The organism is Pseudomonas sp. UBA4617 (assembly GCF_002386445.1).
GTDB lineage: Bacteria > Pseudomonadota > Gammaproteobacteria > Pseudomonadales > Pseudomonadaceae > Aquipseudomonas.
The window spans coordinates 113,153-225,563 of record NZ_DGIR01000021.1; the positions used below are offsets into that span (position 1 = coordinate 113,153).

General features: G+C 63.7%; 109 protein-coding genes, 2 tRNA genes, 2 pseudogenes and 1 riboswitch (2 of these 114 cut by a window edge). Of the genes and pseudogenes, 48 read left to right on the forward strand and 65 right to left on the reverse strand.

All coding sequences use genetic code 11. The annotated features are described in order from the left end of the window. Positions 1-382, reverse strand: the 5' portion of a protein-coding gene (ampD, locus tag B4L76_RS08365) for a 1,6-anhydro-N-acetylmuramyl-L-alanine amidase AmpD (protein ID WP_296231767.1). Its footprint begins 191 nt before the window's first position; only the first 382 of its 573 coding nucleotides appear in the window; its start codon is at positions 380-382; its stop codon lies off the left edge, out of view. A gap of 88 nt (positions 383-470) precedes the next feature. Continuing rightward, positions 471-2,630 (reverse strand): DUF1631 domain-containing protein, encoded by a 2,160-nt coding sequence (locus B4L76_RS08370; RefSeq protein ID WP_296231768.1) that lies wholly within the window; start codon positions 2,628-2,630, stop codon positions 471-473. Between the two features lie 242 nt (positions 2,631-2,872). Between B4L76_RS08370 and nadC the strand changes: the two genes are divergently transcribed. After that, a complete protein-coding gene (gene nadC, locus B4L76_RS08375) occupies positions 2,873-3,721 on the forward strand; it encodes a carboxylating nicotinate-nucleotide diphosphorylase (protein WP_296231769.1) in 849 nt (282 codons plus the stop codon). Positions 3,722-3,845: 124 nt separating this feature from the next. Here nadC and trxB read toward each other — a convergent pair whose 3' ends face one another. Further along, entirely contained in the window at positions 3,846-4,808 is a 963-nt protein-coding gene (gene trxB, locus B4L76_RS08380) for a thioredoxin-disulfide reductase (protein ID WP_170028294.1), read from the reverse strand. Positions 4,809-5,134: 326 nt separating this feature from the next. On the opposite strand from trxB, the gene cysZ reads away from it, so the two are divergent. Further along, the gene (gene cysZ, locus B4L76_RS08385; RefSeq protein ID WP_296231770.1) at positions 5,135-5,863 is read left to right on the forward strand and encodes a sulfate transporter CysZ; all 729 of its coding nucleotides are present in this window, start codon (positions 5,135-5,137) and stop codon (positions 5,861-5,863) included. A 51-nt stretch (positions 5,864-5,914) separates the two neighbouring features. Here cysZ and B4L76_RS24310 read toward each other — a convergent pair whose 3' ends face one another. Together B4L76_RS24310 and B4L76_RS24315 are read right to left on the reverse strand one after the other, a co-directional pair. After that, positions 5,915-6,448, reverse strand: a complete 534-nt coding sequence (locus tag B4L76_RS24310; RefSeq protein ID WP_414707180.1) for a methyl-accepting chemotaxis protein — start codon at positions 6,446-6,448, stop codon at positions 5,915-5,917. A 60-nt stretch (positions 6,449-6,508) separates the two neighbouring features. Then, a pseudogene (locus tag B4L76_RS24315) lies at positions 6,509-7,252 on the reverse strand (PAS domain-containing protein); the annotation flags it as partial. Between the two features lie 156 nt (positions 7,253-7,408). On the opposite strand from B4L76_RS24315, the gene B4L76_RS08395 reads away from it, so the two are divergent. Next, positions 7,409-8,626, forward strand: a complete 1,218-nt coding sequence (locus B4L76_RS08395) for a glycosyltransferase family 4 protein (RefSeq protein ID WP_296231772.1) — start codon at positions 7,409-7,411, stop codon at positions 8,624-8,626. A 114-nt stretch (positions 8,627-8,740) separates the two neighbouring features. Here the strand turns inward: B4L76_RS08395 and B4L76_RS08400 are convergent, their stop codons facing one another. Both B4L76_RS08400 and B4L76_RS08405 read right to left on the reverse strand, forming a co-directional pair. Then, positions 8,741-9,223: a glutathione peroxidase gene (locus B4L76_RS08400; protein WP_170028290.1), complete on the reverse strand. Its 483-nt coding sequence runs from the start codon at positions 9,221-9,223 to the stop codon at positions 8,741-8,743. A gap of 143 nt (positions 9,224-9,366) precedes the next feature. Beyond that, positions 9,367-9,852, reverse strand: coding sequence for an FKBP-type peptidyl-prolyl cis-trans isomerase (locus tag B4L76_RS08405; protein ID WP_170028289.1), 486 nt, complete (start codon positions 9,850-9,852; stop codon positions 9,367-9,369). Between B4L76_RS08405 and B4L76_RS08410 the strand changes: the two genes are divergently transcribed. Together B4L76_RS08410 and pta are read left to right on the forward strand one after the other, a co-directional pair. After that, a complete protein-coding gene (locus B4L76_RS08410) occupies positions 9,851-10,153 on the forward strand; it encodes a DUF3565 domain-containing protein (protein ID WP_296231775.1) in 303 nt (100 codons plus the stop codon). The genes B4L76_RS08405 and B4L76_RS08410 overlap by 2 nt on opposite strands. Before the next feature lie 31 nt (positions 10,154-10,184). Continuing rightward, entirely contained in the window at positions 10,185-12,272 is a 2,088-nt protein-coding gene (gene pta / locus B4L76_RS08415; protein WP_296231776.1) for a phosphate acetyltransferase, read from the forward strand. 33 nt (positions 12,273-12,305) lie between these two features. Here pta and B4L76_RS08420 read toward each other — a convergent pair whose 3' ends face one another. The 8 genes from B4L76_RS08420 to B4L76_RS08455 form a co-directional block, all read right to left on the reverse strand. After that, positions 12,306-13,025 (reverse strand): OmpA family protein, encoded by a 720-nt coding sequence (locus B4L76_RS08420; RefSeq protein ID WP_225780436.1) that lies wholly within the window; start codon positions 13,023-13,025, stop codon positions 12,306-12,308. Positions 13,026-13,133: 108 nt separating this feature from the next. Beyond that, the gene (locus tag B4L76_RS08425) at positions 13,134-13,778 is read right to left on the reverse strand and encodes an MBL fold metallo-hydrolase (protein ID WP_296231777.1); all 645 of its coding nucleotides are present in this window, start codon (positions 13,776-13,778) and stop codon (positions 13,134-13,136) included. Positions 13,779-13,876: 98 nt separating this feature from the next. Continuing rightward, the gene (locus B4L76_RS08430) at positions 13,877-14,569 is read right to left on the reverse strand and encodes a sensor histidine kinase (RefSeq protein ID WP_296231778.1); all 693 of its coding nucleotides are present in this window, start codon (positions 14,567-14,569) and stop codon (positions 13,877-13,879) included. Next, positions 14,566-16,173, reverse strand: coding sequence for a response regulator (locus tag B4L76_RS08435; RefSeq protein ID WP_296231779.1), 1,608 nt, complete (start codon positions 16,171-16,173; stop codon positions 14,566-14,568). The genes B4L76_RS08430 and B4L76_RS08435 overlap by 4 nt, the downstream gene beginning before the upstream one ends. A gap of 159 nt (positions 16,174-16,332) precedes the next feature. Beyond that, entirely contained in the window at positions 16,333-19,050 is a 2,718-nt protein-coding gene (locus B4L76_RS08440; RefSeq protein ID WP_296231780.1) for a LuxR C-terminal-related transcriptional regulator, read from the reverse strand. Positions 19,051-19,291: 241 nt separating this feature from the next. After that, positions 19,292-20,656 (reverse strand): DUF1329 domain-containing protein, encoded by a 1,365-nt coding sequence (locus tag B4L76_RS08445; protein WP_296231781.1) that lies wholly within the window; start codon positions 20,654-20,656, stop codon positions 19,292-19,294. Positions 20,657-20,681: 25 nt separating this feature from the next. Then, positions 20,682-22,568 carry a DUF1302 domain-containing protein gene (locus B4L76_RS08450; protein WP_296231782.1) on the reverse strand — a complete coding sequence of 629 codons (1,887 nt, stop codon included), beginning with the start codon at positions 22,566-22,568 and terminating at the stop codon, positions 20,682-20,684. Positions 22,569-22,900: 332 nt separating this feature from the next. Beyond that, a complete protein-coding gene (locus B4L76_RS08455) occupies positions 22,901-24,583 on the reverse strand; it encodes a fatty acid--CoA ligase (RefSeq protein WP_296231783.1) in 1,683 nt (560 codons plus the stop codon). 235 nt (positions 24,584-24,818) lie between these two features. Between B4L76_RS08455 and B4L76_RS08460 the strand changes: the two genes are divergently transcribed. The 3 genes from B4L76_RS08460 (at position 24,819) to B4L76_RS08470 (ending at position 27,686) form a co-directional block, all read left to right on the forward strand. Continuing rightward, on the forward strand, positions 24,819-25,784 hold the full coding sequence (locus B4L76_RS08460; RefSeq protein ID WP_296231784.1) for a 2-hydroxyacid dehydrogenase: 966 nt from the start codon (positions 24,819-24,821) through the stop codon (positions 25,782-25,784). 52 nt (positions 25,785-25,836) lie between these two features. Beyond that, entirely contained in the window at positions 25,837-26,835 is a 999-nt protein-coding gene (locus B4L76_RS08465) for a class I SAM-dependent methyltransferase (RefSeq protein WP_296231785.1), read from the forward strand. A gap of 39 nt (positions 26,836-26,874) precedes the next feature. After that, positions 26,875-27,014: riboswitch (yybP-ykoY riboswitch) on the forward strand. An 87-nt stretch (positions 27,015-27,101) separates the two neighbouring features. Further along, positions 27,102-27,686, forward strand: coding sequence for a TMEM165/GDT1 family protein (locus B4L76_RS08470; protein ID WP_186673688.1), 585 nt, complete (start codon positions 27,102-27,104; stop codon positions 27,684-27,686). 39 nt (positions 27,687-27,725) lie between these two features. Here the strand turns inward: B4L76_RS08470 and B4L76_RS08475 are convergent, their stop codons facing one another. The 4 genes from B4L76_RS08475 to B4L76_RS08490 all read right to left on the reverse strand — a co-directional run bounded on the left by B4L76_RS08475 (position 27,726) and on the right by B4L76_RS08490 (position 29,736). After that, entirely contained in the window at positions 27,726-28,541 is an 816-nt protein-coding gene (locus B4L76_RS08475; RefSeq protein WP_296231786.1) for a M48 family metallopeptidase, read from the reverse strand. 113 nt (positions 28,542-28,654) lie between these two features. Then, on the reverse strand, positions 28,655-29,275 hold the full coding sequence (locus B4L76_RS08480) for an SOS response-associated peptidase (protein WP_296231787.1): 621 nt from the start codon (positions 29,273-29,275) through the stop codon (positions 28,655-28,657). A gap of 15 nt (positions 29,276-29,290) precedes the next feature. Then, positions 29,291-29,551: a putative signal transducing protein gene (locus B4L76_RS08485; RefSeq protein WP_296231789.1), complete on the reverse strand. Its 261-nt coding sequence runs from the start codon at positions 29,549-29,551 to the stop codon at positions 29,291-29,293. Continuing rightward, a complete protein-coding gene (locus tag B4L76_RS08490) occupies positions 29,551-29,736 on the reverse strand; it encodes a CPXCG motif-containing cysteine-rich protein (protein ID WP_176516808.1) in 186 nt (61 codons plus the stop codon). Before B4L76_RS08490 ends, B4L76_RS08485 begins: the two co-directional genes overlap by 1 nt. Before the next feature lie 122 nt (positions 29,737-29,858). Here B4L76_RS08490 and B4L76_RS08495 point away from each other — a divergent pair, with 122 nt between their 5' ends. Beyond that, positions 29,859-31,028 (forward strand): 1-acyl-sn-glycerol-3-phosphate acyltransferase, encoded by a 1,170-nt coding sequence (locus B4L76_RS08495; RefSeq protein ID WP_296231790.1) that lies wholly within the window; start codon positions 29,859-29,861, stop codon positions 31,026-31,028. 32 nt (positions 31,029-31,060) lie between these two features. Here the strand turns inward: B4L76_RS08495 and B4L76_RS08500 are convergent, their stop codons facing one another. Then, positions 31,061-31,321, reverse strand: a complete 261-nt coding sequence (locus B4L76_RS08500) for a hypothetical protein (RefSeq protein ID WP_296231791.1) — start codon at positions 31,319-31,321, stop codon at positions 31,061-31,063. 156 nt (positions 31,322-31,477) lie between these two features. Here B4L76_RS08500 and B4L76_RS08505 point away from each other — a divergent pair, with 156 nt between their 5' ends. Continuing rightward, positions 31,478-31,684 (forward strand): hypothetical protein, encoded by a 207-nt coding sequence (locus tag B4L76_RS08505; protein WP_296231792.1) that lies wholly within the window; start codon positions 31,478-31,480, stop codon positions 31,682-31,684. A gap of 106 nt (positions 31,685-31,790) precedes the next feature. Here the strand turns inward: B4L76_RS08505 and B4L76_RS08510 are convergent, their stop codons facing one another. Then, positions 31,791-32,375 carry a YajG family lipoprotein gene (locus B4L76_RS08510; RefSeq protein WP_296231793.1) on the reverse strand — a complete coding sequence of 195 codons (585 nt, stop codon included), beginning with the start codon at positions 32,373-32,375 and terminating at the stop codon, positions 31,791-31,793. 145 nt (positions 32,376-32,520) lie between these two features. Here B4L76_RS08510 and B4L76_RS08515 point away from each other — a divergent pair, with 145 nt between their 5' ends. Both B4L76_RS08515 and mqo read left to right on the forward strand, forming a co-directional pair. Then, positions 32,521-32,754, forward strand: coding sequence for a hypothetical protein (locus B4L76_RS08515; RefSeq protein ID WP_296231794.1), 234 nt, complete (start codon positions 32,521-32,523; stop codon positions 32,752-32,754). Between the two features lie 598 nt (positions 32,755-33,352). Then, positions 33,353-34,861, forward strand: coding sequence for a malate dehydrogenase (quinone) (mqo, locus tag B4L76_RS08520; protein ID WP_296231795.1), 1,509 nt, complete (start codon positions 33,353-33,355; stop codon positions 34,859-34,861). Between the two features lie 54 nt (positions 34,862-34,915). On the opposite strand, the gene B4L76_RS08525 is transcribed toward mqo, so the two are convergent. The 4 genes and pseudogenes from B4L76_RS08525 to B4L76_RS08540 form a co-directional block, all read right to left on the reverse strand. Continuing rightward, positions 34,916-35,206, reverse strand: a complete 291-nt coding sequence (locus B4L76_RS08525) for a PA4642 family protein (RefSeq protein WP_296231796.1) — start codon at positions 35,204-35,206, stop codon at positions 34,916-34,918. A gap of 68 nt (positions 35,207-35,274) precedes the next feature. Then, a pseudogene (locus B4L76_RS08530) lies at positions 35,275-35,745 on the reverse strand (hypothetical protein). A 127-nt stretch (positions 35,746-35,872) separates the two neighbouring features. Next, a complete protein-coding gene (locus tag B4L76_RS08535; RefSeq protein WP_296231797.1) occupies positions 35,873-36,346 on the reverse strand; it encodes a WbuC family cupin fold metalloprotein in 474 nt (157 codons plus the stop codon). Positions 36,347-36,348: 2 nt separating this feature from the next. Beyond that, positions 36,349-36,906 carry a hypoxanthine-guanine phosphoribosyltransferase gene (locus tag B4L76_RS08540; RefSeq protein ID WP_296231798.1) on the reverse strand — a complete coding sequence of 186 codons (558 nt, stop codon included), beginning with the start codon at positions 36,904-36,906 and terminating at the stop codon, positions 36,349-36,351. Between the two features lie 158 nt (positions 36,907-37,064). Between B4L76_RS08540 and upp the strand changes: the two genes are divergently transcribed. Further along, entirely contained in the window at positions 37,065-37,703 is a 639-nt protein-coding gene (gene upp / locus B4L76_RS08545) for a uracil phosphoribosyltransferase (RefSeq protein ID WP_225780412.1), read from the forward strand. Between the two features lie 2 nt (positions 37,704-37,705). Next, positions 37,706-38,977 (forward strand): uracil-xanthine permease family protein, encoded by a 1,272-nt coding sequence (locus tag B4L76_RS08550; RefSeq protein ID WP_296231799.1) that lies wholly within the window; start codon positions 37,706-37,708, stop codon positions 38,975-38,977. Between the two features lie 59 nt (positions 38,978-39,036). Here the strand turns inward: B4L76_RS08550 and hemH are convergent, their stop codons facing one another. Both hemH and B4L76_RS08560 read right to left on the reverse strand, forming a co-directional pair. Next, a complete protein-coding gene (hemH, locus tag B4L76_RS08555; protein WP_296231800.1) occupies positions 39,037-40,053 on the reverse strand; it encodes a ferrochelatase in 1,017 nt (338 codons plus the stop codon). A gap of 13 nt (positions 40,054-40,066) precedes the next feature. Then, positions 40,067-40,972, reverse strand: coding sequence for a TIGR01777 family oxidoreductase (locus B4L76_RS08560; RefSeq protein ID WP_296231801.1), 906 nt, complete (start codon positions 40,970-40,972; stop codon positions 40,067-40,069). A 187-nt stretch (positions 40,973-41,159) separates the two neighbouring features. Between B4L76_RS08560 and B4L76_RS08565 the strand changes: the two genes are divergently transcribed. From B4L76_RS08565 to B4L76_RS08585, 5 genes are all read left to right on the forward strand, one after another. Continuing rightward, positions 41,160-42,146: an NAD(P)/FAD-dependent oxidoreductase gene (locus B4L76_RS08565; RefSeq protein ID WP_296231802.1), complete on the forward strand. Its 987-nt coding sequence runs from the start codon at positions 41,160-41,162 to the stop codon at positions 42,144-42,146. 97 nt (positions 42,147-42,243) lie between these two features. After that, positions 42,244-43,212 carry a YbgA family protein gene (locus B4L76_RS08570; protein ID WP_296231803.1) on the forward strand — a complete coding sequence of 323 codons (969 nt, stop codon included), beginning with the start codon at positions 42,244-42,246 and terminating at the stop codon, positions 43,210-43,212. Further along, on the forward strand, positions 43,202-44,101 hold the full coding sequence (locus tag B4L76_RS08575) for a MerR family transcriptional regulator (protein ID WP_296231804.1): 900 nt from the start codon (positions 43,202-43,204) through the stop codon (positions 44,099-44,101). Before B4L76_RS08570 ends, B4L76_RS08575 begins: the two co-directional genes overlap by 11 nt. Continuing rightward, a complete protein-coding gene (gene phrB / locus B4L76_RS08580) occupies positions 44,092-45,534 on the forward strand; it encodes a deoxyribodipyrimidine photo-lyase (RefSeq protein WP_296231805.1) in 1,443 nt (480 codons plus the stop codon). Before B4L76_RS08575 ends, phrB begins: the two co-directional genes overlap by 10 nt. After that, positions 45,531-46,235: an SDR family oxidoreductase gene (locus tag B4L76_RS08585; RefSeq protein WP_296231806.1), complete on the forward strand. Its 705-nt coding sequence runs from the start codon at positions 45,531-45,533 to the stop codon at positions 46,233-46,235. Before phrB ends, B4L76_RS08585 begins: the two co-directional genes overlap by 4 nt. Positions 46,236-46,276: 41 nt before the next feature. Here B4L76_RS08585 and B4L76_RS08590 read toward each other — a convergent pair whose 3' ends face one another. From B4L76_RS08590 to hemA, 6 genes are all read right to left on the reverse strand, one after another. Then, positions 46,277-46,795: an acyloxyacyl hydrolase gene (locus tag B4L76_RS08590; protein ID WP_225780403.1), complete on the reverse strand. Its 519-nt coding sequence runs from the start codon at positions 46,793-46,795 to the stop codon at positions 46,277-46,279. Positions 46,796-46,900: 105 nt separating this feature from the next. Continuing rightward, on the reverse strand, positions 46,901-47,698 hold the full coding sequence (gene murI / locus B4L76_RS08595) for a glutamate racemase (RefSeq protein WP_296231807.1): 798 nt from the start codon (positions 47,696-47,698) through the stop codon (positions 46,901-46,903). After that, a complete protein-coding gene (locus B4L76_RS08600) occupies positions 47,691-48,446 on the reverse strand; it encodes a molybdopterin-synthase adenylyltransferase MoeB (protein ID WP_296231808.1) in 756 nt (251 codons plus the stop codon). Before B4L76_RS08600 ends, murI begins: the two co-directional genes overlap by 8 nt. Further along, positions 48,440-49,270, reverse strand: coding sequence for a peptide chain release factor N(5)-glutamine methyltransferase (gene prmC, locus B4L76_RS08605; protein WP_296231809.1), 831 nt, complete (start codon positions 49,268-49,270; stop codon positions 48,440-48,442). Before prmC ends, B4L76_RS08600 begins: the two co-directional genes overlap by 7 nt. Continuing rightward, positions 49,270-50,352 carry a peptide chain release factor 1 gene (prfA, locus tag B4L76_RS08610; protein WP_296231810.1) on the reverse strand — a complete coding sequence of 361 codons (1,083 nt, stop codon included), beginning with the start codon at positions 50,350-50,352 and terminating at the stop codon, positions 49,270-49,272. The genes prmC and prfA overlap by 1 nt, the downstream gene beginning before the upstream one ends. After that, on the reverse strand, positions 50,349-51,626 hold the full coding sequence (gene hemA, locus B4L76_RS08615; RefSeq protein WP_296231811.1) for a glutamyl-tRNA reductase: 1,278 nt from the start codon (positions 51,624-51,626) through the stop codon (positions 50,349-50,351). Before hemA ends, prfA begins: the two co-directional genes overlap by 4 nt. A 321-nt stretch (positions 51,627-51,947) precedes the next feature. On the opposite strand from hemA, the gene B4L76_RS08620 reads away from it, so the two are divergent. The 8 genes from B4L76_RS08620 to ychF all read left to right on the forward strand — a co-directional run bounded on the left by B4L76_RS08620 (position 51,948) and on the right by ychF (position 58,741). Further along, positions 51,948-53,669, forward strand: a complete 1,722-nt coding sequence (locus B4L76_RS08620; RefSeq protein WP_296231812.1) for a tetratricopeptide repeat protein — start codon at positions 51,948-51,950, stop codon at positions 53,667-53,669. Between the two features lie 4 nt (positions 53,670-53,673). Continuing rightward, positions 53,674-54,291: a lipoprotein insertase outer membrane protein LolB gene (lolB, locus tag B4L76_RS08625; RefSeq protein WP_170028250.1), complete on the forward strand. Its 618-nt coding sequence runs from the start codon at positions 53,674-53,676 to the stop codon at positions 54,289-54,291. A 3-nt stretch (positions 54,292-54,294) separates the two neighbouring features. Beyond that, positions 54,295-55,155 (forward strand): 4-(cytidine 5'-diphospho)-2-C-methyl-D-erythritol kinase, encoded by an 861-nt coding sequence (ispE, locus tag B4L76_RS08630; protein WP_296231813.1) that lies wholly within the window; start codon positions 54,295-54,297, stop codon positions 55,153-55,155. A 20-nt stretch (positions 55,156-55,175) separates the two neighbouring features. After that, positions 55,176-55,250, forward strand: a tRNA-Gln gene (locus tag B4L76_RS08635). Between the two features lie 47 nt (positions 55,251-55,297). Continuing rightward, on the forward strand, positions 55,298-56,239 hold the full coding sequence (locus B4L76_RS08640; RefSeq protein WP_003247410.1) for a ribose-phosphate pyrophosphokinase: 942 nt from the start codon (positions 55,298-55,300) through the stop codon (positions 56,237-56,239). A gap of 121 nt (positions 56,240-56,360) precedes the next feature. Beyond that, the gene (locus tag B4L76_RS08645; protein WP_296231815.1) at positions 56,361-56,954 is read left to right on the forward strand and encodes a 50S ribosomal protein L25/general stress protein Ctc; all 594 of its coding nucleotides are present in this window, start codon (positions 56,361-56,363) and stop codon (positions 56,952-56,954) included. A 77-nt stretch (positions 56,955-57,031) separates the two neighbouring features. Next, complete coding sequence (pth, locus tag B4L76_RS08650) at positions 57,032-57,616, forward strand: aminoacyl-tRNA hydrolase (protein ID WP_051095896.1); 585 nt, start codon at positions 57,032-57,034, stop codon at positions 57,614-57,616. Between the two features lie 24 nt (positions 57,617-57,640). After that, positions 57,641-58,741: a redox-regulated ATPase YchF gene (gene ychF, locus B4L76_RS08655; RefSeq protein ID WP_170028247.1), complete on the forward strand. Its 1,101-nt coding sequence runs from the start codon at positions 57,641-57,643 to the stop codon at positions 58,739-58,741. Positions 58,742-59,263: 522 nt separating this feature from the next. Here the strand turns inward: ychF and B4L76_RS08660 are convergent. Then, positions 59,264-59,719 (reverse strand): DUF3429 domain-containing protein, encoded by a 456-nt coding sequence (locus tag B4L76_RS08660; protein WP_296231819.1) that lies wholly within the window; start codon positions 59,717-59,719, stop codon positions 59,264-59,266. A gap of 11 nt (positions 59,720-59,730) precedes the next feature. Beyond that, positions 59,731-60,291 carry a GTP cyclohydrolase I FolE gene (gene folE / locus B4L76_RS08665; RefSeq protein WP_296231821.1) on the reverse strand — a complete coding sequence of 187 codons (561 nt, stop codon included), beginning with the start codon at positions 60,289-60,291 and terminating at the stop codon, positions 59,731-59,733. Positions 60,292-60,491: 200 nt separating this feature from the next. On the opposite strand from folE, the gene B4L76_RS08670 reads away from it, so the two are divergent. Then, complete coding sequence (locus B4L76_RS08670) at positions 60,492-60,707, forward strand: TIGR02450 family Trp-rich protein (protein WP_296231822.1); 216 nt, start codon at positions 60,492-60,494, stop codon at positions 60,705-60,707. A gap of 143 nt (positions 60,708-60,850) precedes the next feature. Next, positions 60,851-62,563, forward strand: a complete 1,713-nt coding sequence (locus B4L76_RS08675) for a SulP family inorganic anion transporter (protein WP_296231823.1) — start codon at positions 60,851-60,853, stop codon at positions 62,561-62,563. A gap of 89 nt (positions 62,564-62,652) precedes the next feature. Here the strand turns inward: B4L76_RS08675 and B4L76_RS08680 are convergent, their stop codons facing one another. From B4L76_RS08680 to ycaC, 7 genes are all read right to left on the reverse strand, one after another. Next, positions 62,653-63,675 carry a DUF2955 domain-containing protein gene (locus B4L76_RS08680; RefSeq protein ID WP_296231824.1) on the reverse strand — a complete coding sequence of 341 codons (1,023 nt, stop codon included), beginning with the start codon at positions 63,673-63,675 and terminating at the stop codon, positions 62,653-62,655. Beyond that, the gene (locus B4L76_RS08685) at positions 63,665-64,762 is read right to left on the reverse strand and encodes an HlyD family secretion protein (protein WP_296231825.1); all 1,098 of its coding nucleotides are present in this window, start codon (positions 64,760-64,762) and stop codon (positions 63,665-63,667) included. The genes B4L76_RS08680 and B4L76_RS08685 overlap by 11 nt, the downstream gene beginning before the upstream one ends. After that, a complete protein-coding gene (locus tag B4L76_RS08690) occupies positions 64,759-66,279 on the reverse strand; it encodes an efflux transporter outer membrane subunit (protein ID WP_296231826.1) in 1,521 nt (506 codons plus the stop codon). The genes B4L76_RS08685 and B4L76_RS08690 overlap by 4 nt, the downstream gene beginning before the upstream one ends. A gap of 13 nt (positions 66,280-66,292) precedes the next feature. Then, positions 66,293-67,390, reverse strand: coding sequence for an AI-2E family transporter (locus B4L76_RS08695; RefSeq protein ID WP_296231827.1), 1,098 nt, complete (start codon positions 67,388-67,390; stop codon positions 66,293-66,295). Between the two features lie 39 nt (positions 67,391-67,429). Continuing rightward, entirely contained in the window at positions 67,430-68,626 is a 1,197-nt protein-coding gene (locus tag B4L76_RS08700; protein ID WP_296231829.1) for a monovalent cation:proton antiporter-2 (CPA2) family protein, read from the reverse strand. Between the two features lie 36 nt (positions 68,627-68,662). Further along, complete coding sequence (gene ppk2, locus B4L76_RS08705; protein ID WP_296231830.1) at positions 68,663-69,481, reverse strand: polyphosphate kinase 2; 819 nt, start codon at positions 69,479-69,481, stop codon at positions 68,663-68,665. Between the two features lie 172 nt (positions 69,482-69,653). Next, positions 69,654-70,274, reverse strand: coding sequence for an isochorismate family cysteine hydrolase YcaC (gene ycaC / locus B4L76_RS08710; protein ID WP_296231831.1), 621 nt, complete (start codon positions 70,272-70,274; stop codon positions 69,654-69,656). A 467-nt stretch (positions 70,275-70,741) separates the two neighbouring features. On the opposite strand from ycaC, the gene B4L76_RS08715 reads away from it, so the two are divergent. The 3 genes from B4L76_RS08715 to B4L76_RS08725 all read left to right on the forward strand — a co-directional run bounded on the left by B4L76_RS08715 (position 70,742) and on the right by B4L76_RS08725 (position 74,171). Further along, entirely contained in the window at positions 70,742-71,131 is a 390-nt protein-coding gene (locus tag B4L76_RS08715; RefSeq protein ID WP_296231832.1) for a YybH family protein, read from the forward strand. A gap of 96 nt (positions 71,132-71,227) precedes the next feature. After that, positions 71,228-72,727 carry a purine-cytosine permease family protein gene (locus B4L76_RS08720; protein WP_296231834.1) on the forward strand — a complete coding sequence of 500 codons (1,500 nt, stop codon included), beginning with the start codon at positions 71,228-71,230 and terminating at the stop codon, positions 72,725-72,727. 13 nt (positions 72,728-72,740) lie between these two features. Beyond that, positions 72,741-74,171 carry an aldehyde dehydrogenase family protein gene (locus B4L76_RS08725; protein WP_296231835.1) on the forward strand — a complete coding sequence of 477 codons (1,431 nt, stop codon included), beginning with the start codon at positions 72,741-72,743 and terminating at the stop codon, positions 74,169-74,171. A gap of 348 nt (positions 74,172-74,519) precedes the next feature. Here the strand turns inward: B4L76_RS08725 and B4L76_RS08730 are convergent, their stop codons facing one another. Genes B4L76_RS08730 through B4L76_RS08740 form a run of 3 tightly spaced genes read right to left on the reverse strand, consistent with a single transcriptional unit; the run spans position 74,520 to position 78,713 of the window. Continuing rightward, positions 74,520-76,931: a DUF3772 domain-containing protein gene (locus B4L76_RS08730; RefSeq protein WP_296231836.1), complete on the reverse strand. Its 2,412-nt coding sequence runs from the start codon at positions 76,929-76,931 to the stop codon at positions 74,520-74,522. Positions 76,932-76,986: 55 nt separating this feature from the next. After that, positions 76,987-78,039: a bifunctional DNA-binding transcriptional regulator/O6-methylguanine-DNA methyltransferase Ada gene (gene ada, locus B4L76_RS08735; RefSeq protein WP_296231838.1), complete on the reverse strand. Its 1,053-nt coding sequence runs from the start codon at positions 78,037-78,039 to the stop codon at positions 76,987-76,989. A 47-nt stretch (positions 78,040-78,086) separates the two neighbouring features. Beyond that, positions 78,087-78,713, reverse strand: coding sequence for a DNA-3-methyladenine glycosylase family protein (locus B4L76_RS08740; protein WP_296231839.1), 627 nt, complete (start codon positions 78,711-78,713; stop codon positions 78,087-78,089). A 168-nt stretch (positions 78,714-78,881) separates the two neighbouring features. Between B4L76_RS08740 and B4L76_RS08745 the strand changes: the two genes are divergently transcribed. Continuing rightward, positions 78,882-79,397: a sigma-70 family RNA polymerase sigma factor gene (locus B4L76_RS08745; protein ID WP_296231841.1), complete on the forward strand. Its 516-nt coding sequence runs from the start codon at positions 78,882-78,884 to the stop codon at positions 79,395-79,397. Continuing rightward, complete coding sequence (locus B4L76_RS08750; RefSeq protein ID WP_296231843.1) at positions 79,384-80,340, forward strand: FecR domain-containing protein; 957 nt, start codon at positions 79,384-79,386, stop codon at positions 80,338-80,340. Before B4L76_RS08745 ends, B4L76_RS08750 begins: the two co-directional genes overlap by 14 nt. 6 nt (positions 80,341-80,346) lie before the next feature. Here B4L76_RS08750 and B4L76_RS08755 read toward each other — a convergent pair whose 3' ends face one another. The 3 genes from B4L76_RS08755 to B4L76_RS08765 all read right to left on the reverse strand — a co-directional run bounded on the left by B4L76_RS08755 (position 80,347) and on the right by B4L76_RS08765 (position 83,040). Further along, a complete protein-coding gene (locus B4L76_RS08755) occupies positions 80,347-81,504 on the reverse strand; it encodes an MFS transporter (protein WP_296231845.1) in 1,158 nt (385 codons plus the stop codon). An 83-nt stretch (positions 81,505-81,587) separates the two neighbouring features. Beyond that, complete coding sequence (locus B4L76_RS08760) at positions 81,588-81,725, reverse strand: hypothetical protein (RefSeq protein ID WP_296231847.1); 138 nt, start codon at positions 81,723-81,725, stop codon at positions 81,588-81,590. Positions 81,726-81,825: 100 nt separating this feature from the next. Further along, positions 81,826-83,040: an MFS transporter gene (locus tag B4L76_RS08765; protein WP_296231849.1), complete on the reverse strand. Its 1,215-nt coding sequence runs from the start codon at positions 83,038-83,040 to the stop codon at positions 81,826-81,828. A gap of 258 nt (positions 83,041-83,298) precedes the next feature. Here B4L76_RS08765 and B4L76_RS08770 point away from each other — a divergent pair. Next, positions 83,299-83,375: transfer RNA gene (locus B4L76_RS08770), tRNA-Met, on the forward strand. A gap of 66 nt (positions 83,376-83,441) precedes the next feature. Here the strand turns inward: B4L76_RS08770 and B4L76_RS08775 are convergent. Then, positions 83,442-84,053 (reverse strand): LysE family translocator, encoded by a 612-nt coding sequence (locus tag B4L76_RS08775; protein WP_296231850.1) that lies wholly within the window; start codon positions 84,051-84,053, stop codon positions 83,442-83,444. 162 nt (positions 84,054-84,215) lie between these two features. Between B4L76_RS08775 and B4L76_RS08780 the strand changes: the two genes are divergently transcribed. Then, complete coding sequence (locus tag B4L76_RS08780; RefSeq protein ID WP_296231851.1) at positions 84,216-85,133, forward strand: LysR substrate-binding domain-containing protein; 918 nt, start codon at positions 84,216-84,218, stop codon at positions 85,131-85,133. Here B4L76_RS08780 and B4L76_RS08785 read toward each other — a convergent pair. Further along, positions 85,073-85,654: a D-Ala-D-Ala carboxypeptidase family metallohydrolase gene (locus B4L76_RS08785; protein ID WP_296231852.1), complete on the reverse strand. Its 582-nt coding sequence runs from the start codon at positions 85,652-85,654 to the stop codon at positions 85,073-85,075. The two genes, B4L76_RS08780 and B4L76_RS08785, sit on opposite strands and share 61 nt — an antisense overlap. A gap of 66 nt (positions 85,655-85,720) precedes the next feature. On the opposite strand from B4L76_RS08785, the gene B4L76_RS08790 reads away from it, so the two are divergent. After that, a complete protein-coding gene (locus B4L76_RS08790; RefSeq protein ID WP_296231853.1) occupies positions 85,721-86,878 on the forward strand; it encodes a hypothetical protein in 1,158 nt (385 codons plus the stop codon). Between the two features lie 115 nt (positions 86,879-86,993). Here B4L76_RS08790 and rimI read toward each other — a convergent pair whose 3' ends face one another. Both rimI and B4L76_RS08800 read right to left on the reverse strand, forming a co-directional pair. Beyond that, positions 86,994-87,449, reverse strand: coding sequence for a ribosomal protein S18-alanine N-acetyltransferase (rimI, locus tag B4L76_RS08795; RefSeq protein ID WP_200626723.1), 456 nt, complete (start codon positions 87,447-87,449; stop codon positions 86,994-86,996). Continuing rightward, positions 87,446-88,231 carry an energy transducer TonB gene (locus tag B4L76_RS08800; RefSeq protein ID WP_296231856.1) on the reverse strand — a complete coding sequence of 262 codons (786 nt, stop codon included), beginning with the start codon at positions 88,229-88,231 and terminating at the stop codon, positions 87,446-87,448. Before B4L76_RS08800 ends, rimI begins: the two co-directional genes overlap by 4 nt. Positions 88,232-88,468: 237 nt before the next feature. On the opposite strand from B4L76_RS08800, the gene mksB reads away from it, so the two are divergent. The 3 genes from mksB to mksF are packed head-to-tail and all read left to right on the forward strand — an operon-like array spanning position 88,469 to position 93,280. Beyond that, a complete protein-coding gene (gene mksB, locus B4L76_RS08805; protein ID WP_170028211.1) occupies positions 88,469-89,755 on the forward strand; it encodes an Mks condensin complex protein MksB in 1,287 nt (428 codons plus the stop codon). Continuing rightward, positions 89,745-90,452, forward strand: a complete 708-nt coding sequence (gene mksE / locus B4L76_RS08810; protein ID WP_296231858.1) for an Mks condensin complex protein MksE — start codon at positions 89,745-89,747, stop codon at positions 90,450-90,452. The genes mksB and mksE overlap by 11 nt, the downstream gene beginning before the upstream one ends. Beyond that, entirely contained in the window at positions 90,449-93,280 is a 2,832-nt protein-coding gene (mksF, locus tag B4L76_RS08815) for an Mks condensin complex protein MksF (protein WP_296231859.1), read from the forward strand. Before mksE ends, mksF begins: the two co-directional genes overlap by 4 nt. A 145-nt stretch (positions 93,281-93,425) precedes the next feature. Here the strand turns inward: mksF and B4L76_RS08820 are convergent, their stop codons facing one another. The 5 genes from B4L76_RS08820 to rplU all read right to left on the reverse strand — a co-directional run bounded on the left by B4L76_RS08820 (position 93,426) and on the right by rplU (position 97,121). Next, positions 93,426-93,869, reverse strand: coding sequence for a CreA family protein (locus B4L76_RS08820; protein WP_085617292.1), 444 nt, complete (start codon positions 93,867-93,869; stop codon positions 93,426-93,428). 22 nt (positions 93,870-93,891) lie between these two features. Next, complete coding sequence (proB, locus tag B4L76_RS08825) at positions 93,892-95,010, reverse strand: glutamate 5-kinase (RefSeq protein WP_296231861.1); 1,119 nt, start codon at positions 95,008-95,010, stop codon at positions 93,892-93,894. Positions 95,011-95,095: 85 nt separating this feature from the next. After that, the gene (cgtA, locus tag B4L76_RS08830) at positions 95,096-96,322 is read right to left on the reverse strand and encodes an Obg family GTPase CgtA (protein WP_296231862.1); all 1,227 of its coding nucleotides are present in this window, start codon (positions 96,320-96,322) and stop codon (positions 95,096-95,098) included. A gap of 188 nt (positions 96,323-96,510) precedes the next feature. Continuing rightward, positions 96,511-96,768, reverse strand: coding sequence for a 50S ribosomal protein L27 (gene rpmA, locus B4L76_RS08835; RefSeq protein WP_070092741.1), 258 nt, complete (start codon positions 96,766-96,768; stop codon positions 96,511-96,513). A gap of 38 nt (positions 96,769-96,806) precedes the next feature. After that, the gene (gene rplU, locus B4L76_RS08840; RefSeq protein ID WP_003247466.1) at positions 96,807-97,121 is read right to left on the reverse strand and encodes a 50S ribosomal protein L21; all 315 of its coding nucleotides are present in this window, start codon (positions 97,119-97,121) and stop codon (positions 96,807-96,809) included. A 244-nt stretch (positions 97,122-97,365) separates the two neighbouring features. Between rplU and B4L76_RS08845 the strand changes: the two genes are divergently transcribed. From B4L76_RS08845 to B4L76_RS08855, 3 genes are all read left to right on the forward strand, one after another. Continuing rightward, positions 97,366-98,334, forward strand: a complete 969-nt coding sequence (locus tag B4L76_RS08845) for a polyprenyl synthetase family protein (protein WP_296231869.1) — start codon at positions 97,366-97,368, stop codon at positions 98,332-98,334. 122 nt (positions 98,335-98,456) lie between these two features. Next, positions 98,457-98,798 carry a zinc ribbon domain-containing protein YjdM gene (locus B4L76_RS08850; protein WP_009686103.1) on the forward strand — a complete coding sequence of 114 codons (342 nt, stop codon included), beginning with the start codon at positions 98,457-98,459 and terminating at the stop codon, positions 98,796-98,798. 83 nt (positions 98,799-98,881) lie between these two features. Beyond that, a complete protein-coding gene (locus tag B4L76_RS08855) occupies positions 98,882-99,127 on the forward strand; it encodes a hypothetical protein (protein WP_170028205.1) in 246 nt (81 codons plus the stop codon). Positions 99,128-99,215: 88 nt separating this feature from the next. Here B4L76_RS08855 and B4L76_RS08860 read toward each other — a convergent pair whose 3' ends face one another. The 5 genes from B4L76_RS08860 to B4L76_RS08880 form a co-directional block, all read right to left on the reverse strand. Further along, a complete protein-coding gene (locus B4L76_RS08860; protein ID WP_170028204.1) occupies positions 99,216-99,833 on the reverse strand; it encodes an FKBP-type peptidyl-prolyl cis-trans isomerase in 618 nt (205 codons plus the stop codon). Between the two features lie 85 nt (positions 99,834-99,918). Beyond that, complete coding sequence (locus B4L76_RS08865) at positions 99,919-100,224, reverse strand: DUF6482 family protein (protein WP_296231872.1); 306 nt, start codon at positions 100,222-100,224, stop codon at positions 99,919-99,921. Positions 100,225-100,381: 157 nt separating this feature from the next. Then, positions 100,382-100,870, reverse strand: a complete 489-nt coding sequence (locus tag B4L76_RS08870; protein WP_003247486.1) for a TIGR00645 family protein — start codon at positions 100,868-100,870, stop codon at positions 100,382-100,384. 109 nt (positions 100,871-100,979) lie between these two features. Then, entirely contained in the window at positions 100,980-101,318 is a 339-nt protein-coding gene (locus B4L76_RS08875; protein ID WP_296231874.1) for a hypothetical protein, read from the reverse strand. Positions 101,319-101,478: 160 nt separating this feature from the next. Further along, the gene (locus tag B4L76_RS08880) at positions 101,479-103,917 is read right to left on the reverse strand and encodes a Lon protease family protein (protein ID WP_296231875.1); all 2,439 of its coding nucleotides are present in this window, start codon (positions 103,915-103,917) and stop codon (positions 101,479-101,481) included. Between the two features lie 252 nt (positions 103,918-104,169). Here B4L76_RS08880 and B4L76_RS08885 point away from each other — a divergent pair, with 252 nt between their 5' ends. The 4 genes from B4L76_RS08885 to B4L76_RS08900 all read left to right on the forward strand — a co-directional run bounded on the left by B4L76_RS08885 (position 104,170) and on the right by B4L76_RS08900 (position 107,602). Continuing rightward, a complete protein-coding gene (locus B4L76_RS08885; protein ID WP_170028199.1) occupies positions 104,170-104,658 on the forward strand; it encodes a DUF3015 domain-containing protein in 489 nt (162 codons plus the stop codon). A gap of 75 nt (positions 104,659-104,733) precedes the next feature. Next, on the forward strand, positions 104,734-106,587 hold the full coding sequence (locus B4L76_RS08890; protein WP_296231876.1) for a DUF4105 domain-containing protein: 1,854 nt from the start codon (positions 104,734-104,736) through the stop codon (positions 106,585-106,587). A gap of 94 nt (positions 106,588-106,681) precedes the next feature. Further along, positions 106,682-107,038 (forward strand): hypothetical protein, encoded by a 357-nt coding sequence (locus B4L76_RS08895; RefSeq protein ID WP_296231878.1) that lies wholly within the window; start codon positions 106,682-106,684, stop codon positions 107,036-107,038. Between the two features lie 66 nt (positions 107,039-107,104). Next, on the forward strand, positions 107,105-107,602 hold the full coding sequence (locus tag B4L76_RS08900; RefSeq protein ID WP_296231880.1) for a GreA/GreB family elongation factor: 498 nt from the start codon (positions 107,105-107,107) through the stop codon (positions 107,600-107,602). 137 nt (positions 107,603-107,739) lie between these two features. On the opposite strand, the gene gdhA is transcribed toward B4L76_RS08900, so the two are convergent. The 3 genes from gdhA to B4L76_RS08915 all read right to left on the reverse strand — a co-directional run bounded on the left by gdhA (position 107,740) and on the right by B4L76_RS08915 (position 111,592). Next, positions 107,740-109,080 carry an NADP-specific glutamate dehydrogenase gene (gdhA, locus tag B4L76_RS08905; RefSeq protein WP_296231882.1) on the reverse strand — a complete coding sequence of 447 codons (1,341 nt, stop codon included), beginning with the start codon at positions 109,078-109,080 and terminating at the stop codon, positions 107,740-107,742. Between the two features lie 217 nt (positions 109,081-109,297). Further along, a complete protein-coding gene (gene ettA, locus B4L76_RS08910) occupies positions 109,298-110,965 on the reverse strand; it encodes an energy-dependent translational throttle protein EttA (protein WP_296231883.1) in 1,668 nt (555 codons plus the stop codon). A 228-nt stretch (positions 110,966-111,193) separates the two neighbouring features. Beyond that, positions 111,194-111,592: a hypothetical protein gene (locus B4L76_RS08915; protein ID WP_296231884.1), complete on the reverse strand. Its 399-nt coding sequence runs from the start codon at positions 111,590-111,592 to the stop codon at positions 111,194-111,196. A 248-nt stretch (positions 111,593-111,840) separates the two neighbouring features. Between B4L76_RS08915 and B4L76_RS08920 the strand changes: the two genes are divergently transcribed. Next, positions 111,841-112,411 carry the 5' end (the start) of a sensor domain-containing protein gene (locus B4L76_RS08920; RefSeq protein WP_296231886.1) on the forward strand. The gene runs 3,257 nt beyond the window's last position, so only the first 571 of its 3,828 coding nucleotides appear in the window; it begins with the start codon at positions 111,841-111,843; its stop codon lies off the right edge, out of view.

The following is a 112,411-nucleotide window of genomic DNA, read 5'->3' on the forward strand; positions in this document are numbered from 1 at the left end:
GCAGGTCGTCGGTGCCCTCCAGCTCGATACCGATGGAGAAGTCGTTGCAGCCCTCGCGCCCGTCGAAGCACGACACGCCGGCATGCCAGGCACGCTCGAGCAATGACACGAACTGGGTCACCGCGCCATCGCGCTCGACGAACAGGTGCGCCGACACGGTCAGGTGGTTGATGCTGGCGAAATAGGGGTGCTCGTCAGGATCCAGGCGGTTCTGGAAGAACTGCTGAACCTTGCCGGTACCGAAACAGGCCGGGGGTAAGCTGATGTTGTGGATCACCAGCAGGGAAATCGATTCGCCTTCGGGGCGGGCATTGAAGTTCGGCGAGGGGCAGTGGGTGATTCCGTTTCCGTGGAACCAGCCAGTGGCACGGTCCAATTGCATGAGGCGAATCCTGAAAGTGCCGTGAACAGAGCACCAGTATGCCCTGTGGCCAAGGCCGTTTGCATGTGAATGATTGTAATGTTTACGCCTACACGCCCCGTGGTTGCCGCAGCTCGTCGAGCACTGCCTCCAGCGCACGTTCGAACAGCAAGCCGTCATCCAGTACCCGCACCTCGCCCCGGTGCAATGCCTGGGCCAGGCTGGCGGCGTTCCACTCCCGCACTTTCATGCCGGTGCGGTTGGAAAACACCAGCCTGTCGCTACTGTCGACGCGCGCCACCAGCTTGCACCGCAGCGGCTCATCCTCGTCGAGCACCTCGACCCAGGTACCGATGCGCAGGCGCTGCACCTGGCGCAACGCAGCGGCCTGGGCATGGGCAACGTGCAACGGGGCGCAGGCGGGTTCCTCGGCAATGGCCAGCACGATGTCCTCGGCCACCAGCACTTCGCTCAGGCGCTGCCCCTCACTACCAGGCTGACCTTCGGTACCTGCGCAGGCCCGCAGGTGCAACTGCTCCAGTTGCAGGAAGAACTCACGGGTCGCAGCCGAGTCAAGAGCCACGCTGGCCAGGCCATCGCGCAATGCCTTGAGCAGGCCCGGCACCTTTTGCAGCAAGGCTTGTGGCGCCTGCGGCGGGGTGATGCTGGCCAGCAGGGTGTCCATGGTCTGCAACGCGTCCCGCCAGGCCTGGGAAGCGGCGCCCTGCTTGAGCCAGGCCAGCAACAGTACCTGGCTCCACGACTGCACCAGCATCTGCACCACCACCTGCGGCCACACCTGGCCACGCAGGCGCTGATTGAGCGCTTGCTGCACCTGGTGCCTGGCCTGCCGGGCACGGACACGGCCTTCTTCCGCATCGCGGGTGCGTTGTTCGAGCAGCTCGTTGCGCCGACGCTCGTCCTGGTTGAAGGCCAGGAAGTCTTCGAGCAACTCGGCGAACAGGCTGGTATCTTCGGCAAAATCATTGAGCAGACGCTGGATGGTCCGCTCCACCCGCAGGTGCAGGCTGTCGCGCAGGCTGGTGCCGGGGCATTCCCAGCCAATGGCTGCGCCGGCGATCTCGTTGAGCAGGCGCCGGGCCGGATGACTGGCCCGGCTGAACAACCCCTTGTCCAGCAGGGCGACTTTCAGCAGCGGAATATGCAGGCGGGCGATCAACGCGCGCAGGCTGGCTGGCAGGTTGTCGTCGTTGCGGATGAACGCGAAAAGCCGCCCTACCAGGTTGATCATGTCCTCGTCGGCCACCTCGATGCGCCGACGGGTGCCGCTGCGCACGCTGACCCGCAGCAACAACTGTTCAAGCTGCTGGCCGAGCTCGAAGTCTTCATCTTCGTGGGTAGCCGGCACGTAATGCTGCAAATGCGACAGCAGGCGCAGCAAGTCGGCGGTGCTGATCGGCTGCGCCGTGGCCACGGCCTGCAGGCGAGGCGCGAACTGCCCGCGCAGCGGCGCCAGCAGGGTTTGCAGCGAGGCAAATAAAGCCTGCCCTGCCGCGTCCGGACCGACTGCCTGCCCCAGCTTCGCCACCCCGCGTCGAGCCCGCATGCGCCGGTCTTCGGCGCGCCGGCGCGGGGCCGGCGGCAGCTCGGGCAGCACGCCCGCAGCCGCCAGCAACTGGTTGGCTTCGCCATAGATGATATCGGCATCGCGCAGTACGTAGCGCTCGAACAGTTTGAGCAGCACCAGTTTCACCCGCAGGCCGACCCCCAGGTTACGTCCTGCCTCGAGGAAGTAGCCACACAACGCGGCAGGCCCCAGCGGGTTGTGCTGCTCGTACAGGGGGCGGTCGAGCAATGCCTGCAAGCGCAAGCCCAATTGCTGCAGGGCGATGCCGTCACGCGACAGCACCCGCGCAACCATGCCTTCGATGGCGGCGGTGCGCTCTGCCTGGGCCTTGCTGCGCAAGTCGCCGGGCTCCGCCAGGCGTGCCAGCGGGTCGACCTGGCCCATACGCGCATAGGCATCGTAGAAGGTGTCGAGAAAGCCACGTTCGATGCTCTTGCGTTTCAGGCGCAGGTCGCGCATGGCCTCGAAATAGAGGTTCTGGTCACCGCGGTCGAACGCCTTGTCGGCCATCTCGAAAAGGGTATCGTCAGCGTTGTCGAACAGGTCCTGCAGCCCTTGGCGCAATTGCAAGGCCGCCTTGTCGCGTACCTGCAGCAGCAATACCGGAAGGCAAGGCAGAGGCGTACGCCCCCCTCGATCGATGGCTGCCGCCAAGGGCACCACCTTGCCTTCTTTTTGCATCCCGGACTCCTTGCAGGGTGTCTCGCCCGAAGGGGCTGGAGATCGTCAAAGCCATGACGCCAAATACTGGTCGCCATTATCGGCAAAAATCCAAATCGCTGCCAGCGCAGTTTCACTCGCTGGCTAATGACCCTTGTTTGCCCCACTTGCTCAATGCGACCGACCAAAGGTCGCTGCCAGGGCGGCTGTACACGCAAGCCCCCTGCCCTATAATCGCGGGCATCTAGCTTGTGGAGCCGACCATGCCGAACCTACGCCTCGCCGACCTGACCGCTGAAATCGAAGCCAACGTGCGTCGCGCACTGTTGGAAGACATCGGCAGTGGCGATATAACCGCGCAGCTGATCCCGGCCGAGCGCCTGGCCAAGGCGACCATCATCACCCGTGAAGACTGCGTGATTGCCGGCACTGCCTGGGTCGATGCGGTGTTTCGCCAGCTCGACCCGCGCGTGGCGGTGCACTGGCAGGTGGCCGACGGGGAACGCGCCACGGCCAACCAGGCCTTGTTCCACCTGGAAGGCCCGGCACGCTCGCTGCTCAGCGGTGAACGCAGTGCGCTGAATTTCCTGCAGTTGCTGTCGGGGGTGGCCACCCGTGCACGCTTCCTCGCCGACCTGGTGCAAGGCACCCAGGTACGCCTGCTGGATACCCGCAAGACCTTGCCCGGCCTGCGCCTGGCGCAGAAGTACGCAGTGACCTGTGGAGGCTGCGACAACCACCGCATCGGCTTGTACGACGCCTTCCTGCTCAAGGAAAACCACATCGCAGCCAGTGGCGGCGTGGCCGAGGCAGTGGCAGCCGCGCACCGCATTGCACCGGGCAAACCGGTGGAGATCGAAGTGGAAAGCCTGGACGAACTGCGCCAGGCCTTGGCCGCCGGTGCGGATATCATCATGCTCGACGAGCTTGATCTGGAGGAAATGCGCGAAGCGGTGCGCATTACCGCCGGCAAGGCCAAGCTCGAGGCCAGCGGCGGGGTCAATGAGCAGACTTTGCGCGTGATTGCCGAGACCGGGGTGGACTACATCTCGATTGGCGCCATGACCAAGGATGTGAAGGCCGTGGACCTGTCGATGCGACTGAGCCTCTAATCGAATTGCAGGCATAAGAAAACCGGCCTCTGGCCGGTTCCTTTATGCGACATCTGGGCGCAGCCATGCTGTTGGAATGGCCTTGTGTCGCGATGGGCCGCAAAGCGGCCCCTGCATTTGCGGATCAGAACGAGGCGTTGGCCAGGCCATCCAGGTAACGCTCGACGTCCAGCGCCGCCATGCAACCGGCACCGGCCGAGGTGATGGCCTGGCGGTAAACGTGGTCGGCCACGTCACCGGCAGCGAACACGCCCTCGACGTTGGTGGCGGTGGCATTGCCTTCACGGCCACCGTTGACCACCAGGTAGCCGTCCTTCAGGGTCAGCTGGCCTTCGAACAGCGAGGTGTTCGGGGTGTGGCCGATAGCGATGAACACGCCGTCGACCTTGATTTCGTCGCTGCTGCCGTCGTTGTTCTTCAGGCGCGCACCGGTCACCCCCATGTTGTCCCCCAGGACTTCATCCAGGGTGGCGTTGAGCTTGAGCTCGATCTTGCCTTCGGCGACACGTGCGTGCAGCTTGTCGACCAGGATCTTCTCGGCGCGGAAGGTATCGCGACGGTGCACCAGGGTCACCTTGCTGGCGATGTTGGCCAGGTACAGCGCCTCTTCAACGGCAGTATTGCCGCCGCCGACCACGGCAACCGGCTTGTTGCGGTAGAAGAAACCGTCACAGGTGGCGCAGGCCGACACACCTTTGCCCATGAACGCTTCTTCGGATGGCAGGCCCAGGTAGCGGGCGCTGGCACCGGTGGCGATGATCAGTGCATCGCAGGTGTACTTGCCGCTGTCGCCCTGCAGGGTGAAGGGTTTGTTGGCCAGGTCGACAGCGTTGATGTGGTCGAAAACGATTTCGGTTTCGAAACGTTCGGCGTGCTCCTGCATGCGCTGCATCAGTGCCGGGCCGGTCAGGCCATGGGGGTCGCCCGGCCAGTTGTCGACTTCGGTGGTGGTGGTCAGCTGGCCGCCGGCCTGCATGCCGGTGATCAGCAGCGGCTTGAGGTTGGCCCGGGCGGCGTACACCGCGGCGCTGTAGCCGGCAGGGCCGGAACCGAGAATGATGACGCGCGAATGACGTACTTCAGACATGTCGAACTCCTGTCGAGCGGGCCGCATGGGCCGGCGTGTGCGCCGGCTGGGCCAGCTGGAATTTAAAAAGGACCCACGCAGCACTTGGGGAAGGCTACAACGCGCAGGCCCGAAAAGCGGAAAGTTGAACGCACTGTAGCGAGGTGGCAAAGATTAAGGAAATATCCTTAGACAATCCACCTCATAGGCATCGCCTATTCAGGGATTTGTTCGTATAGCTTGGCTGGTCTATTTGTTACGCGCCGTTTCCCGACCGCTGCCCGCCTTTCGTCGGCGCGGCAAACTCGGTAAGGTCAGCGCGTTTTCCTTCTCTGCGGAGTCTCCCGATGCAAGCCCCTGTCCTGTCCGGCCCCCAGTACCTGCGCGAAGGCCTGAAACTGGTGCTGAGTCCCAACCTGCGGTTGTTCGTGCTGTTGCCGCTGGCGGTCAACTTGCTGCTGTTCGGTGGCCTGATCTACTTCGCCGGCCACCAGTTCAGCCTGTGGGTGGATGCCCTGATGCCCACCCTGCCGAACTGGCTGAGTTTCCTTACCTATATCCTCTGGCCGCTGTTCGTCGCCCTGGTGGTACTGATGGTGTTCTTCACCTTCACCCTGGTCGCCAACATCATTGCCGCGCCGTTCAATGGCTTCCTGGCGGAAAAAGTCGAGGTGGTGCTGCGTGGCCAGGACAACTTCCCGGCCTTCAGTTGGGGTGAGCTGGTAGCCATGGTGCCACGCACCTTCGGCCGCGAAATGCGCAAGCTGGGCTACTTCCTGCCGCGAGCCATCGGCCTGTTCATCCTGTCGCTGGTCCCGGTGGTCAACGTGGTGGCGGCGCCGCTGTGGCTGATCTTCGGGGTCTGGATGATGGCGATCCAGTACATCGACTACCCGGCGGACAACAACAAGATGAGCTGGCAGGACATGCTCGCCTGGCTGCGCAGCAAGCGCTGGCAGTCCCTGGGCTTTGGCGGAATAACCTACCTGGCGCTGATGATTCCGCTGGTCAACGTGCTGATGATGCCGGCAGCGGTGGCCGGCGCCACGTTGTTCTGGGTGCGGGAGCGCAACTGATCGCGATGTAACACCGCCCTGTGGGAACGGCTTCACCCGCTCCCACAGGCTTCACTGCCCCAACCGGCTGGAGAACTGCCCCACCACGTCCACCACCCGCTTCGCTCCTTCCTGAATCTCGACAATCACCCCGCCGGTTTCATCAGCCAGCGCCGGCCCCTGCTCGGCCTGGCGCTTGCTGGTGTCGATGATGGCCACCGCCGCCTGGGCCAGCTGCTCGTTCTGCTGCACCACCCGGGCGATTTCCTCGGTGGCGGTGCTGGTACGCGAGGCCAGCTGGCGCACTTCATCGGCAACCACGGCGAAGCCACGGCCCTGCTCGCCAGCGCGGGCCGCCTCGATGGCCGCGTTGAGCGCCAGCAGGTTGGTCTGCCCGGCAATGTCGCTGATGGTCTTGATGATCGAGCCGATCACCCGCGACTGGGTGTCCAGCGCCTGGATGCCTTCGGCCGCTTCTTGCATCGAGGCTTCCAGGCCGCGCATCACGCTGACGGTCTGGGTGACCACTTCGGTAGCCTTGCGTGCACTGGCGTCGGTGCCTACCGAGGTGTTGAAGGCCACATCCGCCGCCTCGGCCACCGCCATCTCCTGGTTGACCTGGTCGGTAATCACGGTGGCGAACTTGACCACTTTGTAAAGCACGTCGTGGGCGTCGAAGATCGGGTTGTACGAGGCTTCCAGCCAGACAACCCGCCCGTGGGCATCGATACGCTTGAAGCGATCGGCAATGTACTCGCCACGGCGCAGCTTTTCCCAGAAAGCCTGGTAGGCCGGCGAATTGACCTCCTCCGGCTCGCAGAACATCCGGTGATGCTTGCCACGGATCTGCTCCAGGCGATAGCCGACGGTGGCCAGGAATCGTTCGTTGGCCGTGAGGATGGTGCCATCGAGGTCGAATTCGATCACCGCGGTCGAGCGCATCAGCGCCTTGATCAGGCTTTCATGCTCGCGGGAGGTTTCGATGGTGCGGGTAAGGTCGCTGGAGTGCAGCGTGAAATACTTGATACGCCCCTCGCTGTTCCTGACCGGCTGCAGGATCGACCGCAACCAGGCTTCCTGGCCATTGCCACGCAGCAGACGGAAGGCGCCGTGGAGGTGTTCACCGCGGCTGATTGCACCTTTCATGCGCTGGTAGAAATCCAGTGACTTCACTTGTGCCGGGACAATCTCTTCGATGTTGCGGCCAAGCAGTTGATCGGCACGGTAAAGCATTTCTCTTTCGAAGTTGCCGTTGACCATCTCGATCCGCCCCTGGGGGTCGAGTTGCAGCACCAGCATTTCGTTGTCGAGACTACTCTTGACCTGTTCGATGGACATCAGGTCTTCGCGCAGCTGGCGGATTTCTTGCTTGAGCTTGTTGTTGAACATCACCGCTCTCCCGGAGCGCATCAGGTCGTCATATGCTTCTTCATCGGCTGCCCGTGGGACCTTCTTGAGCGCCTTGAAAGGAATATTTCACAAAGCGAAAGGCGTCAGCGAGCAAGCGTCATCCGGACGTCACGCAGCGGTCACATCGGCGCAATCTGGCAGGTGGAAACTTTTGTCATGAATACACCCGCCCTACGCATTACCTTGGTCAGCGAAACCTTCCCACCGGAAATCAACGGCGTGGCCAACACCCTTGGCCGCCTCAGCGAGGGGCTGCGCCAGCGCGGCCACAAGGTCGAGGTGGTGCGCCCGCGCCAGGCCGGTGAAGGGCCGCTGTACAACGACCCGGAGCTGATGCTGTGCCGTGGCTGGCCGCTGCCTGGCTACCCTGGCTTGCAGTGGGGCGAAGTATCGATGCACAAACTGTTACGGCATTGGCGCCGGCAGCGCCCGGACGTGCTGTACATCGCCACTGAAGGGCCACTGGGGCTCAGCGCCCTGCGCGCCGCGCGCCGTCTGGGGGTGGCAGTGGTGAGTGGCTTTCATACCAATTTCCCACAGTATTCCGGCCAGTACGGGCTGGGCCTGCTGGCGCGCTTGCTTACCCATTACCTGCGCTGGTTCCATCGGCGTACAGCCACCACCCTGGTCCCCAGCCTCAGCCAGCGCCTGGAGCTTGAACGCCGTGGTTTCGAACGCCTGGAACTGCTGGCAAGGGGGGTCGATGCCTGCCTGTTCAACCCGGCGCGGCGTAGCCAGGCATTGCGCGACAGCTGGGGACTTGCCCCGGACGATATCGCCGTGCTGCATGTCGGTCGGTTGGCAGTGGAAAAGAACCTGGGCTTGCTGCGCCCCTGCCTGGACTCCCTGCAGAAGGCTTATCCACACAAACGCCTGCGCCTGATACTGGTGGGCGATGGCCCGCAACGTACCGCCCTCCGCCAGCAGTTGCCCGAGGCCGTGTTCTGCGGCGCCCAGCGCGGCGAGCTGCTGGCCGAGCACTACGCCAGCGGTGACTTGTTCCTGTTCCCGAGCCTGACCGAGACCTTTGGCAACGTGGTGCTCGAAGCCATGGCCTCGGGGCTGGCGGTGGTCGCCTATGACGAGGCGGCCGCAGCGCAGCATATTCGCCATGGCCACAGCGGTGCACTGGCCATGCCCGGGGACCAGGCGGCATTCGTCGATGCCGCCTGCTGGCTGCTGGAAGAAGCGGAAACCTTGCGCCGGGTGCGCCTGAATGCACGGCAGCATGCCAGCCGCCAGGGCTGGCCGGCGATTGTCGAGCAATTCGAGGGTTACCTGTATAGCGCCTGCCAGCAAACCGGCCCGGCACCTGGACAAACAGAAGCAGCCACGCTCAGGGTCAAGCCCGGCTCAACAGCACCTCGCAGCTGAACGATCAACGGATGCGTGCGCCCGTTCCCGACCAGCCAGCTCGACTCGTGATCACATGATGCCCAGGGCAGGTGCGGGTTGCCGGCGATGGGCCGCAAAGCGGCCCTGAGCTGGTCAGGCAAGCGCTTTTTCGATGGCCTGCACCACTGCCGGATCATCCGGTGCGGTGCGCGGCGAGAAGCGCGCCAGCACCCGCCCGTCCTTGCCCACCAGGAACTTCTCGAAGTTCCAGGTAATGTCGCCGGGGAACTCGGCACCCTCCCCCGCCAGCAGGCGATACAGCGAATGGCGGTGCGGCCCGTTGACTTCCAACTTGGCCCCCAGCGGGAAACTCACCCCATAGTTGAGGCTGCAGAACTCCTGGATTTCCTTTTCACTGCCCGGCTCCTGCCCGGCAAACTGGTTGCATGGCAGGCCAAGCACATTGAAGCCTTTGTCCTTGTAGTCCTGGTAGAGGTTTTCCAGGGCTTTGTACTGCGGCGTGAGGCCACACTTGGAAGCAACGTTGACCACCAGCACCACTTGGCCCTTGAAGGGGGCGAGAGGCAGCTCCCCGCCGTTCAGCGCGTCCAGTTTCAGGTCGTGAAATGCACTCATGATGAATCCCTCTCAGGTTGCCGGTTGCCGCACAGGCGAATTGCGCCCACTAAAAAGGCGCCCGTCCAAGCCGCCCACCTCCCGAAGGAAGGCAAGTCGGCTTGCCCGAGCGCCTGGCGACTTTCTGAGCTTAGCGCAGAAAATCAGTGGTGATGGCCACCTTCACCGTGGATGTGCCGGTGAGCGATTTCTTCGTCGCTGGCGTCACGCACGTTGACGACCTTGACCTGGAAGGTCAGGCGCTGGCCGGCCAGCGGGTGGTTGCCGTCAACGGTGATGTCGTCGCCGTCGATGTCGCGGATGGTGACGATCTGCATCTGGCCATCCGGCGCCGAAGCGTGGAACTGCATGCCCACTTCCAGCTCGTCGACACCCTCGAACAGGCTGCGGTTCAGGGTGCTGACCAGCTCGGCCAGGTATTCGCCGTAGGCATCTTCCGGCTCGACGGAAACGTTCAGCTCGTCACCGGCCTGCTTGCCTTCCAGAGCTTTTTCCAGGCCCGGGATGATGTTGCCGGCACCGTGCAGGTAAACCAGCGGCGCGCCACCGGCGGAGCTGTCGATGGTCTCCCCGGCGTCGTTGGTCAGGGTATAGTCGATGGAGACAGCCTTGTTGGCGGCGATCAGCATGGGGCAAGACCTTTTGCAAAAGAATGTAGAGCGGACAAGTGTAACCAAGCCATCGTCCGATTGCGACCGCACTGCGGACGAGCAGCGGCCCATCAGTCGGATCACCGGCTTCCACCAGGACGAGGAAGGCCACTGGGTGGCCGAACTGTCCTGCGGCCATACCCAGCATCTGCGCCACCAGCCGCCGTGGCAGGCACGCCCCTGGGTGCTGGACCCGGCCCAGCGCGCGCAGCGCATCGGCCAGCCTTTCACGTGTGGCTGGTGCGCACAGGGGGCCGATAGCGCTACCCTTGGCCGTTGATTTCTTGCACCGCTTATTTCGAGAAGCACGCATGCAGACATTTTTCATTGCGCCGACCGACTTCGGTGTCGGCCTCACCTCCATCAGCCTCGGCCTGGTACGTACCTTGGAACGCGCCGGCCTGAAGGTTGGCTTCTTCAAGCCGATCGCCCAGCCCCACCCCGGTGATACCGGCCCCGAACGCTCCACCGAACTGGTCGCCCGTACCCACGGCATCAAGCCACCGGTACCGCTGAGCCTGGCCCACGTCGAGCGCATGCTCGGCGAAGGCCAGCTGGACGAACTGCTCGAGGAAATCATCCGCCTGTACCAGCAAGCCTGCATCGGCAACGACGTGGTAGTGGTCGAAGGCATGGTGCCAACGCGCCACGCCAGTTATGCGGCGCGGGTCAACCTGCACCTGGCGAAGAGCCTGGATGCCGAGGTGATCCTGGTCTCGGCACCGGAAAACGAAGTACTCAGCGAGCTGTCTGGCCGGGTCGAACTGCAGGCGCAGCTGTTCGGCGGCCCGCGTGATCCGAAAGTGCTCGGGGTGATCCTCAACAAGGTGCGCACCGACGAAAGCATGGCGGAGTTTTCCGCGCGCCTGCGCGAGCACTCGCCGCTGCTGCGCGGCGACGACTTCCGCCTGCTCGGTTGCATCCCCTACCAAGCGGAACTGAACGCCCCGCGCACCCGCGACGTGGCCGACCTGCTCGGCGCCCAGGTACTCAACGCCGGTGACTACGAGCAGCGGCGCATGAGCAAGATCATCATCTGCGCACGCACCGTGGCCAATACGGTGCCGCTGCTGACTTCGGGCACGCTGGTGGTCACCCCGGGCGACCGCGACGACATCATCCTCGCCGTCAGCCTCGCGGCGATCAACGGCGTACCGCTGGCCGGCCTGCTGCTGACCAGCGACAGCAAGCCTGACGCACGCATCCTGGGCCTGTGCCGTGGCGCCCTGCAGGCAGGCCTGCCGATCCTGTCGGTCAGTACCGGTTCGTACGACACCGCCAACCAACTCAACTCGCTGAACCGGGAAATCCCGGTGGACGACCGCGAGCGCGCCGAGTTCATCACCGATTTCGTCGCCAGCCACCTCGACGCGGCCTGGTTGCACCAGCGTTGCGGTACTCCGCGCGAACTACGCCTGTCACCGGCCGTGTTCCGCTACCAGTTGATCCAGCGGGCGCAGCAGGCCAACAAGCGTATCGTCCTGCCGGAAGGCGCCGAGCCGCTGCTGGTACAGGCTGCGGCCATCTGCCAGGCCCGTGGCATCGCCCGCTGCGTGCTGCTGGCCAAGCCCGAGGACGTCGACGCCGTGGCACGTGCCCAGGGCATCACCTTGCCGCCAGGCCTGGAAATCCTCGACCCGGAGCTGATCCGCGGGCGCTATGTGGAACCGATGGTCGAACTGCGCAAGAGCAAGAACCTCAATGCGCCGATGGCCGAGCAGCAACTGGAAGACCCGGTGGTGATCGGCACCATGATGCTGGCGCTGGACGAAGTGGATGGGCTGGTCTCGGGCCTGGTGCATTCGACTGCCAACACCATCCGCCCGGCCCTGCAGCTGATCAAGACCGCACCCGGTTCGAGCCTGGTGTCGTCGGTGTTCTTCATGTTGTTCCCGGAACAGGTGCTGGTGTACGGCGACTGCGTGATGAACCCGCACCCGAGCGCTGCCGAACTGGCCGAAATCGCCCGGCAGAGCGCCGACTCGGCGCAGGCATTCGGCATCGCACCGCGGGTGGCGATGATCAGTTACTCAAGCGATTCGGCCAGCGACGAGGAAGTCGAGAAAGTGCGCGAAGCGACCCGCCTGGCGCAGGCTGCGACAGAGGCGCTGCTGATCGATGGGCCGTTGCAGTATGACGCCGCAGCCAACCCGGCGATTGCCCGGCAGCTGGCGCCAGACAGCCCGGTGGCCGGGCGTGCCACGGTGTTCGTGTTCCCCGACCTGAATACCGGCAACACCACGCACAAGGCGGTGCAGCGCAGCACCGACGGCGTCAGCCTGGGGCCCATGCTGCAGGGGCTGCGCAAGCCAGTGAACGACTTGCCGCGCGGGGCGCAGGTAGACGATATCGTGCATACCATCGCCCTTACGGCGATCCAGGCCAGCGTGACGGGTTAGAAACCGGGGCTGCTTTGCAGCCCCAGGTATCGGTCAGGGATACTGCTGAACCTGGCCCTGCTGGTCATACTGCTGACCCGGAATCGGCTTCAGGTTCACTTCCACCCGACGGTTCTGTGCACGCCCGTTGGCATCGGCGTTGCTGGCGATCGGCTGATCCGGGCCCATGCCGCGTACCGAAATTCGCGAGGCGTCCACGCCCTGCGAGGTCAGGTAGGTGCTGACCGCCTGCGCGCGACGCTGGGACAGGTCCATGTTGTGCTGGCGGCTGCCGGTGCTGTCGGTGAAGCCGACCACTTCGATGGTGTTCTGGTTGAACTGCTTGAACGAGCTGGCCAGGTTGTTCAGCGGCGAATAGAAGCTTGGCGCGATGTTGGCCGAGTCGGTGGCGAAGGTGATGTTGCCCGGCATGATCAGCTTGATCTGGTCACCCTGGCGCTGCACTTCCACACCGGTGTTGGCCATTTGCGCGCGCAGCTCGGCTTCCTGCTTGTCGGCGTAGTAGCCATAACCGGCTGCAGCGGCACCCACGGCGGCGGCGCCGATCAGCGCACCCTTGCCCCGGTTGTTGTGGTCGATGGCGGCACCGGCAATGGCACCGGCCAGCGCGCCCAGGCCGCCGTATTTGGCAGTCTTGCTCATCCCTGTGGAGCCCTGCGCCTGGCCCTGGCTGTCATAAGGGTTCTGACCGGCACAGCCAGTCATCAGGGCAGCGGCGGTTGCGACGATAATCAGACGACGCATGGTGAACATGGACAAGCTCCTACTGAATTCATGAATGCGACAGACCGCGAACGGATCTATGCCAGCCTTGGATCGCACAGGCAACGAAAAATTCCGTGAAAGTGCCTTCATGTGCCATTACGCACGTACGAAGGGGTTCTCACGCATCTCATCGCCCAGCCGGGTATCGGGCCCATGGCCCGTCACCACAATGGCTTCTTCATCCAGCCGGTATAGCCGCTCCTTGATCGAACGCACGATAGCCCGCTGGTCGCCGCCCCACAAATCGGTGCGGCCGATGCCACGGCGGAACAGGGTATCACCGGCAATCAGCAGCTTGGCGTCGGCAAACCAGAAACTCATCGAGCCCGGTGTGTGGCCGGGCGTATGCAGGGCTACGCCACAACCGCAGGCCAGCTCTTCGTCGTCACCCAGCCAGCGGTCGGGCGCAGGGACCGGGGTGTAGGGTACGCCGAACATCTGGCATTGCATTTCCAGGTTGTCCCACAGCACCTGGTCGTCCTTGTGCAGGTGCAGGGTCGCGCCGGTCAGCTCCTTGAGCTTGCCGGACGCCAGGAAGTGATCGAAGTGCGCGTGGGTATGAATGATGCTCACCAGCGCCAGGCCATGGACCTGCAGGCGGGCAAGAATCTTCTCCGGATCACCACCCGGGTCGACGACGATGGCCTTCTTGCTCAGCGGGTCGCCAATCAGGGTGCAATTACATTGCAAGGGGCCTACAGGGAAGGTTTCGCGAATAAGCGCTGACGATGGATTGTGCATGGGAATAGGGGGACCGGTTAGTCGAAGAGCGTTTGCACGCGTGCGAGTGCGTCGAGCATGACAAATCCGCAAGAAGTTCGCACTGCAATCCTGCCAGTTCACGGCAGGAACAGTTTGAACAGCCCCCCTCCAAGCGCTCCGCCATTGGAGATCTCTATGCGCCCGCGCACCCCGCCACTTTCATGCAGCGCCGCGATGCGCGCGGCAAAATAAAGGCCAAGGCCGGTGCTGCCGCTGTTCGAATCGATGCCCTGGCTGAACTCTTCCTGGCGTTCGAGCATGCGCTGTGGATAGCCCGGGCCGTCATCGTTGACACAAATGGCCAGCTGGTTGTCGGCTTCCTCGATGGTAATCAGCAAGGCATGCGCGGCGAAGCGGGTGGCGTTGGTGATGACGTTGGCGACCACCGAGGCCACCAGTTCGCGGTCGAAGAAGCCCAGTGGGTTATCAGTGTCGATGCGCCAGGTGGCGAGGATGTCCTTGTGCCTGAGCACTTCCTCGTGGGCCGCCAGCTGGGCTTCGATGAAGTCGTCCAGCTCGTGGTAGTCCGGGCACACCGGCAGCTGGTTGACACCCAGCTTGTACAACCCCAACAGCTGCACCAGCATGCCGTTGAGGTGGCGAAACTCATGCTCCATCACGCCCTGCTCGGCCCCCCCGCGCAGTTCCTCGGGCAAGCGCTCCACCCACTGGTTGTGGGACTGGATAAGCGCCGACAGGGAATTCTTCAGGTCGTGCACGGTGGAGGCGATCACCGTGGAAAAATCCAGCCCCTGGTTGTCTTGATTCATGCGCCGAACACCCGGATATGCAATTTGCGGTAACGGTCGTAACGGTTGTCGCTGACAGGGATACCGGCCACGCTGGTCAGGGCGTCGCGACACTCCTGCATGATTGCCGGCTGCGGGTTGTCACCGCCGATGCGCAGCAGCGCCTGGGCGGTATTCAGGGCGATGCTGATGTTCTTAGGCTGCAACCCCAGCGCCTTGCGGAACAGCTGCAGTGCCTCGCCGAGCTGCCCGCCCTGGTAACTGCGCACGCCCTGACGGTTGAGGGTGACCGCTTCGGTAATGGCGTTGAGCACGCTCGGGTCGTCGGTCAGCTTGCCCACCTTCTCCATCACCTTGGGATCATCGCCGTAACTTTCCACGCAGCCCCTCAGCACACCGATGGCGGCAGCTTCCTGACCCATGGCCTGCAATTGCGCGGCGACGGTGAGGGCCGAATCGACCGAGAAGAACTGGTTCATCTTGTCCAGGCGCTGGATCGCCTGCTCGGTCAGCTTGGCCGCCGTTTCCGGGTCCCCGGCCTGCTGCAGGCTGGCGGCCTTCATCATCCGCGCGCGCACTTGCAACCCTTGGTCTTCCGGATTTTCCTTGGCCACCTCGCTGAGCGTGGCGTTGATCTCGACCCGGGTGCGCGCATCCAGGCCAAAACCGGCATTCTTGCTCATCAGCGCCTGCACCAGGCCAAGATTGTTCTCAGGGTCCTTGTAGCGTGAGCTCTGGCCCTGGTTGACGGCATGGCGAAACGCTTTCGAGGCACTTTCGAAGTCTTCGTTTTCCAACGCCAGCTTGCCCAGCGTCGACTGACGGCGTACCGACAACGGCGACAGCCGCACGGCTTCTTCCAGCATGTTCTGCGCACGCTTGGTTTCGCCCTGGGCCACCAGCACCTCGGCCATGCCATCGTACAGGCCCGGCATGATCGGGAAGGCCTTGAGTGCCTGCTCGTACACGCCCTGGGCCTGGGCGTTCTGGCCACGCTTGTGCATCAGGCTGCCCAGTGCCGCGTACACCCATGGCTGTGGGCGGCTGGCGAGAATGGCCTTGAGGAACTTCTCCAGCTCCTCGAAGCGGCTGAGATTGCGCAAGGCATCGGCCCGATACCGCAGGCACAGCGGCGCCAGGCGTGGGTCGCGCTTGCACAGCTCGGCGCAGGCCGCCAGCACTTCGCCCGGCCGATTGCGGTCCAGGGCCTGCAGGATCGGCTTCAGCAGGTTCTTGCGCTGGTACAGCTTCTCGACGCGCTGGGCCAGGCCAACCCGGTTGAACGGCTTGGTCAGGTAGGCATCGGGCTCGTGCTCGATGGCGCTGAGGACAATGGCCTGGCTGCTCTCGGCCGTGACCATGATGAATATGCACTCATGGCTGATGTGCTTGTCGAGGATCAAGTCTTCGAGCACCTGCTGGCCGTTCTTCTTGCCGTCGCCCAGGTGGAAGTCCTGCAGAATCACGTCATAGCGCTTCTGCGCGCACATACGCAACGCTTGCTCGCCGCTGTCGGCGGTGTCCACGTCACGCACACCCAGCTCGCGCAGCATGGAACGGGTCGACGTGCGAAAGTCGGTAAAGTCGTCGACGATCAGAAAGCTCTTTTGCCCGTACTGCAGCATCAACACGACCTGCCTTGGAATAATTGAAAAATCGCGCGAAGCGATGCCACCGCTAGCTGTATCGGCAGCTGGCCGGGAAAGATGAGGATAGAGCATTGGCTGCCGGTAACCCGGGCCCTTGATCATGACTTTAGCGGGCAATACCCGGCGCAGCCAGTGTCAGGCCAGCAGCCCCAGCGATTTGGCCTTGGCCACTGCCTGGGTGCGCCGCTCTACCCCAAGCTTGCTGTTGATATGACTGGCGTGGGTCTTCACCGTGTGCAGGGAAATGAACAACCGCTCGCTGATCTGCTGGTTGGAACATCCCTGGGCAATCAGTTCGAGCACTGCCAATTCGCGGCTGCTCAGCGTTTCACTGCCGGCGTTCCCGGCGTTGGGCATCGGCGGCAGGCGCTTGAGCAACTCGGCCTGCACCGGGCTGGCGGCAGTTGCCTGCAACTGTTCGTGAAGCCATTGCGGATGTTGCTCCAGCAGTGGCTGGAACGGTTGCAGTACGCCGCCTTGGGCGGCTTCCAGCAGCCTGGGCAGCAACTGTGCGGCCTGCCCTTCGCGGCCCTCGTCCAGCAGCAAGGCAAGCCACTGGCACAGGGCATTGACGGTCAGCAGCCTGCCGCCACTGGCCTGGCCGCGCTCGACCAGGCCGGCCAGGCGTTGCTCCGCTTCGTCGCGACGCGACTGGGTACGGTCCAGCGACGCTTGTTGCAAGGCAATGTGCAACGGCAGCAACGGGTGGAACTCAGGCGCCGCCGCCGGCTGCTCGCCGCCATAGGTCTGGCCCAGCCGCAGCAGCCAGGACTCGGCCAGGTCCATGCGCCCCTGGGCAAGCCACAGCTCGCATTTGACCAGGGTGATCATGGCCAGGTAGTAGACCGGTGGTACATCCCAGATATGCATCAGCCGCTCGGCTTCGGCCAGTTCGGCAAAGGCTTCGGCAAACTGCCCTTCGCGGCCATCCAGCGTCGCAATCACGCAATGACCGATGAGCACGCTGATATCACGGCAGGCGCGCGCCTCGCCCAGCCCCGCACGCAAACGTGCACGGCCCTGGGCCGGCTGCAAGCGCGAGACCAGCAGGTAGCCTTCGTACAGGGTCAGGCGCGCACGCACGGCATACAGGCGCTGCGCCGAGAGCCCTTGCAGGCGTTGCAGCCCCTGGCGCACTTCGTCCAGCGCGCGCAGCACCTCGCCACGGGCGTGCAGCACCCGTGCGCGGTCGTAGTAAGCCAGGGCCTCGAACAACGGGTTGCCGACACGCTGCGCCAGCTCCAGTGCCTCGCGGTTCCAGCCACGGGCCCGCCAGAAATCACCATCGGCGATCGCCAGGTTGGACAACGTCGACAGGCACACCAGGCGCTGGCCATAACGCTTGCTCGGCAAGCTCTGCAGCGCTTCGCCGCAATAGGCCAGGGTGCGCTCGCGGTCGCCACGGCCACGGGCGATCACGCCGCTGAGCGCCAGCCACTGCGCCAGCATGGACTTCTGCGCGGTCGCCGAAGGCGCGGGCAGGAAGCGGCTGAGGAAACTCGCCAGTTCCTCTGCAGCGTCCAGCTGGCAGGCCAGGCCCAACGCCCAGCTGTACAGCACGATCAACCGCGGTGTGCTGATCAGCAGGCTGTCGGGCAGGTCCATCTTCCAGCGCAGCAACATGCCGACGTTCTGTTCGGCCAGCAATTGCTCCTCGGACAGGCTCTGCACCAGGTTGGCGGCGACATCGAGGTGGCCGGCCCGCAGCGCCTGCTCTACCGCCTCGTCCAGCAGGCCCTGGCTCTCGAACCAGCGGCAGGCGCGCAACTGCAGCCCTGCCAGCGGCTCGCTGGCCTGCCGGCTGCGCAACAGGTCGGAGAACAGGTGATGGTAGCGAAACCAGTGGCCATGTTCGTCCAGCGGCACCAGGAACACCTGGTGCGCCTGCAGGAAACGCAGGATCGCGGCACTGTCCTGGCGGCCACGCACGGCATCGCACAGCGGGGCACAGAAGCGCTCCTGGCAGGCCGTGTCGTACAGGAACGCCTGCACGTCGGCGGGCAGCATGTCGATGACTTCTTCCAGCAGGTAGTCGCGGATCAGGCCCTCGCCGCCATGCAGCGCCTGGGGCAGGGCCTGCTCGTCAGACGACTCGCTGGCCGCCAGCTGCCAGAAGCGCAACCCGGCCACCCAGCCGTCGCTGCGCTGGATCAGGTTGTCCAGGGCCTGGCCACGCAGGCCGGTGGGCTGGCGACCGATCACCGCCAGGGACTCTTCGGGGGTAAGGCGCAGGTCCTGCTCACTGAGCTCGACCAGTTGCCGCGACAGGCGCAGGCGCGCCAGGTGCCAGTCCGGACGCTGGCGGCTGGTAACCAGCAGCACCAGCCCGGGCGGCAGGTGATTGAGGAAGAACTGCAGGCAGCGGTCGAGCACCGGCCCCTGGGCCAGGTGATAGTCATCCAGCACCAGCAACAGCGGCGTATCGGCCTGCAGGTACAGCGCCAGCTCGTCGAGCAAGCCATCGAGCCATTCCTCGAAGGCGAACGGCTGGTGGCGCTGGCGCATCTTCAGCAGGCCCATGGCCTGGCCGCCCAACGCCGGGCAGTACTGCTGCAGGCCTTCGAGCAGGCGCTCAAGGAAGCGGCCAGGGTCGGCATCGCGTTGGCTCAGGCCCAGCCACAGGCTACGCCAGTGCTCGGGTAGTGCTTCGCAGAATTCGATGGCCAGCGAGCTTTTGCCAAACCCCGCAGGCGCGTTCACCAGCAGCAGCCGCCCACCGAGGCCGGCTTGCAGCCGCTGACACAGGCGCAGGCGCGGTACATGGCCGTCCGGCAAGGGTGGGCGGAAGAAACGCCCGTCCAGCAGGCCCAGGGCCTGGCTGGCGAATCCATGCGTACGGGACAGATCTGTCATGGCCGGCTCGTTCTGTTTGGAAGACTACGGCGGTATGGATGCTTGCGAGACTAGCCGGTAACGCTGCGCATTTGAAGATGATGGGCGCAGTTGCCCCGGAAAAGACTACGACAAAAAGCAACAACGCTGATGGACAGCGGCTGGAGCGGGGGTTTGGTGAGGTATTCAGCAGGTTTATCAGGCCGCAAGTGCCAATGGAAACGCCCCGGACAAGCCGGGGCGTTTCACGGTAGCGCAATACTTAGCGGATACCCGACTGGCGCAATGCCGCTGGCTGGAAGTCCGCCTTGCTGGCGCTGAAGCCGAAGTCGTAGGCGCGTTTCTCTTCGTTCTTCATGCCCAGGGCCAGGTAACGGCCCGACTGCAGGTCGTAGATGGCCTCCAGGGTGTACCAAGGCACATCCACGTTGTAGTACGGCTGGGCATGGGCCTCGGATACCCGCCACAGCTGGCCACGGCCGTCGTACTGGTCGATCACCGCAGCCTGCCAGGTGTCTTCATCGATGTAGAAGTCACGCTTGGCGTAGATGTGCCGCTGGCCCGGCTTCAACGTCGCAACCACGTGCCACACGCGGCGCAACTCGTAACGGGCCAGGTCCTGGTTGATGTGCCCGGCCTTGATGATGTCGGTGTACTTGAGCTTGGGGTCATCCAGCTTGAAGGCGTTGGAAGCGATGTACAGCTCCTTCTTGCCTTCGAGCTTCCAGTCATAGCGGTCTGGGGCGCCATTGAACATGTCCAGGTTATCCGACGTGCGCAGGCCGTCGGCGGCGGTACCCGGGCCATCATACGATACCTGCGGCGCCTGCCGCACACGGCGCTGGCCAGCGTTGTAGATCCACGCCTTGCGCGGTTCCTTCACCTGGTCGAGGGTTTCGTGCACCAGCAGCACGGTCCCGGCCAGGCGTGCAGGCGCGGTCACTTCCTGCTTGAAATAGAACAGGATATTGCCCGGGTTGTTCGGGTCGTAGTCCTTCATCCTTTCGCGGAAGACGAATTGGTCGGAGAAGTACACCGGGTTGAACGAGCCATTCTGCTGCGGCGTGGCCTGGGTCACCAGGCGGCTGACGCTGCCACCGCGGTAACGGGTGATATGGTTCCAGATCACTTCCAGGCCGCTTTTCGGGATAGGGAACGGCACGGCGGTGCGGAAGTTGCTCAAGCCGTTGCCGCCTTCGACCAAGGTGGTCTTGGTGGCGTTTTCCTTGATGGCGGCGAACACGTCAGCCGGTACCGTGGAACCACGATGGGTCTTGTATACCGGGATCTTGAAGGTGTCCGGGTAGCGCTTGAGCATCGCCAGCTGGCCCGGCGAAAGCTTGTCCTTGTACTGGTCGGCATTCTGCGCGGTGATGGTGAACAGCGGCTTTTCACTGCCGTACGGGTCGGACAGGAAGCCCCTGCCGTCGGCGCTGCCGGCGCTCTTCGACAACGGCTCCCATGGGCCGATCGAACCGTCGGCGTTGCCGGCCTTTTCGGCGCCCATCGGGGTCAGGGTGCTACCCAGCTTGGCCGCCTCGTCGGCGGATACCGCAGCCATGACGCTGGTCGCCAGCAGGGACAGGCCCAGTACACCGGCCTGCAGCAGACTTCTGGTCTTGTTCATGTCGTGTCGTCCTGGATCTGTGTGCTTAGAAGTTCACGCCGAAGCTGAGCGCGACGAAGTCACGGTCATCCACGGTGGTGTACTCGCCATCGAAGAAGTTGGTGTACGACAGGCTTGCCGTGTAGGTGTTCTGGTACTCGGCGTCGAGGCCCAGGCTGACCGCCTTGCGGCCTTCCTCGAAGTTGGCGCCAGGGCCCGGCGAGTAGCCGGAAACGTCATGCGACCAGGCCACGCTGGGTTTCAGGTTGACCCCGGCGAAAACGTCGTTGTAGTCCCAGATGACCCGAGCGCGGTAACCCCAGGAAGTACTGGTGGTAAAGCCATCGTTCTCGCAGTTGCGAGACAGGTTGGCGGTAGAGGCTCCAGCGCCTGCGCCCGCGATGGTGCTGGCATTGAGCGCCTGGCAAGTATCGGCACCACCGGTGGATGGCAGCGGGCCGGGGCCGAATACAGGGTCACGACCGTATCGGGTATCGTGCGCGCTCTCCAGGCCGCCGACATGAGTGACCCCCAACTCACCGACCACAGTCATGCGGCTGGCGCCCATCACCTGGTCGAAGAAATGCGTCAGGGTGGTCTGGAACTGCGTGATTTCCTTACGGCGGTAGCCGTGCAAGTCCTGCCCTGGCGTACCGCTCAGCAGCGATGCATTGCTCAAGGCGCCGCCAATCGGACGCACCCCGGCAAACAGGATATCCGTGGTATTGAGCTGCACGGGTGCGTTGGGGCGGTAGCTGAGTTCGCCGCTCCAGGCGGTCCCGGTGGGCAGGGTGGTGGAGAAGCTCAAGCCATAAAGGCGAATATCTTCGGGATACTCGACGAAGTACTCGGAATTGCCAGCCACGATCAGCGGTGCCAGCGCACGCAGCGGTGCAGGCAGGGCGCTCAACCCGCCAAACACGGAAGGCGGAGCACCTGTCGCGCTGAAGATCGGCGCACGGCTGTGATAGTTCATGAAATAAGCGCCGAACTCAGTATCCAGCGGCTCGAACATGTAACGCATCGCTACGCCGAACTGGCCGCTGTCGCGTGCATCACGATCAGCACCACGGCGTACCATCACCCCCTCTTCGTTGATATTCACGCCCCGGCTGGCCAGGAACTGCTGCGCCGCGCCCGGCACCGTGCGGCTGCTGTTGAGCACGCGCAGGTTGTCGGTACAACCGTCGGCAATGATGTCCGGCTGGGAGAAGAAGGTGCCGCAGTTGTCGACGACCGTCTGGTCCCATTCGATCTGGTAGAACGCCTCGGCCGACAGGTTGTCGGTGAGGCTCTGCGAAATGTAGAACATGTTGACCGGGATCAGGCCTTCCTTGATCTCGGCTCCCGGACGGCGGAACGCCGACACGTCGATCGGGTTGATCGAGTTGATGCCGCCACCGATGAAGGTACTTTCACCCCAGCTCACGACCTGCTTGCCCAGGCGTACCGAGCCCGGCTGATCGCCGATGGAATAGTTGTGGTAGACGAAGGCGTCGAGCAGCTCGGCGCCGGACGACTTGGCGCCTTCCTTGCGGTTGGAGTCGCTGATGTCCTTGAACTCCCGTCCTTCGTCCTTCAGCTCGAAGTCGTACCAGTACTTGCCACGGACGAACACACCGGTGTCGCCGTACTTGAGTTCCAGGTCATGGATACCCTTGAAGATCTTGGAGAAGGTTTCGCCCTTCTTGAAGTTCAGGTGGCCATCGTCCGATGTCTGCGACAGGCCCTTGCCGCCGTTGTTCACCCCGATCAGGTTCTTGTTGGGATTGGCTGTCGACCAGCTGGCGCCGATGGAGAGCGACGAGTCGAACTGGCCTTCGATTTCACCAATGTTGAAGCTGACAGCGAAAGCAGGACTTGCGAGCGTGGAAGCAAGGCTGACGGCCAGGGGCAACTTGGCCCGGCGCCAGAACAGGTTTGCAGATTTCATCGACGCTACTCCATGTACTTTTTTTGTTATGGCAGTGAGTCCTTTCAAGAACGGCCCGAGCGACCGGATGCAGGCTTGCGCCCGCGACGACATGGCTTGCGCATGCCGCCAACCCCCATTCCTGAAAATCCCCTGGCCCCGACTATAGCCAGCAAGGCACAGGCGCTTGATCCCTCTAAAGTGTGATTTGCGCTCCGTGCTGCCAACGCGCTGCAATCTGGTATCGGTAGCGGGCTGACAGTGCTAAAGGATGGCGTATTTCCGCCATTTGGCAAGGACCTGACCGCTCTAGGATGCGGGCCGGGTGCTGCGCACCGCGACCCGCAGGGCGGTTACAGCGTGGAAAGGAACGCGCTGTTGCTGGCCTGCCACTGCACGATGTCCTGGCGGATACGTTTCTTGTCGAGCTTGCCGACACTGGTCTTGGGAATTTCAGTAACAACGGCGATCTGGCTGGGAATCGCCCATTTGTTGATATGGCCTTGCTCGACGAACGGCTTGAGGTGCTCCTTGAGCGTCCTGGCGTCGATGGCCTGGCCGTCACGCACCACCAGCAGGGCAAACGGCCGCTCGCCCCACTGTGGGTCGGCCACCCCGACCACCGCCACTTCGCGCACCGCCGGGTGGCGGCTGATCAGGTCTTCGAGGTCGAGTGAAGATACCCATTCGCCGCCGGTCTTGATCACGTCCTTGATCCGGTCGCGGATGTCGATGTAACCCATGCCGTCCAGCGTGGCGACGTCACCGGTGTGCAGCCAGCCCCCCTGCCACAGCTCCTCGCTCTTTTCCGGCTCCTTGAAATAGCCCAGGGTCAGCCACGGCGCACGCAGCACCAGCTCGCCCTGGGTTTCGCCATCGGCGGGCAGGAAGTTGCCATTGCCATCGACAATCGCCGCCTCGACCAGCGGTACCGGCACGCCAGCCTTGATGCGGTAGGTGACGCGCTCATCCTCGCTGCCGGCCTGCAACTCGTCGTTCAGGTGCGCGGCGGAGATCAGCGGGCAGGTTTCCGACATGCCATACGCCGCGGTCAGCTGGATGCCGCGAGCCAGGGCAGCCTGATACAGCGAACGGTTGAGCGCGCTACCGCCGATGATGATTTTCCAGCCGCCAAAGTCCTGCCCTTGCGCGGTCGGGCAGTTGAGCAGCATCTGCAGGATGGTCGGCACGCAATGGGAGAACGTGACCTTCTCCTCACGCCACAGCCTGACCAGCATCTCCGGTTCGTAGCGGCCGGGGTACACCTGCTTCATGCCGAGCATGGTCGCGGCGTAAGGGATGCCCCAGGCATGCACGTGGAACATCGGGGTGATCGGCATGTACACGTCATTGCTGCCCAGCAGGCGCACGCTGTCGATGCTGCCGGTCACCGACGCTTCGGCCAGGGTATGCAGCACCAGTTGCCGGTGAGTGAAGTAGACACCCTTGGGGTTGCCGGTGGTACCCGTGGTGTAGAAAGTAGTGGCCACCGAATTTTCGTCGAAATCGGGGAAGTCGTAGCGCGGGCTGGCGGCGGCCAGCAATTGCTCATACTCGCCGACCAGGCCAGGCAGCTCGGCGGTCTTGTCCGGGCCATCGGTCAGCAGCAAGGTCTTGTCGACAGTGGTCAACTGCCCGGCAATCGACTGGTACAGGCCGACGAAGTCGCTGTTGACCAGCACCAAGCGGTCTTCGGCGTGGTTCATGGTGTAAAGAATCTGCTCTGGCGACAGGCGCACGTTGATGGTATGCACCACCGCACCGATCATCGGGATGGCGAACATGCATTCCAGGTAGCGGTGACTGTCCCAGTCCATCACGGCCACGGTGTCACCCGCCTTCACGCCGGCTTCGGTGAGCACGTTGGCCAGGCGCGCGATGCGTTCGTTGAGCTGCGGGTAGGTCAGCCGCAACTGGTCGCGGTAGACGATTTCGCGGGTCTTTTCATAGCGGCTGCCGGACATCAGCAGGCGTTTGATCAGCAGCGGGTAGGCGTAGGCGCCCTCGGTGGGCTTGATGATGCGGGTCTGCAACATGGGTATCCCTTTTCGGAAAAGGCGGGCCGGACAACTCTGGCAATTACTGTAGTCCGCCAATGTGACGGCCAAATCAGCCGAAGGAATGATTTGCGCGCCAAAGGTATGAGTGGAGGCGTTGACGGGCGGTAACCGCGGGCTAGACACTGCGCCGACAGCTTCAGGACTTGTCCCCGGATCTACAACCCTTCCGCGGCCAGAACACCGATACCCATGCCCTGCAACGGAGAGCCCCATGCCCAGCCCGCGACGTGCCGTGTTTCTCGATCACCAGTCCCTGGACCTGGGTGATCTCGACCTCTCGCCCTTGAAGCAGCAATTCGACGAATTCGAGCTCTACGCCGCCACTCGCCCGGAGCAGGTTGCCGAGCGGCTGCAGGGTGCGGTGGCGGTGATCAGCAACAAGGTCATGCTCGACGCTGCAACGCTGGGCGCCAACCCGCAGTTGAAGCTGATCCTGGTCGCCGCCACCGGCACCAACAATGTCGACCTGGCGGCAGCGCGCGCCCAGGGTGTCACCGTGTGCAACTGCCAAGGCTACGGCACACCGTCCGTGGCCCAGCACACCCTCGCCCTGCTGCTGGCCCTGGCCACTCGCCTGTGCGACTACAACCAGGCGGTAGCCGACGGCCGGTGGGCCAAGGCCAGCCAGTTCTGCCTGCTGGACTTCCCTATCGTCGAACTCGAAGGCAAGACCTTGGGCCTGCTCGGCCACGGCGAACTGGGCGGCGCGGTGGCGCGGCTGGCCGAAGCCTTTGGCATGCGCGTGCTGAGCGGGCAGATCCCCGGCCGCCCGCAACGGCCAGACCGGCTGCCGCTGGACGAACTGCTGCCGCAAGTCGACGCCCTGACCCTGCATTGCCCGCTGAACGAATACACCCGGCACATGCTCGGTGCGCGCGAACTGGCGCTGCTCAAGCCCGGCGCACTGGTGGTCAACACCGCTCGCGGCGGCCTGATCGACGAGCAGGCGCTGGCCGACGCACTGCGCAGCGGCCACCTGGGTGGCGCCGCCACCGACGTGTTGAGCGCAGAGCCGCCGGTCAATGGCAACCCGCTGCTTGAACCCGGTATTCCGCGCCTGGTCATCACCCCGCACAGTGCCTGGGGTGCGGTGGAATCGCGCCAGCGCATCGTCGGCCAGCTGAGCGAAAACGCCCAGGCTTTCTTCGCCGGGCAGCCGCGCCGCGTGGTCAGCTGAGCGCGGCGCCCGGCTCTGCTACACTGCGCCACTTTTTCCGGAGGCATCGTCCATGGACCCGCGCAGTGAAGTGTTGCTCCGCCAGGCAGAGCTGTTCCAAGGGTCGCTGCTGATTGCCGGCGCCCCCGCCGACGACCTGCTCGGCCAGTTGCCCCAGGCCCAGGCCTGGACCTGGCATGCGGGCGATCAGGGCATGCTGCAGAGCCGTTACATCGGCCGCAGTCACTACGGGGTCGAACCCCCGGACGTGGCCTTCGACCGTGCGGTGCTGTTCCTGCCCAAGTCCCGCGAACTGGCTGGCTACCTGCTCAATGCACTGGCGTCGCGCCTGGCCGGCCGTGAACTGTACCTGGTAGGCGAAAAGCGCGGTGGCATCGAAGGCGCTGCCAAACAGTTGCAGGCCTTCGGCAAGCCACGCAAGCTCGACAGCGCCCGCCATTGCCAGCTTTGGCAAGTGACCATCGCGCAGGTGCCACAGTTAACCCCCCTGGCAAACCTGGCCGAACGCTTCGAGCTGGCCCTCGAAGACGGCCCGCTGCAGGTGGTCAGCCTGCCCGGCGTGTTCAGCCATGGCCGCCTCGATCGCGGTACCGCCCTGCTGCTCAAGCACCTCGACGGCCTGCCGAGCGGGCATGTGCTGGACTTCGGCTGCGGTGCCGGGGTGCTCGGCGCTACGGTCAAACGCCGTTATCCACAAAGCCGGGTAACCCTGCTGGACGTGGATGCCTTCGCGGTGGCTGCCAGCCGGCTGACCTTGGCCGCCAACGGCCTGGAAGGTGAAGTGATCAGCGGTGACGGCATTGACGCTGCCCCTACCGAACTGAGCCTGATTCTGAGCAACCCGCCGTTCCACACAGGGGTTCATACCAATTACCAGGCATCGGAGAACTTGCTGACAAGATCGGCGAAGCATCTGCGAAAAGGCGGCGAAATGCGCCTGGTTGCCAACAGTTTCCTGCGTTACCAGCCGCTGATCGAAGGCGCGCTGGGCAACTGCCAGGTGTGCGACGAGGCCGATGGCTTCCGCATCTACCGGGCAACACGCGGATAAAAACAGCGCTTGCCGAAAGCGTTTTGCCTAGGCAGAATCCGCACCGTCCTAGGGGAGTAGTCTCCCGCGAGCGCCCAGCTCGCCCGGTACGCGTCAACATACTTGGTCCACAGACCATGGCGCGTGCGACCCACCATGCAGCCTGCATGGCGAGATCCGCGTAGACGGATCCAGGGTTTGACAAGACCTATGACACGCACACCTTACCCGGGGCGGGGAGGCTGTACGTGTCATAGCCGTGTCGACCCGCCCCCGTAGGAATACTGATGCTGGAATCTCTGCTGGTCCCCACCGCAATCGTTGCGCTCGCCGAAATTGGCGACAAGACGCAACTGCTCGCGCTCATTCTCGCTGCCCGCTTCCGCAAGCCGTGGCCGATCATCGCCGGCATCATCGCCGCGACCCTGGCCAACCATGCTGCGGCCGGTGCCGTGGGGGCATGGGTCGGCAGCTTCTTCAGCGATTCGGCATTGCACTGGGTCCTGGCCGCCAGCTTTACCGCCACCGCGCTGTGGACCCTGGTACCGGACAAGATGGATGACGACGAGAGCCCGGCACGCCGCTTCGGGCCGTTCCTGACGACGTTGATTGCCTTCTTCCTGGCGGAAATCGGTGACAAGACCCAGGTCGCCACGGTGATGCTGGCGGCTCAGTATCCGCACCTGATCATGGTCATCATCGGCACCACCCTGGGCATGCTGATTGCCAACGTGCCGGTGGTGCTGGCAGGTAACTTCGCAGCGGACAAACTGCCGCTGACGCTGATTCGTCGCCTCGCCGCGACGGCGTTCTTCGTGCTGGCGATCGTGGCCGTCTACTCGGCGATGAAGGCCAGTGGCTGGGTCGGATAATCAGGAAGACGGGGCCGCGAAGCGGCCCCATGACAGTCATTACTTTTTGGCAGCCTGATACAGCGGCATGACCTTCGGAATCGCCGCCTGCAACGAAGCGATACGGCTCGCCGACGCCGGGTGGGTGCTCATGAACTCAGGCGGTGCACCTTCGGAAGCCTTGGTCATCTTGTTCCACAGGGTGATTGCGGCGTTCGGGTCGTAACCGGCACGCGCCGAGAGTTCCAGGCCAATCAGGTCGGCCTCGTTCTCGTTGGCCCGGCTGTTAGGCAGGGTCATGGCATAGTTCACCACGGTGTCGGCCAGGGCCATGCTGCTCTGGCCCAGGCCGAAGATGGCGCCAGCACCCTGGCGGGCCATCTCGACGCCATATGCCTTGGACATCGCTTCGCGGCTGTGTTCACGCAAGGCGTGGGCGATCTCGTGGCCGACCACCGCGGCGATTTCCGCATCGGTGAGCTGAAGCTGGTCGATCAGCCCGGTGTAGACGATGATCTTGCCACCCGGGCCGCAGTTGGCGTTGAGTTCGTCACTCTTGATCACATTGACCTGCCAGTCCCACTGCGCGGCATCCGGGCGGAACTTGGGGGTCTGGGCGATCAGGCGGTTGGCGATGGCCTGCACACGCTTGGCATCGGCGCTGGACTTGTCGAGCACGCCTTTGCTGGATGCCTCGCCGAGGGTCTGCTGGTACGACTGGGCATACATCTTGTTGACTTCATCGGCCGAAAGCATGCTGAACATGTATTGCTGGCGTTCGACGCCGACAGCACCGCCGCTGGTGGTATTCACCGCCTGGCAGCCGGCCAGCAGGATGCCAGCACTCAAGAGGCTGACGACAAAAGACTTACGCATGAAAACACTCCCTTTCCTACATGCGCCGTATCCTAGGCTGACTGGCCTGTGGGCCGCCATAGCCGTAGAGAAGATTTTCACTGAAGCCTCGATACGCCGGTTCAGGCAGGCCATCAGGCCGGGGTCAGGCACTCTGGTGCATCCAGCTTCGGGTCATTGACGAAGTTGGCCAACGCCCGCTCACGCAACTGTGCCGACGGGCTGGCCAGCAGCTCGTGCAGGCGCGTCAGAGGCGTGTCCGGGTCAAGCCAGGCCGCCTGCCCTGCTTCATCCAGAATCAACGGCCGACGCTGGTTCATGGCCGCCTGGGTCACCACCGCACAACTCAGCCACACTTGGTCCTGCACGGGGTAAGCCTCCCATATGGCGGCGAAGTATAGCGACGCGCCCTCCCCTGGGGTCAACCAGTACGGGCGCTTGCGTACACTGCCACGCCATTCGTAGAAACCGTTGGCCGGCATCAGGCAGCGCCGCTGGCGGAACGCATCGCGAAACATCGGCTGTTCGGCCAGGGTCTCGGCGCGGGCATGGGCCGGGGTACGGGACAGGTCGGTGAGCCAGGCCGGGGTCAGCCCCCAGCGCGCCTTGGCCAATTGCAACTGGCCGTCCAGCTGCCGCTGGATCAGTACCGAAGCCCCTGGCGAGATGTTCCATTGGGCTGGCTGCCCGGCAGGAAAGCCCGGTAGGCAGGCCAGCGCCTGGGGCCAGCGAAACAGCGCGTAACGTCCACACATGGGCGAATTCAGAACCTAACAGATCAAGGTACCGGGAAAACTCTCCGGTTCGTCGCCAACCAGTGGCTGGGCGTCATTGTACGCATCGATCAGCTGTCGTGCGTATTCGGCCTGCTCATCAGCCACGGCCAGCCCCAGCAGGCCTTGCAGCGGCAACTCGCCGGCGGCACCGACCAGGTCGCGGCCGACCACGTGTACTTCAACGCCTTCGCTGGCAAGCATGCCCGCCAGCATTTCCGCCTCGAGCAGGCTTTCCGGTTCGTAGATTCGCTGCATCAGGCGTCATCCTCGCGGCGGACTTCGAGCATCCATTCGTCGCCATGGACCTGCAGAATGAACACCACAGGCTGGCAGCACACCTGGCAATCCTCGGTATAGACCTGGTCGCCAGCCGACAGATCGACGGTGGTCTCCACCCGTTCGCCACAATACGGGCAATCATAGAAGTCGGTTTCCAGCATCGCGGCCTCCGCAGTGACTTATGCGTATAATTGCCGGTCTGTTTACAGGGCCTGTGTGCGTCCGAGCCGTTTTTCGGAGCCCGTCCCTACATTATTACCCTAGCCGTTTCCAACAAGAGAGCATGATGGGCGAATTCGATGCCATCCGACCGTACGACGACGCTGAGGTCCCTGCCGTTCTGGCACGCCTGCTCAGCGACCCGGCATTCCTCGATATCCTCACCCACTTCCGCTTCCCGCGTGCGGCCGGCGCCCTGGGCTGGTTGCTCAAGCCGCTGATCGCACGCCGCCTGCGCAAGGAATTCGCCGGCGTCAGCTGTGTCTCGACCTTGCAGGACAAAGTCGAATACTACGTCGACCAGACCATCGACCGCGCCACCGACGGCGTCACCTATTCGGGCGTGGAGCAGCTCAAGGCCGGTACCGCCTACCTGTTCCTGGCCAACCACCGCGACATCGTCATGGACCCGGCCTTCGTCAACTACGCGGTTTACCACGCCGGCCTGCCCACGCCGCGCATCGCCATTGGTGACAACCTGCTACAGAAACCCTTCGTCAGCGACATGATGCGCCTGAACAAGAGCTTCATCGTGCACCGGTCGCTCAGCGGGCGTCGCGAGAAGCTGGCCGCCTACCAGTTGCTTTCGGCGTACATCAACCACTCGATCCGCAACGACGTGACATCGATCTGGATCGCCCAGGCCGAAGGCCGCGCCAAGGACGGTGACGACCGCACCGACTCGGCGATTCTCAAGATGTTCCACATGAGCCGCAAGGACGAACCGTTCGGCGCGGTGATCCAGAGCCTGAACCTGACGCCGGTGTCGATCAGCTATGAATACGACCCGTGCGACCAGGCCAAGGCCCGCGAGCTGTATATCCGCGCCACCACCGGCACCTACAAGAAGGCGCCAGGTGAGGATGACAACAGCATCGCCAAGGGCATTACCGGCTACAAAGGCAGGGTGCATATCAACTTCGCCCCTCCGGTGACCGAGTACTACGAAGACACCAAGCAGCTGGCGGCGGAAATCGACCGTCAGATCCTCGGCGGCTACCGGCTGTTCCCGGTCCACTACCTGGCGTATGCGATGTGGGAAGGCAAGGATGAGTCCTTGCAGGTACCGAGCGCCGATAACGTATTCCCGGCCGATGAGCTGGCCCGGGCCAGAGAGGAATGGCAACGCCGCCTGGATGCCTGCCCTGAAGAGCAGCGGCCGTACCTGGTGTTGCAGTATGCCACGCCGGTGCGTAACCAGTACCAGGTCAGGCAGCAGGCACCGGTCGCCTGATGGCATCGGGGCTGCTTCGCAGCCCCGGTTTGTCAGACCCAGGTACTGAACCAGGACAGCAGCAACGCCATCGCCAGGCAGGAAAAGCCGAGAATGTAGAAATAGCGCGGCACCCGAAGGTCGAACGCGTCCACTACCCCCTCGCCCATTGCCATGTACTCGCGGGTCTCGGCCTCGCGCCGCCGCGCACCGTGCAGCAGCAGCCCGCCCGGGCAGGTCAGCAGCAGCGCCAGCAGATTGATCAGTTTGGCCGGGTGGGCGGCCAGGAACCCCCAGAGCACTTGCAAGGACATCACGCAACCTCGGTGTGAGCGACGAGGCCCGCATTCTACCCAAGTCAAGCCCTGACACCCGGCCCGGGCGACAAAGTGTCATTAAATTTCATCTGTCATGTGCTCGTCATCTGAACAGGCCACCCTGTCGGCCTTTCAATGACCCGGAGCTAGTTCATGCTGCACGCCGAAAACCAGGACCGTCTTTACCTCGTTGCCCAAAGCGACGAACAGCAGGCGCTGATCGATGGTCTTGCCATCAACGTGCAAGACCGCCAGTGGCTGGTGTATTGCGCGCTGGGTGGGCATGTGCATGACGGTTTACCGGATATCGATACCCATACCGGCCTCAGCGTGCTGGATTTCCAGATAGAAGCGGCATAAGCCTGGACCGAACTGCTCGCGGGTTCACCCGCAAGGCAGCTACAGCCAACAAAAAACCCGCTGCCTGAAGCACAGGCAGCGGGTTTTCTTCATGCCAGTAAAAGGTTTACTGCCCCAGCACCTGCCCGATGCTCGGGTCCTTGAACAGGCGGGTCAGGGCATCGCTCAGCACATCGCCCACCAGCTGGTTGTTGGTTTCCTGGTTCGGTGCCATGCCGAAACGCTGGTCCAGCGAAGCGCCGTAACGCCCACTGTAGGTACGGCCGCCGTTGGCAACGTCGGCACGGAAGGTAGCGCCGATGGTCGCCTCGGTGACGTACAGCTTGTCTTTCGGCGACTGGTACTTCAACTCGGCCAGGGTCACGGTCAGCTTCGGCGCGTTATAGGCGTTCGGCGTCGGGGTGAAGCCGAGCAGGCGCACAGCGGCTTCGGCCTGGGCCTGCAGCTTGGGCACGATGTCGTTACCGCTGACGCTGATGGTGCTGGTTTCAGGGTACATGCCACCACGAGTGCCCAGGGACGGCGACGCCCGGCCGTCAACGACCCGGACCACCACCGGCTGGCCATGGCCGACCGGGGCGAGCTGGGCCTTGAGCGTGGGTTGCGGGCTGAGTTGTTGCGGGCTGTGGGCACAACCGGCCAGGCTGAGACTGGCCACGGCGATCAAACCGAACAACAGACGTTGCAACATGCGCGTTACTCCAGAATATACGGCGAAGGCCCACAGTATACCTAGCGACCCACCGACCAGTCATCGGTCCGGACCGGTTGTCACAATGGTTTCATCGCCGCGCCCTTATTCTTGCGCCAAGCCCCAACGCACAGGACCCGCTGCCATGGCCCCGCTCTGGACCCTGCTCTTCCCACGCCCGCGCCACAACGCCTATGCGCGCCTCGATGCCGAAGGCAAATGCCTGGCCTTCAAGCAATGCAGCCAGGCCCCCAGCGGCAGCGGCTGGGTCCGGATCGGGGAAATCCAGCTTGCCTGGCTGGGCCGCGAGCTGCCCGCCAGTGCCAGGGTTTGCGCACGCGCAAGCCGCCGCTGGCACCAGCGCATCCTCGCGGCCTGACAAACGCTGCAATAAAAACCACGAATGGCGACATTTCTGCGCGCGACCTCGCTATAATCTCCCCCCGATTATAAGGACGTCTCCTGATCGGGCCCCGCATCGCCGATTGACCCCGGCAACTTCACCGCTTCGCCCACAGAGAGCCTTCCACTCAGGTCTTGCATCGGCTGTCGTGCCTGCTTTTCCGGCCCTTCACACTGCATGAACCTGCGGGTTGCCATCGCGCAGTCCCTTTTGAGGTTCACGTCTCCAAAAGAGCGTGAAAAAACGGTTTTCACAACTTCACAAGAGTGTGGCGAGCAAATGAACAGTCTGGCATGTGCAAAAGCGGCAGATGTGTCCCGAACAGCCCTGAACAGGCGGCAAATGCGCTCATCCCGGATGAGTATCTGAGCCGTTCCATAACGCACGCACGACACCTTGACCATAAGTCGAATTGCCGCACCCGTGGCAAACGGCGTTCAATAGCCGAACCCGAAGACTGATTGGCGGTGCCCGCGGAAGTTGCAAGAACTGCGAGAAGTCGGACATGGCGATCCTGGCGACCCCAGGTCCTATGCTGTCAATTAGGTAGCTGTAGATTGTGGAGACGCGTTAAATGGCGCAGAACGAATCGGTTGATGTGGTACTGGTTGGCGCGGGCATCATGAGTGCCACCCTGGCCGTACTGCTCAAGGAGCTCGACCCGGCCCTGAAACTCGAGGTGGTCGAGGCGATGGACTCCGGAGCCGCGGAAAGCTCCAACCCCTGGAACAACGCAGGTACCGGCCACGCCGGCCTATGCGAGCTTAACTACACGCCGCAGGCCGCCGATGGCAGCATCGACATCAAGAAGGCCGTGCACATCAACACCCAGTTCGAGGTTTCGCGCCAGTTCTGGGCCTACCTGAGCAAGAAGGGCAACTTCGGCTCGGCGCGTGCTTTCATCAACCCTGTGCCGCACCTGAGCTATGTCGAGGGTGACAAGGGTATTGCCTTCCTCAGGAAGCGCTTCGAACTGCTCAAGCAGCACCATGCCTTCGCCGACATGGAATACACCGAAGACAAGGCGGTGATGAAGGACTGGATGCCGCTGATGATGCCAGGCCGCCCGGCCGACCAGCGCATCGCCGCCACCCGCGTAATCAAGGGCACCGACGTCAACTTCGGCGCGCTGACCAACAAGCTGCTGAAGCTGCTGGGCGACGCCGAGCACGCCCAGGTCAAGTACAGCAAGAAGGTCGTCGGCCTGCGCCGTAATGGCAGCGGCTGGACCGTGAGCATCAAGGACGTGAACAGCGGCGGCAGCCGCGAAGTGGACGCCCGCTTCGTCTTCCTCGGTGCCGGTGGCGCTGCCCTGCCGCTGCTGCAGATGTCCGGCATTCCGGAAAGCAAGGGCTTCGGCGGCTTCCCGGTCAGCGGCCAGTGGCTGCGTTGCGACAACCCGGAAATCGTCAAGCAGCACCAGGCCAAGGTCTACAGCCAGGCCGCGGTCGGTGCCCCGCCGATGTCGGTACCGCACTTGGACACCCGCGTGGTCGACGGCAAGAAATCGCTGCTGTTCGGGCCGTACGCCGGCTTCACCACCAAGTTCCTCAAGCACGGTTCGCTGATGGACCTGCCGCTGTCGGTGCGCATGGGCAATATCGGCCCGATGCTGGCCGTGGCCCGCGACAACATGGACCTGACCAAGTACCTGGTCAGTGAAGTGATGCAGTCGATGGAGCAGCGCCTGGAAGCCCTGCGGCGCTTCTACCCGCAGGCCAAGGCCGAAGACTGGCGCCTGGAAGTGGCCGGGCAGCGTGTGCAGATCATCAAGAAAGACCCGAAGAAAGGTGGCGTGCTGCAGTTCGGTACCGAGCTGGTCTCGGCCCAGGACGGTAGCCTGGCGGCACTGCTCGGCGCATCGCCGGGTGCTTCGGTGACCGTGTCGATCATGCTGGAACTGATCGAGCGCTGCTTCCCCGAGCAGGCCAAAGGTGCCTGGGCTGCCAAGCTCAAGGAAATCTTCCCGGCTCGCGAGAAGACCCTGGCGACCGACGCAGCCCTGTACCACAAGATCAGTGCCGACAACGACGTGGCGCTGGACCTGGTGGAAAGCAGCCCGGCGGCCAAGCATTACGCTTGATTGCAGCGGTAACAAAAAACGCCCCTCGGGGCGTTTTTTGTTACCTGGATCTTATCAGCCGCGAGCGTTGGCGATGATCTCGATGTATTCAGCCGCATTGCGTTGGTCGGCAATCTGCTCGACGAAGGTCTTGCCATGCTCGTCCTTGCCATCCAGGTCCAGGCCCGCTTCGACGAAGAAGCCGACAAAGCGCGCGAAGTCGTCGACGCGCAGGCCCCGGTAGGCCTTGACCAGCTTGTGCAGCGAAGGTGAGGTCACCCCGTCGGCCGGCTCGAATTGAAGGAACGTCTTGATGTAGTCGTCGCTGATCTCGTCGCCGATTACCTGTTTCTTGTCTTTACGCATTGCCGACTCCAACTGGACCATCACGGGATTTCGAAGGCCGGCAGTGTACCCCCCTCAGCCCGCGCGCCTCAACGCGTACGTACGGTGCCGGTGTGCAGGTCGGCCCAGATGTGGCCGTTGCCGTAGGTGAGGAACTGCACATACAGCGTTTCATTGCGCAGCAGGTCCATGATCACCCGGTAGTCGCTGACCGGGTAATTCAGGCTCAGGGTACGGGTTTTCTCGTCGTACACGGGTTTTTTCAGGCTCTTGGCCGCTTCCCCGTCGAAGGTCAGCAACACCTGGGCGATGGTCGCGCCCTTGTTCAACGGCTTGCCCTTGAGGCGCACCTGCAACGAGGAAGTGATCGGGATCGGCTGCTGGTCGGACTGGCGCTGGGCGCCGACGACCACCGAATAATCGGTCACCTGCAGCAATTACTGGCCGGTTGGCGCTTCCTGGCGCAGGGACTGATCGTCAGGTGGCAGGAACTGGCTGTGCAGTGGTGCGGCGGCAAGTGGCAGGCTGACCGCCAGCAGCATGGGAAGAAACGCACGCATGTGAGGCTCCTTGTATGAAGGAGCACTCTAGCATGCCGGGTGTGGGCTGTAGCGGCCCGGTCGCTGGCAAGCCATGGGCGATTCCGGCGTGAGCTGGCTTGCCGGCAACCGGGCCAGGGCAGGTACATCAAGCGAACTGCGCGACCATCCAGGCCTGGTAACCGGCAGCTCCCTCTTCACCCTCGCGCGGTGCCCAGTGCGCGTGCTCGCCTTCGCCCACCGGACGGTACGGCCCGGCCTTGCATTCGAACAGGATGCTGTCCGGTTCCAGCACTACCAGCCCGTGGTAGATGCCTGGCGCCAGATCCACCCCGAGGCAGTCACCGCCCGCCTGCAGCACCCGCTTGTCGGTCACCACGCCTTGTTCATCGAACAGCAGCAGGCCGAAGCGTCCCTTGAGGGCCAGCAGCGTTTCCGCCTTGTCGGCGCTGAGGTGGCGGTGTGGCGGGATGTAGGTACCCGGCTGCAGGCCGACAGCCATGCGGTGGCAGGGTTCTTCCATCTCATGGAAGGTGTGGTGCTGCCGCTGCCTCGGGCTGGCGGCAGCCTGCGCGGCCAGCCCGGCGAACAGCGATTGGTCGATGAACGCAGGCTGGCGCATGGTCACAGCCCCTTGACGGCGAAAATGCCGTTGGCGTTGCGCCAGTAGCCTTTGTAGTCCATGCCGTAGCCGAAGATGTAGCGGTCGACGCAGGGCAGGCCCACGTAGTCGGCCTTGAGGTCCGGGCTGGCCTTGCGGTCATGGTCCTTGTCGATCAGTACTGCGGTGTGCACCGAACGCGCGCCGGCATGCTTGCAGAACTCGATGATGGCGCCAAGGGTGTGACCTTCATCGAGGATGTCATCGACGATCAAGACGTCACGGTCGATGAACGACACTTCCGGTTTGGCCTTCCAGAACAACTCGCCGCCGCTGGTCTGGTTGCGGTAGCGGGTGGCGTGCAGGTAGCTGGCCTCCAGCGGGAAATGCAAGTGGGTCAGCAGTTTGCCGGAGAAGATCAGGCCGCCGTTCATCACGCAGAATACCACCGGGTTCTTGTCGTGCAGGTCGTTGCAGATCTGCGCGCCGACTTTGGCGATGGCCGCTTCGACTTCGGCTTCGGTGTACAGGCAGTCAGCTTCACGCATGACTTGACGGATATGCTCGAGATCGGCGGACATGGCGCTCTCCGGGTGGCATTTTGGAAAAGCGGGCAAAGGTACGCATCCGCTCGTCACAGATCAAGCATTTATGGACTAACGTCCAAATGACCAGACGACAGCACAGGCTGAATAGATTAATCTAGCGCGGTTTTTTTGCCCGCCTTTCGGAGCCCCCTATGCCCACTCGTGAGATCCGCCATCCGCTGATCCGCCACAAGCTCGGCCTGATGCGCCGTGCCGATATCAGCACCAAGAATTTTCGCGAACTCGCCCAGGAAGTCGGCGCGCTCCTGACTTACGAAGCGACCCAGGACCTGCCGCTGGAAAGCTACGAGATCGACGGCTGGTGTGGCAAGGTGCAAGTTGAAAAGATCGCTGGCAAGAAGATTACCGTGGTGCCGATCCTGCGCGCCGGCATCGGCATGCTCGACGGTGTGCTCAGCCTGATCCCGGGGGCCAAGGTCAGCGCGGTCGGTGTTGCGCGCAACGAAGAAACCCTCGAAGCCCACACCTACCTGGAAAAGCTCGCGCCGGACATCAACCAGCGCCTGGCCCTGATCATCGACCCGATGCTGGCCACCGGCGGTTCGATGGTCGCCACCATCGACCTGCTGAAGAAGGCTGGCTGCAAAGAGATCCGTGCCATGGTCCTGGTGGCCGCGCCAGAAGGCATCGAAGTGGTGGAAAAAGCCCACCCGGACGTACAGATCTACACCGCGTCGATCGACCAGCACCTGAACGAACACGGCTACATCGTGCCAGGCCTGGGCGATGCCGGTGACAAGATCTTCGGCACCAAGCAAAAGGACGCCTGACCATGCAGGACGGCTTCAACGACCCGCTCTGGCGCCAGGTCGTTTCGGGCGCGCAGATGCTCTTCGTGGCATTCGGCGCGCTGGTGCTGATGCCGCTGATCACCGGCCTCGACCCGAACGTCGCGCTGTTCACCGCCGGCATCGGCACCTTGCTGTTCCAGTTGGTCACCGGCCGCCAGGTCCCGGTGTTCCTGGCCTCGAGCTTCGCCTTCATCACCCCGATCATCCTCGCCAAGGGCCAGTTCGGCCTGGCCGAGACCATGGGCGGCGTGATGGCCGCAGGCTTCGTCTACACCTTCATGGGCCTGATGGTGAAAATCAAAGGCACCGGTTTCATCGACCGCATGCTGCCGCCGGTGGTAATCGGCCCGGTGATCATCTCCATCGGCCTGGCCATGGCACCGATCGCCGCCAACATGGCGATGGGCAAGGCCGGGGACGGCAGCGTGCTGCTGCCGTACAAGACCGCCATGCTGATCTCCATGCCCGCGCTGCTGACCACGCTGATCGTCGCCGTGTTCGGCAAGGGCATCTTCCGCCTGGTGCCGATCATTGCCGGGGTGCTGGTCGGCTTTGCCCTGTCGTTCGCCTTTGGCGTGGTCGACACTGGCAAAATCGCCGCTGCCCCGTGGCTTGAGCTACCCAACTTCACCGCGCCGGCATTCAACTGGCAGGCCATCCTGTTCATCGTCCCGGTCGCCCTGGCACCGGCGATCGAGCACATCGGCGGGGTGATTGCGGTCGGCAGCGTGACCGGCCGCGACTACCTGAAGAAGCCCGGCCTGCACCGCACCCTGCTGGGTGACGGCCTGGCCACCACCGCCGCCGGCCTGTTCGGTGGTCCGCCCAACACCACCTACGCCGAAGTGACCGGCGCGGTGATGCTGACCAAGAACTACAACCCGAAAATCATGACCTGGGCGGCGATCTTCGCCATTACCCTGGCCTTCATCGGCAAGTTCGGCGCGCTGCTTCAGAGCATTCCGGTACCGGTGATGGGCGGCATCCTGTGCCTGCTGTTTGGCTCGATCGCAGCGGTGGGCATGAATACCATGATCCGTCACAAGATCGACCTGGCCGAAGCGCGCAACCTGGTGATCGTTTCGGTCACCCTGGTGTTCGGTATCGGCGGCGTGCTCATCGGCAGCGGCGACGGCCCGGATGACTGGGGCCTGAAAGGCATCGCCCTGTGCGCCATCGTGGCTATCGCCCTGAACCTGATTCTGCCGGGGAATGATGGCTGGAAGCACAAGAATCGGGACGATCAGCCTTGACCTGATCTGGCCTCTTCGCGGCTCCACCCGTGAAGAGGCCAGATCAGACGCCCTGAGAATCAGGCCTTTTCGCACATATCAGCCAGCACCCTCACCCACTCCGGATGATCATTCAGGCACGGCACCAGCACCAGTTCCTGCCCCCCTGCCTCGACAAACTGCTCACGGCCACGCATGCCGATCTCTTCCAGCGTTTCGATGCAATCGGCGACGAACGCCGGGCACATCACCAGCAGCTTCTTCACCCCGGCCCTGGCCAGCTCGTCCAGGCGTGTCTCGGTATAGGGTTCGATCCACTTGTCCCGGCCCAACCGCGACTGGAACGAGACAGACCATTTGCCATCGGCAATGCCCATTTTCCGCGCAAAAGCGTTGGCCGTGGCCAGGCATTGCCCACGGTAGCAGACCGCCCGCACTTCGGCGGGCGCACCGTGACAGCAATCGGCAGCACGCAGGTCGTGCTTGCTACCTTTGGGGAACAACTTCTTCAGGTGTCGCTCCGGCAGGCCGTGGAAGCTGAGCAGCACGTGGTCATAAGACTGCTCCAGGTAGGGACGGGCGCTGGCGGCCAGCGCCTCGATATAGTCCGGGTGCGCATAAAACGGCTGCAGCACGCGCATCTGCAACGCAAGCCGCTGCTCAGCGATGGTCTGCCTTGCCTGCTCCACTACCGTGGTTACCGTGCTGTCGGCGAACTGTGGGTAAAGCGGTGCCAAGGTCACCTTGCGCACGCCTTGTTGCGCCAGCCGCCCCAGCACTTCAGGCAACGCCGGCTGGCCATAGCGCATGGCAATTTCCACCGGGCCATGCGGCCAGTGCCCCACCATCGCCGCCTGCAGACGCCGGGTCAGCACCACCAATGGCGAACCCTCGTCCCACCAGATAGAGGCATAGGCATGCGCCGACTGCTCCGGGCGCTTGATCAGGATCAGCGACACCAGCAGGCGCCGCAGCGGCCATGGCAGGTCGACCACATACGGGTCCATGAGAAACTGGTCGAGGTAACGGCGCACATCGGCCACCGAAGTGGAGGCAGGGGAACCCAGGTTGACCAGCAGCAGGGCGTGATCGGTCATGCAGCGTCCTATGTCAGAGTTGGCCGGACAGGTTGTCCAGGGCCGATTGCAGATCGTTGAAGCGGAAGATGAAGCCTGCCGCCAGCAAGCGTACCGGGCGGGCGCGCTGGCCGCCGAGCAGCAGGACCGACAGCTCGCCCAGGCCGGCCTTGAGCAGCAGTGCCGGCATTGGCAGCAACGCCGGGCGGTGCAAGGTGCGGCCCAGGCGCGTGGCGAATTCGCGGTTGCGCACGGGCTCCGGGGCGCAGGCATTATAAGGACCGCTGGCGTCCTTGTGCTGCAAGAGAAAATCAATCAGGGCGACCTGGTCGTCTATATGGATCCATGGCATCCACTGGCGCCCGTTGCCCAAAGGCCCGCCCAGCCCCAACTTGAAGGGCGTGCGCAGGCGCGACAAAAAGCCACCATCAGCGGCCAGGACCAGCCCGGTGCGTACCAGTACCACGCGAATGCCCTGGGCCTGGGAACGCAGCGCGGTTTCTTCCCAGGCAATACACAACTGGCTGGCGAAATCTTCCCGCACCGGTGGTGAACCCTCGCTCAACTCGCGTTCGCCACCATCCCCGTACCAGCCTACCGCCGAACCGGAAATCAGCACTTCCGGGCGCTGCTCACGGGTGCCCAGCCAGCTCAGCAACTGCTCGGTAAGGGTGACGCGGCTGGCCCACAACAGGTTGCGCCTGGCCGCCGTCCAGGGCCGGTCTGCAATCGGAGCACCGGCCAGGTTGACCACCGCATCCAGCCGCTCGTCTGCCTCCAGTTGCTCCAGCCGGGCGATACCGCGCACACCGGCCCCGCAGATTGCCGGCACCTGTTCAGGTCGCCGGCTCCACACCGTCAGTCGATGCCCCTGGCCAAGCCAGTACCGGCACAGGTGCCGGCCGATCAACCCGGTGCCGCCTGTCAGCAATATATGCATGGCTGTGTCCTCGCAGAATGCGGCGGTGGTCTATTTTTAACGACAAGGCACTTTTTTGACCCGACGCTCTCGGATAAACATAGGCCAAGCTGCCCGCCAAAGCGGCATAACCTTATACAGTATTTATGCATTGTACAGGTTTGTTTGACAGCGTAGTCTGCTTACAGCACGGTTTAAAGAGGCCATCATGACAGTACCAATCGCCATCATCGGGGCCGGTATCGCCGGCCTGTCTGCCGCCCAGGCCTTGCAGAAGGCCGGGCAATCCGTGCACTTGTTCGACAAAGGCCATGGCAGTGGCGGGCGCATGGCCAGCAAGCGCAGCGAAGCGGGCGCGCTGGATCTCGGTGCCCAGTACTTCACCGCCCGTGACCGGCGCTTTGTCGAGCAGGTACAGCAATGGGTCGCCGCCGGCTGGGCCGAGCAATGGAAGCCGCAGCTGTACAACTATCGCGATGGTCAACTCAGCCCCTCGCCGGACGAACAGACGCGCTGGGTGGGCGTGCCGCGCATGAGCGCCATTACCCGCGGCCTGCTCAAGGATGTGACGGTCAACTTTGGCTGCCGCATCGCCGAGGTGTTCCGCGGCAAGCAGTACTGGCACCTGCAGGATACCGAAGGCTGCAGTCATGGCCCCTTCAGCCGCGTGGTCATCGCCGTGCCGGCTCCACAGGCCACGCCACTGCTGGCTGCTACCCCGAAGCTCGCCGCAGTGGCAGCGGGGGTGCAGATGGAACCCACCTGGGCCGTGGCCGTGGCTTTCCAGCCTTCCCTCGACACGCCTATGCAAGGCTGCTTCGTGCAGGACAACCCGCTCGACTGGGTGGCCCGCAACCGTAGCAAACCAGGCCGTGACGAGCAGCTCGACACCTGGGTGCTGCACGCCACCTCGACTTGGAGCCGACAACATATCGACCTGCCCAAGGAAGAGGTGATCGAGCAGCTGTGGGGCGAATTCGCCGAGCTTGTCGGCTGCGTGGTGCCGGCGCCGACCTTTGCCTTGGCCCACCGCTGGCTGTACGCCCGCCCAACCAGCAACCACGAGTGGGGGGCGTTGGCCGATGCCGACCAGGGTTTGTATGCCTGTGGCGACTGGTGCCTGTCCGGGCGTGTCGAGGGCGCCTGGCTGAGTGGCCAGGAAGCCGCACGGCGGCTGCTTGAACACCTTGAGTGACGAAGCTATACAAAAATACTAGTTTGCATAACGGCTCGGCTGTGCTGGAATAAACCTGTACAAGATTCTTTTCTCGTACAGGTTTATGGAGACAGCCATGCACGACCCCTCCACTCATCGCAAGCCGCGCATTGCCATCAGCGCCTGCCTGATCGGCCAAAGCGTGCGCTACAACGGCGGCCATAAGGCTTCCGACCTGTGTCGCACGCAGCTCGAGGAACACTTCGACTGGTTGCCTGTATGCCCGGAGGTGGCCATTGGCCTCGGCACACCGCGCGACCCCATTCGCCTGGTCGGCGACCCCGAGCGACCGGAAGTGGTCGGTACCCGCAACGCCGACATCTACCTGACCGGGCCGCTGCGCAGCTACGGTGAGCAAATGGCTGCGGAACTCGATGAAATTTGTGGCTACATCTTCATGCAAAAGTCGCCGTCCTGCGGACTGGAGCGGGTCAAGGTGTACCAGGACAATGGCCGCCCGGCCATCAATAGCGGGCGTGGCGCGTATGCCCAGGCGTTTTGCGCACAGCGCCCGGACCTGCCCGTTGAAGAGGAAGGCCGCCTGCATGATGCCGTGCTGCGCGAGAACTTCGTCAGCCGGGTGTATGCCTATGCCGACTGGCAGCGTTTGCTGGCCGAGGGCCTGAGCCGCGGAGCGCTGGTGCAGTTCCATTCGCGCTACAAGTACCTGCTGATGGCCAACAATCCCCAGGCCTACCGCACCCTGGGGCGCCTGCTTGGCAGCATGCGCCGCGAAGACGACCCGCAAAGCATAGGCCCCCGCTACTTCAGCCAGCTGATGCAGGCGCTGCGCCGCTGCGCCAGCCGCGGCACACATGGCAATGTACTGCGGCACCTGAGTGGCTACTTCAAGGACGCCCTGACGCCACAGGACAAGGCCGAACTGCAGGCCATCATCGGCCAGTACCAGCAAGGCATGGTACCGCTGGTCGTGCCACTGACCTTGCTCAAGCACCATTTGCGCAAGCACCCCGATCCGTATCTGCTGCAACAGACCTACCTGCAGCCGCACCCAGAGAGCCTGGGGCTGCGCAATGCTGTCTGAGATCCTCCTGCCCATCGGCGAGCTTGCCCGCCGTACTGGCGTCAACCCGGTTACCTTGCGGGCCTGGGAGCGGCGTTACGGTTTGCTCAAGCCCCAGCGCACGGCCAAGGGGCACCGCCTGTACCCACTGGCCCAGGTCGAACGGGTGGAGGCGATCCTCGCCTGGCTGCAACGTGGCGCATCGGTCAGCCAGGTCGGCGAGCTTCTCGACAAGCCCACCGCCACGCCGCCCAAAGGGGATTGGCAAGCCCGGCAGTTCCAGCTGGTCGATGCCATCGCCAATCTTTCACAACGTGCGCTCGACCAGCAGCTCAACCAGGCCATGGCGCTATACCCGGCGGTTACCCTGTGTGAACAACTGCTGCTACCGCTGCTCGACATTCTTGAACTGCGCTGGCGCAACTACTTCAATGCCGGGCTGGAGCAGATTTTCTTCAACACATGGTTGCGCAGCAAGCTCGGCGCCCGGGTCTATCACGACAACCAGTTGTTGCCAGGCCCGGCGGTGTTGCTGGCCGATGACTACCAGCGCGACTTCAACCCCGAATTGTGGTTATGCGCCTGGTTGCTGACCAACAATGGTATTGCGGTCGAAGTGCTGGAGCATCCCATCGGCGCTGCACAGCTCAGTCATGCCGCCACTTCCCTCAAGGTGCGCGCGGTCATCCTGCACCTTGGCCCGCGCATCGATGCAAAGGCGCTGCAACGCATGCTGCGCAGCTTGCCAGTTCCCGCCCTGCTGGGCGGCTCGACACTGGCCATGCACGAAGTGCCGCTGGCCAACCTCGACCATCGCGCCCTCTCCTTCTTCGACACCCCACACGCAGCCCTGCGCTTGCTTCAGGGCACTGACAGGCCGCCTTCAGGACCGGACTCATCATGCACTTGACCTGGCTGCGCAGTGACCTGCGCATCGACGACAACACCGCACTCAGTGCCGCCACTGAACGTGGCCCGACCATCGCCCTGTGGCTGGTCAGCCCCGGGCAGTGGCGAGCCCACGACGACGCCGCCTGCAAGGTCGATTTCTGGCTGCGTAACCTGCGTGACCTGAGGCAGTCGCTGGCGCGGCTGAACATCCCCTTGCTGATCCGCACGATCGACACCTGGGACCAGGCGCCACAGGCCGTGCTCGAGGTATGCCGCCAGCATCGGGTGCACAGCGTGCACTGGAACGAAGAATACGGCCTCAACGAGCAGCGCCGCGACGACGCCACCCGCGCGCTGCTGGAACGATCAGGCATCCATGCCAACAGCCATCTCGACCAGTTGTTTTTTCGTCCCGGCACCATCCTCACCCGCAGTGGCGACTACTTCCAGGTTTTCAGCCAGTTCAAGAAGAGCTGCCTGGAGCACCTGCACCGCGGCCTGCCGGCCCTGGCCCGGCGGGTGCAGCGCCAGGCACCGCTACAGGTTGCCAGCGACCCCATACCCGAGCAGCTGGATGGCTTCGAAAAGCCGGGCCGCGCCCTGCGCGAACACTGGCCGGCCGGTGAGGCCGAGGCACAGGCGCGGCTGGCCCGCTTTGTTGACGAAACCATCGACGATTACCAGCAACTGCGCGACCTGCCCGCCAAGCCCGGCACCAGCCAGCTTTCCCCTTACCTGGCCGCTGGAGTGATCTCGCCGCGCCAATGCCTGCACGCTGCCCTGGCCAGCAACCGGGGCGAATTCGACACTGGCAGCAGCGGCGTGCAGACCTGGATCAACGAACTGCTCTGGCGCGAATTCTACAAACACATCCTGACCGGTTATCCACAGGTCTCGCGCCACCGTGCCTTCCGCGCCCAGACTGAGGCCTTGCCCTGGCGCGACGCGCCGGCCGATCTCGAAGCCTGGGCACAGGGACGCACCGGCTACCCGATCATCGACGCCGCGATGCGCCAGTTGCTGCACACCGGGTGGATGCACAACCGCCTGCGCATGATCGTGGCCATGTTCCTCAGCAAGAACCTGTTGATCGACTGGCGCAAGGGCGAACGGCACTTCATGCGTCACCTGATCGATGGCGACCTCGCCGCCAACAACGGCGGTTGGCAGTGGAGCGCGTCCACCGGCACCGACGCCGTACCCTATTTCCGCCTGTTCAACCCGGTTTCGCAGTCGCAGCGTTTCGACCCTGAGGGGCGCTTCATTCGCCACTGGTTGCCGGAGTTGCAGGGCCTGGGTGAAAAATCCATTCATTTACCCGTGAAGAATGCCGATCTTTTTGCTAAACATTCGTATCACAGTCCGATTGTCGATCTCGACAGTAGTCGCCAGCGTGTACTGGAAGCATTCAGAAGCCTCCCACACCGGCAGGATCAGAGGGCAGTATCGTGAACAACGCGCGTCGTATCTGGGTAACGGGTGCCGACAATGGACTAGGGTTGGCGTTAGTGGAAAGCTTGCTTGGTCAAGGACACCGGGTAGCGGCAAGCGGCAAGCATGGCGAGGTACTGGATGCCCTGGCGGCACGCTATGGACACCGACTGCTGCGTCTGCCCTGGCAGTTGCATGAAGAACAGCAGGCGGCGCAGGCCGGCGAGATGCTTTGCCATGCCTGGTGCGCGCTGGATGGCCTGATCCTCAATGCGGGGACCTGCGACTACCTGCCGGCTGACGTGGCCGACAGCCAGCTGTTCGAAGCGATCGTCACCAGCAACCAGTTGGCCGGCGAACATTGCCTGGCCCAGGCCTTGCCCTTGCTGGCCAACGGCGACTCCCCGCAGGTAATGGCGGTTTTCAATCGTTATTCTGCGCTGCAGTTGTATGCGCCGACGCAGCCGAGCGCAGGCTGGAACAACATGCCGAAGTGGCTGCGCGAGCGGCGCCAGGCGTTGCAGGCTCAGGGGGTCGCGCTGACCGTGGTGGGCCCACAGTCGCTCAAGGCACCCGTGATCTCGGCGCAGGCAATACCGGAGGCCTGGACACCGCAGAGCGCGGCAGAAGAGCTGTTACGGCGGTGGCCGCAGAATGCACCGGAGCTGGTGCTGGAAGCTCTGGACCCGGCCAGCCTGTGGCCGCTGCCTACAAGACGATGAATCTGCATGCGGGCAGCGGCCACAGGGCCGCTATCGCTGACTCACAGCGCCATGCGGTAATGCAGGCTGTAGCTTTCCACACCGTCGTTCGGTTGTTTGATGCCGGCGTTGGAATAGTGGATCGCCCGCACTCCGATCTCATGCCCACCGGCAAAACGCAAACCAAAGCCGATACGGTCTTCGAACTGGAACGACGAGCCTAGCTGGTTGTCTTCCAGCTCGGTGCTGGAGAACGCCGCCACGCCGATCCCCGCCTCGATGTAGGGCTTCACCGAGTCACCGGCAAACTCATAGACGAATACCGGCGCGAACGAGAGGCTGTGGTTACTGGCGGTCTCGTCACCGTCCCAATAGCTGTAGGCCCCATCCCAGTACCCGGTCAGGCGACCGACACTGGTTTGCCACCAGCTCGCCTCCCAGTTCGATTGCAGCCCCAGCCGGTAGACCATGGTCGAGTCGCCGGTCTGCCCCACCGAAAACGAAACGTCGGCGGCCTGCGCCGATAGTGCTTGCCCCAAGGTCACGACGGCAGCCGCCGCCAAGCACAGCAGTTTCTTCATGAGAAACATCCTTCTTCCTGATGCTGTTGTTAGTGTCCGCCTCATTTCAGGCAAACGGTAGAAAGCGGCATTGGTACGATAGTTCAGCTCGATTTCACGTTTTTTTCACAACGCAAAGCTTTGCACACTGTCGGGCTTATGCCACAGCAAAGGTAGGATTTTTCTCATCAACTGCGGATCAGCGCTGGTCCAGAAGCGGGTGGCGCCGGCTGGCCCTTCGGCTAGCAAGTCATGGGCGCCCAACAAGCGCTGCAGTTGACGGGCGACCGCGGCGCCAGTGTCGATGATCGCCACGTCAGCTGGTACCAGGTCGGCCAGCAGGGGGCGCAGGAAGGGATAATGGGTGCAGCCGAGGATCAGGGTATCGCAGCCCGCCGCCAGCAAAGGCTGCACGTAGCCTTGCAACAACTGGCGCAATGCCGGGCTGGCCAGGTCGCCTGCTTCGATCCGCTCTACCAGCCCGGGGCAAGGCTGCGTCACGACCTGAACGTCGCTGGCAAAACGGTCGAGCAAGGCGGCGAACTTGGCACTCTGCAGGGTACCGGTGGTCGCCAGCACACCGACCACCCCCGAGCGCGTGGCAGCCGCAGCGGGCTTCACCGCCGGCTCCATGCCAACCAGCGGCCATGTCGGGTAAAGTTCGCGCAAATCGGCCACCGCCGCCACCGTCGCCGTGTTGCAAGCCAGTACCATGGCCTTGGCGCCTTGTTCATGAAAGAACCCGGCAATTCGCCGGCAGCGCTCGCGGATGTAGTCCGGGGTCTTTTCGCCATACGGCACGTGACCGCAATCGGCCACGTACAGTAGCGTCTCGCCAGGCAGCAGGCGCTGGATCTCGGCGAGCACCGACAAGCCACCGACCCCCGAATCCATCACGCCGATCGGCGCCGAGCGCTCAGCCATCGCGCTTGCCGCACACTGCACAGGCGGGATCACGCTTGACCCGCAATTCACGGATACGGGTGCCGAGGGCATCGATCAGCAGCAGGCGCCCGACCAGCGGCTCGCCAAAGCCGGCCAGCAGCTTCATGGCCTCCAACGCTTGCAGGCTGCCCACCAGGCCAACGAGGGGCCCAATCACGCCGGCTTCGCTGCACGTCAGTTCGGCTTCGCTACCATGGCCGTACAGGCAGTGGTAGCAAGGACTGTAGTCGCGCCGTGGGTCGAATACGGAAAGCTGCCCTTCCAGGCGGATCGCGGCACCGCTGACCAGCGGCTTGACCGCCGCGACACAGGCGGCATTGACCGCCTCGCGGGTGCTGAAGTTGTCCGAGCAATCCAGCACCAGGTCGACTGCCGCCACGGCAGCGGCCAGCGAGTCCTCGTCCAGGGCCTGGCGATGGGCGACCAGGCTGATTTCCGGGTTGATCGCCTGCAAGCGCTGCAGGGCCGAATCGACCTTGCTCATGCCGACGCTGGCATTGTCATGAATCACCTGGCGTTGCAGGTTGGTCAGGTCGACGGTATCGAAGTCGGCCAGGTGCAGCTCGCCCACACCGGCAGCGGCCAGGTACAAGGCGACCGGCGACCCCAGGCCACCGAGCCCGACGATCAGCGCCTTGCTCTGCTTGAGGCGCAACTGGCCGTCGATGTCGATCTGGGCCAGCAATACCTGCCGGCTGTAACGCAGCAGTTCCTGATCACTCAGCATGGCAGGCGTCCCAGGGTAATGCGTTCATGGCCGCCCAGGTCAGTGCGACTGGCGACCTCGATGAAGCCTTGTTCAGCCAGCAAGGCGCGGACCGCCGCTGCCTGATCATAGCCGTGTTCCAGCAACAGCCAGCCGCCTGCGACCAGGTGCGCGGGGGCTTGGGCAGCGATGACACGCAGGTCGTCCAGGCCATCGACGCCGGCCACCAGTGCGCTGCTGGGCTCGAAGCGGACGTCGCCGGCGACCAGGTGCGGGTCGGCGGCGGCGATGTAGGGCGGGTTGCTGACGATCAGGTCGAAACGCTCGCCGGCAAGGTTGTCGAACCAGTGGCTGACCCGCACCTGGACATTTGCCAGGCCCAGGCGCTGGCGGTTGCGCTCGGCCAGGGCAGCGGCCTCCTCCACCCGGTCGACTGCGGTTACCTGCCAGGCCGGGCGATCGCTGGCCAGGGCCAGGGCAATCGCGCCGGTACCAGTGCCCAGGTCAAGGACCCTGGCCGGCGTGGCGGGTTGCAGTTCAAGGGCGGTCTCGACCAGCAGCTCGGTATCCGGCCGCGGAATCAGGGTGTGGGGGGCCACCTCCAGGTCGAGCGTCCAGAAGCCCTGCTGCCCGAGGATGTAGGCGACCGGTTCGCCGTCGCGGCGGCGCTGCAGGTAACTGGCATAGGTCTCGGCATCTTCGCTGCTGACGATCCGCTCGGGCCAGGTGTGCAGGTAGCTGCGCGACTTGCCGATGGCTGCTGCCAGCAACAGCTCGGCATCCAGCCGCTCGGTGGGCGACTCTGGCAACTGCGCGTTGCGCAGCAGGCTGGCGATGATGGTCATCAGTCCCCCAGCGCGGCCAGCTGATCGGCCTGGTATTCGGCCAGCAGCGGTTCGATGACGGCCTCCACGCCACCGGCGAGGATGTCGTCCAGCGAGTACAGGGTCAGGTTGATACGGTGGTCGGTGACCCGGCCCTGTGGATAATTGTATGTGCGGATACGCTCGGAACGGTCGCCCGAACCGACCAGCAGCTTACGCTCGGTAGCGATGGCGTTCTGCGCGGCGCTGGTCTGCATGTCGTTGAGCTTGGCCGACAGCCAGGACATGGCGCGGGCACGGTTCTTGTGCTGCGAACGCTCTTCCTGGCACTCGACCACGATGCCGGTCGGCAAGTGAGTGATGCGGATCGCCGAGTCGGTCTTGTTGACGTGCTGGCCGCCGGCACCGGACGCACGGTAGGTGTCCACGCGCAGGTCGGCCGGGTTGATTTCGATGGCAGCCTGTTCGTCCGGCTCGGGCAGTACCGCCACGGTGCATGCGGAGGTGTGGATACGGCCCTGGGATTCGGTCTCCGGCACCCGCTGTACGCGGTGCGCACCAGACTCGAACTTGAGCTTGCCGTACACGCTGTCACCCTCGACGCGGGCGATGATTTCCTTGTAACCGCCGTGCTCGCCTTCGTTCTCGGAGAGGATTTCCAGACGCCAGCCGCGTTTTTCGGCGTAGCGCGAATACATACGGAACAGGTCGCCGGAAAAAATCGCCGCCTCGTCGCCACCGGTGCCGGCGCGGATTTCGAGGAATACGTTGCGGCCGTCGTTGGGGTCCTTGGGCAGCAGCATGCGTTGCAGCTGCGCCTCCAGCGTCAGCAGTTGCTCCTTGGCTTCACGCACTTCTTCCACGGCCATTTCGCGCAGGTCCGGGTCACTGTCCTTGAGCAGCGCCTGGGCGCCTTCGAGGTCGTCCTGGACTTTGCGCCACTCTTTATATGCAGCGTAGACCGGCTCGACTTCGGCGTATTCACGGGAATAGGCGCGGAAGCGCGTCTGGTCGGAAATGACCTCGGCATCACCGAGCAATGCGGTGAGTTCTTCGAAGCGGTCCTGGAGGATTTCCAGTTTGTTCAGCAGCGACGCTTTCATTGCGGGGATTTGTCCGTCGAGCCCTCGTTGAGGGCAAAGAGTTCCTGGGCCATGGCCAGCGCATCGAGGCGGCCCTCGGCCGAGAGCCTTTTCAGTTGCACGCTGGGCGCATGCAGGAGTTTGTTGGTCAGCCCCCGGGCCAGCTGGGCCAGCACATCCTCGGGGTTGCCGCCGTTGGCCAGCAGGCGCAGGGCCTTTTGCAGTTCTTCGTCGCGCAGGCGCTCGCTTTGCTGGCGGTAGGCCTTGAGCACGTCCACTGCGGCCAGCTCGCGCAGGCGCAGCATGAAATCTTCCGCCCCGACGGCCACCAGCTCTTCGGCGGCCTGGGCTGCGCCCTGGCGGCTCTTGAGGTTTTCCGCCACCACGTCGTGCAGGTCATCGACAGTGTACAGGTAGACATCGTCCAGCTCACCGACTTCGGTTTCGATGTCGCGTGGCACGGCGATGTCGACCATGAAGATCGGTTTGTGCCGGCGCTGCTTCAGCGCGCTTTCTACAGCGCCCTTGCCGAGGATCGGCAGCTGGCTGGCGGTGGAGCTGATGACGATGTCGCTGTTGGCCAGCTCCTGGGGGATGTCGGCCAGCAGCACGGCATGCGCGCCGAACTGTTCGGCGAGGATGCTGGCCCGCTCCAGGGTCCGGTTGGCGACGACGATGCGGCGCACGCCCTGCTCGTGCAGGTGGCGGGCCACCAGGGTGATGGTTTCACCGGCACCGATCAGCAGCGCCTGGCTGCGGCCCAGGTCGCTGAAGATCTGCTTGGCCAGGCTGACCGCGGCGAACGCCACCGACACCGGGTTTTCGCCAATGGCGGTGTCGGTACGCACCTGCTTGGCGGCGCTGAAGGTGGCCTGGAACAGGCGCCCGAGCAGCGGGCCGACGGTACCGGCTTCGCGCGCCACGGCATAGGCGGACTTCATCTGACCGAGGATCTGCGGCTCGCCGAGCACCAGCGAATCCAGGCCCGAGGCCACGCGCATCATGTGCTTCACCGCCTCGTGTTCTTCGTGCACGTAGGCGCTGGCGCGCAGCTCGTCCAGGCTGAGCCGGTGATAGTCGGCCAGCCATTGCAGCACGGCATCGGCGGACAGCTGGTCCTGCTCTATGTAGAGCTCGCTACGGTTGCAGGTCGACAGGATTGCCGCTTCGCGGCTGGAGGTCAGCCGGCAGAGCTGCTGCAGGGCGTCTACCAGCTGCTCTGGGGTAAACGCCACGCGCTCGCGTACGTCTACCGAGGCAGTCTTATGGTTGATACCAAGTGCAAGAAAGGCCATGCAAGGTCGCTGGTTGTGACGGGAAGCCGATAATTGTCCTCTTTCACAGGTTTCAGGACAACCACCGTTCGCTATTGCGCTCATCGCAGGGGCATGTCGTTGGCGTTGGGGGAACCGGTGGTGTATACCGATGGAGTTGCGCTGGCGCGGAAATCGAACGCCACCACACCATTCAAGAAATGCACACGGCACAGCCACGCCCGCTCCCGGAACCCTTCCCCCCCTCAAAGGTCGCAGTTAACCAGCCACGGCACGGGTGGGTTTGCCCCCGCGCTTGTGTCATCATGCTCCGACCGCCGGTGAGTCTTTCTAAAGCCTTTTATGAACAAACCATACGCATTGCTGCTTGCCTTCGCCCTGCTCCAGGGCTGCCAGAGCCTGGCTCCACAAAAGGCCGAGCCTCCCGTTGCCGAGGCTGCCAAGCGCGAGGCGGAGAAGCCCGTGGTGTATGGCTCGTTCAAGCAGGAAACGCTCTATAGCCTGCTGGTGGCGGAACTGGCCGGGCAACGCAACCGCTTCGACATCGCTCTGGCCAACTACGCCGACCAGGCCGAGAAGACCCAGGACCCGGGCGTCTCCGAACGCGCCTATCGGATTGCCGAATACCTCGGTGCCGACGAGCCGGCCCTGGACAGCGCGCTGATCTGGGCCAAGAACGCCCCGGAGAATCTCGACGCCCAACGCGCCGCCGCCATCCAGCTGGCACGTGCCGGCCGCTATGACGACTCCATGAACTATATGGAGAAGGTGCTGCAAGGCCAGGGGGACACCCACTTCGACTTCCTCGCCCTGTCCGCCGCCGAAACCGACCAGAGCACCCGCGATGGCCTGATGCAGAGCTTCGACCGCCTGCTGGTCAAATATCCGGACAACAGCCAGCTGGTGTTCGGCAAGGCGTTGCTGCTGAACCAGGACGGCAAGGCCCAGGAAGCCCTCGACCTGCTCGAAGCGCACCCGGCGCAGAATGGCGAAATCGCCCCGATCCTGTTGCGCTCCCGCTTGCTCCAGGCCTTGAACCGCGGCCCGGAAGCGCTGCCACTGCTGCGCGGGGCGATCCGCGACAACCCAGATGACAAACGCCTGCGCCTGACCTACGCACGGACCCTGGTCGAACAGGACCGTATTGCTGATGCCAAGGGCGAATTCCTCAGCCTGGTCCAGCAATACCCCGACGACGACGAACTGCGCTATTCACTGGCCCTGGTATGTCTGGAAAACAAAGACTGGGATGAAGCCGAGGGCTACCTGCAGGAGCTGATCGAGCGCGACAGCAATGTCGACGCCGCGCACCTGAACCTGGGCCGCATCCGCGAGGAACGCCACGACCCAGCCGGCGCCCTGCGTGAATACGCCCTGGTCGGCCCCGGCCCCGACTACCTGCCGGCGCAGCTGCGCCAGGCTGACATACTGGTTGCCAACGGCCGCGGCAGCGAAGCCTCGCGCCTGCTCGCCGAAGCCCGCGAAGCGCAGCCGGACTACGCCATCCAGCTGTACCTGATCGAGTCGGAAAGCTACAGCAACAACAACAAGGACGCCCAGGCCAGCCAGGTCCTGCAGCAGGCCATCCAGCGCTACCCGGACGACCTCAACCTGCTGTACACCCGCGCCATGCTGGCGGAAAAACGCGACGACCTGCCGCAGATGGAAAAGGATCTGCGCGCGATCATCGCCCGCGAACCGGAAAATGCCATGGCGCTGAATGCCCTGGGCTATACCCTGGCAGACCGCACCACCCGCTACAGCGAAGCCAAGGCGCTGATCGACAAGGCCCACCAGTTGACCCCGGATGACCCGGCGATACTCGACAGCCTGGGCTGGGTCAATTATCGCCTGGGCAACCTGGACGAGGCCGAGTCGTACCTGCGCCGGGCATTCGCCAGCTTCCCCGACCATGAAGTGGCCGCCCACCTGGGCGAAGTGCTGTGGGCCAACGGCAAGCGCCGCGAAGCCCGCCAGGTCTGGGCCAAGGGCTTCGCCGCCCAGGCCGACAGCCCCATCCTGCGCAAGACCCTCCTGCGCCTGACCGGATCCGAGACTCTTTAACGCCATGTTCCTGCGCCATTGCATCACCTTCACCCTGATCGCCCTGCTGGCCGGCTGTGCCGGCTTCGGTAGCCGCGAGGCCCTGGAGGGCCACGGCAACCCGCAGCAGTGGCGCGCCCATAAAGAGCAGTTGAGCAGCCTCGATGGCTGGCAGATCAACGGCAAGGTCGGCATCCGCGCCCCGCGTGATTCCGGCAGCGGCACGCTGTTCTGGCTGCAACGCCAGGACTACTACGACATCCGCCTGGCCGGCCCGCTGGGCCGTGGCGCCGCACGCCTGACCGGCCGCCCCGGCGGCGTGGTGCTGGAAGTGGCCAATCAGGGCCGCTACGAGGCCAGCAGTCCCGAGGCCTTGCTGGAAGAGCAACTGGGCTGGCAACTGCCGGTCTCGCACCTGGTCTGGTGGGTGCGCGGCCTGCCTGCCCCCGACAGCAAGAGCAAACTGACCCTGGATGGCGACAGCCGCCTGGCCAGCCTTGACCAGGACGGCTGGCAGGTGCAGTACCTGAGCTACACCGAACAGAACGGCTACTGGCTGCCCGAACGCCTGAAGCTGCATGGCAAGGACCTCGACGTTACCCTGGTGGTCAAGGACTGGCAGCCGCGCCAGCTGGGGCACTGATCCATGCACACGCTGACCCTGCCCGCCCCGGCCAAGCTCAACCTGTGGCTGCATATCATCGGCCGCCGCGCTGACGGCTATCACGAACTGGAAACCGTGTTCCAGTTTCTCGACCACGGCGACGAGCTGAGTTTCACCGTGCGAGACGATGGCGTGATTCGCCTGCACACCGAAATCGAGGCCGTACCGCACGACAGCAACCTGATCGTGCGTGCCGCACGTATGCTGCAGGCGCAATCCGGCACGACGCTGGGCGCCGACATCTGGCTGACCAAGGTACTGCCCATGGGCGGTGGCATCGGTGGTGGCAGCTCGGACGCCGCCACCACCCTGCTGGCCCTCGCCCACCTGTGGCAACTGGGCTGGGACGAAGACCGCCTGGCCGCCCTGGGCCTGAGCCTGGGTGCCGATGTACCGGTGTTCGTGCGCGGCCACGCGGCCTTCGCTCAAGGCGTGGGCGAACAACTGACCCCGGTCGACCCGAGCGAGCCGTGGTATGTCGTGCTGGTGCCGCAAGTGTCTGTCAGCACAGCAGAAATTTTTTCACATCCGCAGTTGACACGTGATTCACTGCCCCTTAAGATGCGCCCCGTTCCCGAGGGAAACAGTCGAAATGACTGCCAACCGGTGGTAGAGCAGAGTTACCCGGAAGTTCGCAATGCGTTGAATTCTTTGGGCAAATTCACTGAAGCTCGGCTAACCGGAACTGGAAGTTGTGTGTTTGGGGCCTTCCCAAGCAAAGCCGAAGCTGATAAAGTTCTGGCCCTTCTTTCAGCGACCCAAACAGGGTTTGTGGCGAAAGGAAGCAATATTTCGATGTTGCATCGCAAGCTGCAAAGTCTGATCAAGAAGTCGAGCGCATAAGCGTTCGCAGCAACAGATACAGGGGCGTCGCCAAGCGGTAAGGCAGCAGGTTTTGATCCTGCCATGCGTTGGTTCGAATCCAGCCGCCCCTGCCATTTTCCTTATACTCATCCAGGTTACCCTCAGCCTCCAGGTACTGCGCGTGTCCAAGATGATGGTCTTTACGGGGAATGCCAACCCCGATCTGGCTCGGCGTGTAGTACGTCAGCTGCATATCCCTCTCGGTGACGTCTCTGTCGGTAAATTCTCCGACGGCGAGATCAGCACTGAGATCAATGAAAACGTTCGTGGTAAAGACGTTTTCATTATTCAGCCGACCTGTGCCCCGACCAACGATAACCTGATGGAACTGGTAGTGATGGCCGACGCCTTCCGCCGCTCCTCAGCATCCCGAATCACCGCCGTGATTCCTTACTTCGGATACGCCCGCCAGGACCGCCGTCCGCGTTCGGCACGTGTAGCCATCAGCGCCAAAGTCGTCGCTGACATGCTCACTGTCGTCGGTATCGACCGTGTACTCACCGTCGACCTGCACGCTGACCAGATCCAGGGTTTCTTCGATATCCCGGTCGACAACATCTACGGCTCGCCCGTGCTGGTCGACGATATCGAAGACCAGCGTTTCGAGAACCTGATGATCGTCTCCCCGGACATCGGTGGTGTCGTGCGCGCACGTGCCGTCGCCAAGTCCCTGGGCGTCGACCTGGGTATCATCGACAAGCGCCGCGAGAAGGCTAACCACTCCGAGGTCATGCACATCATCGGCGACGTCGAAGGGCGCACCTGCATCCTGGTAGACGACATGGTCGACACCGCCGGCACCCTGTGCCACGCGGCCAAAGCCCTGAAAGAACACGGCGCTGCCAAGGTTTACGCCTACTGCACGCACCCTGTCCTGTCGGGCCGCGCGATCGAGAACATCGAGAAGTCGGTACTGGACGAGCTGGTGGTGACCAACACCGTTCCGCTGTCCGCCGCTGCTCAAGCCTGTGACCGTATCCGCCAGCTGGATATCGCACCGGTTGTCGCTGAAGCGGTACGCCGCATCAGCAACGAAGAATCGATCAGCGCGATGTTCCGCTAAGCGGAACACACGCTGACGAAAAGCGCCCCGCCCCAACACTGGTTGTTGGGGCGGGGCTTTTTTGCCATCCCCGTTGGCGCTGGTCGCAAACGCCCTCGGGGGGCTATTTTGGAGAAACAAAATGACCGAATTCACTCTGAACGCCCAAGCGCGTACTGACCTGGGGAAAGGTGCGAGCCGCCGCCTGCGTCACTCCGCGAACATCCCAGCCGTTGTCTACGGTGGTAACCAGGACGCTCAGTCCCTGACCATCCTGGCCAAGGAAATCACCAAGCTGTTCGAAAACGAGGCTGCCTTCAGCCACGTTCTGGAACTGAACGTCGACGGCACCAAGCAGAACGTCGTGGTCAAGGCCCTGCAGCGTCACCCGGCCAAAGGCTTCATCATGCACGCCGACTTCGTTCGCGTCGTTGCTGGCCAGAAACTGACCGCCAAGGTACCGGTTCACTTCATCAACGAAGAAGCCCCGGTCAAGAAAGGCGGCGAGATCTCCCACGTAGAGGCCGAGATCGAAGTTTCCTGCGAAGCCAAGGACCTGCCTGAGTTCATCGAAGTCGACCTGGCCAACGCTGAAATCGGCACCATCATCCACCTGTCGGACCTGAAAGCTCCGAAAGGCGTAGAGTTCGTCGCTCTGGCCCACGGTGATGACAAAGCTGTTGCCAACGTTCACGCTCCACGCGTTGCTCCAGAAGCAGAAGGCGCTGCCGAGTAATCCACTCGCGCGCCGGCGTTGATCGGGTTACAGTGCCGCGCCCTGTAACCCACCAACTCCAAGGAAGAGCCCCTGACGTGACCGCCATCCAGTTGATCGTCGGCCTGGGTAACCCCGGCCCCGAATACGAACAGACCCGGCATAACGCAGGGGCTCTTTTCGTTGAACGCATTGCCAGCGCCCAGCGCGTCTCGTTGACCGCTGACCGCAAGTATTTCGGCCTGACGGCCAAGTTCAGCCATCAGGGCAACGACGTTCGCTTGCTCATCCCCACCACCTACATGAACCGCAGCGGCCAGGCCGTGGCGGCCTTGGCCAATTTCTTCCGCATCAAGCCGGAAGCGATCCTGGTGGCGCATGACGAACTCGACCTGCCTCCGGGCGTCGCCAAGCTCAAGCGCGGCGGTGGCCATGGTGGGCACAACGGCCTGCGCGACATCATCGCGCAGCTCGGCAACCAGAACGACTTCCACCGCCTGCGGCTTGGCATCGGCCACCCGGGTGACGCCAAACTGGTCTCCAACTTCGTCCTGGGCCGCGCGCCGCGCGCCGAGCAGGAGAAGCTCGACGCCAGCATCGATTTTGCCCTCGGCGTGCTGCCGGACGTGCTTGCCGGCGACTTCGCCAAGGCGATGCGCGAGCTGCACAGCCAGAAGGCCTGATTTCCTTTAGAGAGGGGAATACCCATGGGTTTCAATTGCGGCATCGTCGGCCTGCCCAACGTCGGCAAGTCCACCCTGTTCAACGCCCTGACCAAGTCTGGCATCGCGGCGGAGAACTTCCCTTTCTGCACCATCGAGCCAAACAGCGGTATCGTGCCGATGCCCGATGCGCGTCTGAATGCGCTGGCTGAAATCGTCAAGCCCAACCGCATCCTGCCAACCACCATGGAATTCGTCGACATCGCCGGCCTGGTGGCCGGTGCGTCGAAGGGCGAAGGCCTGGGCAACAAGTTCCTCGCCAACATCCGCGAGACCGACGCCATTGCCCACGTGGTGCGCTGCTTCGAAGACGAGAACGTGATCCACGTTTCCAACAGCGTCGACCCCAAGCGTGACATCGAGATCATCGACCTCGAGCTGATCTTCGCCGACCTCGACAGCTGCGAGAAGCAGCTACAGAAGGTTGCCCGTAACGCCAAGGGCGGCGACAAGGACGCCCTGGCGCAGAAGGCCATTCTCGAACAGCTGATCCCGCACTTCACCGAAGGCAAGCCAGCGCGCAGCCTGATGAAGAACATGAGCGCCGAAGACAAGGCGGTCATTCGCGGCTTCCATCTGCTGACCAGCAAGCCGGTGATGTACATCGCCAACGTGGCCGAAGACGGCTTCGAGAACAATCCGCACCTGGACGTGGTCAAGGCCATCGCCGAGGAAGAAGGCGCGGTCGTGGTACCGGTGTGCAACAAGATCGAAGCGGAAATCGCCGAGCTGGAAGACGGTGAAGAGAAGGACATGTTCCTCGAGGCCCTGGGCCTGGAAGAGCCTGGCCTGAACCGTGTGATCCGCGCCGGTTACGAACTGCTGAACCTGCAAACCTACTTCACTGCCGGCGTGCAGGAAGTACGCGCCTGGACCGTGCGCGTCGGTGCCACCGCACCGCAGGCGGCCGGGGTTATCCACACCGACTTCGAAAAGGGTTTCATCCGCGCTGAAGTGGTGGCCTATGACGACTTCATCCAGTTCAAGGGTGAAAGCGGTGCCAAGGAAGCCGGTAAATGGCGCCTGGAAGGCAAGGACTACATCGTCAAGGACGGCGACGTGATGCACTTCCGCTTCAACGTCTAAGCGGCAGTTTGCAGTACTGACAAACCCCTTGAGGCCCATGGTTTCAAGGGGTTTTGTTTTGTGCGGCGCCCCTGCTTTCCATAGCCTCTGGCATCAGTGCCAGGTGATCTCCCCCGCCTCCCGGGTCAGGACCAGCTCAGCCAACGCCCGCCCCATCTGCACGTTATGCACGCTGTTGACCAGCATGCCAATACCCGGCTCGCCTGCATTGCCGCAAGTGTATTCCTCGAGGGCGTCTTCGAATCAGGGTGGCAGCCGAACGCGGGGTGAGAGACCGGCGAACATCGGAATTCCGGCCAGGCCGAAGCCTGCCCACGAACGGCTGCCATAACACGGCACGATGTACTGCCGGGCTCTCACACCCGGTCGCCAAAGCACGTCGACTCGGGGAAATTAGCCCTCATGTTCTACATCGACAACAGCGAAACGGCAGCGCAGCGCGTAGGGTAATTACCAAGTTAAGTTGAACGGAAGCATTTAGTTTCAGGTTAGGAATTGTCTTACTTCTATCGCCACGTAGATTCAAAAATCGCTGGTCAGAGCCATCGCGCCCAGCAGCAGGCAAATGCTCACCACGGTGGTCAGCTGCAATCGCATCGGCAGGTACCAGCCTGGCATGACCTGCAGCAACTTCCGATCTTGCCAATAATGAACAGCAAAACCGCCAAGCAACAGCAGACAACCCAGGGAAGCAGGCAGCAAAGTGCTGACCCAACCGAGCAGAGCCGGCACGACGCTCCACATGAGCCGTTCGCGACGCTGCTCGGCGGGTAACTCCGGCAGGGACATCGCGAAGCCCCAGTGCAAGGCGCCGACGAAACTCAAAATGACGGCCCCATAGTTCACCAGCATCATCGCCGACAATGATCGGTACTCGGGAGAAAAGACCACCAGCAGCATCAAGCCAACGAACGGCAGCAAGCCGCCATAACCGAGGATGGCAAAGCGCCTTGGCAATAACGTGCCAGACCCGCTCATCTGAACGCCTGTCATTTGCTTCGACCAATCAGTTGGAGAAATTCCTGGCGCGTCGTCGCCGAGTCGCGGAACATACCCAGCATCACGGAGGAAACCATCACCGAGTTCTGCTTTTCGACACCTCTCATCATCATGCACATATGCTTTGCTTCGATGACCACAGCCACCCCTGCCGCATCGGTGATGTCTTGTATGGCACAGGCAATTTGCCGGGTGAGGTTTTCCTGAATCTGCAGGCGGCGGGCGAATACATCGACCACGCGCGCGACCTTCGACAACCCCAGCACCCTGCCAGTAGGCAGGTAGGCAACATGAGCCTTGCCGATAAAGGGCAGCATGTGGTGCTCGCACAGTGAATAAAGCTCGATATCGCGCACGACGATCATCTCGTCGTTCCGGGACTCGAACAGCGCACCGTTGATGACCTCTTCGAGATTCAGACTGTAGCCGTTACACAAGTACTGCATGGCCTTGGCCGCACGCTGAGGCGTGTCCAACAGCCCTTCTCGCTGCGGGTCTTCACCTATTTCGAGGAGAATTTCGCGATAGTACTCAGCTAACGACTGGGACATTTGGACTCCTCACCGCTGCGGCGCTGACCGCAAAAATTGTACAAGATTGAATTTATGTACAGGTTTTGTACAATCTAGCCGAAAGCCAGCAAGATGCAATGCCTGCTCCGGCTTCAGGCACAAAATGTCGCCAGCGGCATTTACTGGCCTGGAGGCAGCAACGAACTGCAACGTCCAGGTGGTCAAAGGGGCCAGACCAGATGAACAGATTCAATCCCCGCAAGCTGGGTTCGTCCAAGTGGACGGCGTGTCAGCCTGTGAACCGTGAGAAGCACTTTCTGGTGACGGAGCTGATTTGCGACGAAGACGGTACGCCTCTGCAGATTGAACTGGAGGCCGTCCACAGCCAGCGCAAGCAGGTGCTCGACTGGCGAGAACTCAGGGATAGCCAACGCTGGAAATTCGGCTGGTGTTGAACAGCCCGGGCGCCATCCGAGGTAAAGGCAAATGGCGGCAAGCAGGAAGCAGCCTGGTGCTGTCGCGACACGGCAGCGTTTGCCAGCAGGCAAAAAAAACAGCATCTAAGCTGTGATTCAGCACTGTTCCCTCGGAGCGCACCATGGCGGAAAAGCACCGCTTCGACTGGCAACGCTGGTTACCCGGCCTGGTCACCCTGCTCCACTATCAACCCGCCTGGTTGCCCAAGGACATCGCCGCCGGCCTGGTACTCACCACCATGCTGGTACCGGTGGGCATCGCCTACGCCGAGGCCTCTGGAGTACCAGGCATCTACGGCTTGTACGCCACCATCATCCCGCTACTGGCCTATGCCCTGTTCGGCCCCAGCCGCATCCTGGTACTGGGCCCGGACTCGGCGCTGGCCGCACCGATCCTGGCGGTGGTGGTGCAGTACGCCGCCAGCGACCCGCAGCGGGCCATCGCCATCGCCAGCCTGATGGCCCTGGTCGCCGGGGCCTTCTGCGTGATCGCCGGGCTGTTGCGCCTGGGCTTCATCACCGAACTGCTGTCCAAGCCGATCCGCTATGGCTACATGAACGGCATTGCCCTCACCGTATTGATCAGCCAGTTGCCCAAGCTGTTCGGCATCAAGGTCGATAGCCAGGGGCCGCTGCGCGACCTTTGGCAGCTGGGTGAAGCACTGCTTGCCGGCCAAGGGCACTGGCCCAGTTTCATTGTCGGTGCCGGCAGCCTGTTGCTGATCATGCTGCTCAAACCCTTCAAGCGCCTGCCAGGGATCCTGATCGCCGTGGTCCTGGCAACGCTGGCAGTGAGCCTGCTAGACCTTGAGCTGATGGGCGTCAAGGTACTCGGCCAACTGCCCCAAGGCTTGCCCAGTTTGGTGTTCCCCTGGGTCTCCGACATCGACATGGTCGAAGTGGTACTGGGCGGCATTGCCGTGGCGCTGGTGTCCTTCGCCGATACCAGCGTGCTGTCGCGCTCCTATGCCGCGCGCATGAAGATGCCGGTCAACCCGAACCAGGAAATGTTCGGCCTGGGCGTGGCCAACCTGGCCTCCGGGCTGTTCCAGGGCATCCCCATCAGCAGCAGTTCGTCACGTACCCCCGTGGCCGAAGTGGCCGGCTCGCAGACCCAGCTCACCGGCATCATCGGTGCGCTGGCGGTGACCCTGTTGCTGCTGGTAGCGCCCAACCTGCTGCAATACCTGCCCAACAGCGCCCTGGCAGCGGTGGTGATAGCAGCCGCACTGGGATTGTTCGAGTTCGCCGACCTCAAGCGCATCTTCCGCATGCAACAGTGGGAGTTCTGGTTGTCCATCACCTGCTTTGTCGGGGTCGCAGTGTTCGGTGCGATCCCTGGTATCGGCATTGCCGTGGTGATATCGGTGATCGAGTTCCTGTGGGACGGCTGGCGGCCGCACCATGCGGTACTGGGTCGAGTGGATGGCACCCGCGGGTACCATGACGTGCAGCGTTATCCACAGGCCCGGCGCATCCCGGGGCTGGTGCTGCTGCGTTGGGATGCGCCGTTGTTCTTTGCCAATGCCGAGCAGTTCCAGAGCACGGTGATGGCGGCGCTGGCCGCATCGCCTACCCCGGTGCAACGGCTGGTGATCGCGGCAGAACCGGTGACCAGCATTGATGTCACCTCGGCGGACATGCTCGCCGAGCTGGACCGGACGCTGGAGGCGCGCGGGGTGGAGTTGCAGTTTGCCGAGATGAAGGACCCGGTGAAGGACAAGATGCGGCAGTTCGAGTTGTTCGAGAACATGGGGGAGTCGGCATTTCATCCCACTGTCGGTGCGGCGGTGGATGCCTACCTGGAAGAGAGTGGGGTTGACTGGAAGCCCTAGGGTTTCCTGGGCTGCCCTCTTCGCGGGTAAACCCGCTCGCACAAGGATTGCGTGATCCCATAGGCGACACGATACCTGTGGGAGCGGGTTCACCCGCGAAGAACGCCACGCCGTAGCCGAAGCCGGTCGATCCAGATGAGCATGGCACTGGCATACACCGACACCGCCACAAACAGCGCCATGCGCACGGCAAAGGCGCGGTAGACATCCTGCCCACCGGCACTGTCCTGCACCGACTGCCCCAGCAAGATCAGCATGGTCATCAGGCAGCTCAGCCAATAGGCCGGGCCCTGCCGGTTCGGCACGGCCTGGTACATCCGCCGCCCTTGCCAAAGTGCGAACAGAAGCACCCACAGGAAGAACATCCACAGGTGCACGAACAGGCTCAGCGCCCCCCATATCAGGATCGCCAACAAGCCGGCCAGCAAGGTCGAGCCGATCAGCTCCCGGCTGGCATGCCGCGCGCGGGTCTCGCCAGCCTGCTGCCCCAGGCTCACCGCCTTCATGATCAGCGGCATGTACTGGTCCGGGGCGATCAGCGCCAGCAGGAACGCTGGCATCACGATCAGCGTGGCACGCAGCGCCACCCAGCTTACCTGCTCACTGCCCAGCAACGGCGGCGCTGGTTGCGCCGGAGCATCGGCTGGTTCGGGAAACAGCACATGGGCCAAGGCCGTGCCCAGTACCGCCAGCAGCATGCCCTTGGCCAATGCTTCGACCACCGACAAGGCCAGGGTAAAGTCGCTGGTACCGGCGGCAGCGATCATGGTCAGGCCGATCACCAGCAGGTTCGCCAGCAAGCCGTTGCCGCCCTTCAGGGCGTAGCGCAAGGTCAGGAAAACGCCCACGCCCACCAGCAACACTCCACTCACCGGCGCATGGCGCAGCAGCGGAATCAGCAACAGCCCGCTGCCGCAACTGAGCAACACAAGTAATGCCAGGGCCGGTGCCGCACGCAGCGGCAAGGGCTGGCTGCGCATGGCCAGCAACAGTACCGCAAACACCGGCGCCAGGATCGGCACTGGCAGGCCGATGCCGAAACTCAACGCCAGGCTCAGCGCCACGCCCCAGGCCAGGCGCAGCGCGCGCAGGCGGCGCAACTCAATAGGCATACGACAGCCAGCTCATCAGCCACATGAACAAGCGGGCCAGCAGGTTCAACGGGTTACCTTCGCTGGGCAGGGCCATGACTTCGGCCTGTCCGCCAACCCGCAGCCCGCTCTTGTCCTGCAACTGGTCACGCTCGAGTTCGACGATGACCGGGAAGCGTTGCGCCGAACGCAGCCACTCGCGGCTGTTCTGCACGGTCGGCAGCGTGCCCGGCGGGGTGCTCTGGCCCACGCTCACACCGTAGCCGATGCTGCGAACGTGGCCCTTCAATACCGTGCCCGGCAGTGCGTCGAGCACCACCAGCACCGGAGTGTCGGGGCGCAGGCGGCCGAGATTGTTCTCGGTCATGTCGGCAGTTATCCACACGTCATGGATGGCGATCAGGGTCAGCATCGGGCTGCCGGCGCCGACATAGTGGCCGACGTCGGTACGCAGGTCAGTGATCAAGCCGTTCGCATCGGCACGCACCACCGTGCGTGCCAGGTCCAGGCGGGCCTTTTCCACATTCGCCGCGGCACTGCGCAACTGGGCGTTGTCATCCTGCGCCCCACCCTGCTGCTCCCGCGCCCGCTCCACTTCGGCACGGGCTGCCGCCACCTGGCTGACAGCCTGGTCGCGAGTGGCCTGGGCGCTTTCCAGGCGGCGCACCGATACCGTACCCGGGTCTTCGTCGATCAGGCGCTTGAGCCGTTCGGCGTCCTGCCGCGCCTTGCGCTCGTTGGCCTGCGCCGCGACCAACGCCGCCTGTGCCGAATCGATGCCAGCCGTGTGCGCGCCGATCTGCCGGCGCACCGCGTCCAGGTCGGCCTCGGCACGCGCCAGGGCAATGCGGTACTGCTCCTGGTCCAGCTCGAACAGCACATCGCCCCGGCGCACTTCCTGGTTGTTGCCCACCGCCACGCGCTTCACCTGGCCGGCCACCTCGGCACTGACCGGTATCACATAGGCCTGCAGGCGGGCCTGCTGGGTGTAGGGCGTGAAGCGGTCGGCCAGCAGGTACCAGAGCAGGCTCACGGCAATCAGCAGCAATATCCAGCGCATGCCGCGATCGGGGGCGGCCGGGGGCGGCGTCGGCGCAGCGTCACTCATTTCGTTTCACCTTGTGCATGTGCGCTGGGGGCCGGCTCGTCGAGCAGCTCGCCCCAGTCGGTCCGTTGCTGCATCTGCCGGCGCGTGGCCGGGTCGATCGGCGCGCGGCTGGCGTCCCAACCGCCACCCAGGGCCTTGTACAAGGTCACCAGGCTGCTCACGGCATTGCCGCGGCTGACCAGGTAACCGTCCTGTTGCTGCAACAGCAGTTGCTGGGCGTCGAGCACGCGCTGGAAGTCGGCAAAACCTTCACGGTATTGCGAGCTGGCCAGGCTAAACGAGCGTTGTGCGGCCTGCGAGGCCTGCTCGCGAATGCGCGCGCTCTGCAGCGAGCGCACCAGCCCGCTGGCAGCATCGTCCGCCTCGCGCGCGGCTTCGCGCACACCCTGGTGGTAGCGCTCGATGAGCTGCTGCAAGCGAGCATCCTCCACACGCACGGCGTTCTTGCGCCGGCCGTAGTCGAACGGGCTCCAGATCAGGCTGGGCCCGGCGGCCAGGTCGAAGGTGTCAGGCAGGTGACTGGTCGTGACGAAGCTCCAAGCAATGCTGCCCAGCAGGCTCAGCTGGGGATACAGATCGGCCTCGGCCACCCCGACCAATGCCGATTGTGCGGCCACTGCCTGCTCGGCGGCGCGGATGTCCGGGCGGCGCTGCAGCAGGTTGGCGGGTACGTCCTGCAGTACGGCACGGTCCGGCAACGGCAACTGGCCGTGGCCTGCGTCCAGCTGCGGCAACGGCCCGGGTGGCCGGCCGAGCAGCGCACATAGCACGTTGCGCAGGGCATTGAGCTGGTTGTGGAACTCGGGGATGGTGGCCTGGGTGGCCAGGTATTGGGTACGCGCCTGTTGCCAGTCGAGTTCGTCGTTTTCACCATGGCGGAACAGCCGTTCGGTAATTTCCAGGCTGCGCGCCTGACGCCGGGCGTTTTCTTCGGCGATATCCAGCCGCGCCTCGACAGTGCGCAGGGCAAAGTAGGTGTCAGCCACTTGCGCCCGCAACAGCAGCATGGCATCGGCATAATTGGCCTGGGAGGCGAAGTAGGCAGCATCGGCACTCTCGATGGCGCGGCTGAAGCGCCCCCAGAAGTCGATTTCCCAGCCGATGTCGAAGCCTGCGCTGGATTGCCAGAACACCGAATCGCGGGCGTTGGCGCTGCCGGACTGGTCCTGCTTCAGGTACAGGCTCTGGGCACGCAGTTGCTGCAGCTGTGGATAACGCCCGGTCTGCACGATAGCCAGCTGGGCGCGCGCCTCGACGATGCGCAGGCCGGCCACGCGCAGGTTGGCGTTGTTGGCGTCGGCCTCGGCAATCAGGGCGTCCAGTGCCGGGTCGGCGAACACCGCCCACCACTGGCGCAGGTCGGGCGCGGTGCCCTGCTGGCCGGCCTGCTTCAGCAAGGGACTATCCCACTTGTGCAGCCAGGGGTCCTGCAGCGGCTGGAAATCCGGGCCGACCTGGCTGCAGCCGGCCAACACGGCAACCAGGCTCAGGGCACAACCGCAGGCGCGTCCGGGCATGGCGAACCCAGCTTCAGGCGGTCGGCTCGGCGGGGTTTTCCGGCACCTGCAGCGCCACCCACTGCCAGAACAGAACATAGGTGACACCAAGGATTACCGGGCCGATGAACAGGCCGATGATGCCTTTGACCACCATGCCACCGAGCGCACCGATCAGTACCACCGGCATCGGCACATCCACCCCGCGCCCCAGCAGCAACGGCTTGAGCACGTTGTCGGCCAGCCCGGCGACGAAGGTGTAGATGGCGAACACGATGGTCGCCACGGTGAAGCCTTCGGCATTGAAGACATAGATGATCACCGGCAGGGTGATCAGCGTGGCTGGTGCCTGGGCAATCCCCAGCATGAGAATGACGATGGCCAGCATCCCGGCACCTGGCACCCCTTTGACAACGAAGCCGACACCGATCAGCAACATCTGGATGAAGGCAATGCCGATCACGCCCTGGGCCACGGCACGAATGGTGGCGGTGCACAGTTTGGCCAGCGGCTTGCCGCGCTCCTCGCCCGATACCCGCATTGCGATGCGCTGCGCGGCGATTTCGCCACGGTCACCGAAGGCCATGATGATGCCCGAGACGATGATCGCTGCGATGAACAGCAGGAACGCGCCCCCGGCACTGGCAGCAGCCCCCAGCACCGTGCGCCCGGCGCCCTTGAGTTGCGGCATCCACTGGTTCAGCACACCGGCCATGTTTTCCGAAGCCGCCAGCCACAGGGCATGGACTTTCGGCCCGATCATTGGCCAGGTCGCCACCGATTCAGGCGGTGGCGGCACGCTCCAGGCGCCGCTCTTGAGCAAGGTCACCAGGCTGTCCACCGATTCGCCGATCGACATCACCACCAGGTAGATCGGTACCAGCAGCACGACCAGTACCAGCACCACGACCAGGGTCGCCGACAGCCCGTCCTTGAGGCCCGTGCGGCGCTGGATACGGCAATACAGCGGATACAGGGTCACCGCCAGGATCACCGACCACAGCATCAGTTCCAGGAATGGCTGAAACGTCTGGAAGGCAAACATCACCAAGGCGGCTATCAGGCCAGCCTTGATGAGCACATCGAGCAAGCCCCGCGACAGGCCGCTGTCCAGCTTGATACCCGCTTGCATGCTTCACCTCCGAACTTCAGCCAAGCCGTGTGGCGCGATTCACTTGCCCGTTCCAGGGCTTGCCCGGGCGGGGCTGTCGTCAGCCAGTCGCCGCGCCAGGGCCAGCATTATCAAAGGCACCACTGCCATCGACAGGGTGATGGCCAGTACCAACAGGTCGTGCACCTGCTGCGCCAGCACCTGATGCGCCAGCGCCAACTTGAACACCACGAAGGCAAATTCGCCGCCAGAGGCCAGCACCACGCCAAGGCACAGCGCCTGCGCCTGGTCGAGGCCACCGGCCGTACGCCCCAGGCCATACAGCAGCGGCAGCTTGATGGCCACCAGTAACAGCGTCAGCCCCAGCACCAGCAGCGGCAGGTCGAACAGCAGGCGCAGGTCGGCGCTCATGCCAACGCCGACGAAGAACAGCCCCAGCAGCAGGCCCTTGAGCGGCTCGATCTGGGCCTCCAGTTCATGCCGGAAAGGCGACTCGGCCATCAGCACGCCGGCGAGAAAGGCTCCCAGGGCCATCGACACGCCCACATGCTCCATCACCCAGGCCGTGCCCAGCACTACCAGCAAGGCAGTAGCGGTCGACAACTCCGGCAGGCCGGAGCCGACCGTCCACTTGAATACCGGGCTCAACAGATAGCGGCCAAAGACGATCAATGTGCCAAGGCCTACCGCCACCGCCAGCAGCGGCCAGGCGCCTTCATCGGCAGTGCTGACGTTGCCACCGAGCAGCGGTACCACGGCGATCAATGGAATGGCAGCGATATCCTGGAACAGCAGGATGGCCACGGCCAGGCGCCCGTGTGGCTTGCCAAGGTCCTTGCGCTCGGCCAGCACCTGCAGGCCGAAGGCCGTCGACGACAACGCCAACCCGAGGCCGAGCACGATGGCGGCGGCCTGCGACTGGCCGAACGCGAAATACGCCACCATGCCCAGCGCGACGGCGGTCAGCCCGACCTGCAGCGAACCAACGCCAAACAACGCCCGGCGCATGGTCCACAGGCGCTGTGGTGACAGCTCCAGGCCAATGACGAACAACAGCATGACCACGCCCATTTCCGATAACCGCGCCACGTTCTCGGGGTTGTCGAGCAGCCCGAGCACGGAGGGGCCGATGAGGATGCCGGCCAGCAGATAGCCCGGCACTGCACCCATTTTCAGACGCTGAGCCAGCGGTACCAGAAGCACCACGGCCAGCAGGAACACCACCGTCGCCTGTAGCAGGCTGCCGTCATGTGGCATAGGTTTGCACCCTTGCTGCTCCCCGCAGGGGAGGGATCAGAAACGCTCTTCGACCACTTTGAACGGGTAGGCAACGGCCTTGTACTTGCCGATCTTGCCGCGCTTGGGCAGCTTCACCGTCTGCTCCTGGGTGATGTCCTTGTAGGGGATGCGGCCGAGCATGTGGCTGATGATGTTCAGTCGGGCGCGCCGCTTGTCGTTGGAGTGGGCCATGAACCAGGGCGCCCAGGCGCTGTCCGACGCGGCAAACATCTCATCACGGGCCTGGGTGTAGTCATCCCAGCGGGTGTAGGACTTGAGGTCCATGGGCGACAGCTTCCACAGCTTGCGGCCGTCATTGATGCGGTCCTGCAGACGCCGGGTCTGCTCTTCGGCGCTGACCTCCAGCCAGTACTTGATGAGGATGATGCCCGACTCGACCATGACCTTCTCGAACAGCGGTACGCCAGCGAGAAAGCGGTCGGCCTGTTCGCTCGAGCAGAAGCCCATCACCCGTTCGACCCCGGCACGGTTGTACCAGCTGCGATCGAAGATCACCACTTCACCTGCGGCCGGCAGATGACCGACATAGCGCTGCAGGTACATCTGGGTTTTTTCCCGCTCGGTCGGTGCCGGCAACGCCACCACCCGGAAGACCCGCGGGCTGACGCGCTCGGTGATGGCCTTGATGGTGCCGCCCTTGCCAGCGCCGTCGCGGCCTTCGAAGACAATGCAGACCTTCAGGCCCTTGGCCACCACCCACTCCTGCAGTTTCACCAGCTCCACATGCAGGCGCTTGAGTTGCTTCTCGTATGCCTTGCTGCTTAGCTTTTCCGGTTGTTCAAGGGTGGTTTTATTCCTGGACGGCTTCGGCATGGCGCGCTCCTGGGGCGGTTGAGGTGTCAGTATGGTCGATCCATGGCGATTTGCCGCTTCGCTTGTTGTGACCCCAGGTTTTGCGCCTAGCCGATTGATCTGGTGGGCGTTCGGCTGACTGCAAGAGCGGGTTACCCGCTCGCACAGGGAACGGTGTAGCCGCGAGGCGGGTTTACTCGGCCAGCTTGTTGTAGCTGGTCATCAGGTTGCGGTAGTCCGGAATATGGTTGGAGAACAGGGTGCCCAGGCCTTCGATGTCGTTGCGCCAGTCGCGATGCAGCTCGCAGGCCACGCCGAACCAGGTCATCAACTGCGCCCCGGCTGCCTCCATGCGCCGCCAGGCCGAGTCACGGGTCAGTTCGTTGAAGGTCCCGGAGGCGTCGGTGACGACGAACACCTCGAAGCCCTCCTCCAGCGCCGACAGTGCCGGAAAGGCCACACACACTTCGGTGACAACACCAGCGATCAGCAACTGCTTCTTGCCGGTGGCCTTGACCGCATTGACGAAGTCCTCGTTGTCCCACGCATTGATGTTGCCGGGGCGGGCAATGTACGGGGCGTCGGGGAACTGTTCTTTCAGTTCAGGCACCAGCGGGCCGTTGGGGCCGGTTTCGAAACTGGTGGTGAGAATGGTCGGCAGCTTGAAGTACTTGGCCAGGTCTGACAGGGCCAGCACATTGTTCTTGAAGCGGTCGGGGTCGATGTCCCTCACCAGCGAGAGCAGGCCGGTCTGGTGATCGACCAGCAGCACAGCGGTGTTGTTCTTGTCCAGACGCTTGTATTGGAAGGCCATGACGGGTCTCCTTGCTTCGGCAGGTTGGGACTATCAGCGTAGGCAAGGTTCAGCCGCAGGGAATACCGCCAGTCGGTTGCCCGGGGCCGGTGGCACGGGGCGCTGCGCGCACGGCTTGCGAAACGACCAGCGCCGCCACGCCAGCCGCCGACGCATGAATAACTGAAGTGGATCCAGGAGCGGGGCAAGCAACCTATTTCGCAACCCGCCGATACCGATGTTTGGGACTGCGAGGAGACTCAGGGTCGGTCAGCGTCACCGTCAACGGTGGTGTGGGTAATCGCTCATTGCCTGCAGCCCGTTGGAATCAGGCGTCACCTTAATCCCCTGCGCGCGCGAGGCTAAAGGTAACGCAGCCATCACTTCACGAATTCCTGAACTGATTATTTGCCGATAGCGATTTTTCCGCCCGCCGAGCGCCACCAGAATCGCTTCACCATAATCACAAGAACCGTGAGGCCACTTCCGTGGACCAGACACTCCAGGTACGCCAAGCCGCCGCCGAACTCGTTGCCGCGTTCGCCAGCAACGATACCGCCCGTTATTTCGCCTGCTTCAGCGAAGACGCCACCTTCCTGTTCCACACCTTGCCGCAGCCCCTGCTGACACGCCGTGCCTATGAAGAACTGTGGGCGCAGTGGCAGGCCGAGGGCTTTGCCGTGCTCGCCTGTGAATCAGGCAATGCCCAGATCAGCCTGCAAGGCGAGGTGGCGATCTTCATGCATGACGTTGCCACGCACATCCGCAGTGCCGGCGAAGAGCACCAGCTGAGCGAACGCGAGACCATCGTCTTCCGCCGCCACGGTGAACAATGGCTGGCGTGCCACGAGCACCTGTCGGTCGTGTCTGCGAGCTGATCTTCATTCTTCCTGCGGCCTTGCCGCCCTGCCATCGCACCCACAAGAAGGCCCGCGCACCGCGCCGGCCCACAACAACCGCGCTGGAGCATCACCATGAGCCACTCGACCGCTATCGAGACCAACGGCGTCGAACAGATCCCTGAAGATCAACGCGACGCTTCCCCGCTGGACCTGTTCCGCCTGATCTTCGGCGGTGCCAATACCTTTGCCACGGCGGTGCTGGGCAGCTTCCCGGTACTGTTCGGGCTGTCGTTCCAGGCCGGGGTGTGGGCGATCCTGCTTGGCGTCGGCGTTGGCGCCCTGATCCTTGCACCAATGGGCCTGTTCGGCGCACTCAACGGCACCAACAACGCGGTGTCGTCGGGCGCGCATTTTGGCGTGCACGGGCGCATCGTCGGCTCGTTCCTGTCGCTGCTCACCGCGGTGGCGTTCTTCTCGCTGTCGGTATGGAGCTCCGGGGACGCCCTGGTGGGCGGTGCCAAGCGCCTGGCCGGCCTGCCGGAAACCGACCTCACCCTGGGCCTGGCCTACGGCCTGTTCGCGGTACTGGTGCTGGTGGTGTGCATCTTCGGCTTCCGCTTCATGCTGTGGGTCAACAAGGTGGCCGTGTGGGCTTCGAGCCTGCTGTTCCTGCTCGGCATCGTCGCCTTTGCCGGGCCGTTCGACGCCGGTTACGCCGGCAGCGTCAACCTCGGCCAGGCGGGCTTCTGGGCGGCATTCATCGGTGCGGCGATCCTGGCCATGAGCAACCCGGTGTCGTTCGGCGCGTTCCTCGGTGACTGGTCGCGCTACATCCCGCGAGAAACGCCCAAGGCGCGCATCATGCTGGCGGTGATCGCGGCCCAGGCCGCGACGCTGATCCCGTTCCTGTTCGGCCTGTGCACGGCCACGCTGGTGGCGACCCAGGCCCCCGACTATATCGCCGCCAACAACTACGTCGGTGGCCTGCTGGCAGTGGCGCCAAGCTGGTTCTTCCTGCCGGTGTGCCTGATTGCCGTGATTGGCGGCATGTCCACCGGCACCACCGCGCTGTATGGCACCGGCCTGGACATGTCCAGCGTGTTCCCGCGCCTGCTCAGCCGTGCCGGCGCCACCCTGCTGATCGGGTTGCTGGCGATCGGCTTCATCTTCATCGGCCGCTTCACCTTCAACCTGGTGCAGAGCGTGTCGACCTTCGCCGTGCTGATCATCACCTGCACCAGCCCATGGATGGTGATCATGATCCTCGGCCTGGTCACCCGCCGCGGCTTCTACCATGCCGACGACCTGCAGGTGTTCACCCGCGGCCAGCGTGGCGGCCATTACTGGTTCCTGCATGGCTGGAACTGGCGCGGCATGGGCGCGTGGATCCCCAGCGCGGCAGTCGGCCTGTGCTTTGTCAACCTGCCGGGGCAGTTCGTCGGCCCACTGGGTGACCTGGCGGGTGGCATCGACCTGAGCCTGCCGGTCACCTTGGGCCTGGCCGGCGTGCTGTACCTGGTACTGCTCAACCTGTTCCCCGAACCTGCTGGCGTGTATGGCCCCCAGGGCCCGCGTTGGGTGCGTTGCAAAAGCGCCGCGCATACGCCGGTAACCACTGCCGAAATGGCCTGACTGGAAACCGACCATGACCACTTCCCACTATATCGCCGGCCGCTGGGTCGAAGGCCAGGGTAGCGACTGCATCAGCGTCAACGACCCTGCGCTGGGGCAACCGTTCGCCGAACTGATGGCAGCCAGCGCAGCCCAGGTCGACCAGGCCGTGGCTGCCGCCCGTGGTGCCCTACCCGCCTGGAAAGCCACCGGCGCCAGCGAGCGCGCTGGCTACCTGCGCGGCTTTGCCGAGCAACTGGGCCAGCGCCGCGAAGCGTTGATCAGCGTGCAGATGCGCAACAACGGCAAGCCACGCCACGAGGCGGAAATCGACCTGGATGATGCCATTGCCACGTTCAACTACTATGCCGAGCTGGCCGCGCAACTGCCGTCGAAAAACCGTGAGGTCCCCCTGGCTGCCCCAGGTTTCACTGCGCGAACCCGCCTGGAGCCGGTGGGGGTGGTCGGCCTGATCGTGCCGTGGAACTTCCCCTTGGTGACCAGCGCCTGGAAGCTCGCGCCGGCTTTGGCAGCGGGCTGCACGGTGGTGCTCAAGCCCTCGGAAGTAACCCCGCTGGTCGAACAGGCCTACGGCCAGATCGCCGATGCCCTGGGCCTGCCCGCCGGGGTGCTGAACATCGTCAATGGCAAGGCCGAGACCGGTGCCGCGCTGAGCACCCACACTGGCCTGGACAAGCTGTCCTTCACCGGCAGCAACAGCGTCGGCAGCCAGGTGATGCGCAGCGCTGCGACGCAATGCCGGCCGGTGACGCTGGAGCTGGGCGGCAAGTCGGCGATCGTGGTGTTCGATGATTGCGATGCCGACCAGGCGGTGGAATGGATCGTCGCCGGCATCACCTGGAACGCCGGGCAGATGTGTTCGGCCACGTCGCGGCTGCTGGTGCAGGAAGGCATTGCCGATGCGCTGTTGCCACGCTTGCAGGCGGCCCTGGAAAGCCTGCGGGTGGGCAACCCGCTGAGCGAAGAGGTCGACATGGGCCCACTGACCAGCCAGGCGCAGTGGCTGAAGGTGGCCAGCTACTTTGCCACGGCGCGGGAAGAAGGTTTGCAGTGCCTGGCCGGTGGCCGGGCACTGGACCGGGACGGCTGGTTCGTCAGCCCGACGTTGTATGCCGATGTGCCGAAAGACAGCCGCTTGTGGACCGAGGAGATTTTTGGCCCGGTGCTGTGCGCACGTCGCTTCGCTACCGAGGAGCAGGCGATTGCCGAAGCCAACGACAGCCGTTTCGGGCTGGTGGCGACAGTGTGCTCTGCCGACCTGGCGCGCGCCGAGCGGGTGGCCGATGCACTTGAGGTTGGCCATGTGTGGATCAACTCGGTGCAGGCGGTGTTCGTCGAGACCTCCTGGGGCGGCACCAAGGGCAGCGGGATCGGCCGCGAGCTCGGGCCGTGGGGGTTGTCGGCGTACCAGTCGGTCAAGCATGTAACGCGGTGCCTGGGCTGATAGCGCAAGGGGCCGTCATGCGGCCCATTCGCCGGCAAGCCAGCTTGTGTCTTGGTGCGGCCCCAGGCATCAGGATCTTACCCGCGAAGAAGACACCGCGGTGGATGGCACGGGCTTCGCCCGTGTTCGCGGGCAAGCCCGCTCCCACAGGGACCGCGCCAGCTTTTAGAAATTGAGCAAGACCGTTGCTTCTACCCCGACCGTATTTGCCTCAAGCCATGCGCTATGTCTGGGAGAGCTGGCTTGCCGGCGATTCGCTCCCACAGGAACGGCGCCGCCAGTGATTGCTGTGCAGTACCTTTGGGAGCGGCCTTGCGCCGCGATGGGCTGCACAGCAGCCCTCGGCATTCACGCCGTTGCGTCAGCCGACCGCGCGCTTTCTTGCAGCAGTACCATGCTCTGCGGCGAAGACAGGGGAATGCCCTCGTCACGCAAGCGCCCAAGGATGGTAAACAGCAGATCGCTGCGGGTACCCGACACCTGCCGCGGCCCCGCCACGTAACCACTCACGCCAATCACCATGCCACTGCTGGTCAGATCCTTGAACGACACGGAGGTGGCCGGTGCGTCGAGAATCGCCTCATGCTCCTGGTACGCCGCCAACAACAGCTCACGCACGCGGTTGGCATCGGTTTCCAGCGGCAAGGTCAGGGTGATGCCGACCACCCCCAGCGCATTGCCCATGGTCACGTTGCGCACGTTCTGGGAAATGAACTGCGAGTTGGGCACGATCACCGTCGAACGGTCGGACATCTGGATTTCTGTAGCACGCACGTTGATGCGGCGAATGTCGCCTTCGACACCGGCCAGGCTGACCCAGTCACCAACCTTCACCGGGCGCTCGGTCAGCAGGATCAGGCCGGAGATGAAGTTCTGCACGATCTGCTGCAGGCCGAAACCGATACCCACCGACAGGGCACTGACTACCCAGGTCAGGCTGGTGAGGTTGATGCGCAAGGTCGACATCACCAGCATGGCCAGGAAGATGAAGCCCAGGTAACCCACCAGGGTGACCAACGAGGCACGCATGCCGGCGTCCATGTCGGTTTCCGGTAGCAGGCGCTCACTCAGCCAGCGCTTGACCACGCGGATGGCGAACAGGCCACCAAAGAAAATCACCAGCGCCAGCAGGATGTCCTGGGGCACGATATTCAGGTTGCCGAGCAGCTTGCCGCCGGTGCCGTCCCAGTCAGCCAGGCTCAACAGCAGCTCGCTGGGGCTGGTGCCCGACGGCATCAGCGCCAGTAGCAGCGCCAGGAACAGCACCACGGTGCGGCCGATACCGGCAAGGATGGTGCTGGCCTGGGCCTGGTGACGCGGCGCCAGGCCCAAGGTCGAGGCCAGCGCCAGGCCGCCAGGCTGGCGCGGCGACAACAGGGTTTCGCACAGGTCGCCAAAGAAGGTGGTCAGCAGGTAGGCACAGGTGATGACCAGGCTGACCCACAGCAACTTGCCGGTAAGGAAGTAGGCGAGTGTCAGGTAGCCGGCAAGCAGCGCCAGCAGGATCAGCGTCAGCCAGATCACCATCACGAACGGAATCAGCCCGGCCAGGCCTTTCGGGCGCTCCAGGTCATGCTTGCGCAGGGTCCGGCGGTAACGCAGTAGCGCACCGGCGAAGGTGAACGCCACCACCAGCGCGGTCAGGCCGTTGACGGCCACGGTCAATGCCAGGCTGGCGCCGATCACACTATTGATGCGCTCCATGGTCATCATGACCATCAGCGCCAGCGCCAGGACCTTGGGGAACCAGCCCAGCGCGCTGGCCACTTCGTCATGGATCGGCGGCAGGCGCCAGGACGGGCGCTGCAGCATCAGCATGGCGCGGCCCAGGCCGGTGATGAAGGCGCTGAACACTACCAGGGCGAGCACATGGTTGGCCAGGCTGGCGATATCGGAGCCCAGTTCGGCGCTGCTCTCCAGCCCCCAGCGCAGCAGCGAGACCGACCCGGCGATGGTACCCAGGGTCGCCAGGCTGACGCCAAGCGCCAACGAACTGCGACGCAGGCGGCCTTCGGGCAGCCAGTTGACCATGGCGCTGGCCAACAGGCGCTCGAATACGCGGCGCACCAAGGTCCAGACCAGGATGGCGGCAACCAGGCTGGTGATGAACAGCCAGCGGTGCTCGGCGCTGAAGGCGCTGCCAATGGCGTCGGCCGCCTCGGCACGCAGGTCATGCAGGCGCGCCAAATCGTCCTGGGTAGGACGAATGATGCTCTGCCAGAAGGCCGGGCTGAGTGGCGACGCCGCGCGGCTGGTGATCTGCGAGTTGAACTTGCTGCGGCGCAGGTTGACGATCTGCGTGGACAGGTCGCGAGCCGACTGGGTCAGCTTGATGGCCTGGTCCTGCTGCGCCACCAGCGCCTTTTTCTCAGCTTCCAGCTCTTTGCGCTGCTGGGTCAGGGCTGCCGCCTCGTCCGGCTGGCGCGGGCCGATGACCTTGAGCTGGTCGTCGAGTTTTTCCACGTCCGCAGTGCGCAGGGCACTCAACGCATCGGCCTGGCGTTGAACCTGTACGGCGCCCAGACGTAGTTGCGACAGTAGATCGTCGTTGGCTTCACTGGTAACGCCCTGGCGGATCTGGTCCAGGCGCTCGCTCAGTTGTTCGATGCTGGCGTTTTCATCCAGCTCCGGCGCTTCGGCGACTGCCAGGTTGGATAACGGCGTGGCCGGGGCCGACCAGGCGGGGCTGGCAACCAGCAGCAGAAAAGCCATCAGGACCATCAGTCCTGGGCAGTGACGGGCAAGGCTGACACGCCTCATCGAATATTCCTCTTGCAATTCGATTTGGCGGGGGATTCTACGCGGCTTCACGCGATCAGGAGAGTGCCGTTTCTCGCTTGAGCAGTTGCGCTTTGCGCGCCACTCCCCAGCGGTAGCCGCTGAGGTCGCCGTCGCGGCGCACCACCCGATGACAAGGAATTGCCACGGCGATGCGGTTGGCCGCGCAGGCCATGGCCACCGCGCGTACCGCCTTGGGCGCACCGATGCGCTCGGCGATCTCGGTGTAGCTGACCCGGCTGCCGGCCGGTATCTCGCGCAGAGCCTGCCATACCCGCTCCTGGAAGGCGGTGCCCTGCACATCCAGGGGCAGGGCCAGGCCCAATGACGGCGCTTCGACGAAGCCCACCACTTCGGCAACCAGCTGTTCGTAGGCGCTATCGCCGCCGATCAGCCGGGCCTTGGGGAACTGGTCCTGCAGCTCGCGCAACAAGGTTTCGGGGTCGTCGCCCAGCAGGATCGCACAGATGCCCTTGTCGCTCTGGGCCACCAGGATCGCGCCCAGTGAACACTGGCCAAGGGCGAAATGAATGCTCGCCCCGGCACCGCCAGCGCGGTACTGCCGCGGGTGCATGCCCAGGCGCTGCTCGGCGCTTTCGTAGAAGCGGCTGTTGGAGTTGTACCCGGCGTCGTAGATGGCCTCGGTGACCGAGCGTTGGCCGTCCGCCAGGTGCGCACGCAGGCGCCGAGCGCGGAAAGCCGTGGCGTAGGCCTTGGGGGTGAGGCCGGTTTCGGCCTTGAACAGCCGGTGCAGGTGGAACGGGCTGATGGCCAGCTCGGTGCTGAGCTGGTCCAGGCTGGGCGCGGAGTCGCAGGCTTCGATAAGGCGGCAGGCGCGGGTGACCAGCTGGCTGTGGCGAGTGGGGGTGGCCGTCGCGGTGCAGCGCTTGCAGGCGCGGTAACCGGCCGCTTCGGCAGCGGTCGGGGTGTCGTAGAACGCGACATTGCTGCGCTTGGCCAGGCGTGACTTGCAGCCGGGCTGGCAATAGATGCCGGTGGTGCGCACGGCGTAGACGAAGTGGCCGCTGGCACTGATGTCACGGGCTTCTACAGCTTGCCAGCGTTGTTCGGGGGTGGTGTAGCGGTTCATCGGTCAGTGTCCAGATAAGTTGTTGCCTGTGCAGGCCCTGCAAGGCTTCAGGCCCGCCACAGGTACCAAGCTGCCACGGTGCGGTACGGTCGCCAGCCGCCCCCCAGCGAGCGCATCTGCGCCGGCGTCGGCGCCTTGTCCAGCCCCTTCAGCCGGCGGTATCCCTCACGCACGCCAAAATCGTCAACCGGTAGTACATCCGAACGCGCCAGGCTGTAGATCAGCAACATTTCCACGGTCCACCGCCCTACCCCGCGCAGCGCCACCAGGCGCTCGACCAACGCCTCGTCGGCCATGGCCATGGCTTCTTCCCGGGTCGGCACCAGGCCCTCGAGCCGGCCCCGGGCGATGCCCTGAAGCGTGGCCATCTTGCTTGCCGAAAAACCGCAGGCGCGCATCGTTTCCGGGGCAACCGCCAACAATTGCTCCGGCCCCGGGAACGCGTTGTCCGGGAACAGTGCCAGCAACCGCCCGAGAATGGCTTCGGCGGCACGCGCATGCAACTGCTGGTAGGCAATCGCCCGCACCAGCACTTCATAGGGTTCACGCCCCGGCGTGGCCTGGTGCAGGCAAGGCCCGGTCGCAGCGATGTGCCGCGCCCAGTCCGGGTCGAGCGCCGCCAGATAAGCGGTGGCCTCACGGCAGGCATCAGGCGAAAGGTCGGCGAGGATCATGACACCTCCATCAGGTCGAGTGCAGGTCCAGCTTAGCGCAGCCGCGCCATGGGCAAACGCCGGTTCTTGCGCGGTAATTGCTCGCATAACGTTGCTCAGCGGCATCGTCCCGCATAGAATTGAGAACCATTCACAATCGCATGCACACGGGACCGGCCCTTCACTACGATGCAGACCAACGACATGCTCCAGCCCGCCGAGGTCGCTGTGCTCTATCAGGCCCACCATTCCTGGCTTCGCAGCTGGCTGCGCAGCCGGGTCGGTTGCCGCGAACAGGCCGCCGACCTGGCCCAGGATACCTTCGTGCGGTTGTTGCGGGCGCGTCAGGTGTCGCCACTGAAGGAGCCGCGTGCCTATCTCAGCAGCATCGCCCGAGGCCTGATGATCGATCAGTTTCGCCGCCGCGCGCTGGAACGGGCCTTCCAGGAAAGCCTGGCGCACCTGCCGGAAGCCGACGTGCCCAGCGAAGAAGATCGACTGCTCATACTCGATACCCTGGCACGCCTCGACCAAGCCTTGCATCAGCTCAAACCGCGTGCCCGGCAGGCATTCCTGCTGGCCCAGCTCGACGGGTTGAGCATCGTGCGGATTGCCCAACGGCTGAATGTGTCGCGGGCCACGGTCGAGCGCGATCTGGCCAAGGCCCTGGGCGCCTGCTACCGGTTGCGCTATGCCGACGCCTGACAGCAGGCCCGCGCAGGCGCATGTCGACCAGGCGATCGATTGGCTGGTGAAGCTGCGCTTCGACCGCCCCAGTCCGCGTCTGGAGCAGCAGTTCCAGCAATGGTTGGCCAGCCATCCGCATAATCCCCTGGCCTGGCAACGGGTCAGCCGCCTCGGCGACGAGCTCGCCGGGCTGCCCAACGACCTGAGCCGACGCACCCTGGATACCTGCCAGCGGCAGCACGGCAGCCGTCGCGACCACCTCAAGCTATTGGCCGTGCTGGCCGTGGGCGGCAGCCTGGGCTGGGCCGCGCGCGAACCGTTGGGCCTGCCTCAGCTGCTGGCCGACAGCAGTACCGCCACCGGCGAACGCCGCCAACTGCAAGGCAACGACGGCAGCCGCATCCAGCTCAACACCGCCAGCGCCATCGACCTGCATTACGAGGCTGGGCAACGCCGGCTGCAACTGCTGCGCGGCGAGGCGAGCCTGGACAGCAACCCCAACGACAACCGCCCATTCCGCATCGACACTCGCGTCGGCCCAATGACTACCCTCGATGGCCAACTGCTGCTGCGCGAGAACGACCATGGCCTGTTGCTGGCAGTGCGTCGGGGCGCTATCACGTTGTTCCCCGCCTCTGCTTCGCCACGCCGGGTGCTGCCTGGCGAAACCTTGCAGGTGTGGCCCAGCGGCAGCTGCCAGGCGGTGACGCTGCGCAGCGACCCGTGGGGCTGGACCGACGGCGTACTCAGCGTGCAACAAATGCCGTTGGGCGAGTTCATCGCCGAACTGGCGCGCTACCGCCCGGGCCTGCTGCGCTGCGCCCCCGAGGTTGCCGGGCTGGCTGTTTCCGGCACCTACCAGCTGAACGACACCGGGCAGATCCTGCAGTTGCTCACCCGCAGCCTGCCGGTGCGGGTCGATTACCACACGCGCTATTGGGTAAGCATCGGCGCGGCCTGAACAACCTCAGTCGGCCAATGCGCGCAAACGCCCTGCGCGCCGATACGACTGCCGGGCAAAGCACACGAACAAGCCGGCCATCAGTGCCAGTGCCATTGGCAGTCCATGCGGCGCCACGTCCATCGCTGCGCCGCTCAGCAGCGGCCCGACCAGGCTGCCGACGCCCCACAGCAAGCCCACGCTGGCGTTGGCGGTAACCAGGTCCTGCCCCTTGAAGCGCTGCCCGATCAACACCAGCGCCAAGGTATAGATGCCACCGGCCACGGCACCCAGCAGCACCAGCAGCGGCCAGAGCAGCCAGGTCAGGTTCAGCAGCCAGGGCAAGCCGATACCGATCGTCATCGCCACCAGCCCGCAGGCCAGGTGCAGCCCGGTACGCTCGACCCGGTCGGCCAACCAGCCCAGCGGTAGCTGGAACAGCATGTCGCCAGCAAACACCACTGTCACCATCAGCGCCGCCACGCCCACGGCGAAGCCATGGCTGCTGGCATAGACCGGCAGCAGCGACAGCACCACCGCATCGAAGAACGAGAAGAACAGCACCGCTACGCACAACGCCGGCGCGACACGGAAGAAACCGGCCAGACCGAAGCTTTTCTCGCCTTCTTCATGTTCGACATGGTCGTTGGGCACGGTCAGCGCGATGCACAGCAATGCCAGGCCATAGCAAGCAGTGACCACGGCGATGATCCAGGGGCTGTCGGCGCCCAGCACGGCCAGCATGGCCGGGCCGAGCACCTGGAAGCCAGTGAAGCTGGTAGCGTACAGGGCCATGATCTTGCCGCGGTTATGTTCCACGCATAGCTCGTTGACCCATGATTCGCCGAGGATGATGGCGATACCCATGCCCAGCCCCAGGCCCAGGCGTAGCAGCGCCAGCAGCCAGAGGGAGCCGAACGCCGATTCGAGCAGGGCGATGCTGATCGTGCACAAGCTGAAGCACAGCAGATAGAGGGTGCGCCGGGTGAAATGGCGACAGCAGAAATCGACCAGAAACGCCGAGAGCATCATGCCCGCAGCCGGGATGGCCGAGAGGATGCCGATCTCCAGCGTGCTCGCCCCCGCTTCATGCAGGCGCAACGACACCAGTGGCAGGCTGGCCCCCAGGCTGAAGCCCACCACCGAGACGGCGAACAACAGGCCCGCCAGCAAACGCATGTTCATGTACCACTCCTTGCAAACCGAAAAGACGTGCAGACACAGGCGCGCACGCCAGGGCGGCGCGCGACGCGAAAGCGCAGATCAGGTCAGGCGAGGTGTGGCGAGAAGGTGAAGGCAAACAGCACGCTGCGGCGACGCTTGAGCACGGTGTCACGCGGCCACGCACGGCGCAGGGCCTGGAGGGCAGGCTGGCGGGCGTGTGGCAGGGACTGGGTACGGCGCATTGCGGTGGCTACTACGCAGGTGATTGGGGAAAAGAGGCGGCACTCTAGGCCAAGGGGGCCAGGTCGTCAATCGTCGGGGCGGCTGCGCGCCCCGCCGATATCAGCGCTTGCCGGTACTCGGCAAGAACACCGCCAACACTCCGAACAGTGGCAGGAACGAGCACAGCCCATACACATATTCGATGCCGCGCAGGTCCGCCACATACCCCAGCAGTGCTGCGCCAATGCCGCCGAAACCGAACATCAACCCGAAGAAGATCCCGGCAATCATGCCGACGCTGCCCGGTACCAGCTCCTGCGCATAGACCACGATGGCGGAAAACGCCGAAGCCAGGATGAAACCGATCACCACGCTCAGTACCGTGGTCCAGAACAGGTCGGCATAAGGCAGTGCCAGGGTGAATGGCGCCGCGCCCAGGATCGAGAACCAGATCACCGCCTTGCGCCCGATGCGGTCGCCGATCGGCCCGCCAAAGAACGTGCCCGCCGCCACTGCACCGAGGAACAGGAACAGGTGCAGCTGCGAGCTGGCCACCGACACCTGGAACTTCTCGATCAGGTAGAAAGTGAAGTAGCTGGTGAAGCTGGCCATGTAGAAGTACTTGGAGAACACCAGCAAGCCCAGCACGATCAACGCTGCGACCACCCGCGTGCGGGAAATGCCGTGGGTTGCCTGTACCGCCTTGCGCGCCTTGGCCTGGTTGAGGTGTTCCTTGTACCAGCTGCGCAGCATCAAGGTTACGCACAGGAAGAACAGCGCGGCCAGGCCGAACCAGGCGACGTGGCTCTGGCCGAACGGAATGACGATGGCTGCTGCCAGCAGCGGGCCCAGTGCCGAACCGGTGTTGCCACCCACCTGAAAAGTCGACTGGGCCAGGCCGAAACGGCCACCCGAAGCCAGGCGGGCGATGCGTGAAGTCTCGGGGTGGAACGTCGAGGAGCCGATGCCTACCAGCGCCGAAGCCAGCAGGATCATGGGGAAGCTGCCGACGAAAGCCAGCATCACGATACCGACCAAGGTGCACAGCGTGCCGAGCGGCAACAGGTTGGGTGCGGGCCGGCGGTCGGTGAAGAAGCCAACCCAGGGCTGCAGCAACGAGGCAGTGATCTGGAAGGTCAGGGTAATCATGCCGATCTGGGCGAAACTCAGGTCATAGTTGGCCTTGAGCATCGGGTAGATCGCCGGCAGCACCGACTGGATCAGGTCATTGATCAGGTGCGCCAGCGCGCAGAAACCGATGATGCGCATCACCAGCGGCGTGGCTTGGCTCGCCGCCGCCGTGGTGGATGCTGTGGGGGCGCTACTGGTGGCCATGTCCCTGAGTCTCCGTCCGCAGTTTGGGATCCGATTATCAGGAAATAGATAGCTACCTAGCTACCTTTTTTACCACCCAGTCGCGCTTTTCTGCAAACATCCCCGCCAGCGTTGGGCGAAATGCCCACTGTCGCGGCAGCGTGATCCCATCAGGCCAGGCAGAAACCCAGCCTGACCGCTAAGTTTTTGAAAGCGTGCAAATTTTTTTTGAAATGAGTGTTGACAGGGGGGCCGTTCAAGAGAATAATGCGCGCCATCGGCTACATAGCTCAGTTGGTTAGAGCATAGCATTCATAATGCTGGGGTCCGGGGTTCAAGTCCCTGTGTAGCCACCAAACAAAGACGAAGGGCTTACCGCAAGGTAAGCCCTTTTTCTTTGCCTGCAGAAAACCCGTCCGCCCTCACTTCACCCCGGCGAACGCCACGGCCAGGCCCAGGCCGATCAGCGCGACGCCGATCATCCGGTCGACCAGTTGCTGCCTTGCCAGCATCGCCTTGCGCAGTACCGCATTGGAAAAGAACACCGCCACCAGGCTGAACCAGGCCCAGTGGGCGACTGACATGAACCCACCATAGGCGAAGTCCAGTGCCAGCGAGCTGCCCGGCTGAACCACCTGGGTATAGGCGCTGATCACGAACAGCATGGTCTTCGGGTTGAGGGCGTTGGTCAGGAAACCGGTCCGCAGTGCAACCAGCAAGCCCGCCTGGCCCACCTCCCCGCCCACACTTGCCTGGCTGTTGCGGGTCAGCAGCCGGTAACCCAAGTAGACCAGGTAACCCGCACCGAGCACTTTCATGGCCAGGAACAATGTCGGGCTATGGCTGATGATGAGGGCAATCCCCAGCACCGTGTACAGCACATGCACCTGCACGCCCAGTGCAATGCCCACGGCGGCAGCCAGCCCGGCCTTGCGGCCCTGTGCATAACTGCTGCGGGTGACCATGGCGAAATCCGCGCCGGGGCTGATGACAGCCAGCAGGGTGAACAGGGCGATGGCGATGAGTTCGGTCATGAGGGGCTCTCGATAGACGATGGAAATGCACACATACGCTGATTATCGAGCGCTTCTGCACTCGGCAAAATCGATTTATCGTGAGGTAAATCTGCTAGTTTTTCTCACTGATGACATGAACCTGTGCCGGCGTCTTCGCCGCTGCAGGCAAACAGGGACGCCATGAAACTGCCGCTGCTGAACGCCTTCCGCTACTTCGACATCGCCGCCCGCAGCGAAAGCTTCGTGCGCGCCGCCGAGCACCTGCATGTCACCCATGGCGCGGTCAGCCGCCAGGTGCGCCTGCTTGAGGAAAGCCTTGGCGTGGAACTGTTCGAGCGCCGTAACCGGGCCATTTTCCTGACCGCGGCAGGGCGCACCTTGCACAGCACCACCCAGGCGATTTTCGAGCAGCTCGAAGGCACCGTGCAGCGCCTGCAACAACAAGGCCGCGACAATGTGCTGGTGCTGTCCTGCGAGCCCACCATCGCCATGCGCTGGCTGATCCCGCGCCTGCCGCGCTTCCATGCCGTCCACCCCGACCTGCAGTTGCACCTGGTGGCTGCCGGGGGACCGCTGGACTTCACCCGCAGCGGTGTCGACCTGGCCATCCGCCGCGACGACTTCCATTGGGGCAACCTGCTGCACAGCGTGAAGATCTGTGACGAATGGATCGGCCCGGTGGGCCACCCCGCCGCCTGCGCAAGTCTCGACGGCCAGCGCCTGCTGCACAGCAGCACCCGCCCGGCTGCCTGGCCCACCTGGCTGCGCCTGAGCGGGCAGCAGGCCCGGCATGCCGAGCGCAGCGACTACGAGCACTTCTACCTGTCGATCCAGGCCGCCAGCGCTGGCCTCGGCCTGGCCATGGCTTCGGCCCTGATGGTGCTCGACGAACTCGACAACAGGCAGCTGCAAGCCCCCTTCGGCTTTGTGCGCGACGGTTCGGCCTACCACCTGCTCAGCCCTCGCCCCCTGCAAGACGCTGGCAAGCGCCAGCGCTTCGCCGCATGGGTGATCGAGGAATGCCAGAGCTGCCTGGTTCAGCTGGGCCTGGCGCAGAACGACGAACCCGAACGGCCGTCATCACCCCAGGTACGATAGCCTGCGGTATCGATGTGAATGCGCCCGCTCGGGTAGCGCCCAAGCCCCATGTTCCAGGCCGGGCCGGATTGCTGCCAGAAACGGCATAGCGGGTTGGGGTCGGCCCACGCCGGCAGCAGGATATCCACCGCAAAGGCGCGAGTATGAGCGCTACCCAGGGCACCACCTGCACAACGGTTCAGGCCCGGGTCACGGTAGGCCGATACCACCTCGAACTGGCGCAGGATGCCTTGTTGGTCGAGCACCTTGAGCAGCGACAGCGTGGCACGCACCGCCGGCCAGTTGCTCACTGGCGGCACCGCAAAAGGCGAAGCCCGGCACAGCCGCCAGTCCGAAGCCGAACGCAGCAACTGGTGGATAGGCACCACGCCATACAGGCGGGCATCCACCAGCATCTGACGAAATGGCCGGGTCTGATGGTCCCCGGCCCATTGTGCGAACATCCACAGATCACGCTCATCAGCGTGCGCCGCAGCACCCAGCATGCCCAGCGCCAGCAGAAGCCATCTTGCCCCTTTCATCCCTGCTCCCCCTGCCCCAGTATGTGCACGCTGCCAAACACGGCGGCGCACGACAAGGAGTTAAGCATGCACAAGATTGCCTTACCGGGCCTCGTCGCCCTCGCCTTCAGCGGCCTGGCCGCGGCCGACGCACGCATCGACCTGGGCGACGCGCAGCGCGTCACCCGCCTGTTCGCCTTCCCCAACAACTGCCACGTCATCTGTTATCGCGACTGGACCCTGGAACAGACCGTCGAGCATTACCTGACCCAGAGCGTGCGGCGCGATGGCCATGCCGATGCCCAGGTGAAGGTGAGCCGCGACAACGACCGCCTGCAGGCGACCATCACCGGTGTACCCGCCAGCTATGCCAAGCCCCTGCGCAAGCTGCTCGACACCGGCGAACTGGCCTACCAGGGCGCCACACAACTGAACAAGGACGGCAAATGGTCCTACGACTGGTACCTGTTCCTGCCACTGGGCATGGCCCTGCAGAACCGCCGCAGCATCGAGCTGCTGCACTTCCCGCCGGACTACTCGCTGACCCAGGCCCAGGACTACCTGCGCTCCAATACCACCGACCGCTGGGCCGAGCTGCTGACCTTCAACGGTGTCGACGCCAGCCAGACCCCGGCCTACCAGACCATCATCGATATCGCCCCCATCGCCGCGCCGGCCAGCGCCGGTGAAACACTGAAGGACACCTACAGCTACTTCAAGGACTACCAGGTGCGCATGGTCAGCGAGATGACCCTGCAGAACCCCGCCAAACCCCTGCCGATGGTTGCCTTCGGCGCGCCGGTACGCAGCTGGATCCAGCAGCAATATGGCGCGCAGCTGAATGTACTGGGCCTGGTCACGATCAGCCCGCAAGCCGGGGCCAAGGTGCCGGTGCTGGGTGCCAACCACCCCAGTGCCATCTGGTACGCAGCGGACAAGGACAGCCACGGTGGCAACCAGGACGCCGCCGATGCCGCCGGCTTGAAAATGATGGGTCAGGACCTGACAGCGGCCTGCTGGCAGGCGGGGATGGGGCGCAATCAACGGGCCGATGCCAAGCTGACGCTGGATGCTTGCGCGACCAAGTGGCAGGTAACGCAGAAAAAGCAGACTTGTGAACTGTTCTTCCGTACGGTGCGCAAGTACACGCCGGAGCAGGCGGCAGCAAAATGCAACACCGCCAGCGTGACCCGCAGCCTGCGCGAGCTGGACAAGCCGGTCGAGATTCAGCCGCAGGGCTTGTGACCGGCACACCGTTCATTCGCGGGCACGCTCGCTCCCGGGGTGAACCACAGGCCTCAGGCCTTGCACCCCATTCGCAGGAGCGGGCATGCCCGCGAAGGGGCCCGTGCAGGCCTGCTCAATCTTCGAGCAGGGTACAGGCCATCACCAGCGCATCCTCACGGCCGCCGGCGATCGGGTAATAGTCGCGACGGCGGCCAATCTCGTTGAAGCCATAGCGCTCGTACAGGCGATAGGCCGACTGGTTGCTGGCACGCACCTCCAGGAAGCACTCACGACCGTTGAGCTGGTAAGCCCGGGCCATCAGGTGCTCAAGCAGCCGCAGGCCCAGGCCGCGCCCCTGGTTTTCCGGCTTGACCGTGATATTGAGCAGGTGCGCCTCATCGATGATCACGTTGATCACGCCATGCCCCACTTGCTGCTGGCCGTCGAACATCAGCCAGACTTCATAGGATTTGAGTGCATCCTGAAAGATCCCACGGGTCCAGGGATGACTGAACGCGGCATATTCGATTTTAAGTACGGCATCCAGATCCGCCTCGGTCATCCGGCGGAAGCTGATCGAGTCACTCATTCAACGCTCTTCCAGCGCGCCATCAGCTGGCGCATGGCTTTCCAGACGTCCGCCTTGCGCTGCGGCTCGTCCATCAACAGTTCAAGGCCCGGCAAGGCCCAGGCGTCCCCCAGGCCGTCGAGCGTCAGGGTTTGGTAATAGGCGTTGCTGTCGGCATTGGCGGCAAAGCGCAGCGCCGGCAGGCCGACCAGCCACAGGCAGGCGCATGGGGCGTCTTCCAGGCGTGCCTGGACAAAGCCCCGGACAAAATCGCCGGCGGCTTCCGGGCCCTGGTCGAGGTTGCCGCGCACCAGCAGTGGCCAGCGCACCGGTTCGCCGATGATCTGCGGGGCATCGGGCAGGCCGGCGGCGCGCAGCATGTCCTTGAGCAGCAGGTAGGACGGATCGCGGCTCTGGAACGGCTGGCCGGTGGCCAATTCCACCAGCAGCAAGCAGCTGCCGGCACGCAGCAGCTGCAGCGAGAAGCGCGGGGGCGGCACGGGTGCCGGGCGGGTAGCTGCGACCGGCCCCTCGGCCTCGGCGGCCTGGGCAGCCGGCTTGGTCGCACTGGCCGGGCGCGGTATTTCGATTTTCGGGCGCTCGCCAGCACGCGCCTGTGGGGTGACGGGCACGTCGTTGGCGGCGGGGGCGGGCCTGGCTTCGACACCGAGGTCTTCGACCGGTGCCACCGGCAGCAGCAACTCGGGCCGCGACGGTGCGGCGAACGGCAGTTCGGCGCGCGGCAGCCAGTGCACCACTTGCATGGCGGAAAGGTAGGCGCGGCGACGGGGTTCGGTGAGCAAGGTGCGGGGTCCCGAGGGGTGAAGACAATTGGCCATTCTAACGGGTATGCCTTGGATTTTGCAGCGCCTATCAGACCGAGCGCCGCGTGGACGGTGATCGATCTCGCCCCCCCTGAAAACAATGTCGTACACCTACACATCACAAGGCTATCCCCTTCATTACAGACCAAGGGGTGAAAACCTCCCCCCAGGATGCAGTACAATCGCCCCCTTTTTCTTGGCAACGAGTCGAAGCCAATGATCGAACCCAAGCGCGTCCTGCGCGCCCTAGCCGAACACTGGGCCCTGATCGAGCCGCTGTGCGAGCGTTTCGACCAGGGCACCCTGAGCCTGGTCGAACTGCGCCAGCATGTCGCCCGTCAGCAGGTCGAGAGCACCCCGCAGGACATCACCCAGCTGCTCGACGTGTGGATCCGCCTGGACATTCTGGTCCCGGTGGCCAAGAGCCCGAACCGTTTCGAGCTCAACGCGCAGATCCACGACTTCCTCGCTTACCTGCGCCGCGAACACCGGCTGGGCCTGTGCCTGGAGATCGAAGCCTACCTGCGCCACCTCGAGCGCCTGGCCGGGCATATCCAGGATGCCTTCGACAACCGCGACAGCGACGACCTGGCGCGCCAGCTGCGCCTGCTCGACATGCGCGTGCGCGATGTGCTGAAAAAACTCGACAATGACGAGCAGGCGCTGGTGGCCGTGGCCGAACGGGCCAAGACCAGCAACCGCCAGATCCCGCTGCGCCAGCGTTATGCCGAAGTACTCGCCACCTGGGACGAATACGTCGAGCCGATGATCCAGCTGGTCAACGCCGACGGCGCCTTCGAGCAAGGCGTGCGCAAGGTCGAGACGGTGCTGTTGAAACTGCTCGGCGAACAGGCGCGCCTGGGTCACCTGGTCGACGACGACATGTTGCTGCGCACCCATGCGCGCATCCTGGAAATGCAGACCAGCGCCCAGCTGACCCTGCGCCACGCCCGCGAACTGCTGCTGCCGCTGCGTGAAGAGGCCCGCCGCCACAACGCCGTGACCCGTGGCGCCGCGCTGGCCCTGTCGGTGATCCGGCGCAAGGGCATCGACGCCGTGCCGCAAGCCGCGATGCCGCTGTTCACCCGCCCGCAAAGCACCTTCCTCGGCAGTGCCAGCCAGGTTGAAGCCTACGTCTACGCCCTGGCGCGCTTCGAGCCCAAGCCGGCGCGCTTCCCCAAGGCCCACAAGACCCAGTCCGGCGCCCTGCCCCGTGCACCGCGCACGGTAAAGGAAATGGCCGAACGCTGCGAACAGGCCCTGCCGCTGCCCGACCTGATGGTCTGGCTGCTGGAGCAGGAACCGGAAAGCGCCACCGACGAGCTGCTGTATTGGTTCTCGCGCCTGTCGCGGGAAAAGCGCTTCAAGCGCGAACGCCTCGACCGCCGCGAGTACACCACCCAGGAACACCTGGTCAGCCTGCGCTCGTTCGCCCTGACCTCCAGCCGCGAAGACGCCACTGCGTCTACCGAAACCAACGCGAGCCCAGCCCATGCATCTTGATCTTTCCGAACTGTCCCAGCTCGCACCGATCTTCCGCGAGCTGTTCAAAGGCTTCCACGTCAGCCGCCGCGACCCCGAGCTATACGCCCAGCTGTCCAATTTCCAGGACCAGTACCGCACCCTGTTCAAGGCCCTGGGCTTCGAACTGGTGTGCGACACCCGAGGCTTCCACTACTTCGTGCCGGACATGAGCGCCGCGCAGGTCAACAAGACCGCGCAGCGCCTGTCGCTGTTCACCTTCATCCTGGTCGAGCACCTGGCCGACCAGGGCCGCGACCCAATGGCCGTGCTCGACGGCGGCAGCATCGGCCGCGATGAACTGCCATCGCTGCTGGACAAGTACCGCGACCTGTTCCTGCAGGCCGAAGTGCAGACCGTGGACGAGCTGGAAGAAAAAATCCTGCGGCGCATGACCCAGCTCGGTTTCGCCTTCGAGGAAGGCGGGATCTACCGCTTCCTGCCGCCGATGCACCGCTTCCTCGACGTTTGCCTGGCTGTGCAGCAGGACCGCGACCTGGCGGCCACCTTGCACAGCGACCTGCCGCTGCCGACCCCGGTGCTGGTCGAGGAAGAAAGCCCCGAAGAACTCAACCGCACCGACGACCCGCTCGACCTCAGCCCCTTCGAGGGCGAGGAAAGCGAAGAGGAAGCCCTGGCCCGGGCGATCCGCGAAGAGCAACAGGAGATTGACGCATGAGCCAGGAACGCTACGGCATCCGCCGCTTCGCACTGCTCAACACCGCCGGCTACAGCCTTGGCCTGTTCCCGCTGGAACAGCCGCTGTCGGTCTACGGTGCCAACAACCTGGGTAAATCGGCGTCGATCAACGCCCTGCAGTTCCCGATCCTGGCACGCATGTCGGACATGAGCTTCGGCAAGTACAGCCTGGAGCAGTCGCGCCGCTTCTACTTCGCCAGCGACACCTCGTACATTCTCTGCGAGCTGAGCCTGCCCCACGGCCCGCACGTGATCGGCGTGGTCGGGCGTGGTCCGGGCGGCGGTTTCGGCCACCAGTTCTTCGCCTACAAAGGCGAACTGGACCTGGCCCACTACCAGAAGAACGACACCTGCCTGCGCCAGAAAGAGCTGTTCACCAACCTCGAGCGCCTGGGCATCAAGGCCTATGAAGTGAAGCCGGACGAGTTGCGCCGGCTGCTGGTCGGCGGCCATACCTCGGTGCCGCTGGACCTGACCATGATCCCGCTGCGCTCGACCAGCGAGCAAAGCCTGAAAACCTTCCGCGCACTGTTCATCAACCTGCTGCACATGCGCGAGATCACTGCCGCCAAGCTCAAGCAGCTGTTCCTCGACGCCTTCGAGCACAGCCTGCGCTCCGGCAGTGTCGACTACATCGCCGCGTGCGAAGAGGCCTTCCGCGACGTGCGCCGCATGGAACAGGACTACAACGCCCTGGTCGCCGCCGGCCCACTGGTCGAGGCGCTGGCCGGTGGTGTGGCGCAGCGTGACATCCTGCGCGGCAAGCTGCACCGCATTTCGCCGGTGCTCGACACCCTGCTGGCGACCTGGCAGGAATACGCCATGGCGCGCAAGGAAGAACTGGTGATCCAGGCCGAGCACTATCGTGGCGAGCAGGACCGCCTGCAGAACGACCAGCGCGGCGGCACCCAGGAACTGATGCGCCTGGAGCGGGAAATCACCGGCATCCAGCGCTGGCTGGGCGAGCTGTCGGTGCTCAAGCACCGCTTTGCCCTGGTCGATGACGTCAAGGTCCTCGAACAGCAGTTGCTGGCGGCCAAGGACGCCCACGACGAACTGGCCGGCGCCCTGGCCCAGTCCCGGCAGTTCAGCGCCGAGGACCTGGACGAACGCGTACGCGACCTGGAAAAGCGCCTGAAGCAGGTACGCCAGCAGCTCGACCACGCCGACAACAACAGCTACGCCCGCCTGCGCGAAGAGTTCTCGCAACAGGACGTCGACCGCCTGATGCGCCTGTTCAACGGGGCACTGTTCAGCCTGCCGCTGGGCGACCGGGGTATCGAGCTGGATGACAGCGACTTGTGGGTAAAATCGCTGGAAGCGGTGCTCGACGGCTTCAAGGGCGAGCGTTTCGAGGCGCCCGGCCTGTCCATCGACCTGTCGCACATCGACCCGCCGGCGCTACAGGCCCTGGCCGACCGCGCCGCGCTGCGCGACCAGAAGGAGCGCCTGGAAAAAGAGCTCAAGCAGCTCAAGACCCAGCAAGCCGTAGCCGCTGACCGCTCCGCATCCAAGGCCCAGACCGAAACCCTGTACCAGGAGGTGCTGGACGCGCAGAAAGCGCTGGAAGACTTCCGTCGCAGCGAAACCCTGGCCGCCGAAGAGCCCGAGAAACTGGAACAGCTGGCACAGCTGGAAGCCGCCCAGGACGAACTCAAGCGCTCCAGCGATGCCTTCACCGAACGCGTCCAGCAGCTGTCGGCCAAGCTGCAGCTGGTTGGCCGCCAGATCGGCGACCTCGAGGCCAAGCAGCGCACGCTGGAAGACGCCCTGCGCCGTCGCCAGCTGTTGCCGGCCGACCTGCCCTACGGCACGCCGTACATGGAGGCCATCGACGATTCGATGGACAACCTGCTGCCGCTGCTCAACGACTACCAGGACAGCTGGCAGAGCTTGCAGCGGGTGGACAACCAGATCGAGGCGCTGTACGCCCAGGTGCGCCTGAAAGGCGTGGCCAAGTTCGATAGCGAAGACGACATGGAACGCCGCCTGCAGCTGCTGGTGAATGCCTACGCGCACCGCACCGACGAGGCCCTGACCCTGGCCAAGGCCCGCCGTGCCGCGGTCACCGACATCGCCCGGACGTTGCGCAACATCCGTAGCGACTACGACAGCCTCGAACATCAGCTGGCCCTGTTCAACCGCGAGATCAACCGCCGCCAGGTATCCAACCTGGAGAGCTTCCGCGTGGTGCTGGCGCCGAACAAGGAAGCGCTCAAGCACATCGACCAGATCATCCACAGCGCCGGCCAGTACGAAGAGGGCGAAACCCTGTCGGTGTTCGACCTGACCCAGAGCGCCGAGCAGGACAACAAGAACGAAGAGGCCAAGGAGTACCTGGCACGGCTGGTGGCGGCCAACCACAACCAGCTGGGCCTGAAGGACCTGTTCGAGCTGGCGTTCGAGATCACCAAGGTCAACGGCCAGCCGGTGATCCATGCCGACATCGACGGCGCGGCATCCAACGGCACCACCATGACCATCAAGGCGCTGACCAACATGTACCTGTTGCTGCACCTGATGGACCGTGACCTGGCCGGGCGCATCCGCCTGCCGTACTACCTGGACGAAGCGGCGGACATCGACGAACGCAACCAGGCTGCGCTGCTGGAGACCAGCCTGCAGCTGGGTTTCGTGCCGATTCTGGCGAGCGTGAAGCCGCAGGTGTCGGCGCGCGTGGCAATCGACCTGGAAGGTGGCAGCGGGCCGAACGGCATCTACATTGACGAGGCAGACTGGAAGTACATCAGCCGTCGGGATGAGGTGAAGGCGGTTGTGCGCGAGGATCAGGCCGAGGAGTTGGCCTGACAGGAAGCATTGGGCCGCTTTGCGGCCCATTCGCGGGTAAACCGCTCCCACAGGTGTTGTGCAAGCCTCAAGGGCAGTACAGTACCTGTGGGGGCGGGTTTACCCGCGAATGGAGGCCAAAGGCCTCCGGCGATCTAGCAGGTTGTCAGTGAGCCCAAGGCAGGATCGGTATCGCCGTCACCGCATTCTGCGGGCTGCCTTCGATCATGCGGTCGCTGTACACCAGGTACACCAAGGTATTGCGCTTCTTGTCCAGGAAGCGCACCACCTGCATGGTCTTGAACACCAGCGAGGTGCGCTCCTTGAACACTTCCTCGCCATCCTTCAGCTCACCCTTGAAGTTGATCGGCCCCACCTGACGGCAGGCAATCGACGCCTCGGCCCGGTCTTCCGCCAGCCCCAGCCCGCCCTTCACGCCGCCGGTCTTGGCCCGCGACAGGTAACAGGTCACACCCTCGACCTTGGGGTCGTCGAACGCCTCGACGACAATCCGGTCGTTCGGCCCGAGGAACTTGAACACGGTCGACACCTGGCCGATTTCCTCGGCTCCGGCCAGCATCGGCAAGGCCAATGCCGCCACGGCAATCATCCTTTTCAGCACGTACGCTCCCTCAGACCAGAACCAGGTTGTCGCGGTGCACCAGCTCGGGCTCCGCGATGTAGCCGAGAATACCTTCGATGGCATCCGATGGCTGGCCGATGATCTTCTGCGCCTCCAGGGCGCTGTAGTTGGCCAGGCCACGCGCCACTTCATGGCCGTCCGGACCAACACATACCACCATCTCGCCGCGGCGGAAGCTGCCTTGCACGGTCTTCACGCCGACCGGCAGCAGGCTCTTGTTGGCCTGGCGCAGGGCCTGCACCGCACCCGCGTCCAGCACCAGGGTGCCACGGGTCTGCAGGTGGCCAGCCAGCCACTGCTTGCGCGCCGCGAGCATGCCGCGCTCTGGCGACAGCAGGGTACCCAGGCGCTCGCCGGCCTTGAGCCGGTCCAGCACACGCTCGATGCGGCCACCGATGATGATGGTATGGGCACCGGAACGGGCCGCCAGACGTGCGGCGCGCAGCTTGGTCTGCATGCCGCCACGGCCCAGCGCACCACCGGTGCTGCCAGCCACCGCATCCAGCGCCGGGTCGTCGGCGCGGGCTTCGTAGATCAGCTGGGCTTCGGGGTTGTTGCGCGGGTCGGCGTCGAACATGCCATCGCGGTCGGTGAGGATCACCAGCAGGTCGGCCTCGACCAGGTTGGCCACCAGCGCCGCCAGGGTGTCGTTGTCGCCGAAGCGGATCTCGTCGGTGACCACGGTGTCGTTTTCGTTGATTACCGGCACCACGCCCAGGTCAACCAGCGTGCGCAGGGTGCTGCGCGCGTTCAGGTAGCGCTTGCGGTCGGACAGGTCGTCATGGGTGAGGAGAATCTGCGCAGTGTGCTTGCCGTGCTCGCCGAAGCTCGATTCCCAAGCCTGTACCAGGCGCATCTGGCCAATCGAGGCGGCCGCCTGCAGCTCGTTCATCGCACTCGGTCGCGAAGTCCAGCCCAGCTGGCTCATGCCGGCAGCCACGGCCCCGGAGGAGACCAGAACCAACTCCACGCCTGCCTCACGCAGCGCAACCATCTGCTTGACCCAAACGGCCATGGCACCGCGGTCGAGACCCTTGCCATCGGCGGTCAGCAGAGCACTGCCAATCTTCACGACCCAGCGCCTGGCGCCCGTCACCTTGCTTCGCATCTTCTTCCAACCTATGTCGAATCTGTAGATACCGTGGATACAAAAACGCCGCTCCCGAGAGCGGCGTTTAGTGTACTGCAACCGGTCAGTCGCGCACGTAAATGATTTCCGGGCCGTCTTCGTCGTCCTCGAAATCATCGTCCCAACCGTCATCGTCGCCGATGTCGTGCACGCTCTTGACGCCAGTCCGACGCAGGGTGCGCGCGTCGTCCAGGGCCTGCAGCTGGGCACGCGCCTCGTCTTCGATGCGCTGGTCGAGGTCGGCCAGCTCTTCGGCATAGACCGGGTCATTGGCCAGGCGGTCGGCGCGATCTTCAAGGTAGCGCATCAGGTCGTGGCTGAGCTTCTCGGTGCCCTGCTTGGCGATGGCCGAAATCACATAGACCGGGCCTTCCCACTGCAGGCGCTCGACCACTTCCTTGACGCGCTCGTCGCGCTCGTCATCCATGAGCATGTCGGCCTTGTTCAGCACCAGCCAGCGCTCGCGCTCGGCCAGCGACGGGCTGAACTGGGTCAGCTCGTTGATGATGACTTCGGCAGCATCGGCCGGGCTGCTGCCGTCCAGCGGCGCCATGTCCACCAGGTGCAGCAGCACGCGGGTACGCGCCAGGTGCTTGAGGAAGCGGATACCCAGGCCGGCACCTTCGGAAGCGCCTTCGATCAGGCCGGGAATGTCGGCGATGACAAAGCTTTTCCAGCGGTCGACGCTGACCACGCCGAGGTTCGGTACCAAGGTGGTGAACGGGTAGTCGGCCACTTTCGGCTTGGCCGCCGAAACCGAGCGGATGAAGGTGCTCTTGCCGGCGTTCGGCAAGCCCAGCAGGCCGACGTCGGCCAGCACTTTCATTTCCATCTTCAGGTCGCGCTGCTCACCCGGCTTGCCTGGGGTGGTCTGGCGCGGGGCACGGTTGGTGCTGGACTTGAAACGGGTGTTGCCCAGGCCGTGCCAGCCGCCCTGGGCGACCATCAGCTTCTGCCCCGGGGTCACCAGGTCACCGATCACCTCCTGGGTGGAAGCGTCGATCACGGTGGTGCCGACCGGCACGCGCAGGAACAGGTCGTCGCCCTTCTTGCCGGTGCAATCGGTACTGCCACCGTTGGCGCCACGCTGGGCCTCGTGGTGACGGGTATAGCGATAGTCGACCAGGGTGTTGAGGTTTTCGTCGGCGACCATGTACACCGAGCCGCCATCGCCACCATCACCGCCGTTGGGACCACCGTTCTCGATGAACTTCTCGCGACGGAAGCTCATGCAACCGTTGCCACCGTCACCGGCCTTGACCCGAATGGATACTTCGTCAACAAACTTCATTCAAAACCGCCTCTCGCCTTCCGACGAGCTGAATACTGATAAACCTGAGGCTCTTGCAAAAATGAGCGCGGCGGCCCCGTACGACCGTAGAAACCCACGCCGGCAGCCCATACAAACAGCTTTGCAAGAGGCTCACCACAAACGAAAAAGCCCCGTCGCATGACGGGGCTTCTGGAGCGACGTCGCGATTAAGCTGCGACGATGCTCACGTAACGGCGGTTGAACTCGCCTTTCTTCTCGAACTTGATCACGCCTTCGATCTTGGCGAACAGGGTGTGATCCTTGCCCATACCAACACCGTAGCCGGCGTGGAATTCGGTGCCGCGCTGGCGGACGATGATGTTGCCTGGCTTGATAACCTGGCCGCCATACATCTTCACGCCAAGGCGTTTCGATTCTGAGTCGCGACCGTTACGAGTACTACCACCAGCCTTCTTGTGAGCCATGGTTCAATTCTCCAAATAAATTCAGGGGATCTAGGGGATTAAGCCTGGATACCGGTGATTTTGATCTCGGTGAACCACTGGCGGTGGCCCATGCGCTTCATGTGGTGCTTACGACGACGGAACTTGATGATGCGAACCTTGTCGTGGCGGCCTTGCGAAACGACTTCGGCCACTACTTTAGCGCCAGCAACAACTGGAGCACCGATGGTGACTTCTTCACCGTTGGCGACCAGCAGAACGCGATCGAAGGTCACGGATTCGCCAGTGGCGACTTCCAGTTTTTCGATCTTGAGGAATTCACCTTCAGCGACTTTGTACTGCTTGCCGCCGGTAACGATTACTGCGTAAGACATGGTATTTCTCCGATAATCCTGCTCACCCAGCGCTTTATATGATGAGTATTGGCTGGCATGGCTGCACAGGGCTGGAACGGCCCGGTGCAATTGCGTAAGGCAGGTGCTGCCCAGGAAGTTAGGGTGCGCGATTGTACGCAACCGCGGTTTTGCTTGCAAGTCCCGCCCCCGGGCAGGCGGCACCGCGCCTTGACACACCGGGACCCGCGACCTAGCATGCCGCGCAACCTCACTGGAGCAGCCGATGCAACCCCAAGCCTTCTACCGAGCGGTGGCTGATGATTTCAGCGCCGTCGACGAGATCATCAAGAAGCAGCTGACCTCGCGCGTGCCGCTGGTATCGAAGATCGGCGACTATATCACGTCCGCCGGTGGCAAGCGCCTGCGCCCGCTGCTGGTCCTGCTGTGCGGCAAGGCCCTGGGCCGCGAAGGCGACGACCTGCGCCTGCTGGCCGCCACCATCGAGTTCCTGCACACCGCCACCCTGCTGCACGACGACGTGGTCGACATGTCCGGCATGCGCCGCGGCCGCTCCACCGCCAATGCCTTGTGGGGCAATGCGCCGAGCGTGCTGGTGGGCGACTTCCTCTATTCGCGCTCGTTCGAGATGATGGTCGAGCTGGGCTCGATGCCGGTCATGCAGATCCTGTCCAAGGCCACCCGGGTAATTGCCGAGGGTGAAGTGCTGCAGCTGTCGCGGGTACGCGACGCCAGTACCACCGAGGAAGTCTACATGGAGGTCATCCGCGGCAAGACCGCGATGCTGTTCGAGGCTTCGACCCACAGCGCCGCCGCGCTGGCCGATGCCAGCGACGAGCAGCGCGAGGCCCTGCGCACCTTCGGCGACCACCTGGGCGTGGCCTTCCAGCTGGTTGACGACCTGCTGGACTACAAGGGCGACTCGCAGACCCTGGGCAAAAACGTCGGCGACGACCTGGCCGAAGGCAAACCTACCCTGCCGCTGATCTACACCATGCGCGAAGGCACCGCCGAACAGGCTGCACTGGTGCGCCAGGCGATCCAGAAGGGTGGCCTGGAAGACCTTGAGCAGATTCGCGTGGCGGTCGAGGCATCCGGCGCCCTGAACTACACCGCCGAGCTGGCGCGCGACTACGTCAAGCGTGCCATCGAGTGCCTGGAAGTACTGCCGGCCACTGAATACCGTGAAGCGCTGGTCGAGTTGAGCGAGTTTGCCGTAGCGCGTACTCACTGATAGATCGCGTCAATGCCGTTCGCGGGGCACGCCCGCGAACGCTTTTGTCCGGACATAATCCCTTCTGCAACAATACCTCTTACAATGTCGGGCTTTTATCGCCTGTCTGTTGAGGAACCGAAGTGAGCACTCTGCCACCCTGCCCGAAATGCAACTCCGAATACACCTACGAGGATGGCACCCAGCTGATCTGCCCTGAATGCGCCCACGAATGGTCGGCCAGCGGCGATGCCGAGGCAGCCAGCGACGAGGTGGTGAAGAAGGACTCGGTCGGCAACATCCTGCAGGACGGCGATACCGTCACCGTGATCAAGGACCTCAAGGTCAAAGGCTCTTCCCTGGTGGTCAAGGTCGGCACCAAGGTCAAGAACATCCGCCTGTGCGATGGCGACCACGACATCGACTGCAAAATCGACGGCATCGGCGCCATGAAGTTGAAGTCCGAGTTCGTGCGTAAAGTCTGATAACGCAAAAACCGCCAATTGGCGCTTGCTATTTAGATAATAAGAATTATTCTCATTGGAGCCGCTATCCAAGGAGAATAGCCATGACTTATCTGATCGACGCCTGGCTGGACCGCCCACACCCCTACCTGCGCATCCTTCATCGGGAAACCGGCGAAGTGTGCGCGGTGCTTGAACAAGAAGCGCTCGACGAGCTGCGTGACCAGGGCGACCTGGACATGAGCGGGCTGAACTCGAGTGAACCGGGGGTGCTCAAGGAGCTGGTGCGCAACCTGTTTCTGTTCTGCTATGCGCGGGCATTGCGCCCTGGGGGAACAGACTGGAATTGACGAACCTGGCGAGGGCTTCGCCCTCGATCGCGACACAAGGCCGCTTCTACAGGACAACGCATATCCCTGTAGAGCGGCCTCAGCGGTATTACAGAACGTCGAGCAGCTCGACGTCGAACACCAGCACGCTGTGCGGCGGGATGCTGCCGACGCCCTGAGCGCCGTAAGCCAGCTCGCTCGGTACGTACAGACGCCATTTGCTGCCGGCGTTCATCAGCTGCAGGGCCTCGGTCCAGCCAGCGATCACGCCACCAACCGGGAATTCAGCCGGCTGGCCACGATCGTAGGAGCTGTCGAACACAGTGCCGTCGATCAGGGTGCCGTGGTAGTGGGTGCGAACGTTGCTTTCGCGGGTCGGCTTGGCGCCTTCACCTGCGGTCAACACTTCGAACTGCAGGCCCGAGGCCAGGGTGGTGATGCCTTCACGCTTGGCGTTCTCCGCCAGGAATTCCTTGCCCGCGGCAGCAGCGGCTTCGGCCTTGGCGGCCGCTTCGGCCTGCATCACTTCGCGGATGACCTTGAAGCTGGCCGACAGGTCGGCTTCGCTGACGCGGCTGTCGGCACCGTTGAAGGCGTCGGTCAGGCCGGCCAGGATGGCTTCCAGGCTCACGCCTGGTGGCGGGTTGTCACGCAGCTGGCCGCCCAGCTGACGGCCGATGCCGTAACTGACGCGGGTTTCGTCGGTGGACAGGTTGAGTTCGGACATTGTCATGCTCCACTGCAGGGCGCAGTGAAGCCGCGCCCTTGATGAAAAGGGCGAGCAGCCTAGCACACTGGGGCGCTGCGAGCAGCTACCAGGCCGAGCGCTGGGAAATCGGCACCTTCAAGTCTTCTTCCGGGTGCGTGCCCATGCCACACATTTCATCCTGCACCGACCAGTGCACCAGGTTCATCGAAACCATGGGAATGGTTTGCAGCAGCTTGCGCGCATCCTCCACCGAACGCACGCGCAAGCGTTGACCGTGGGCATCGGAGAGTGGATGGGCGCGCCCTTTGACCCGGGCCTCGAGCAAGTAGTCACCGCCTTCGATGGCGATCAGGTTCAGTTCGTCGACATGGCCGGATCTGGCCTCAGTGTTGAGCTGATGCAGGTTCATGAGAGCACCTCGGGACGGGAACCACGCATGAAGCTCATTTTTTGTACAGAAACGGAGAATACACAAGACACGACTGACACCGCTCGTCAGTTGCCAGCGCCACGTAGCGCAATTCCTAAAGGAGCGACACAAGGCCGCTCCTTTAAGGGGCCGCGGCTCAGTGTTTGGTGAGCTTGTCCAGGTAGCCCATGCAGAACGCCGAGACCACGAAGGTCATGTGGATGATCACGTACCACATCAGGTAATCAGTGGAGATGTTCTGCGCATCCATGAACACCCGCAGCAGGTGGATGGACGAAATGGCCACGATCGACGCCGCCACTTTCATCTTCAGCGACGAGGAATCCATCTTGCCCAGCCAGTTGAGCTTTTCCTTGCTCTCGTCGATATCCAGCTGCGAGACGAAGTTTTCGTAGCCGGAGATCATCACCATCACCAGCAGGCCACCGACCAGCGACATGTCGATCAACGACAGGATCACCAGAATCAGGTCGGCTTCGCTCAGCGCGAAGACGTTGGGCAGGACGTGAACCACTTCCTGGAAGAATTTCAGCGCCAGGGCCAGCAGGCCGAGGGACAGGCCGAAGTAGATCGGTGCGAGCAGCCAGCGCGAGGCATACATCGCGTTTTCGAGGATACGTTCCATGGAGAATCGGGACTCATCAGGTGACTAAAAAGCGAGGGCGAGTATAGCCAGCCACCTGTTACAGCAAAAGCCCGGTGAACGGGGCTGCGCTGCAGCCCCGGCAATTCGTTCAGGTTTCAGGATGGAACTGGTAATCCCCGAGGTTACGGCACCGGTCGCCATTGATCCGCCGCAACTGCGCCTGCAGATGCAAACACCAGATCTGCGGGTCCTCGGCCACCTGATAGCCATGCAAGGTCAGGCTGTCGACAATGGCATTCAATACCGATTCGGCCACCAGCGGCCCATGAAACGGCCCCTGGGCCTTGATCGCCGAAGGCTGTTCACCAGCCATTCCGGCAGCGAACAGCAACGTCCACATACCGTTGTCCCCGGCCAGCGGCCGGATGCAACATTCGATACGGGTCACCAGGCCCAGGCACTGGCGCGTGAGGCTGAGGTTGCGCATGGCCGCGTCCCCTCCAAAGAGCCTTGTTCAGCCTGGACTCAGGCTGTTTCCATCCTGAACGCTGATACCGTCCTTAAGTTCCAGCATAGAAGAACAGCAGCAAAAGTTGGAAAACCGGCGCTGAACGGTAGCACTTCGCCGCCAGCGCCGGTTTATTGACTCAGGCCGGCTTGGCCTGGGCAATCACCTCTTCAAGACGCTCCTTCTCCGCCTTTTCGATTTCTTCCTCACCGATCATCTCGGCGATCTCGCGCAGGCGCTCCACCACCCGGGCATTGACGCTGCCTTCGGTGAACTGGCCCTTGTCATCCAGCACGCCGGCCTCCTCGCCCACCAGCAGGCTCAGTGCCTCGTCGGCCTGGCTCACCGCATAGACGTGGAACATGCCGTTCTCCACTGCCTGCAGCACGCGCTCGTCGAGCATCAGCGTGGCGACGTTGGCGCGCGGGATGATCACCCCCTGTTCGCCGGTCAGGCCACGTGCCTCGCACAGGCGGAAGAAGCCCTCGATCTTCTCGTTGACCCCACCAACCGCCTGCACTTCACCAAACTGGTTGATCGAACCGGTGATGGCGAAGCATTGCTTGAGCGGCGTGCGCGACAAGGCCGAGATCAGCGTACAGGCTTCGCCCAGCGAGGCGCTGTCGCCGTCGACATAGCCGTAGGACTGCTCCAGGGCGATGCTCGCCGAGATCGCCAGCGGAAATTCCTGGGCATAACGGCTACCCAGGTAGCCGGTGAGGATCATCACGCCCTTGGAGTGGATCGGCTGGCCGAGGTTGACCTCGCGTTCGATGTCGACGATGCCGCTGCCGCCCGGGTAGACGGTGGCGGAGATACGCGCCGGCATGCCGAACGCCGAGTCGCCCACCTCCAGCACGGTCAGGCCGTTGCACTTGCCGATGGCCGCGCCTTCGGTGTCGATCAGGATGATGCCGGCCAGCATGTCGTCCAGTACCCGCTGCGAAACTCGCCCGGTGCGGGTGGCCTTGGCCTTGAGTGCACGTTCGATATGGCCGGCGTCGGTCATTTCGTCACTGGCCAGCTGGCGAATGAAATCGGCTTCGCTGACCAGCTGGAACAGGTCGCCGATACGCGCCGAAAGGCGCGACTGGTTCTCTGCCAGGCGAGCGCTGTAGGTGGCCAGGCGCGCCACTGCATCACTGGTCAGCGGCGCCATGCCCTCTTCATTGGTGCGGGTGCGCAGCAACTGGGCGAACTGCTCGAGGTTCTCGTCGACCATGGGCATGTCTTCGTCGAAGTCCACCAGCACCCGGAACATCTCCTGGAAGTCCGGGTCGTGGTCCTGCAGCGCGTAGTACAACTGGCGCGAACCGATGATGATCAGCTTGACGTTCAGCGGGATCATCTGCGGCGTCAGGCTGACAGTGGCCACGCGCCCCAGCTCGCCCAGCGGCGACTCCATCTTCAGCTTGCGCGACTGCAGGGCACGCTTGAGCGCGTCCCATACGAATGGCTCGCCGAGCATCTTCTCGGCTTCGAGAATCAGGAAACCACCGTTGGCGCGGTGCAACGCACCCGGCCGCAGCTGGCGGTACGAGGTATACAGCGCGCCCTGGTCGGTGCTGTATTCGATACGGCCGAACAGGTTGTCGTAGGTCGGGTGTGGCTCGAACACCACGGGTGCGCCACCGTCAGCGTGATGGCCAACCACCAGGCTGGGGGCGTATTGCTCTTCCAGCAGCTTGCGCGCGACGGCGTCGGTCTTGCTGTCGTCCACCAGTTGCTCGACCACGGTACGCAGCAGGTTCAGCTGCACCGACTGCAGGTAGGCACAGACCGCCGCGTTTTCCGCATATTTTTCCGACAACGGCGCCAGCAACGGCTGCAGGGCCAGGGTGATGGTTTCCTCGTTGAGCTGGCGCAACTGGTTATTCGACTCGCGCTTCCATTGCGGCAGGCTGGCCAGCTCTTCGTTCAGGCGTTCCTCGAGCAGGGCGATGTCTTCGTGGAACTGCTCGCGTACTTCTTCCGGCAACTGGGCGAATTCGGCTTCATCCAGCGCCTTGCCGTCGGCCATCGGGGTAAAGGCGACGTTGCTGGCGTCGCGGTACAGGGCAACGTCCTTTTCCAGCGAGGCGCGCTCGATCACATCCAGGGCGCGGTCGTAACGCTGGTTGAAGGCGCGGTCGATGGCGCCTTTCTTCTGCTGGTAGGAGGGGTGCTCGAACACCGCCGGGAACGTCGCCAACAGGTTGTCGATCAAGCCGTTCATGTCGGCTATGAATGCCCCGGCGCTGCCGGACGGCAATTCCAGCGCGCGCGGTTCGCGGGTGTCATCGAAGTGATTGACGTAGACCCAGTCGGCCGGGGTCTGCTGGCGCTTGCCCTCGGCCTTGAGGTAGCGCTTGACGAACGAGAAACGGCCGGTGCCAGGCTCGCCCATCACATACACGTTGTAACCAGGGCGCGGCATGGCCACGCCGAACTGCAGGGCCTCGACAGCACGTTCCTGGCCCAGGACTCCGCGAAACGGCTCCAGATCGTCGGTGTTGGTAAAGGCAAACTGCTCGGGGGAGAAACGCCGGGTCAGGGCTTCAGGCGCGAGACGCAGGCGCGCAGCGACAGGATCGGGCATTGGGTTTCCTTACTTCGGCGGGGCAGATACGCAGCATTCTGGCGCTGCCCGCGCGCGCCTTGCAAGGCTCCACGGGACTTTATCTCCAGCCGCAGCGGGTCATCCGACAGCAAATTTTTCGCAATCAGCAACGCAACCTTTAGATCGTGCCTAAACTCCAAGCTGCGCGGGTGGGTGAAAAGCTTCCCCGACCTGGCAACCGAGTTGCCAGAAACCCTGACCCTTGGTTAAGTCAAATAGAGAACAAATGCTATGAAACGGATTCTTCTGGGTACTCTGTTCACCGTGGTTTCGCTTAACGCCATGGCCGAAGCGCCAGGCGGCCCGAACTGCGGCTGGGGCAACATGCTGTTCGAAGGCCAGCGCGGCACTCCGGCACACTTCCTGGCTTCCACCACCAACGGCACCTCCGGTAACGCCACGTTCGGCATGACGTCCGGCACCAACGGTTGCTCGACCAAGGCTTCGCTGACCTACGGCGGCAAGTCCTGGTTCGCCATGAACGGCATGATGAACGAACTGTCCGAAGACATGGCCATGGGCCAGGGCGAAGCACTGACCACCTATGCCGTGGTACTCGGCGTGGCTCCGGAAGACCGTGGCTACTTCGCAGCCGTCACCCACCAGCACTTCAACCAGATCTTCAGCAGTGCCGACGTCACTGCCGAAACGGTCCACAGCAACACCCTGGCCGTTCTGAAGAACGATCCACGCCTGGCCAAATACGCTACCGAGGCCTAAGCGCAGCTGCTCCCGCCCCGGCTCCGGGGCGGGTTTCGCCTTTTTTTCGGCATCGTTGAGAAGTAGTTGCCCGACATGCTCAAACGCCTCGCTTCCCTGGCGCTGTGTGCCTGCGCCCCTGTACATGCCGCACCACTGCTGGACCACGGCCGTCTCCAGCAACTGGCCAATACCCCTTACTGGATTGCCCTGGGCCATTACGAAACCGCCAAGCTCGGTGGCTGGCGCAGCTATGTGGACGATGACGCGTTCTTTCTCGCCCAGGACGGCGCGCACCATCCCGACGACGAGCTGCAAGCCACGGTCGAAGCGCTGTACGCCCCGGCCAGCCTCGGCGACCAGCACGCCCAGTGCCGGTTCCCGGCGCGCACCCGCTGGCTGCGCGAACAGCTCGACCTGCAAGACTTGCCACAGCCGACCTGCCAGGAATTCAACGGCTGGTACCAGTCGGTCGACCCACACAGCGCGGCGCTGATCTTCCCGGCAGCCTACCTGAACAGCCCGTCCTCGATGTTCGGCCATACCTTGCTGCGCATCGACCAGTCGAAAACCCGCAGCGACGACACCACCCTGCTGAGCTACGCGATCAACTTCGGCGCCTATATCGAAGGCAGCGACAACAGCATCCTGTATGCATGGAAAGGCCTCATGGGCGGCTATCCGGGCCTGTTCGCGCTGATGCCCTACCAGGAAAAGCTCTCCGAGTACCGCAGCCTGGAAAACCGCGACCTGTGGGAATACCAGCTGGACCTGACGCCAGAAGAGACCGGGCGCATGGTCGAGCATGTGTGGGAGCTGAAGCAGGTCCAGTTCGACTACTTCTTCTTCGACGAAAACTGCTCGTATCGCCTGCTGGAGCTGCTGCAGGTCGCCCGACCGAGCCTGGACCTGACCTCACAGTTCCCGCTGACCGCCATCCCCACCGACACGGTGAAGGCAGTGCGCCAGTCCGGCCTGGTCTCCAGCGTGAAATATCGCCCTTCGCGCGAGCGCGAGTTGCTGGCCCGGGCCGAACCGCTGGACCATCAGGAAAAGCAGCAAGTGCTGGCCATCAGTGCCGACACCGCACAATTGCAGAACCCTGAATTCACCGCCCTGCCCCGCCCGCGCCAGGCACTGGTGCAGGATGCCGCGTATCGCCTGGAACGTTACCGCGCCAACGGCCAGGAGCGCGACGCTGGCCAGGCCCGGCGCAGCTTCGAGCTGCTGCAGGCGATCAACCGCAACCCGCCACCGGCGCTGGATATCGAGCGCCCGGGGCTGCCCGAGGACGGGCACGATTCGCGCACCTGGCAACTGGGCGCAGGCACCCGTGAGCACCGCGCCTATGCCGAGTATGGCCTGCGCATGGCTTACCACGACCTCAATGACAACGCCTATGGCTTCCCGCTGGGGGCGCAGATCGAGATCCTGCAATTGAAGGTACGCCAGTACGAAGGCAACGACTGGCAGGTACAGCGCCTGGACCTGGCCACCATCCGCTCGCTGACCCCGCGCAACGAGTTGCTCAAGCCGTGGTCGTGGCAGGTAGCCGGCGGGTTGGAACGAGTGCCGGGCAAACATGATGACGAAGTGCTGGTGAGCCATGTGAATGGCGGAGCCGGTGGCACCTGGCAGCTGGCGGACGGGTTGCTGGGCTTTGCCCTGGGCACGCTGCGGGTCGAGCACCACAATGACTTTGCCCAGTTCATCGCCCCGGCGGCGGGGTTCAACGGCGGGCTGCTATGGCGCAACGGGCTCGGCAACATGACGCTCGAGGCCAAGGGCGACTATTTCAGCAATGGCGAGGTACGACGCAGCGTGAGCCTGAACCAGCAGTGGGAAATCAGCCAGAACCTGGGGCTGCGTCTGAGCGCTTCGCGCGAGTTCAGTCACCTGGCGACGGCGCAGAACGAGGTGATGCTGGAACTGAAGTGGTACCACTATTGATTGTGAACCAACCGACTCTTTGACACTGTTTTGACAGCTCCCCGACAAACCGCCACCTAGACTTTCCGGTATTCCTCCGAAGGTCCAGGTGGTCATGTCGCGGTATTGGTCGGGCTTGTGCATTGCCTTGTTGCTGGCGGGTTGCGAAACGACCCGTGAACAGATGGTCGCCCGCGGTTATCCCCCGGCGTTCGCCGACGGCTATGAGGATGGCTGCAGCAGCGGTCGCCAGGCGACCGGGCTGATGGTCGGTGACTTTCGCAAGGATGTGCAGCGCTACCTGCATGAGCGTCAGTACGAAGCGGGTTGGGACGACGGCTTCCGCCAGTGCCAGGCGATGCAGAACAGTGAGCAACAGCGCCAGTACCAAGAGCGTTTCCGGGACCAGCGCGACCGTGACTGGGAACAGGAAAAGGATCGCGGCGCTGCCAAGGCTTATCGCCACGATTGAGTCGCAATCGGACATCCCTTGAAACCCGTAGCCTGCCATGATGGTCTCCTGCACAAGGAGGTAGCCATGAGCCGAGCATTCGTCAACGAAGACCAGGCCGCCGCCCAGGCCGACCAGCCCGTGGAGCGACGGGTCAGCGAACAACCCAACTACGTGACTGCCAGTGGCCTGCGCCAGTTGCAGGACCGCGTGGCCGAGCTGAATGCCCTGCGCAGCGAGCTGCAGGCGCTAGGTGAGCATGGTGACAAGCAGCGCCTGGCCGATACCGAGCGCGATCTGCGCTATTTCAACACGCGGCTGCAGAGCGCCCAGGTGGTACCGGCGGCGACGTCGCGGAGCAAGGTGCAGATCGGTAGCCGGGTGCGGTTTGTCGATGCCCAGGACCAGGAGTATGTGGTGCGGCTGGTGGGTGAGGACGAGGCAGATGCGGGGCGCGGGCTGATCAACTGGGGCTCGCCGCTGGGGCGGGCATTGCTCGGGGCCGGGCCTGGCGATGAAGTGCTGTGGCGACGGCCGGCGGGAGAGCAGGTGATCGAGATAGTTGATATCGAGGTTGAGGACTGAAGGGCAGGGGCTGCTTTGCAGCCCATCGCGGCGCAAGGCCGCTCCTACAGCGGCCCGCGACCACCTGATTGACGCGGCGCTTGTAGCAGCGGCCTTGCGTCGCGAAAGGGCCGCAAAGCGGCCCCGGCACGCTCGAATCAGACCACGCCTTGCGCCAGCATCGCATCCGCCACTTTCACGAAACCGGCGATGTTCGCGCCCTTCACATAGTTGATCCGGCCATCGGCCTCTTCACCGTAATGCACGCACGCATGGTGGATCGACTGCATGATGTTGTGCAGCTTGCTGTCCACCTCGCCGGCGGTCCACAGCAAGCGCATGGCATTCTGCGACATCTCCAGCCCCGACACGGCCACACCGCCGGCGTTGGAGGCCTTGCCCGGCGCATACAGGATGCCGGCTTCCAGGAAGATATCCACAGCCGCGAGGGTGGTCGGCATGTTGGCGCCTTCCGCTACGCAGATACAGCCATTGCGCAGCAGGGTGCGCGCGTCTTCGGCGTCCAGCTCGTTCTGCGTGGCGCACGGCAGGGCGATGTCGCACGGCAGGTCCCATGGGGTCTGGCCCTGGCGGAACTCCAGGCCGAACTGGGCAGCCAGCTCGCTGATGCGGCCACGCTTGACGTTCTTCAGCGCCATGACCGCCTCCCATTGGGCGTCGGTCAGGCCGGCCTCGGCATACAGGGTGCCTTCGGAATCGGACAGCGAGATGACCTTGCCGCCCAGGTCCATGACCTTGCGCGCGGCATACTGGGCCACGTTGCCCGAGCCGGAAATTGCCACGCGGCAGCCATCGATGCGCTTGTCCTGGCGCTTGAGCATTTCCTCGGCGAAGTACACGCAACCGTAGCCGGTGGCTTCCGGGCGGATCAGGCTGCCGCCGTAAGTCATGCCCTTGCCGGTCAGCACCGAGGTGAACTGGTTGGCCAGGCGCTTGTACTGGCCGAACATGAAGCCGATTTCGCGAGCCCCCACGCCAATGTCACCGGCCGGTACGTCCAGGTCAGCGCCGATGTGGCGGTACAGCTCGCTCATGAACGCCTGGCAGAAGCGCATCACTTCAGCGTCGCTCTTGCCTTTCGGGTCGAAGTCCGAGCCGCCTTTGCCGCCGCCCATGGGCAGCGAGGTGAGTGAGTTCTTGAACACCTGTTCGAACGCCAGGAACTTGAGCACGCCGAGGTTGACCGAGGGGTGGAAGCGCAGGCCGCCCTTGTACGGGCCGATGGCGCTGCTCATCTGGATGCGGTAGCCGCGGTTGACCTGCACCTTGCCCTGGTCATCGACCCAGGACACGCGGAACAGCACGGCGCGCTCCGGCTCGACCATGCGCTCGAGAATGCCGGCTTGCAGGTAATGCGGGTTGGCTTCCAGGAACGGCCACAGGCTGCGCAGCACTTCTTCCACCGCCTGGTGAAATTCGGGCTGGGCCGGGTCGCGTTGCTTCAGGCGTGCGAGGAAATTGTCGACAGATTCGATCATGGTAGACGTCTCACCCAGGATTGGACTTATTGGTTTTTCCGCGAATGTACCAAGAAGCAATCGCACCGGAACAGGGCGAAATGTCGTTTATTTGAAATTATTTGGTGCGTTTTATGTAACTGTATACAAAACGCTTCGCCAGAGCCCCTTGACCACCTTCCAACAGGCACAAAAATGGGGCCACGCAGGGCCCCATTCTTGTGCAGCAGAATCCGGCTTACTGGGCCAGCTTCTTGTGCCGGACTCGGTGTGGCTGGGCAGCGGCATCGCCCAGGCGCTTCTTGCGGTCGGCTTCGTACTCGGTGTAGTTGCCTTCGAAGAACACCACGTTCGAGTCGTCTTCGTACGCCAGGATGTGGGTAGCCACACGGTCCAGGAACCAACGGTCGTGGGAGATCACGATCGCGGCGCCCGGGAAGTCCAGCAGGGCTTCTTCCAGCGAACGTAGGGTTTCGACGTCGAGGTCGTTGGACGGTTCGTCGAGCAGCAGGACGTTGCCGCCCTCCTTCAGGGTCAGGGCCAGGTGCAGGCGGCCACGCTCACCACCGGACAGGTCCTTGACGAACTTCTGCTGGTCGCCACCCTTGAAGTTGAAGCGGCCCACATAGGTACGCGACGGGATCTCGTAGTTGCCGATGCGGATCATGTCGGAACCGTCGGAAATCTGCTGGAATACGGTCTTGCTGCCGTCCAGGTCTTCACGGCTCTGGTCGACGCAGGCCAACTGCACGGTTTCACCGATCTCGATACTGCCCGAGTCCGGCTGCTCCTTGCCCATCAGCATGCGGAACAGGGTCGACTTACCGGCACCGTTACCACCGATCACACCGACGATGGCGCCCTTCGGCATGGAGAACGACAGGTTGTCGATCAGCACGCGGTCGCCGTAGCCCTTGGTGACGTTCTTGAATTCGATGACCTTGTCACCCAGGCGCGGACCGGCCGGGATGTAGATCTCGTTGGTTTCGCTGCGCTTCTGGAATTCCTGCGACTGCATTTCCTCGAAGCGCTGCAGACGGGCCTTGGATTTGGACTGGCGGGCCTTGGCGCCTTTGCGCACCCACTCCAGTTCCTCTTTCATGGCCTTTTCATGAGCGCTCTGCTGCTTCGATTCCTGCGCCAGGCGCTCGGACTTGGCTTCCAGCCAGCCCGAGTAGTTGCCTTCGTACGGGATACCGGCGCCGCGGTCCAGTTCCAGGATCCAGCCGGCGACGTTGTCGAGGAAGTAACGGTCGTGGGTAATCGCTACCACGGTGCCCGGGAAGTCGTGCAGGAAACGCTCCAGCCACGCCACCGAGTCGGCATCCAGGTGGTTGGTCGGTTCGTCCAGCAGCAGCATGTCGGGGGCCGACAGCAGCAGGCGGCACAGGGCCACACGGCGCTTTTCACCACCAGACAGGTGCTCGATGCGCGCATCCCAGGCCGGCAGGCGCAGGGCGTCAGCGGCAACGTCCAGCTGGCGCTCGAGGTTGTGGCCATCGGCGGCCTGCAGGATGGCCTCGAGCTTGGCCTGCTCGGCGGCCAGCTTGTCGAAGTCGGCATCCGGTTCGGCATAGGCCGCGTAGACCTCGTCCAGGCGTGCCTGGGCGTCCTTGATGACGCTGACCGCTTCCTCGACCACCTCACGTACCGACTTGTTCGGGTCCAGTTGTGGTTCCTGCGGCAGGTAGCCAACGTTGATGTCGGGCATCGGACGGGCTTCGCCGTCGAATTCCTTGTCGACGCCCGCCATGATCCGCAGCAGGGTCGATTTACCGGCGCCGTTCAGGCCGAGCACGCCGATCTTGGCGCCCGGGAAGAACGACAGGGAAATATTCTTGAGAATTTCCCGCTTCGGCGGCACGACCTTGCTCAGCCGATGCATGGTGTAGACGTATTGAGCCAAAACCAAGCCCTCTAATCAGATAGGTAAAGACATCGACGATCGCCCCGGCACGCTGGCCAGGGGGATGTTTACGGGGTGTCATTGAACAAAGTCGACCATTCTACGCCAACGCGCAGCGTTGCACAGGAGGGGCCGATGGTGGGGTGATCCCCGTGGGAGAATGGTTGCCGGTACCGGCCCCTTCGCGGGAGAGCCCGTGACGGGGCCGGTACAGCAGCCAAAGATGGCTCAGACGTGACGCTGCTTGGCCTTGCCGCGTGGCAGGCGGCAACGGTCGCCCTGCTCGGCCAGGCGCGCGGCCCAGGCTGCCTTTACACTGAAGCCACCGGCACGGGCCGGCTGTTGCGCCACCTTCGGCAGTTGGGCAGCAGGCACGTTGACCACCTTGGTGGCCGGCTTGCTGACCGCGGCTACGGCAAATGCCGGCTCTGCTGCCGCCTTGGCGGTCTTGCGCAGTTCAGCCAGCGACGGGCTCTTGCTCTTGGCGGCTGTGGCCACCTCAGGTTTGCTCAGCGAACGCTGGCAGGATTTGCACGATACGTCCTCGGTCACGGCAGTGCTGACAAGGGTCTGACTGCTGCGCCCGCAGGCGGAATCGAGGCCATTGGTGGAAAAGTGAGTAACCAAAACCGAACATCTCCGATGCGTTGTCATGTGAAGCGGGCACTATTCTCGCACAGGTCGCAGGGGCTTGCCGAACCAGCGGGCCGGCACCATCGGTCATATCGGCTGGCACTTTGCCATAATCCTAGGCATGCTAGCCCGTTTCGGGTGTCCGGCCTTATAGTGCGCCACTGCGGTCTGGCAACCAGACACCGGCACATACCGTGCATCATTAACCCCTGCCATCGCCAGCCCAATCGCAGGATCAACGCTTGACCAATCTTACTCATCCGCCGTCATTGCGTTCCGCGCCACAAGCGCCTGCGGGCTCCCTGCGCGGGTCGATCAAGGGTGCGCTGGCGCTACTGGCCCTGATCCTGCTGGGGCTGCTGGTGTGGCAACTGTTCGCCCAGTTCAGCCATACCCAGGCCGACCTGCGCAAGAAAACCCTGGAAGGCACCGCCGAACTGGCCGACCACCTGGGCCTGAACCTGGCGTTCAAGGCGCAACAGGCCGTGAATGTGCTACAGCCCTACGCCAATGTACCGGCGCCGAAAGCCTTGCCCGGCGTGCTGGCCAGCCTGCGTGGGCACCTGCCGGACCTGCAGAGCCTGGCCTGGCTGGATGCTGCCGGGCAGGTGCAGGCCGACAGCCTGGCCGGCAGCCCTGACCGCCAGTTGATTGACGAATTGCTCAAGCTGAGCCAGGGCCACCCGTATTTCTTCAGCAACTCGCCCGACAACAGCTCCGTCTACCTGCTACTGCGCCAGGCCGACGACAACGGTGGCTCCTGGTTGTTGCGCCTGGCGCCAGCCTACTACCGGCCCCTCGTCACCTACCTGG

Coding starts and splice junctions, on each gene's coding strand:
- B4L76_RS08370 (WP_296231768.1), bottom strand. CDS start 2,630: ATGCAAAAAGAAGGCAAGGTGGTGCCCTTGGCGGCAGCCATCGATCGA.
- nadC (WP_296231769.1), top strand. CDS start 2,873: ATGCCGAACCTACGCCTCGCCGACCTGACCGCTGAAATCGAAGCCAAC.
- trxB (WP_170028294.1), bottom strand. CDS start 4,808: ATGTCTGAAGTACGTCATTCGCGCGTCATCATTCTCGGTTCCGGCCCT.
- cysZ (WP_296231770.1), top strand. CDS start 5,135: ATGCAAGCCCCTGTCCTGTCCGGCCCCCAGTACCTGCGCGAAGGCCTG.
- B4L76_RS24310 (WP_414707180.1), bottom strand. CDS start 6,448: ATGGCGGTGGCCGAGGCGGCGGATGTGGCCTTCAACACCTCGGTAGGC.
- B4L76_RS08395 (WP_296231772.1), top strand. CDS start 7,409: ATGAATACACCCGCCCTACGCATTACCTTGGTCAGCGAAACCTTCCCA.
- B4L76_RS08400 (WP_170028290.1), bottom strand. CDS start 9,223: ATGAGTGCATTTCACGACCTGAAACTGGACGCGCTGAACGGCGGGGAG.
- B4L76_RS08410 (WP_296231775.1), top strand. CDS start 9,851: ATGGGGCAAGACCTTTTGCAAAAGAATGTAGAGCGGACAAGTGTAACC.
- B4L76_RS08405 (WP_170028289.1), bottom strand. CDS start 9,852: ATGCTGATCGCCGCCAACAAGGCTGTCTCCATCGACTATACCCTGACC.
- pta (WP_296231776.1), top strand. CDS start 10,185: ATGCAGACATTTTTCATTGCGCCGACCGACTTCGGTGTCGGCCTCACC.
- B4L76_RS08420 (WP_225780436.1), bottom strand. CDS start 13,025: ATGTTCACCATGCGTCGTCTGATTATCGTCGCAACCGCCGCTGCCCTG.
- B4L76_RS08425 (WP_296231777.1), bottom strand. CDS start 13,778: ATGCACAATCCATCGTCAGCGCTTATTCGCGAAACCTTCCCTGTAGGC.
- B4L76_RS08430 (WP_296231778.1), bottom strand. CDS start 14,569: ATGAATCAAGACAACCAGGGGCTGGATTTTTCCACGGTGATCGCCTCC.
- B4L76_RS08435 (WP_296231779.1), bottom strand. CDS start 16,173: ATGCTGCAGTACGGGCAAAAGAGCTTTCTGATCGTCGACGACTTTACC.
- B4L76_RS08440 (WP_296231780.1), bottom strand. CDS start 19,050: ATGACAGATCTGTCCCGTACGCATGGATTCGCCAGCCAGGCCCTGGGC.
- B4L76_RS08445 (WP_296231781.1), bottom strand. CDS start 20,656: ATGAACAAGACCAGAAGTCTGCTGCAGGCCGGTGTACTGGGCCTGTCC.
- B4L76_RS08450 (WP_296231782.1), bottom strand. CDS start 22,568: ATGAAATCTGCAAACCTGTTCTGGCGCCGGGCCAAGTTGCCCCTGGCC.
- B4L76_RS08455 (WP_296231783.1), bottom strand. CDS start 24,583: ATGTTGCAGACCCGCATCATCAAGCCCACCGAGGGCGCCTACGCCTAC.
- B4L76_RS08460 (WP_296231784.1), top strand. CDS start 24,819: ATGCCCAGCCCGCGACGTGCCGTGTTTCTCGATCACCAGTCCCTGGAC.
- B4L76_RS08465 (WP_296231785.1), top strand. CDS start 25,837: ATGGACCCGCGCAGTGAAGTGTTGCTCCGCCAGGCAGAGCTGTTCCAA.
- B4L76_RS08470 (WP_186673688.1), top strand. CDS start 27,102: ATGCTGGAATCTCTGCTGGTCCCCACCGCAATCGTTGCGCTCGCCGAA.
- B4L76_RS08475 (WP_296231786.1), bottom strand. CDS start 28,541: ATGCGTAAGTCTTTTGTCGTCAGCCTCTTGAGTGCTGGCATCCTGCTG.
- B4L76_RS08480 (WP_296231787.1), bottom strand. CDS start 29,275: ATGTGTGGACGTTACGCGCTGTTTCGCTGGCCCCAGGCGCTGGCCTGC.
- B4L76_RS08485 (WP_296231789.1), bottom strand. CDS start 29,551: ATGCAGCGAATCTACGAACCGGAAAGCCTGCTCGAGGCGGAAATGCTG.
- B4L76_RS08490 (WP_176516808.1), bottom strand. CDS start 29,736: ATGCTGGAAACCGACTTCTATGATTGCCCGTATTGTGGCGAACGGGTG.
- B4L76_RS08495 (WP_296231790.1), top strand. CDS start 29,859: ATGATGGGCGAATTCGATGCCATCCGACCGTACGACGACGCTGAGGTC.
- B4L76_RS08500 (WP_296231791.1), bottom strand. CDS start 31,321: ATGTCCTTGCAAGTGCTCTGGGGGTTCCTGGCCGCCCACCCGGCCAAA.
- B4L76_RS08505 (WP_296231792.1), top strand. CDS start 31,478: ATGCTGCACGCCGAAAACCAGGACCGTCTTTACCTCGTTGCCCAAAGC.
- B4L76_RS08510 (WP_296231793.1), bottom strand. CDS start 32,375: ATGTTGCAACGTCTGTTGTTCGGTTTGATCGCCGTGGCCAGTCTCAGC.
- B4L76_RS08515 (WP_296231794.1), top strand. CDS start 32,521: ATGGCCCCGCTCTGGACCCTGCTCTTCCCACGCCCGCGCCACAACGCC.
- mqo (WP_296231795.1), top strand. CDS start 33,353: ATGGCGCAGAACGAATCGGTTGATGTGGTACTGGTTGGCGCGGGCATC.
- B4L76_RS08525 (WP_296231796.1), bottom strand. CDS start 35,206: ATGCGTAAAGACAAGAAACAGGTAATCGGCGACGAGATCAGCGACGAC.
- B4L76_RS08535 (WP_296231797.1), bottom strand. CDS start 36,346: ATGCGCCAGCCTGCGTTCATCGACCAATCGCTGTTCGCCGGGCTGGCC.
- B4L76_RS08540 (WP_296231798.1), bottom strand. CDS start 36,906: ATGTCCGCCGATCTCGAGCATATCCGTCAAGTCATGCGTGAAGCTGAC.
- upp (WP_225780412.1), top strand. CDS start 37,065: ATGCCCACTCGTGAGATCCGCCATCCGCTGATCCGCCACAAGCTCGGC.
- B4L76_RS08550 (WP_296231799.1), top strand. CDS start 37,706: ATGCAGGACGGCTTCAACGACCCGCTCTGGCGCCAGGTCGTTTCGGGC.
- hemH (WP_296231800.1), bottom strand. CDS start 40,053: ATGACCGATCACGCCCTGCTGCTGGTCAACCTGGGTTCCCCTGCCTCC.
- B4L76_RS08560 (WP_296231801.1), bottom strand. CDS start 40,972: ATGCATATATTGCTGACAGGCGGCACCGGGTTGATCGGCCGGCACCTG.
- B4L76_RS08565 (WP_296231802.1), top strand. CDS start 41,160: ATGACAGTACCAATCGCCATCATCGGGGCCGGTATCGCCGGCCTGTCT.
- B4L76_RS08570 (WP_296231803.1), top strand. CDS start 42,244: ATGCACGACCCCTCCACTCATCGCAAGCCGCGCATTGCCATCAGCGCC.
- B4L76_RS08575 (WP_296231804.1), top strand. CDS start 43,202: ATGCTGTCTGAGATCCTCCTGCCCATCGGCGAGCTTGCCCGCCGTACT.
- phrB (WP_296231805.1), top strand. CDS start 44,092: ATGCACTTGACCTGGCTGCGCAGTGACCTGCGCATCGACGACAACACC.
- B4L76_RS08590 (WP_225780403.1), bottom strand. CDS start 46,795: ATGAAGAAACTGCTGTGCTTGGCGGCGGCTGCCGTCGTGACCTTGGGG.
- murI (WP_296231807.1), bottom strand. CDS start 47,698: ATGGCTGAGCGCTCGGCGCCGATCGGCGTGATGGATTCGGGGGTCGGT.
- B4L76_RS08600 (WP_296231808.1), bottom strand. CDS start 48,446: ATGCTGAGTGATCAGGAACTGCTGCGTTACAGCCGGCAGGTATTGCTG.
- prmC (WP_296231809.1), bottom strand. CDS start 49,270: ATGACCATCATCGCCAGCCTGCTGCGCAACGCGCAGTTGCCAGAGTCG.
- prfA (WP_296231810.1), bottom strand. CDS start 50,352: ATGAAAGCGTCGCTGCTGAACAAACTGGAAATCCTCCAGGACCGCTTC.
- hemA (WP_296231811.1), bottom strand. CDS start 51,626: ATGGCCTTTCTTGCACTTGGTATCAACCATAAGACTGCCTCGGTAGAC.
- B4L76_RS08620 (WP_296231812.1), top strand. CDS start 51,948: ATGAACAAACCATACGCATTGCTGCTTGCCTTCGCCCTGCTCCAGGGC.
- lolB (WP_170028250.1), top strand. CDS start 53,674: ATGTTCCTGCGCCATTGCATCACCTTCACCCTGATCGCCCTGCTGGCC.
- ispE (WP_296231813.1), top strand. CDS start 54,295: ATGCACACGCTGACCCTGCCCGCCCCGGCCAAGCTCAACCTGTGGCTG.
- B4L76_RS08645 (WP_296231815.1), top strand. CDS start 56,361: ATGACCGAATTCACTCTGAACGCCCAAGCGCGTACTGACCTGGGGAAA.
- ychF (WP_170028247.1), top strand. CDS start 57,641: ATGGGTTTCAATTGCGGCATCGTCGGCCTGCCCAACGTCGGCAAGTCC.
- B4L76_RS08660 (WP_296231819.1), bottom strand. CDS start 59,719: ATGAGCGGGTCTGGCACGTTATTGCCAAGGCGCTTTGCCATCCTCGGT.
- folE (WP_296231821.1), bottom strand. CDS start 60,291: ATGTCCCAGTCGTTAGCTGAGTACTATCGCGAAATTCTCCTCGAAATA.
- B4L76_RS08670 (WP_296231822.1), top strand. CDS start 60,492: ATGAACAGATTCAATCCCCGCAAGCTGGGTTCGTCCAAGTGGACGGCG.
- B4L76_RS08675 (WP_296231823.1), top strand. CDS start 60,851: ATGGCGGAAAAGCACCGCTTCGACTGGCAACGCTGGTTACCCGGCCTG.
- B4L76_RS08680 (WP_296231824.1), bottom strand. CDS start 63,675: ATGCCTATTGAGTTGCGCCGCCTGCGCGCGCTGCGCCTGGCCTGGGGC.
- B4L76_RS08685 (WP_296231825.1), bottom strand. CDS start 64,762: ATGAGTGACGCTGCGCCGACGCCGCCCCCGGCCGCCCCCGATCGCGGC.
- B4L76_RS08690 (WP_296231826.1), bottom strand. CDS start 66,279: ATGCCCGGACGCGCCTGCGGTTGTGCCCTGAGCCTGGTTGCCGTGTTG.
- B4L76_RS08695 (WP_296231827.1), bottom strand. CDS start 67,390: ATGCAAGCGGGTATCAAGCTGGACAGCGGCCTGTCGCGGGGCTTGCTC.
- B4L76_RS08700 (WP_296231829.1), bottom strand. CDS start 68,626: ATGCCACATGACGGCAGCCTGCTACAGGCGACGGTGGTGTTCCTGCTG.
- ppk2 (WP_296231830.1), bottom strand. CDS start 69,481: ATGCCGAAGCCGTCCAGGAATAAAACCACCCTTGAACAACCGGAAAAG.
- ycaC (WP_296231831.1), bottom strand. CDS start 70,274: ATGGCCTTCCAATACAAGCGTCTGGACAAGAACAACACCGCTGTGCTG.
- B4L76_RS08720 (WP_296231834.1), top strand. CDS start 71,228: ATGAGCCACTCGACCGCTATCGAGACCAACGGCGTCGAACAGATCCCT.
- B4L76_RS08725 (WP_296231835.1), top strand. CDS start 72,741: ATGACCACTTCCCACTATATCGCCGGCCGCTGGGTCGAAGGCCAGGGT.
- B4L76_RS08730 (WP_296231836.1), bottom strand. CDS start 76,931: ATGAGGCGTGTCAGCCTTGCCCGTCACTGCCCAGGACTGATGGTCCTG.
- ada (WP_296231838.1), bottom strand. CDS start 78,039: ATGAACCGCTACACCACCCCCGAACAACGCTGGCAAGCTGTAGAAGCC.
- B4L76_RS08740 (WP_296231839.1), bottom strand. CDS start 78,713: ATGATCCTCGCCGACCTTTCGCCTGATGCCTGCCGTGAGGCCACCGCT.
- B4L76_RS08745 (WP_296231841.1), top strand. CDS start 78,882: ATGCAGACCAACGACATGCTCCAGCCCGCCGAGGTCGCTGTGCTCTAT.
- B4L76_RS08750 (WP_296231843.1), top strand. CDS start 79,384: ATGCCGACGCCTGACAGCAGGCCCGCGCAGGCGCATGTCGACCAGGCG.
- B4L76_RS08755 (WP_296231845.1), bottom strand. CDS start 81,504: ATGAACATGCGTTTGCTGGCGGGCCTGTTGTTCGCCGTCTCGGTGGTG.
- B4L76_RS08760 (WP_296231847.1), bottom strand. CDS start 81,725: ATGCGCCGTACCCAGTCCCTGCCACACGCCCGCCAGCCTGCCCTCCAG.
- B4L76_RS08765 (WP_296231849.1), bottom strand. CDS start 83,040: ATGGCCACCAGTAGCGCCCCCACAGCATCCACCACGGCGGCGGCGAGC.
- B4L76_RS08775 (WP_296231850.1), bottom strand. CDS start 84,053: ATGACCGAACTCATCGCCATCGCCCTGTTCACCCTGCTGGCTGTCATC.
- B4L76_RS08780 (WP_296231851.1), top strand. CDS start 84,216: ATGAAACTGCCGCTGCTGAACGCCTTCCGCTACTTCGACATCGCCGCC.
- B4L76_RS08785 (WP_296231852.1), bottom strand. CDS start 85,654: ATGAAAGGGGCAAGATGGCTTCTGCTGGCGCTGGGCATGCTGGGTGCT.
- B4L76_RS08790 (WP_296231853.1), top strand. CDS start 85,721: ATGCACAAGATTGCCTTACCGGGCCTCGTCGCCCTCGCCTTCAGCGGC.
- rimI (WP_200626723.1), bottom strand. CDS start 87,449: ATGAGTGACTCGATCAGCTTCCGCCGGATGACCGAGGCGGATCTGGAT.
- mksB (WP_170028211.1), top strand. CDS start 88,469: ATGATCGAACCCAAGCGCGTCCTGCGCGCCCTAGCCGAACACTGGGCC.
- mksE (WP_296231858.1), top strand. CDS start 89,745: ATGCATCTTGATCTTTCCGAACTGTCCCAGCTCGCACCGATCTTCCGC.
- mksF (WP_296231859.1), top strand. CDS start 90,449: ATGAGCCAGGAACGCTACGGCATCCGCCGCTTCGCACTGCTCAACACC.
- B4L76_RS08820 (WP_085617292.1), bottom strand. CDS start 93,869: ATGATTGCCGTGGCGGCATTGGCCTTGCCGATGCTGGCCGGAGCCGAG.
- proB (WP_296231861.1), bottom strand. CDS start 95,010: ATGCGAAGCAAGGTGACGGGCGCCAGGCGCTGGGTCGTGAAGATTGGC.
- cgtA (WP_296231862.1), bottom strand. CDS start 96,322: ATGAAGTTTGTTGACGAAGTATCCATTCGGGTCAAGGCCGGTGACGGT.
- rpmA (WP_070092741.1), bottom strand. CDS start 96,768: ATGGCTCACAAGAAGGCTGGTGGTAGTACTCGTAACGGTCGCGACTCA.
- rplU (WP_003247466.1), bottom strand. CDS start 97,121: ATGTCTTACGCAGTAATCGTTACCGGCGGCAAGCAGTACAAAGTCGCT.
- B4L76_RS08845 (WP_296231869.1), top strand. CDS start 97,366: ATGCAACCCCAAGCCTTCTACCGAGCGGTGGCTGATGATTTCAGCGCC.
- B4L76_RS08855 (WP_170028205.1), top strand. CDS start 98,882: ATGACTTATCTGATCGACGCCTGGCTGGACCGCCCACACCCCTACCTG.
- B4L76_RS08860 (WP_170028204.1), bottom strand. CDS start 99,833: ATGTCCGAACTCAACCTGTCCACCGACGAAACCCGCGTCAGTTACGGC.
- B4L76_RS08865 (WP_296231872.1), bottom strand. CDS start 100,224: ATGAACCTGCATCAGCTCAACACTGAGGCCAGATCCGGCCATGTCGAC.
- B4L76_RS08870 (WP_003247486.1), bottom strand. CDS start 100,870: ATGGAACGTATCCTCGAAAACGCGATGTATGCCTCGCGCTGGCTGCTC.
- B4L76_RS08875 (WP_296231874.1), bottom strand. CDS start 101,318: ATGCGCAACCTCAGCCTCACGCGCCAGTGCCTGGGCCTGGTGACCCGT.
- B4L76_RS08880 (WP_296231875.1), bottom strand. CDS start 103,917: ATGCCCGATCCTGTCGCTGCGCGCCTGCGTCTCGCGCCTGAAGCCCTG.
- B4L76_RS08885 (WP_170028199.1), top strand. CDS start 104,170: ATGAAACGGATTCTTCTGGGTACTCTGTTCACCGTGGTTTCGCTTAAC.
- B4L76_RS08890 (WP_296231876.1), top strand. CDS start 104,734: ATGCTCAAACGCCTCGCTTCCCTGGCGCTGTGTGCCTGCGCCCCTGTA.
- B4L76_RS08895 (WP_296231878.1), top strand. CDS start 106,682: ATGTCGCGGTATTGGTCGGGCTTGTGCATTGCCTTGTTGCTGGCGGGT.
- B4L76_RS08900 (WP_296231880.1), top strand. CDS start 107,105: ATGAGCCGAGCATTCGTCAACGAAGACCAGGCCGCCGCCCAGGCCGAC.
- gdhA (WP_296231882.1), bottom strand. CDS start 109,080: ATGATCGAATCTGTCGACAATTTCCTCGCACGCCTGAAGCAACGCGAC.